105 protein-coding genes, 1 pseudogene and 2 riboswitches are annotated in these 105,798 nt (G+C 35.5%); of the genes and pseudogenes, 91 read left to right on the top strand and 15 right to left on the bottom strand.

What is annotated here, in order from left to right:
• The first annotated feature begins 100 nt into the window (after nt 1-100).
• The 3 genes from JF75_RS07965 to murQ all read left to right on the top strand — a co-directional run bounded on the left by JF75_RS07965 (nt 101) and on the right by murQ (nt 4,138).
• Nucleotides 101-1,153, top strand: a complete 1,053-nt coding sequence (locus tag JF75_RS07965) for a DUF871 domain-containing protein (protein ID WP_046332551.1) — start codon at nt 101-103, stop codon at nt 1,151-1,153.
• A gap of 106 nt (nt 1,154-1,259) precedes the next feature.
• Entirely contained in the window at nt 1,260-3,224 is a 1,965-nt protein-coding gene (locus JF75_RS10380) for a glucose PTS transporter subunit IIA (RefSeq protein WP_084605766.1), read from the top strand.
• A gap of 14 nt (nt 3,225-3,238) precedes the next feature.
• Nucleotides 3,239-4,138 (top strand): N-acetylmuramic acid 6-phosphate etherase, encoded by a 900-nt coding sequence (murQ, locus tag JF75_RS07955; RefSeq protein ID WP_046332550.1) that lies wholly within the window; start codon nt 3,239-3,241, stop codon nt 4,136-4,138.
• A gap of 213 nt (nt 4,139-4,351) precedes the next feature.
• Here the strand turns inward: murQ and JF75_RS07950 are convergent, their stop codons facing one another.
• Both JF75_RS07950 and JF75_RS07945 read right to left on the bottom strand, forming a co-directional pair.
• Nucleotides 4,352-5,638: a PTS sugar transporter subunit IIC gene (locus JF75_RS07950; protein WP_046332549.1), complete on the bottom strand. Its 1,287-nt coding sequence runs from the start codon at nt 5,636-5,638 to the stop codon at nt 4,352-4,354.
• 15 nt (nt 5,639-5,653) lie between these two features.
• On the bottom strand, nt 5,654-7,042 hold the full coding sequence (locus JF75_RS07945; protein ID WP_046332548.1) for a glycoside hydrolase family 1 protein: 1,389 nt from the start codon (nt 7,040-7,042) through the stop codon (nt 5,654-5,656).
• Nucleotides 7,043-7,117: 75 nt separating this feature from the next.
• Nucleotides 7,118-7,216, bottom strand: a riboswitch (purine riboswitch).
• 362 nt (nt 7,217-7,578) lie between these two features.
• Between JF75_RS07945 and JF75_RS07940 the strand changes: the two genes are divergently transcribed.
• The 10 genes from JF75_RS07940 (at nt 7,579) to JF75_RS07895 (ending at nt 19,697) form a co-directional block, all read left to right on the top strand.
• Nucleotides 7,579-8,550 carry a ribose-phosphate diphosphokinase gene (locus JF75_RS07940; RefSeq protein ID WP_046332547.1) on the top strand — a complete coding sequence of 324 codons (972 nt, stop codon included), beginning with the start codon at nt 7,579-7,581 and terminating at the stop codon, nt 8,548-8,550.
• 164 nt (nt 8,551-8,714) lie between these two features.
• The gene (locus JF75_RS07935) at nt 8,715-10,316 is read left to right on the top strand and encodes an ATP-binding cassette domain-containing protein (protein WP_046332546.1); all 1,602 of its coding nucleotides are present in this window, start codon (nt 8,715-8,717) and stop codon (nt 10,314-10,316) included.
• Nucleotides 10,306-11,889 (top strand): ATP-binding cassette domain-containing protein, encoded by a 1,584-nt coding sequence (locus JF75_RS07930; protein WP_046332545.1) that lies wholly within the window; start codon nt 10,306-10,308, stop codon nt 11,887-11,889. Before JF75_RS07935 ends, JF75_RS07930 begins: the two co-directional genes overlap by 11 nt.
• A 25-nt stretch (nt 11,890-11,914) precedes the next feature.
• Nucleotides 11,915-13,519, top strand: a complete 1,605-nt coding sequence (locus tag JF75_RS07925) for an ATP-binding cassette domain-containing protein (RefSeq protein ID WP_046332544.1) — start codon at nt 11,915-11,917, stop codon at nt 13,517-13,519.
• 153 nt (nt 13,520-13,672) lie between these two features.
• On the top strand, nt 13,673-16,216 hold the full coding sequence (locus JF75_RS07920; protein ID WP_046332543.1) for a sigma 54-interacting transcriptional regulator: 2,544 nt from the start codon (nt 13,673-13,675) through the stop codon (nt 16,214-16,216).
• A gap of 135 nt (nt 16,217-16,351) precedes the next feature.
• Nucleotides 16,352-17,134, top strand: coding sequence for a ChbG/HpnK family deacetylase (locus JF75_RS07915; RefSeq protein ID WP_046332542.1), 783 nt, complete (start codon nt 16,352-16,354; stop codon nt 17,132-17,134).
• A complete protein-coding gene (locus JF75_RS07910; RefSeq protein ID WP_046332541.1) occupies nt 17,134-17,550 on the top strand; it encodes a PTS sugar transporter subunit IIA in 417 nt (138 codons plus the stop codon). The genes JF75_RS07915 and JF75_RS07910 overlap by 1 nt, the downstream gene beginning before the upstream one ends.
• Before the next feature lie 16 nt (nt 17,551-17,566).
• Nucleotides 17,567-18,064, top strand: coding sequence for a PTS sugar transporter subunit IIB (locus JF75_RS07905; protein WP_046332540.1), 498 nt, complete (start codon nt 17,567-17,569; stop codon nt 18,062-18,064).
• Between the two features lie 2 nt (nt 18,065-18,066).
• Complete coding sequence (locus JF75_RS07900) at nt 18,067-18,885, top strand: PTS mannose/fructose/sorbose/N-acetylgalactosamine transporter subunit IIC (protein WP_046332539.1); 819 nt, start codon at nt 18,067-18,069, stop codon at nt 18,883-18,885.
• The gene (locus JF75_RS07895) at nt 18,885-19,697 is read left to right on the top strand and encodes a PTS system mannose/fructose/sorbose family transporter subunit IID (RefSeq protein WP_045928545.1); all 813 of its coding nucleotides are present in this window, start codon (nt 18,885-18,887) and stop codon (nt 19,695-19,697) included. Before JF75_RS07900 ends, JF75_RS07895 begins: the two co-directional genes overlap by 1 nt.
• Nucleotides 19,698-19,759: 62 nt before the next feature.
• Here the strand turns inward: JF75_RS07895 and JF75_RS07890 are convergent, their stop codons facing one another.
• Nucleotides 19,760-20,473 carry a GntR family transcriptional regulator gene (locus JF75_RS07890; RefSeq protein ID WP_046332538.1) on the bottom strand — a complete coding sequence of 238 codons (714 nt, stop codon included), beginning with the start codon at nt 20,471-20,473 and terminating at the stop codon, nt 19,760-19,762.
• 288 nt (nt 20,474-20,761) lie between these two features.
• Here JF75_RS07890 and JF75_RS07885 point away from each other — a divergent pair, with 288 nt between their 5' ends.
• The 6 genes from JF75_RS07885 to JF75_RS07860 are packed head-to-tail and all read left to right on the top strand — an operon-like array spanning nt 20,762 to nt 24,989.
• Complete coding sequence (locus JF75_RS07885; RefSeq protein ID WP_046332537.1) at nt 20,762-21,169, top strand: PTS sugar transporter subunit IIA; 408 nt, start codon at nt 20,762-20,764, stop codon at nt 21,167-21,169.
• Nucleotides 21,162-21,650: a PTS sugar transporter subunit IIB gene (locus JF75_RS07880; protein ID WP_046332536.1), complete on the top strand. Its 489-nt coding sequence runs from the start codon at nt 21,162-21,164 to the stop codon at nt 21,648-21,650. Before JF75_RS07885 ends, JF75_RS07880 begins: the two co-directional genes overlap by 8 nt.
• A 19-nt stretch (nt 21,651-21,669) precedes the next feature.
• Nucleotides 21,670-22,416, top strand: coding sequence for a PTS mannose/fructose/sorbose/N-acetylgalactosamine transporter subunit IIC (locus JF75_RS07875; RefSeq protein ID WP_052697106.1), 747 nt, complete (start codon nt 21,670-21,672; stop codon nt 22,414-22,416).
• Nucleotides 22,416-23,246, top strand: coding sequence for a PTS system mannose/fructose/sorbose family transporter subunit IID (locus tag JF75_RS07870; protein ID WP_046332535.1), 831 nt, complete (start codon nt 22,416-22,418; stop codon nt 23,244-23,246). Before JF75_RS07875 ends, JF75_RS07870 begins: the two co-directional genes overlap by 1 nt.
• 9 nt (nt 23,247-23,255) lie before the next feature.
• Nucleotides 23,256-23,888, top strand: a complete 633-nt coding sequence (locus tag JF75_RS07865) for a hypothetical protein (RefSeq protein ID WP_046332534.1) — start codon at nt 23,256-23,258, stop codon at nt 23,886-23,888.
• A gap of 3 nt (nt 23,889-23,891) precedes the next feature.
• Nucleotides 23,892-24,989 carry an SIS domain-containing protein gene (locus tag JF75_RS07860; protein WP_046332533.1) on the top strand — a complete coding sequence of 366 codons (1,098 nt, stop codon included), beginning with the start codon at nt 23,892-23,894 and terminating at the stop codon, nt 24,987-24,989.
• 74 nt (nt 24,990-25,063) lie between these two features.
• Here JF75_RS07860 and JF75_RS07855 read toward each other — a convergent pair whose 3' ends face one another.
• On the bottom strand, nt 25,064-25,888 hold the full coding sequence (locus tag JF75_RS07855; protein ID WP_052726897.1) for a MurR/RpiR family transcriptional regulator: 825 nt from the start codon (nt 25,886-25,888) through the stop codon (nt 25,064-25,066).
• Nucleotides 25,889-26,100: 212 nt separating this feature from the next.
• Here JF75_RS07855 and JF75_RS07850 point away from each other — a divergent pair, with 212 nt between their 5' ends.
• Genes JF75_RS07850 through JF75_RS07830 form a run of 5 tightly spaced genes read left to right on the top strand, consistent with a single transcriptional unit; the run spans nt 26,101 to nt 29,703 of the window.
• A complete protein-coding gene (locus tag JF75_RS07850; RefSeq protein WP_045928538.1) occupies nt 26,101-27,159 on the top strand; it encodes an SIS domain-containing protein in 1,059 nt (352 codons plus the stop codon).
• Between the two features lie 2 nt (nt 27,160-27,161).
• Nucleotides 27,162-27,596 carry a PTS sugar transporter subunit IIA gene (locus tag JF75_RS07845; RefSeq protein WP_046332532.1) on the top strand — a complete coding sequence of 145 codons (435 nt, stop codon included), beginning with the start codon at nt 27,162-27,164 and terminating at the stop codon, nt 27,594-27,596.
• Nucleotides 27,597-27,618: 22 nt separating this feature from the next.
• Nucleotides 27,619-28,077, top strand: coding sequence for a PTS sugar transporter subunit IIB (locus JF75_RS07840; protein ID WP_046332531.1), 459 nt, complete (start codon nt 27,619-27,621; stop codon nt 28,075-28,077).
• 17 nt (nt 28,078-28,094) lie between these two features.
• Entirely contained in the window at nt 28,095-28,886 is a 792-nt protein-coding gene (locus tag JF75_RS07835; RefSeq protein WP_052697104.1) for a PTS mannose/fructose/sorbose/N-acetylgalactosamine transporter subunit IIC, read from the top strand.
• A complete protein-coding gene (locus tag JF75_RS07830; RefSeq protein WP_045928534.1) occupies nt 28,876-29,703 on the top strand; it encodes a PTS system mannose/fructose/sorbose family transporter subunit IID in 828 nt (275 codons plus the stop codon). The genes JF75_RS07835 and JF75_RS07830 overlap by 11 nt, the downstream gene beginning before the upstream one ends.
• Nucleotides 29,704-29,886: 183 nt before the next feature.
• Here JF75_RS07830 and JF75_RS07825 read toward each other — a convergent pair whose 3' ends face one another.
• Nucleotides 29,887-31,245 carry an HD domain-containing protein gene (locus JF75_RS07825; protein ID WP_046332530.1) on the bottom strand — a complete coding sequence of 453 codons (1,359 nt, stop codon included), beginning with the start codon at nt 31,243-31,245 and terminating at the stop codon, nt 29,887-29,889.
• 190 nt (nt 31,246-31,435) lie between these two features.
• On the opposite strand from JF75_RS07825, the gene JF75_RS10170 reads away from it, so the two are divergent.
• Both JF75_RS10170 and JF75_RS07815 read left to right on the top strand, forming a co-directional pair.
• Nucleotides 31,436-32,266 carry a helix-turn-helix domain-containing protein gene (locus JF75_RS10170; protein ID WP_052726896.1) on the top strand — a complete coding sequence of 277 codons (831 nt, stop codon included), beginning with the start codon at nt 31,436-31,438 and terminating at the stop codon, nt 32,264-32,266.
• Between the two features lie 349 nt (nt 32,267-32,615).
• A complete protein-coding gene (locus tag JF75_RS07815; protein ID WP_052726895.1) occupies nt 32,616-34,448 on the top strand; it encodes an FAD-binding protein in 1,833 nt (610 codons plus the stop codon).
• Nucleotides 34,449-34,540: 92 nt separating this feature from the next.
• Here JF75_RS07815 and JF75_RS07810 read toward each other — a convergent pair whose 3' ends face one another.
• Entirely contained in the window at nt 34,541-35,305 is a 765-nt protein-coding gene (locus JF75_RS07810; protein ID WP_046332528.1) for a biotin--[acetyl-CoA-carboxylase] ligase, read from the bottom strand.
• Nucleotides 35,306-35,624: 319 nt separating this feature from the next.
• Here JF75_RS07810 and JF75_RS07805 point away from each other — a divergent pair, with 319 nt between their 5' ends.
• The 25 genes from JF75_RS07805 (at nt 35,625) to scrK (ending at nt 59,234) form a co-directional block, all read left to right on the top strand.
• Nucleotides 35,625-36,098: a MarR family winged helix-turn-helix transcriptional regulator gene (locus tag JF75_RS07805; protein WP_084605758.1), complete on the top strand. Its 474-nt coding sequence runs from the start codon at nt 35,625-35,627 to the stop codon at nt 36,096-36,098.
• Nucleotides 36,098-37,069 (top strand): beta-ketoacyl-ACP synthase III, encoded by a 972-nt coding sequence (locus JF75_RS07800; protein ID WP_046332526.1) that lies wholly within the window; start codon nt 36,098-36,100, stop codon nt 37,067-37,069. The genes JF75_RS07805 and JF75_RS07800 overlap by 1 nt, the downstream gene beginning before the upstream one ends.
• A 28-nt stretch (nt 37,070-37,097) precedes the next feature.
• A complete protein-coding gene (locus JF75_RS07795) occupies nt 37,098-37,346 on the top strand; it encodes an acyl carrier protein (RefSeq protein ID WP_038523954.1) in 249 nt (82 codons plus the stop codon).
• Nucleotides 37,347-37,349: 3 nt separating this feature from the next.
• On the top strand, nt 37,350-38,303 hold the full coding sequence (fabK, locus tag JF75_RS07790) for an enoyl-[acyl-carrier-protein] reductase FabK (protein ID WP_046332525.1): 954 nt from the start codon (nt 37,350-37,352) through the stop codon (nt 38,301-38,303).
• A gap of 5 nt (nt 38,304-38,308) precedes the next feature.
• Nucleotides 38,309-39,241, top strand: a complete 933-nt coding sequence (locus tag JF75_RS07785; RefSeq protein ID WP_046332524.1) for an ACP S-malonyltransferase — start codon at nt 38,309-38,311, stop codon at nt 39,239-39,241.
• On the top strand, nt 39,238-39,972 hold the full coding sequence (gene fabG / locus JF75_RS07780) for a 3-oxoacyl-[acyl-carrier-protein] reductase (protein ID WP_046332523.1): 735 nt from the start codon (nt 39,238-39,240) through the stop codon (nt 39,970-39,972). Before JF75_RS07785 ends, fabG begins: the two co-directional genes overlap by 4 nt.
• A 10-nt stretch (nt 39,973-39,982) precedes the next feature.
• Entirely contained in the window at nt 39,983-41,215 is a 1,233-nt protein-coding gene (gene fabF, locus JF75_RS07775; RefSeq protein WP_046332522.1) for a beta-ketoacyl-ACP synthase II, read from the top strand.
• Nucleotides 41,216-41,674: an acetyl-CoA carboxylase biotin carboxyl carrier protein gene (gene accB / locus JF75_RS07770; RefSeq protein ID WP_046332521.1), complete on the top strand. Its 459-nt coding sequence runs from the start codon at nt 41,216-41,218 to the stop codon at nt 41,672-41,674. It abuts the gene before it with no gap.
• Between the two features lie 11 nt (nt 41,675-41,685).
• Complete coding sequence (gene fabZ / locus JF75_RS07765) at nt 41,686-42,132, top strand: 3-hydroxyacyl-ACP dehydratase FabZ (RefSeq protein ID WP_046332520.1); 447 nt, start codon at nt 41,686-41,688, stop codon at nt 42,130-42,132.
• Nucleotides 42,133-42,143: 11 nt separating this feature from the next.
• Nucleotides 42,144-43,541, top strand: a complete 1,398-nt coding sequence (locus JF75_RS07760; protein ID WP_046332519.1) for an acetyl-CoA carboxylase biotin carboxylase subunit — start codon at nt 42,144-42,146, stop codon at nt 43,539-43,541.
• Nucleotides 43,531-44,385: an acetyl-CoA carboxylase carboxyltransferase subunit beta gene (locus JF75_RS07755; RefSeq protein ID WP_046332518.1), complete on the top strand. Its 855-nt coding sequence runs from the start codon at nt 43,531-43,533 to the stop codon at nt 44,383-44,385. The genes JF75_RS07760 and JF75_RS07755 overlap by 11 nt, the downstream gene beginning before the upstream one ends.
• Nucleotides 44,375-45,145: an acetyl-CoA carboxylase carboxyltransferase subunit alpha gene (gene accA, locus JF75_RS07750; RefSeq protein WP_046332517.1), complete on the top strand. Its 771-nt coding sequence runs from the start codon at nt 44,375-44,377 to the stop codon at nt 45,143-45,145. The genes JF75_RS07755 and accA overlap by 11 nt, the downstream gene beginning before the upstream one ends.
• A 102-nt stretch (nt 45,146-45,247) precedes the next feature.
• A complete protein-coding gene (locus JF75_RS07745; protein WP_046332516.1) occupies nt 45,248-46,438 on the top strand; it encodes an MFS transporter in 1,191 nt (396 codons plus the stop codon).
• A gap of 121 nt (nt 46,439-46,559) precedes the next feature.
• Nucleotides 46,560-46,964 (top strand): YwiB family protein, encoded by a 405-nt coding sequence (locus JF75_RS07740; protein WP_046332515.1) that lies wholly within the window; start codon nt 46,560-46,562, stop codon nt 46,962-46,964.
• A gap of 46 nt (nt 46,965-47,010) precedes the next feature.
• Nucleotides 47,011-47,565: a DNA-directed RNA polymerase subunit delta gene (gene rpoE / locus JF75_RS07735; protein ID WP_046332514.1), complete on the top strand. Its 555-nt coding sequence runs from the start codon at nt 47,011-47,013 to the stop codon at nt 47,563-47,565.
• 125 nt (nt 47,566-47,690) lie between these two features.
• Nucleotides 47,691-49,310 carry a CTP synthase gene (locus JF75_RS07730; RefSeq protein ID WP_046332513.1) on the top strand — a complete coding sequence of 540 codons (1,620 nt, stop codon included), beginning with the start codon at nt 47,691-47,693 and terminating at the stop codon, nt 49,308-49,310.
• Between the two features lie 129 nt (nt 49,311-49,439).
• Nucleotides 49,440-50,714 (top strand): UDP-N-acetylglucosamine 1-carboxyvinyltransferase, encoded by a 1,275-nt coding sequence (locus JF75_RS07725; protein ID WP_046332512.1) that lies wholly within the window; start codon nt 49,440-49,442, stop codon nt 50,712-50,714.
• A 350-nt stretch (nt 50,715-51,064) separates the two neighbouring features.
• Complete coding sequence (locus JF75_RS10740; protein WP_046332511.1) at nt 51,065-53,803, top strand: sigma 54-interacting transcriptional regulator; 2,739 nt, start codon at nt 51,065-51,067, stop codon at nt 53,801-53,803.
• Between the two features lie 127 nt (nt 53,804-53,930).
• Complete coding sequence (locus JF75_RS07715; RefSeq protein ID WP_046332510.1) at nt 53,931-54,704, top strand: PTS mannose/fructose/sorbose/N-acetylgalactosamine transporter subunit IIC; 774 nt, start codon at nt 53,931-53,933, stop codon at nt 54,702-54,704.
• Nucleotides 54,697-55,485 carry a PTS system mannose/fructose/sorbose family transporter subunit IID gene (locus tag JF75_RS07710; protein WP_245190719.1) on the top strand — a complete coding sequence of 263 codons (789 nt, stop codon included), beginning with the start codon at nt 54,697-54,699 and terminating at the stop codon, nt 55,483-55,485. The genes JF75_RS07715 and JF75_RS07710 overlap by 8 nt, the downstream gene beginning before the upstream one ends.
• An 11-nt stretch (nt 55,486-55,496) precedes the next feature.
• Nucleotides 55,497-55,985: a PTS sugar transporter subunit IIB gene (locus tag JF75_RS07705; protein WP_046332508.1), complete on the top strand. Its 489-nt coding sequence runs from the start codon at nt 55,497-55,499 to the stop codon at nt 55,983-55,985.
• Nucleotides 55,986-56,001: 16 nt separating this feature from the next.
• Nucleotides 56,002-56,412, top strand: coding sequence for a PTS sugar transporter subunit IIA (locus tag JF75_RS10165; protein ID WP_052726894.1), 411 nt, complete (start codon nt 56,002-56,004; stop codon nt 56,410-56,412).
• A gap of 16 nt (nt 56,413-56,428) precedes the next feature.
• On the top strand, nt 56,429-57,838 hold the full coding sequence (locus JF75_RS07695) for a GH32 C-terminal domain-containing protein (RefSeq protein ID WP_046332507.1): 1,410 nt from the start codon (nt 56,429-56,431) through the stop codon (nt 57,836-57,838).
• A gap of 15 nt (nt 57,839-57,853) precedes the next feature.
• Nucleotides 57,854-58,231: a VOC family protein gene (locus tag JF75_RS07690; RefSeq protein ID WP_046332506.1), complete on the top strand. Its 378-nt coding sequence runs from the start codon at nt 57,854-57,856 to the stop codon at nt 58,229-58,231.
• A gap of 130 nt (nt 58,232-58,361) precedes the next feature.
• Nucleotides 58,362-59,234, top strand: coding sequence for a fructokinase ScrK (gene scrK, locus JF75_RS07685; RefSeq protein WP_046332505.1), 873 nt, complete (start codon nt 58,362-58,364; stop codon nt 59,232-59,234).
• Between the two features lie 62 nt (nt 59,235-59,296).
• Here scrK and JF75_RS07680 read toward each other — a convergent pair whose 3' ends face one another.
• The 4 genes from JF75_RS07680 to JF75_RS07665 all read right to left on the bottom strand — a co-directional run bounded on the left by JF75_RS07680 (nt 59,297) and on the right by JF75_RS07665 (nt 62,425).
• Entirely contained in the window at nt 59,297-60,007 is a 711-nt protein-coding gene (locus tag JF75_RS07680; RefSeq protein ID WP_045928509.1) for a GntR family transcriptional regulator, read from the bottom strand.
• A 354-nt stretch (nt 60,008-60,361) separates the two neighbouring features.
• Entirely contained in the window at nt 60,362-61,174 is an 813-nt protein-coding gene (locus tag JF75_RS07675) for a PTS system mannose/fructose/sorbose family transporter subunit IID (RefSeq protein WP_045928508.1), read from the bottom strand.
• Nucleotides 61,175-61,190: 16 nt separating this feature from the next.
• Nucleotides 61,191-61,931, bottom strand: coding sequence for a PTS mannose/fructose/sorbose/N-acetylgalactosamine transporter subunit IIC (locus tag JF75_RS07670; RefSeq protein WP_052726893.1), 741 nt, complete (start codon nt 61,929-61,931; stop codon nt 61,191-61,193).
• A 35-nt stretch (nt 61,932-61,966) separates the two neighbouring features.
• On the bottom strand, nt 61,967-62,425 hold the full coding sequence (locus tag JF75_RS07665; RefSeq protein WP_046332504.1) for a PTS sugar transporter subunit IIB: 459 nt from the start codon (nt 62,423-62,425) through the stop codon (nt 61,967-61,969).
• A gap of 147 nt (nt 62,426-62,572) precedes the next feature.
• Here JF75_RS07665 and JF75_RS07660 point away from each other — a divergent pair, with 147 nt between their 5' ends.
• The 12 genes from JF75_RS07660 (at nt 62,573) to JF75_RS07605 (ending at nt 72,276) form a co-directional block, all read left to right on the top strand.
• Nucleotides 62,573-63,586: an SIS domain-containing protein gene (locus JF75_RS07660; RefSeq protein WP_046332503.1), complete on the top strand. Its 1,014-nt coding sequence runs from the start codon at nt 62,573-62,575 to the stop codon at nt 63,584-63,586.
• A gap of 66 nt (nt 63,587-63,652) precedes the next feature.
• Nucleotides 63,653-64,072, top strand: coding sequence for a PTS sugar transporter subunit IIA (locus JF75_RS07655; protein ID WP_052697100.1), 420 nt, complete (start codon nt 63,653-63,655; stop codon nt 64,070-64,072).
• A 17-nt stretch (nt 64,073-64,089) separates the two neighbouring features.
• The gene (locus tag JF75_RS07650; protein WP_046332502.1) at nt 64,090-64,560 is read left to right on the top strand and encodes a PTS sugar transporter subunit IIB; all 471 of its coding nucleotides are present in this window, start codon (nt 64,090-64,092) and stop codon (nt 64,558-64,560) included.
• Nucleotides 64,561-64,583: 23 nt separating this feature from the next.
• The gene (locus JF75_RS07645; protein WP_046332501.1) at nt 64,584-65,372 is read left to right on the top strand and encodes a PTS mannose/fructose/sorbose/N-acetylgalactosamine transporter subunit IIC; all 789 of its coding nucleotides are present in this window, start codon (nt 64,584-64,586) and stop codon (nt 65,370-65,372) included.
• Nucleotides 65,356-66,189 (top strand): PTS system mannose/fructose/sorbose family transporter subunit IID, encoded by an 834-nt coding sequence (locus JF75_RS07640; protein WP_046332500.1) that lies wholly within the window; start codon nt 65,356-65,358, stop codon nt 66,187-66,189. Before JF75_RS07645 ends, JF75_RS07640 begins: the two co-directional genes overlap by 17 nt.
• A gap of 17 nt (nt 66,190-66,206) precedes the next feature.
• Nucleotides 66,207-67,205, top strand: coding sequence for an SIS domain-containing protein (locus JF75_RS07635; RefSeq protein WP_046332499.1), 999 nt, complete (start codon nt 66,207-66,209; stop codon nt 67,203-67,205).
• Between the two features lie 17 nt (nt 67,206-67,222).
• Nucleotides 67,223-68,089, top strand: a complete 867-nt coding sequence (locus JF75_RS07630; RefSeq protein ID WP_046332498.1) for a PfkB family carbohydrate kinase — start codon at nt 67,223-67,225, stop codon at nt 68,087-68,089.
• 215 nt (nt 68,090-68,304) lie between these two features.
• Entirely contained in the window at nt 68,305-68,790 is a 486-nt protein-coding gene (locus JF75_RS07625) for a PTS sugar transporter subunit IIB (RefSeq protein WP_046332497.1), read from the top strand.
• A 28-nt stretch (nt 68,791-68,818) separates the two neighbouring features.
• Nucleotides 68,819-69,580 carry a PTS mannose/fructose/sorbose/N-acetylgalactosamine transporter subunit IIC gene (locus JF75_RS07620; RefSeq protein ID WP_034981518.1) on the top strand — a complete coding sequence of 254 codons (762 nt, stop codon included), beginning with the start codon at nt 68,819-68,821 and terminating at the stop codon, nt 69,578-69,580.
• Nucleotides 69,570-70,403, top strand: coding sequence for a PTS system mannose/fructose/sorbose family transporter subunit IID (locus JF75_RS07615; protein ID WP_081945388.1), 834 nt, complete (start codon nt 69,570-69,572; stop codon nt 70,401-70,403). Before JF75_RS07620 ends, JF75_RS07615 begins: the two co-directional genes overlap by 11 nt.
• A gap of 35 nt (nt 70,404-70,438) precedes the next feature.
• Nucleotides 70,439-71,530, top strand: coding sequence for an SIS domain-containing protein (locus tag JF75_RS07610; RefSeq protein WP_046332496.1), 1,092 nt, complete (start codon nt 70,439-70,441; stop codon nt 71,528-71,530).
• Nucleotides 71,531-71,562: 32 nt separating this feature from the next.
• Nucleotides 71,563-72,276: a GntR family transcriptional regulator gene (locus JF75_RS07605; RefSeq protein WP_141639326.1), complete on the top strand. Its 714-nt coding sequence runs from the start codon at nt 71,563-71,565 to the stop codon at nt 72,274-72,276.
• A gap of 116 nt (nt 72,277-72,392) precedes the next feature.
• Here JF75_RS07605 and JF75_RS07600 read toward each other — a convergent pair whose 3' ends face one another.
• Nucleotides 72,393-73,808 (bottom strand): C69 family dipeptidase, encoded by a 1,416-nt coding sequence (locus JF75_RS07600; RefSeq protein ID WP_046332495.1) that lies wholly within the window; start codon nt 73,806-73,808, stop codon nt 72,393-72,395.
• 266 nt (nt 73,809-74,074) lie between these two features.
• On the opposite strand from JF75_RS07600, the pseudogene JF75_RS10375 reads away from it, so the two are divergent.
• Nucleotides 74,075-74,218 (top strand): annotated as a pseudogene (locus JF75_RS10375) (helix-turn-helix transcriptional regulator); the annotation flags it as partial.
• A gap of 104 nt (nt 74,219-74,322) precedes the next feature.
• Nucleotides 74,323-75,207 (top strand): phosphotransferase, encoded by an 885-nt coding sequence (locus JF75_RS07595; RefSeq protein WP_052726892.1) that lies wholly within the window; start codon nt 74,323-74,325, stop codon nt 75,205-75,207.
• A gap of 73 nt (nt 75,208-75,280) precedes the next feature.
• On the opposite strand, the gene JF75_RS07590 is transcribed toward JF75_RS07595, so the two are convergent.
• Both JF75_RS07590 and JF75_RS07585 read right to left on the bottom strand, forming a co-directional pair.
• The gene (locus tag JF75_RS07590) at nt 75,281-76,594 is read right to left on the bottom strand and encodes a nucleobase:cation symporter-2 family protein (protein WP_045928495.1); all 1,314 of its coding nucleotides are present in this window, start codon (nt 76,592-76,594) and stop codon (nt 75,281-75,283) included.
• Nucleotides 76,594-77,172 (bottom strand): xanthine phosphoribosyltransferase, encoded by a 579-nt coding sequence (locus JF75_RS07585; protein ID WP_046332494.1) that lies wholly within the window; start codon nt 77,170-77,172, stop codon nt 76,594-76,596. The genes JF75_RS07590 and JF75_RS07585 overlap by 1 nt, the downstream gene beginning before the upstream one ends.
• A gap of 80 nt (nt 77,173-77,252) precedes the next feature.
• Nucleotides 77,253-77,350: riboswitch (purine riboswitch) on the bottom strand.
• A 190-nt stretch (nt 77,351-77,540) separates the two neighbouring features.
• Here JF75_RS07585 and guaA point away from each other — a divergent pair.
• From guaA to JF75_RS07530, 11 genes are all read left to right on the top strand, one after another.
• Nucleotides 77,541-79,091: a glutamine-hydrolyzing GMP synthase gene (guaA, locus tag JF75_RS07580; protein ID WP_046332977.1), complete on the top strand. Its 1,551-nt coding sequence runs from the start codon at nt 77,541-77,543 to the stop codon at nt 79,089-79,091.
• A 229-nt stretch (nt 79,092-79,320) separates the two neighbouring features.
• On the top strand, nt 79,321-80,439 hold the full coding sequence (locus JF75_RS07575; RefSeq protein ID WP_046332493.1) for an ImmA/IrrE family metallo-endopeptidase: 1,119 nt from the start codon (nt 79,321-79,323) through the stop codon (nt 80,437-80,439).
• Nucleotides 80,439-80,945 (top strand): DUF4411 family protein, encoded by a 507-nt coding sequence (locus tag JF75_RS07570; protein ID WP_046332492.1) that lies wholly within the window; start codon nt 80,439-80,441, stop codon nt 80,943-80,945. The genes JF75_RS07575 and JF75_RS07570 overlap by 1 nt, the downstream gene beginning before the upstream one ends.
• Before the next feature lie 163 nt (nt 80,946-81,108).
• Nucleotides 81,109-81,819 (top strand): acetolactate decarboxylase, encoded by a 711-nt coding sequence (gene budA, locus JF75_RS07565; RefSeq protein ID WP_046332491.1) that lies wholly within the window; start codon nt 81,109-81,111, stop codon nt 81,817-81,819.
• A gap of 87 nt (nt 81,820-81,906) precedes the next feature.
• On the top strand, nt 81,907-82,935 hold the full coding sequence (gene rsgA, locus JF75_RS07560; protein ID WP_052726891.1) for a ribosome small subunit-dependent GTPase A: 1,029 nt from the start codon (nt 81,907-81,909) through the stop codon (nt 82,933-82,935).
• Nucleotides 82,936-83,092: 157 nt separating this feature from the next.
• On the top strand, nt 83,093-84,694 hold the full coding sequence (locus JF75_RS07555) for an ATP-binding cassette domain-containing protein (RefSeq protein ID WP_046332490.1): 1,602 nt from the start codon (nt 83,093-83,095) through the stop codon (nt 84,692-84,694).
• Complete coding sequence (locus JF75_RS07550; protein ID WP_046332489.1) at nt 84,684-86,261, top strand: ATP-binding cassette domain-containing protein; 1,578 nt, start codon at nt 84,684-84,686, stop codon at nt 86,259-86,261. The genes JF75_RS07555 and JF75_RS07550 overlap by 11 nt, the downstream gene beginning before the upstream one ends.
• Before the next feature lie 169 nt (nt 86,262-86,430).
• Nucleotides 86,431-87,285: an ABC transporter ATP-binding protein gene (locus JF75_RS07545; RefSeq protein ID WP_046332488.1), complete on the top strand. Its 855-nt coding sequence runs from the start codon at nt 86,431-86,433 to the stop codon at nt 87,283-87,285.
• Nucleotides 87,286-88,131, top strand: coding sequence for a hypothetical protein (locus tag JF75_RS07540; protein ID WP_046332487.1), 846 nt, complete (start codon nt 87,286-87,288; stop codon nt 88,129-88,131).
• 1 nt (nt 88,132) lies between these two features.
• Nucleotides 88,133-88,585: a LytTR family DNA-binding domain-containing protein gene (locus JF75_RS07535; protein ID WP_045928487.1), complete on the top strand. Its 453-nt coding sequence runs from the start codon at nt 88,133-88,135 to the stop codon at nt 88,583-88,585.
• A 1-nt stretch (nt 88,586) separates the two neighbouring features.
• Nucleotides 88,587-88,976 (top strand): DUF3021 family protein, encoded by a 390-nt coding sequence (locus tag JF75_RS07530; protein WP_045928486.1) that lies wholly within the window; start codon nt 88,587-88,589, stop codon nt 88,974-88,976.
• A 99-nt stretch (nt 88,977-89,075) separates the two neighbouring features.
• Here the strand turns inward: JF75_RS07530 and JF75_RS07525 are convergent, their stop codons facing one another.
• Complete coding sequence (locus JF75_RS07525) at nt 89,076-90,383, bottom strand: APC family permease (RefSeq protein WP_046332486.1); 1,308 nt, start codon at nt 90,381-90,383, stop codon at nt 89,076-89,078.
• Nucleotides 90,384-90,672: 289 nt separating this feature from the next.
• On the opposite strand from JF75_RS07525, the gene JF75_RS07520 reads away from it, so the two are divergent.
• The 15 genes from JF75_RS07520 (at nt 90,673) to alr (ending at nt 105,499) form a co-directional block, all read left to right on the top strand.
• Entirely contained in the window at nt 90,673-91,536 is an 864-nt protein-coding gene (locus JF75_RS07520; protein WP_045928484.1) for a PRD domain-containing protein, read from the top strand.
• 2 nt (nt 91,537-91,538) lie between these two features.
• Nucleotides 91,539-92,984, top strand: a complete 1,446-nt coding sequence (locus tag JF75_RS07515; RefSeq protein WP_052726890.1) for a PTS transporter subunit EIIC — start codon at nt 91,539-91,541, stop codon at nt 92,982-92,984.
• A 17-nt stretch (nt 92,985-93,001) separates the two neighbouring features.
• A complete protein-coding gene (locus tag JF75_RS07510; protein WP_046332485.1) occupies nt 93,002-94,714 on the top strand; it encodes a glycoside hydrolase family 3 protein in 1,713 nt (570 codons plus the stop codon).
• Between the two features lie 10 nt (nt 94,715-94,724).
• The gene (locus JF75_RS07505; protein WP_046332484.1) at nt 94,725-95,195 is read left to right on the top strand and encodes a PTS sugar transporter subunit IIA; all 471 of its coding nucleotides are present in this window, start codon (nt 94,725-94,727) and stop codon (nt 95,193-95,195) included.
• 125 nt (nt 95,196-95,320) lie between these two features.
• A complete protein-coding gene (rbsK, locus tag JF75_RS07500) occupies nt 95,321-96,235 on the top strand; it encodes a ribokinase (RefSeq protein ID WP_046332483.1) in 915 nt (304 codons plus the stop codon).
• 152 nt (nt 96,236-96,387) lie between these two features.
• Entirely contained in the window at nt 96,388-97,296 is a 909-nt protein-coding gene (locus JF75_RS07495; RefSeq protein ID WP_046332482.1) for an L-lactate dehydrogenase, read from the top strand.
• 369 nt (nt 97,297-97,665) lie between these two features.
• Nucleotides 97,666-98,325, top strand: a complete 660-nt coding sequence (locus tag JF75_RS07490; RefSeq protein WP_045928479.1) for an amino acid ABC transporter permease — start codon at nt 97,666-97,668, stop codon at nt 98,323-98,325.
• Nucleotides 98,306-98,983 (top strand): amino acid ABC transporter permease, encoded by a 678-nt coding sequence (locus JF75_RS07485; RefSeq protein ID WP_045928478.1) that lies wholly within the window; start codon nt 98,306-98,308, stop codon nt 98,981-98,983. Before JF75_RS07490 ends, JF75_RS07485 begins: the two co-directional genes overlap by 20 nt.
• A 5-nt stretch (nt 98,984-98,988) precedes the next feature.
• Nucleotides 98,989-99,729, top strand: coding sequence for an amino acid ABC transporter ATP-binding protein (locus JF75_RS07480; RefSeq protein WP_046332481.1), 741 nt, complete (start codon nt 98,989-98,991; stop codon nt 99,727-99,729).
• Nucleotides 99,730-99,739: 10 nt separating this feature from the next.
• A complete protein-coding gene (locus tag JF75_RS07475; RefSeq protein WP_046332480.1) occupies nt 99,740-100,585 on the top strand; it encodes a transporter substrate-binding domain-containing protein in 846 nt (281 codons plus the stop codon).
• Between the two features lie 115 nt (nt 100,586-100,700).
• On the top strand, nt 100,701-100,949 hold the full coding sequence (locus JF75_RS07470) for a type B 50S ribosomal protein L31 (protein WP_034981446.1): 249 nt from the start codon (nt 100,701-100,703) through the stop codon (nt 100,947-100,949).
• Nucleotides 100,950-101,080: 131 nt separating this feature from the next.
• Complete coding sequence (locus JF75_RS07465) at nt 101,081-102,448, top strand: UDP-N-acetylmuramoyl-tripeptide--D-alanyl-D-alanine ligase (RefSeq protein ID WP_046332479.1); 1,368 nt, start codon at nt 101,081-101,083, stop codon at nt 102,446-102,448.
• A 10-nt stretch (nt 102,449-102,458) separates the two neighbouring features.
• Nucleotides 102,459-103,937: a degradosome RNA helicase CshA gene (cshA, locus tag JF75_RS07460; protein ID WP_046332478.1), complete on the top strand. Its 1,479-nt coding sequence runs from the start codon at nt 102,459-102,461 to the stop codon at nt 103,935-103,937.
• A 78-nt stretch (nt 103,938-104,015) separates the two neighbouring features.
• Nucleotides 104,016-104,369 (top strand): holo-ACP synthase, encoded by a 354-nt coding sequence (gene acpS, locus JF75_RS07455; RefSeq protein ID WP_046332477.1) that lies wholly within the window; start codon nt 104,016-104,018, stop codon nt 104,367-104,369.
• A gap of 2 nt (nt 104,370-104,371) precedes the next feature.
• Nucleotides 104,372-105,499, top strand: coding sequence for an alanine racemase (alr, locus tag JF75_RS07450; protein WP_046332476.1), 1,128 nt, complete (start codon nt 104,372-104,374; stop codon nt 105,497-105,499).
• Here the strand turns inward: alr and JF75_RS07445 are convergent.
• Nucleotides 105,496-105,798, bottom strand: a 303-nt coding sequence (locus JF75_RS07445; protein WP_141639350.1) for a transposase, incomplete at its 5' end; no start/stop codon positions are given. The genes alr and JF75_RS07445 overlap by 4 nt on opposite strands.

Raw genomic sequence — 105,798 nt, 5'->3', positions numbered from 1 at the left:
AAATTAACTCACGGCTTTTTGTTTGTGTACATGTTTTAACAAAATAAAATAGTATAATGGTCCATGTAAGTGATTTCACACTAAGGGAGAAATAGAATAAATGCTGGGTTTTTCGATTTATCTAAACCGTGATCTAACGGCTGATGATTATAATTACATACTTGCGATGCGCAATGCGGGATTAACAACTATTTTTACTTCACTTCATATTCCTGAAGATGATCCCAAAGTAATATTAAAAAGATTAGCAGAGCTGACCAAGTGGTCTAAGAACTTAGAAACTGCTGTTATTGCTGACGTTTCTGAAAGTGGTATGGCAAGGCTAGGGCTGACACTTGAAAATGAAGAGCAGATTGAAAGCTTGGGCTTGTCTGGCCTTAGAATAGACGATGGCGTGTCTCCAGCTACTGTAGCAAAGCTTTCTCAGAAAATGCCAATTGCTCTGAACGCTAGTACTATCAATGAAGATGACGTCACAGCTTTACGAGAGCATGGTGCCAACTTCGAAAATTTGCAAGCTTGGCATAATTTTTATCCGCGACCAGAAACCGGTCTAGATTCAAATTGGTTAAAAGAGAAAAATGATTGGTTACATCACATGAATTTAGAAACAATGGCATTTGTTGCAGGTGATGATGTTCTGCGTGGACCTATTCACGCTGGACTGCCAACTCTTGAAAAGCAAAGAGCAGAGAATCCTTTAGCTGCAATGTTGGAATTAAAACACTTAGCTTGTGACCATGTTTTTATTGGGGATGCCTCTTTATCACCGCAAATGATTGCTATTTTTAAAAATTACACTAAAAAGCAGATTATTACACTTCGCCTTGATGAAAACTTGCCTGAACTATTTAATTCTGAATGGCATAATCGTCCGGATGTAGCGCGTGATGTAGTAAGGTTAACGGAGGGGCGTAGCCGTCAGTTATTTGATGTCACACCCCAGAAAAATCCCGGGGCTCGAGCTAAAGGAACAATTACCTGTGATAACAAATTATATTTGCGTTATCAGGGTGAATTACAAATAACTAAGCGTGATTTACCTGCTGATGAGAAAGTTAACGTATTGGGACACGTGGTAGCTGATGATTTACCACTTTTGAACCAAATAGATGCAGGGCAGAGCATCATTTTCATTGCTGCAGGTTATTAAAATGGTATAATCCACTAAAACATGATTTTTAATAATTAATTATCATAATTTGCAAATTGGTCTAATAAATAATATACTTATTTTGTCTTTAAAAAAGGAGGAAAAAATGAGTACAGATAAATATTCCGAAATAGGCCAAGAAATCTATGATCATATTGGTGGTATTGCAAACGTTAAATCTTTATACCATTGTATGACCAGAGTGAGAATTACGGTCAGGGATAAATCTAAAGTGGATTTAGCTGGTTTAAAACAAGTTAAAGACATTTTGGGAGTAGTTGATGGTGAAACGCTGGAAGTAGTTTTAGGTCCTGGTGTAAATGCTAAAGTTGCTCAAAGCATGGTTAATGCAGCTGGAGTAAATGAAAATGATCCTTTTCCAGATGTAACAGCTCAGAAAAGTTCTTATCAAAAAGACAAGAGCGAAGTTATGGAGAAAGCTGAAGAAGTTCACGCAGCCCATAAAGCCAGCTTAAAGAAAACATGGTGGCGTATTGTCTTACAGCATATTTCGGCTATCTTCATACCTTTAATTCCAGCATTTGTTGGTGCCGGTTTAATTTCTGGTGTATCAGGTATTTTAAGAAATATGTTGACAGCCAAAATGCTGCCGGCAAGCTGGAACCTGGGCATCACCGTTTTAGGTGTGATTGCCAATGGACTATTTGCCTACTTAAATATTTATGTTGGTATTAATGCTGCTAAGGAATTTAATGCCACACCTGGACTTGGTGGTATCATCGGTGGAGTGGTAATGCTGCCCGGTGTAGTAGCTCCTATGGTAATACCAAATATTTTTAATGGTCAGCCGTTAGCTGCTGGACAGGGTGGTATCATCGGAGTTTTGCTTGCAGTATGGCTTCTGTCATATGTTGAAAAATTTTTCCACAAATACATGGCTGATTCAGTTGATATTATTTTTACTCCATTTTTAACTTTATTAATAATGGGACTAATTACTATTTTTATCATTATGCCTTTTGCTGGTTGGGTTTCAAACTCACTTATTGGTGGAATTAACTGGGTCTTAAAGGTTGGTGGACCTGTTGCCGGTTTTATTTTAGGTGCAGTGTTCTTACCAATGGTTATGTTTGGCTTACATCAAATTTTAACGCCAATTCATTTGCAAATGATTCAAAAGATGGGTTATACGCCGCTTTTGCCTATTTTAGCAATGGCGGGTGCCGGACAAGTAGGTACTGCAATTGCTTTATGGGTTAAATGTCGTAAGAACAAAGAATTAACTAAACTAATTAAGGGGGCTTTGCCCGTCGGAATTTTAGGAGTAGGCGAACCACTAATTTACGGTGTTTCTCTTCCTTTAGGCCGTCCCTTCATTACTGCATGTTTAGGTGGTGGTATTGGTGGTGCCGTTTTAGGAGCCTTCGGCAATGTCGGCTCAATCGCTATTGGTACATCTGGTATTGCCTTAATTCCGTTAATTGCCCACAATAAAGCATTAAATTATTGTATTGGTCTTTTAGCAGCTTATATTGGCGGCTTTATTCTAACTTATTTCTTTGGCGTACCTAAGAGCGCTGTAGTTGCTAAAAATGAGGATGGCTCTTTTGTTAATCCCGAGGATAATGAAACAAGTCACGAAAGTGTGGCAGTTAATTTAGCCAGCCCTGTGAATGGTGAATTGGAAGAATTATCTGCTGTAAAAGATGATGTTTTTGCTCAAAAAATGCTGGGGGACGGCTTTGCTGTAATACCTGATAATGATGGTAAAATTGTTGCTCCAGTTGATGGACGTATTTTAACAATTATGGATACGAAACACGCAGTTACAATGGAATCAGATCAAGGTCCATTGGAATTAGTCTTGCATTTTGGAATTGACACTGTTGAATTAAAGGGTGCTCCATTTGAAATAAAAGTAAAAAGTGGACAGTATGTTAAACGCGGTGACGTTATTGCTCAAATGGATGTTCCAGCTATCAAAGCTGCGGGCAAGCCAACAGACGTGATGGTAATGATTAACAATATGGAAGATGTCACAAGTATTTCTCCTATTGCTACAGGCAAGGTTACTGCAAATCAGATGGTTGCCACTGTAAAAACTAAATAACTAACGGATAGAAAATGAAAATTAAAAACTTAGAAACTGAAGCCCGAAATCCTGCAACAACGCACATTGATACGATGTCTACAATGGCTATGGTCAAAACAATCAATGCTGAAGATCAAAAAGTAGCTCGAGCTGTTGCGCGAGCCGAAAAACAAATTGCACTTGCAATTGATGAGTCTGCAAAAAGATATGGCCGGGGTGGTCGTTTAATCTATATTGGCGCAGGCACCAGTGGACGATTAGGCGTACTTGATGCGGCCGAGCTTGTTCCGACTTACGGTATTAAGCCAGAAAGAGCAATTGGCTTAATTGCAGGCGGTAAAAAAGCTATGTTTGCTGCTGTAGAGGGTGCAGAAGATTCGGCGTCACTGGGGGAAGCTGACTTAAAAAATCTTAAATTAACGGCAAATGACATTGTTATTGGCTTAGCTGCCAGTGGTAGAACACCCTATGTACTTGGAGGCTTACAATATGCCACAGAAGTAGGTGCTTTGTCTATAGCGATTGCTTGTGTGCAGAAGTCTGAAATTGGTCAAAAAGCTGATATACCAATAGAAGCTGTAGTTGGCTCTGAAGTGATAACTGGCTCAACTCGTATGAAAGCCGGTACTGCTCAAAAAATGATTTTAAATATGATCTCAACCGGTGTAATGATCAGACAAGGCAAAGTTTATCAAAATGTGATGGTTGATGTGCAACCGACTAATGATAAGTTAGTCGATCGTGCTTGCCGTATTATTAGTGAAACGGCAGCAATATCTCCTGCTAAGGCTCTGAGTTTCTTAAGAAAAGCTGATAATGATGTTGCTCTTGCAATAATAATGGCTAAAACTGGTAAAAATAAACAGGAAGCTGCTCAATTGTTAACTGAACATCATGGTATTGTCAGTGAAGTTTTAGAGAGTTCGAATTAAAGTTTCGGTTAAGTGCTCCTTAATAATTAAACCTTTAATTATTAGGAACACTTTTTCTATACTAAATAATATAAAAAGAAAATCTTAATTATTAACTCAAGGAAAACATCTTTAAATAAAAAGAACTAATTTCGCTTGCATATTGGAAATTAGTCCTCAATAAAACTTAATAACTTTTTTTAATTGGATAAGAAATTAGCTCTAAACATGTTACTAACTGTTTTCTTCTTTTAATAAGCTTCTTTCGTAAATTTTCATGAATGGGTAATACATTAAGCCATCAATTACAATCAATAATATTACTAATATCGGAGCCCGCCAATCCATAGTTGATAAAAATGCTCCAATTGGGGCTGGCATTTGCCATGAAAATAGTGCAAATGTCTTTTTCACTAGTCCAAATGACATTGAAAGGTAACTGAGAATAGCGTTAACCGTGGAGGTAAAAATAAAGGGAATGAAAAAGATTGGGTTTAGCATCAACGGGGTACCAAATATCATAGGCTCAGAAATTCCAAATAGTGCTGGAATTAAACCCACTCTGCCCACTGTTTTTAGTTGCTTAGATTTCGAAAATGACATTATAATCGCTAAAGCTAAGACAGAACCGCAGCCACCGATAATAACAAAGTAAACCCAAAAAGGAGTAGTGAAAATTCTTGGTAGTGCTTTGCCTGCTAACTTAGCGCTAGCATTGATAGAGAGATTACCATCACGAATTGGCCCCAGAATACCAGCGAGAGCAGCATCGTGAATACCAAAAAACCAAAAGAGCTGTACTAAAATAGTTAAAAAGATTGTTGCTGGCAAGCTGTCTGCAACCTTAAAACTTGGTGATAAGAAGCTGTAAATGGCTTTAACTGCTGTAGTATGGTTTGCTTGACAAATTATAAAAATAATTGCGTCTACTGCTAAAATTACTAGTGCTGGAACAAATGAAGCAAAACTTTCTGATAAAGCTGATGGCACTCCTTTAGGCATCTTAATACGACCAAAGTCGTGCTTACGCATTGCGTGGTATGCTTCCGTTGTTAGAATAGCAATCAAAATGGCAATGATAATTCCACGGCCATCCCAATAGCTAATGTCTGCAAAGTTCCCAGTAAAGCCGAGTTTTTTAGGATCAAAAACTAACATAAAAAATCCTGCTAAAGAAAACATGATAGGTGATAAAGGATTTTCTTTGTAATGCTGGCATAAAAAGTAGGTAATACCAACGCAAATAAAAACAGACATTGCGCTCATCGAAACGGAACTTAGCCAAGTAAGTATTAAAGCATTCTTTTGGGCAAAGTGAGCCCAAGCTATTAATAAACCATTACTATGTTTGGTAACAGGTGGCGCAGCACCAATTATGACAAAAATTGAACCAAACAATGTGATTGGTAGAAGTGTCATAAAAGTATCTCTAATAGCTGCAAGATGACGTTGATTGGCCATTTTATTAGCAAATGGTGTAATGTGTTTATCCATCCAAGAAGTAATTTTTGTAGTTTCCATGTTCAATCTCCTACTTTAGTATTCCCTACGTTCAATCAATTTACCATTTGAATTAATAATTTTTTTGTACCAAAAGTAGGAAGCTTTTGGCTTACGCTTTAATGTTGAAAAATCGACGGCCACTAAGCCATAACGTTTTTCGACCCCGTTCATCCATGAATACAGATCAAATGGGGACCAGGTAAAGTAACCTCTGACATCAGCTCCTTTGTCTTGTGCATTCATCAAAGCATTTATGTGATCATTCATAAAGGAAATGCGGTAGTCATCCTTAACTTCATTTACATTAATATTTTCGTGAAAGCCAACACCATTTTCTGTCACAAAGATAGGCAAATGATATTTTTGGTACGCACGAATTAAGCCATCCTCTAATCCTTTCGGATATATTTCAGTGTCCCATTCAGTGTATTCACTATTCGGATCCATTACCTGTTCAAACCAATTTTTGATTCTCATTTGGGTTGAGCCTTTTTTACCGGAATTATTAAATACCATTTTCGTTTCTCCGGACGTATATGGTTTTACTAATGTACGGGCGTAATAATTTAAACCTAAAAAATCAACTTTATTTTCCGCTATTGTTTTTAGAAGGTCAGGCTTCATGAAAGAAATATCATTAGTTTCACTAAGTTTAGCTAGCAAATCAATGGGAAAACTACCTAGTGCAGCGGTATCTAAAACCCAGTTGTTAGCATAATTATCAGCATTCCGCATGGCGATTTTAGTTTCAATCGTATCATCTATACCATCAATTGGAGAATAACTATGAACAATACCTATTTGTCCCTGAAACTTTCCCTGACGAAATTTTTGAATGGCCAATGCATTAGCATACATCACGTTAAAGCCGCAAATAATTGTGTGTTGTAAATCATGCTCAGCTGGCGGATAGTTGCCAATCAAATAGCCATTGACAGTAAACCATTTGGGTTCGTTAAAAGTTGTCCAGAGTTTAACTTTGTCACCAAAAGCTTCAAAACAGACTTCAGCGTAGTGGGCAAAAGCACGACTAGTGTCAAGATTGAGCCAGCCACCAACTTCTTGCCAGTACTGTGGTAGGTCCCAGTGATAAAGTGTCACAAAAGGCGTTATGCCATTTTTAAGGCAACAATTAATTAGTTTATTGTAAAACGCAATTCCTTTCGGATTAATGTCCCCAGCACGATTTTTGATAATGCGGGGCCAAGACAAAGAAAAACGGTATGCATTGTGACCACCATCCTTCATCATTTTGATATCTTCTTCAAAATGATGATAATGATCGCTAGCTACATCACCGTTTTCTAAATTATTTTCATGTAAATAATGATCCCACATGGATTCAGCCTTATCATCAATATTCCAGGCACCCTCACACTGATAGGATGCTGTAGCGCCGCCCCAAAGGAAATTACTATTCATATTTGCCTCCACTTCATAAGTAAAATACAAAAAAGTCTTTTTCTAGTGCATAGAAAAAGACGAAAGAACGTAAAAGTTCTCTTTACCTTTATCTATAGTACGTAATTTACGGTTCACGTGTAGAAACTGCCGACCTCATTTCGACATTATATAGATATTTGTTTATGTTTTGAATTTTAGCAAAGTAAAAGTTTTTCTTCAATGACTTTTTGATTCAGAAAAATAATATCAGCATGGCTAAATGAGCAATAAAGCAATATTCATATAGCTAAGATAAGTGATAAAATATTTTTAATTTACAAGCGCAAAAAATGCCTAAACGCTGAACTCGATGTGGATAATTTTTTCAGAATAGTAATTATCTTAATTTTAGTATTACTGAAGTTTACTTTAAAACTTCAGTAATTTACTACACAAACTAAGATTCAGGGCTTGAATGTCGTTCGTTAAAGTTGAATAATAATATAGGAAGTAACTTTTTCAGACAACTTTTGGTAAAATAATAAGTTGTTAACAATTTTAATACGGAGGAAATTATGTCTTATAAAGACAATATGATGTTGTTTGCCCTCAATTCCAATGTTCCGCTGGCGGAAAAAATTGCACAGCGGGTGGGGGTACCCCTGAGTAAGTCCAGTGTTCAACGCTTTAGCGATGGTGAAATTCAAATTAACATTGACGAATCTGTCCGGGGTAAAGATGTCTATTTGATTCAGTCAACCAGTGTACCCGTTAATGATAACCTAATGGAATTATTAATCATGATTGACGCTGTGCGTCGGGCAAGTGCACAAACAATTAATATCGTGATTCCTTATTATGGTTATGCTCGCCAAGATCGTAAGACTAGACCACGTGAACCAATCACTGCTAAGTTAGTTGCTGACATGTTGCAAGAAGCTGGAGCTACCAGGGTCTTGTCACTTGATTTACATGCACCACAAATTCAAGGATTCTTTGATATCCCTGTTGACAACTTAATGGGTGCACCACTACTTGCTGATTACTTTTTGAGAAACAATTTGCAAAAAGATGCTGTTGTCGTTTCACCTGATCATGGTGGCGTAACGCGTGCCCGCAAGTTAGCAGAGTTCTTAAAGACGCCAATTGCCATTGTTGATAAACGCCGTCCACGTGCCAATGTTTCTGAAGTAATGAACATCATTGGCAATGTCAAGGGCAAGCGTGCAATCATTATTGATGATATGATTGATACTGCGGGTACGATTACTCTAGCTGCCCAAGCTTTAATAGATGCTGGGGCAACTGAAGTTTATGCCAGTGCTACGCACGCAGTTTTATCAGGACCTGCTATTCAAAGATTGAATGATTCTCCGATTAAAAATCTGGTTCTAACTGATTCTATTAATCAACCAGTAGAAAAGAAATTGGAAAAAACTCTTCTGGTATCTGTTGGTCCGCTTATTGGGGATGCAATTAAATGCATTCAAAAACATGAACCACTCAGTCCTTTATTTAACACTAGATACGAAAAAGATAAACATTAATTGAATACAGAATTTACTAAGATCTGCTTAACTTAAGCAGATCTTTTAGTTTGGCAGAATTACCACTTAGTCAGCTTTATTGACCCCTTAGTGAAATTCTATTGCATTTAAAATAAAATTAAAGTTTAATAAAAACATACCAAAGATGAAAGGATAAAAGAGCAATGTCACTTAAAGATCTTTTTAAAACCAATATTTTTCGTGGTGTTTTTATTTTAATAATTTTCTTATGTTATGCTATTTGTGGAACATTGGCAACATACCTTTTTAAATATGCGATCAATGATTTAACCAAAGGCAATTGGGATAGATTTGTATTTTGGTTAGTCATTGATTTTACTGTCTCAATCCTTACTGTTTTGTCCTTACCACTGGGAACCTTTTTGTTTAATAAGCAAGTTCAAGAATGCTTACATAATGTTCGTTCCCAAATAATGCGGCGGTATTACAATTCTGGCGGTTATAAGGTATCAGAAATACAAAATGAGTTAGGTAATAATCTCAAGATTTTAACAGACGATTATGCTACGCCTTGGATTCAAATTTGGACCAACTTGTTAAGTCTTATCTTCGCAATTGGTACATTGATAACTCTTCACTGGTCATTAATTTTATTTGTTGCTGTAGCGGCAATTATTGTGTTGACTCTACCTAAAATTATGACAAAAAAGTTATCTAATTCCACAGCCGCAGCAGCCAAGAAAAACGCACAGCTTTTAAATACAATTGAAAATTGGTTTTCTGGTTTAAGTGAATTGCGCAGATACAGTGCAAGTGGCCGATTAGATAGAGCACTTGGTCAAGATAGTCGGAAACTGGCAGAAGCCAATGTTTATAGAAAAAAAGTACAAGGGATCTCGATTAGTATTAACGGCTTAGGTAATGCTATTGGTCAAATTGGGTCAAGTTTATTCAGTGGACTACTATTTTTTAAGCATATAATCACTTTGGGTGATTGGTTTATAGCAGGTAGCTTTGCTTCAACCATTTTTAATGGTCTCTGGGAAGTTATCAACGCAATGACGCAAATGAGATCAACCAAAAAGTTACGTCAGGAAATTGCTGATTTAACAAAACCAATACCTGAAAAAAAGCCTGGAACGGTTGTTTATGGTGTTGAATGTCACAATTTGAAAGTGCAATATCAAAATGGAGAAAGTATATCTTATCCTGATTTTACTATTAATAAAGGCGATAAGGTCTTACTTTCAGGAGATTCAGGCACAGGTAAGTCAACTCTATTCAAAGTCCTGCTGGGACAACTTAAGCCCAAAACTGGTGAGGTCTACTTTACTGCTCAAGACGGGACTAAAATTCCGCCTCAGCAAGCTCGACTAGGTTACATAGCACAAGATGCAACGCTCTTTCCTGATACTATTGCAAATAATATTACGATGTTTAACAGTAAACTGGTTAGCAAACTAAAAGAAGCTGTTAAAAAAGTTCAATTGGTGCCAGATTTAGCCAAGTTTCCAAATCAAATTAATACAACGGTCGATTTAGATCAAGGCAATTTATCAGGTGGACAAAGACAAAAAGTAGTTTTGGCCAGAGCCGAAATTCATGATGAACCATTTTTGTTACTTGATGAAGCAACTAGTGCAGTTGATAGTAAATCTACCAGTGAAATTATTGGCAATTTGCTCGATACCGATAAAACACTTTTAATGATTGCACATAACTTCAGTCCGGAACTAAAAGACAAGTTTGATTATCAAATCAATTTAAAATCAAGTAAAAAATCAGGTAATCAAAATGACAATTAAAGAATTTTATAAGATAAATCCTTTACGCTTTATTGTTTTACTTTTAATCAATATTGGTTTATATGCACTGCCAATTCTTGGTACTGTACTCAGTATTATAGAAACTACGGCAATTCAACAAGGCAATTTTAAAATATTTTTAATTGTTAATGTATGTGCTTTTGTATGTTTAATGGCAGATTATCTACTGCAAGGGCTGTCACAATATATTTTGTCTCAGCAGGAAGAGCAATATAATGTTGCAATCAGGGATAAAACCACTAAACATTTTTATGCAGATCAAAAAGACCATGCAGTAGCACAAGTTCAAAACCGGTTAACGAATGATATAGTTCAAAGTCAGCAAAATTATATTACTCCTTTTTTTAGCTTAATTGAGGGAGTAGTCATTATAGTTTCTACCATTATATTATTGGTTTCATTACATTGGAGTTTGCTTGTTACCATATCAATAATGGTACTAATCTCCTTAATTTTGCCAAAGCTGTTGGAGAAGCCCTTGCAAAATTCAATGATTCAAGTTTCTAAGACCAACCAAAAATATCTAGATTGCCTGGAGAAATGGCTTAATGGACTTGCAGAAATACAACGCTATTTTAGTGGTGCAAAATTATTTAAGGTAACGAGTAAAGCTGCTAAAAATTTAGAAGATGCTAATGTTAAACAGAATGGTGCTATGCAACTACTAACCGTAATCAATGGCCTAGTATCGGCTATTTTCTCTTTGATTTTATTTTCATTAGTTGGTTATTTGTTTCAACAAAAACTAGTTGTGTTTGGTGCCATTACCGGAGTGGGCAACTGCCAATCATATTTGAGACAAGGAATTCAGATTATAGTAACCTCTTATGGGAAAATGAAGGGGTCCGAAACTCTAAATAAAGAAATTGCTAAAACAGCGACACCAGTAAAAAAGGTGAAAACTGCAAAAAAGGTAAGACCAGTCGCTATTAGCACTCACAATCTTAATTTAAAATTTCCCAATGGTGAAAGGTTGCAGTTTCCTGATATTAATATTGAACAAGGTGAAAAAATACTGTTGACTGGAGATTCAGGAGCTGGCAAATCAACATTGTTTAAACTTGTTTTAGGACAAATCAAGCCAAGTTCTGGACAAATCATATTTAAAGATAAAGATGGTTCAAGGATTAATCCAGATATGAGTAAAATTGGCTATATTCCGCAAGACCCTGTGCTTTTTCCGGTAACTATTGCTGATAACATGACTATGTTTTCCGATAAATTAAAAAGTGCACTGTCACAATTAGTTGAAAAAGTTCAACTTGCTGGCGATATTGCCAAGTTTGATGATGGTTTAGAACAAAAAATCGATTTAAACAAATTGAATATTTCTGGTGGTCAAAGACAAAAGATTGTTCTAGTACGAGCTTTAGTCCATCAAAGTGAAATTTTTTTGATTGATGAAGGAACCAGTGCTATTGACCAGCAAGCGACAATGCAAATTTTGCGGGAAATCACATCGAGTTCTGCTACAGTAATCTTTATTGCACACAGCTTTAATGATCAAATGAAAGAAATGTTTGACAGAGAAATTCACTTAACGAAAACATAAAGCAATAAAAAGGAGGTAAGATATTATGACAATTAAGGACTTTTATAAGCAAAACCCTTTACGCTTCATGATACTAATTTTGATTACCGTTTTAGAGTGGACTTTACCAATTGTAACTACACAATTAATTATGCTTGAAACCACAGCAATTCAGCAACAGAAATTCCAACAGTTTTTAATTATAAATGTCATTTCATTTATGCCTTTCCTATTTCAATATATAATACAAGGACTGCATGCGTTCCTTCTATCAAAACAACAAGAGGAATTTAATTTTCATATCAGAAAAAGATCTGTATCTCACTTTTATGCGGATCAAAAAGAGCATTCTGTTGCCCAGATTCAAAATCGATTAACAAATGACCTGAATCAGAGCCAAGAAAATTATTTTGCACCATTTTTTAGTCTAATTGGTGGTGTTATTAATTTAGTATCTGTAGTTGTTCTGCTTATTTCATTACACTGGAGTTTACTTCTCACAATTATTTTGATGGTGGCTATTTCGTTAGTGTTACCAAAATTATTAGAAAAGCCACTACAAAATTCAATGACCAAGATATCAAAGAGTAATAATCAATATCTCGATTGCTTAGAAAAGTGGCTTAATGGCCTTGAAGAACTACAACGTTATTTTGCCGGAGGAAAACTATTTAAAGTAACTAATGATGCAGCTAAAGAGCTAGAAGATGCTTATGTCAAGCAAAATGGGGTTACACAATTACTAAGTATAATTAATGGATTGGTATCAGTTTCTTTTTCATTAATTTTATTCTTACTAGCGGGTTATTTGTTCCAAGCTAAAATAGTAGCATTTGGTGCAATCACTGGAGTAGGCAATTGTAATTTCTACTTAAGGCAAAGTATTCAAATCATAGTTAGTCGCTATGGACAAATAAAGGGCTCCAAAACTTTAAATCAGGAGATTGCCAAAACGGCTGCGCCAGTTAAAAAAGAGCAAACTGAAGAAGTAGCAACTCCTGCAGAAATTAGTACCCATGATCTTAGTTTGCAATTTCCTAATGGTGAGAGTCTGATGTTTCCTGACATTAATGTTAGGTCAGGCGAAAAAGTGCTTCTGACAGGTGATTCTGGGGCTGGGAAATCAACTTTGTTTAAACTCATTCTCGGACAAATCAAACCAACTTCAGGGCAGATTGTTTTTAAAGATAAGGATGGTGCTGTTGTTAACCCAGATATGAGTAAAATTGGCTATATTCCCCAAGATCCTGTGCTTTTTCCGGTGAGCGTTGCTGACAATATGACGATGTTTGTAGACAAATTAAAAAGCGCTTTACCGTCATTGGTTGAAAAAGTACAATTAGCAGGTGATATTGCCAAATTTGATGAAGGATTAAATCAAAAAATCGATTTGAATAAGTTAAATATTTCGGGAGGGCAAAGACAAAAAATTGTTCTGGTGCGGGCTTTAGTTCATCAAAGTGAAATAATTTTGATTGATGAAGGAACTAGTGCAATTGATCAGCAAGCTACTATGCAAATCTTGCATGAAGTGAAGTCCACTCCTGCTACCGTTATTTTTATCGCTCACAGTTTTAATGAACAAATGAAACAGCTATTCGACAGAGAAATTCATTTGGTCAAAAATGTTAATTCAAATAGCAAAAGGTAGATTATTATAAATGGCAAATCAGTATCTATTATTTCAATATTGATTTGCCTTTTTCTAGTATCTGTGTAATAGTGAATTCAATATCAATGAACATTCCAAAAATATAAATATTATTACCTGTATATGGTAGTTAAACATTTGAGGAGTGGTTACATGAGAACAATTGACAAAGTTTATCAGGTATTAGCGAATAATACTTCTAAAAAATATACAACAACACAAGTTGCTCAAGAGTTAGGACTAACAAGAGGAGATGTTAGTACTTATCTGACAAAATTATTTCAAAGAGGGAAAATTAATAAAACTGGCACCAGACCATTTTATTGGCAAGCAAAAAATGATAGCGGCAAATTTAAGAAAATGATAGGTGTTGATGGTAGTTTAAAAAAATTAATTGCCAAATGTCAGGAAACAATATTATATCCTCCTAATGGAATGCCACTATTAATTACCGGTCCTAGTGGAGTAGGAAAATCTTTCCTAGCACGACTAATTTTTGAGGAAGCTAGAAGACAGAAAGTTATTTCACCCAAAGCAAAATTTGTGGTTTTAAATGCCGCTGATTATGCCAATAATACGGAGATATTATCTTCAGCTCTTTTCGGATATAAAAAAGGTGCGTTTACAGGTGCCGATCACGATAGTCTTGGGTTAGTTGATCAAGCTGATCAAGGCTATCTATTCTTAGACGAAGTGCATCGCTTAAATTTTGAAAGCCAAGAAAAATTATTTTCCTTGATGGATTCCGGTCAGTTTTATCCTTTAGGAGAGAACAAAAAGCCTCATCGAGTACAAGTTCGATTTTTATTTGCAACTACAGAAAATGTAGATAATATTCTTTTAAAAACTTTTCTACGGAGAATCCCGCTACAAATATACATGCCTAAATATATTGACAGGCCACTTAACGAACGTTTACAGATTGTATTACAAGCTTTTGTGAAAGAAGCTCAGACAGTACATCGGCAATTAAAAGTTGAACAAAATATATTAAATAAGCTTTTGCAAAAAGATCTTCCGGGTAATATTGGTTCAATTCAAAATGAAATTAAGCATCTTTGTGCCTCTGCTTTTGCCGAGAATCCTGTTGAAGACCCCATAATAATAGGTCAACCAAACGAAGCACTTCGCTTAATTTCTTCTGACTCAGATGTGATAAGTTTTGGACGAGATATAATCGATTTTGTACCAAAAATTAAAAAGGTAATTTCAGAGATTAAACTATTTCTGCAACAAGAAAAAACTGCTGCAGAAATAAATATTATGATTTTTGAGATTCTAAATGATTGGTTTAAATTGACCTCAGTAAATAATGCGGGCAATTTGAAGCGAAACTTCATCCAAAAAATAGGCTCAAAATATGGTGTGAATGTTGATTTTGCAAAAATTGATTGGCAAAAAAGCTCGCAGATAATCGAATTAATTACATTGGTTTATGATCAATTTGATGATGAAGATGCTAGTTTGATTAATTTATTACGTATGAAATTTCCCCGCAGTATATATTTATTTAATCAGTTTATGCAATCTGTTTTGCCAGATAAAAAAATAAAAGATTTTACTTATATATTATTTTTTCCTTTATTTGGTTCAATTTCTCCCAAAATAGAGGAAATTAATTATAATGCAATTTTACTTGCACATGGGAAAAAGACCGCAACAAGCATCCAAGCAGTGGTGAATTCTCTTTGTGGTAATTATATTTTTGAAGCTTTTGACATGCCTATCGACAGCTCAATTAAGCAAATTAATAGCAAAGTTCAAGAATATTTAGATCAACAAGGAAAAAACACTGTCGGAACAATTGTTTTATTTGATATGGGCTCTTTGAATCAAATGTTTAAAGAAATCAAATCAATTTCAAACAAAGAACTTTTGGTTATAAATAATATCACGACTGCTATGGCTCTTGATGTGGGCTTGAGAATTCAGCAAAAACAAAAGTTCAAGGAGATTGCAAAGGCTAGTACAAAATATGGAGAAACTACAGGTTCACAATATTATCAAGGCTTTTCAGATCAGAAAAATGTTATTGTTGCATGTATGTCTGGAGATGGCGTTTCTCGCGAAATCAAAAAAATCATGGACAATACATTGTCGGGTAAGTTAAAAATTATTACCGTTGATTATAAAAAATTACGTCATCTGCTTGATCAAGAAGATAGGCTCTTCTTTAGCAATACGGAATTCGTATTAACAACTACAGAAATTAGAAATAAAATTCCTATTGAGATTATTGATATATATGATGTTTTAGATAAAAGTGGTGCCTTGCATTTGACAACGCTTTTAGAAAATAGTGGTGAAAAATTAACCCAGATTAAAGTTATGATTGAACAATTCATACGATTTTTCTCAATTGCGGGAATACGTGAAAGATTACAAATTCTAAATCCAGATGTTGTAATTGAAGAAGTCCAGTATATTACTAAACGTTATGAAAAATATTATAATATTGAACTTGATGAAAAAACTCGATTAAATTTGTATACTCACATCTCATTAATGATTGAGAGAATGGTTTTAACAAAGAGAGAGTCTAAAGATCTCGTTAGTATTAATTCTGAAACTGAAAAAGAAAAAGAATTTTTCTCTATTTCAAAAAATATTTTTAAAAGTGTAGAAATTAAGTACAACATCATTATAGAAGATTATGAGATTAGCCTGATTTATCAATTATTGTCACCGTTTATATAAAGGATAGTGCTGAATATAAGTTCAGCACTATCCTTTTTTTATGCTAAAAAAGGCTTTCTATCAAAGATGGCATAATTTTTGCTAATAGTTAAGTGTTCATTGATATTATCAACTTGAAGGATGTGTTTTATAAAAATGAAATTAATTATTAGGGCAGATGACTTTGGATTTTCTGAAGGAGTTAATTATGGAGAGCTTGCTGTCTTAAAAACAGGATTAGTCAAGAGCATTGGCTTAATGGTTAATATGCCGGGAACAAAACAAGCTTTACATATAACTAATAAATTCCCAGAAGTATGTCTTGGGCTTCATGCAAATTTGGTGGTCGGCAGACCTAGTGCTGATCCTAATATTGTTGGGAGCCTATTACAGGAAAATGGTGATTTTATTAGCTCTAAGACATACCGCAGGTTATTAAAGGAAGGTAAGGAAGTCTTTACTGATGAAGCTGCTGTCAGAATTGAAGTCGAAGCACAAATTAGCAGATTTTATCAATTGACGGGAAAATTGCCTGAGTATATAGATACTCATGCTGTTCATTCTGATCATCTTTATTCTGTAGTCAGGAAGTTAGCTAAAAAATACAACATGGTATTTTTAGCAACTGATCCCAAATTTAGTGCAAATTTGTCTGCTAATCCTACAAGATTATCCAGTTCTGCTAGTTTTTATCAACAAGGTGGGAATCCAGATAATTATATTAATCTGATCGGTAATGAGATGGTAAAAAATAAAAACAAATTTTCATATATTGTGATTCATCCTGGATATTTGGATGACATAGTTTTGGCTAAATCTTCATTCACACAAATCAGAACCCATGATGTAGCAATGATAAAATCAAAAAATACTAAAAAATGGCTTGAAGATCATCAAGTGCAACTTCTTTCCCATAGAGCTTTGAAAGAGGTGAAATAATGACTAAGTTTTTGTTTGTGACACACGGTCATATGGCCACTGGAGTTAAAAGCACGTTGGAAATTATTACTGGAAATTGTTCTAAATTGACTGCAATAGATGCATATGTAGATTCAAAAAACGTTGTTGTAGCTGTCAAAGAGTATTTTGATCAGCTCCTAGATGATGAACAATTGATAATGTTAAGCGACATTGAAAATGGCAGTGCAAATCAGCTACTTTATAAGTATTTGTCCAGACCAAAAACATTTTTGATAACTGGAGTCAACTTACCACTGTTATTACAAATAATACTTAATGATAATCCAGAATTAACGGAAAATGATTTAAAGAAAGCTATCGATGAAGCTAAAAATTCCATTAAATTGTTCAAAGACTATGGTACTGATGATGACGATGAAGGCAGTTTTTTTTAGAAAGAGGTAGATCAAATTGATTAAATTTGTGAGATTGGATGAAAGACTAATTCATGGCCAAGTAGCTGTAAAGTGGATTAAGCAGTTTAATATTACTCATGTAATAGTAGCAAAAGATTCGCTAGTAAAAGATAACTTAATGAAAAAGACGCTCAAAATGGCAGCTCCTGAAGGAACTAAGGTAGCTGTTCAAAGTATTGCTGGTACTGCAAAGATGTTGCAAAATCCTAAAGCAGATAATGCCAAAATAATGTTAATTGTAGATAATCCAGCGGATGCTTTAGAATTAATCAGACAAATTCCCCAAATAAAGGAAATAAACGTTGGCAATTATGGCAGGAATTCAATCAATCATGAACCTGATGAGCGTAAACAATTGACAAAAAATATTTATGTAAATGGTAAAGAACGCCGAGAATTTAAAAAATTAGTCGAAACTGGTAGATTTATATATTTTCAAACTGTACCTGAAGATAAAAAAGAAGATTTAAAAGATATCTTGGGAGGAAAATAATTATGGAGGTATCAATTGCATTATTAGCTACGCTTTCTTATTTTATCGGTAATGCGATCGATCGTTGCATGGGTTGGCAAACGTTTGAACGGCCAATAGTTGCTGGAACTTTAACTGGTATTTTATTAGGCGATCCTGAAACTGGAATTTTAATGGGAGCCTCATTAGAAGCTATTTTTATGGGGATGTCACCTATTGGTGGAGCAATCCCAGCAGATCCTTTTCCCACAGCTGTGATTTGTGTTGCATACACGATTGCCACAGGTTCAAAAATGGGTGTGGCAATCGGTTTATCAATACCAATTGGTGCTCTAATGCAGACTGTAAAAACGTTATGGGCTCCGGTTTTAGCTTCTATGTCAGCTTATTGGGAAAAGCTAGCTAAAACAGGTAATGTTAAAAAGTTTAGAAGATTATCAATTCTGCAATCAATTTTTGGGGATCGTTTACCCATATTTTTTGTTTTATTTTTTAGTATTGCATTTGGAACGAAAGGTCTGCAAAGTCTTTTCGCAATGCTTCCAGATTGGGTGATGAGAGGATTTACTGCTGGTGCTGGAATGATGACAGCAATTGGTTTTGCAATTTTAGTTAATATGATTTGGGATAATAAAATTGGTATTTTCTTAGTTTTTGGCTTTGTCTTAGCGAAGTACTTAAAACTTCCAGCTCTGCCAATAGCAATCATAGTAGCTACAATTGCTATGGTTTATTTCCTGGTCATGAGTAATACTATTAGTAATACTATTTCGAACAAAAATGAAACTATCAAGACTAAACCTAATGCTAAAAACGAAGATGAAGAGGAGGACTTTTTCTGATGAGTAAAATTAATGCACATGATAAAAAAGTTTTGAAAAAAATGTTTTGGGGTTCAGGTCTCGCTTTTTCTGGATTTAATGTTGTTAAAATGCAAGGTAATGGCTTTACTAATACTATGGGACCTGCTCTTGAGGATTTATTTCCTGATGATGCTAAGTCTCGTGGTGAGGCATTAGCGCGAGCCAATGGTGTATTTAATACTAATAATACAATGTTTGGTCTGTTGGGCGGATTAACTTATGCATTAGAGAAAGATCGAGTCAAGAATAATAATGTAACAACGGATACAATCGAAAGTTTAAAAGTATCATTAATGGGACCAACTGCAGCAGTTGGTGATTCATTCATTTTTAATTGCTTACGTGTAATAATTGCCGGGATTGCAATTAGTATTGCTAAAACGGGATCGATCTTTGGACCACTTTTATTTATTGTATTATTTGGTGGATTGGAATTAATGATTCGTTGGTATTTATTAGTAGCTGGTTACCAGTATGGTACTACTTTTATTGATAAAGTATTTAATTCTGGATTGCTTAAAATAATTACAACTGCTTCATCAATGCTTGGCTTATCTATGGTAGGTGCAATGGTGGCTACCACCGTTAATGTTCCACTAAGTTTATCATTTAAGTTTGGCAAAGAAACACTAAAATTAAGTAGTATTTTTGACCAAATTATGCCAGGATTATTGTCTTTAATCCTTCTCTTTACAATTATGTATTTAATGAAAAAAGGTTTTAAACCAATGACATTGGTTTTGGGATTACTAGTGGTATCAATTGTTCTAGCCTTTTTAGGGATTTTTTAATTTTACAATATCTTTTTATAAAAAGTGCTTAGCTTTACGTATAGTCGTAAAGTTAAGCACTTTTATTGTTGAGCTTCATTAAAGCGGTACGTATAAAGATCTGGATTGTAATAAGAAATAAAAACTCCAAGCGGTACTCGTTGATCTTGTGAGGTAATAGTATCTGTATTTGCCAATGTCATTAATAAGAAATCAACATCTAAATTCAGCAATTTTTGTTGTTTTTTGGTTGCCTTGACAGCTTTGATTTCAACAAAATTTTGGATTACCGGTAATTTTAATTTCTTTAAATATGAATATAGAGAACCAGTTATAAGATTTAAATCTATATTCTTAATGAGATTTGCACAAATAAAATCCTGAGTTAGAGCAATTGGTTTGTTATCACCAGTTCTTAATCTTTCAGTATGATGAAATTTATCAATCGGTGTTGAAAATTCCCCTGCCGAAGGCACTTCGCTAGCATCAGCTAAGCTATAGGAAAGCAGGGTCGAACCAGGAGCCATTCTTTGTTGCTTAATGATATCACTAAGGCTGATGTTATCCGTAAGCAGACGTAAAACACTTTTTTCTTTTACAAATGTTCCTCGTCCAGCGATTCGAGTAACGTATCCCTGTTTTTCTAAATTTTTCATTGCTTTGTTAACGGTCATTCTGCTATAGCCGTATTTCTTACTAATTTGTATTTCAGGTGGCAACTTGTCTCCAGATTTAAGCGTACCCCTATTAATTTTTTCTATGAAGTAGTCTTCTACTTTTTCATATTTAGATTTCACTTGTTTATCCTTAGTAATTTATATTTTTGAATTTATTTTTCTAATATTAATTATAGATAATTTGTATAGTTTTTAGCAAAATAAAAAATATTTTTTGCTTAAATGTATATACTTTAAATAAATTAATAAAGGCATAAATATTTTTCTTTGAAATTATCCTATTTTTAAAGGCTTATATACAAAAAATATAAAAAAGTACTTGTAAAAATGTATATACAGTAGTATATTTAACATAGTTTTAATGTTTACGCTAACATTTTAATCAAAAAAGTGAAAGGAAGAATGTAAATGAGTCAATTTATCATAGCTACTCATAGTTATTTAGCCGATGGCTATAAGAATTCAATTAATTTCTTTAATAGCACAATTACTAACGTTCATTTTATTAACGCATATGTTGATGAACAAAAAAATTTTGCAGAAGAATTAAAAAGTTTATTGGATAAATTTAAATCAGAGCAAGTAATAATTTTGACTGATATGCCGGGAGGAAGTGTTAATAAAGAAGCGCTCAATTTAATAAAAGATTATGACTGTAAAGTGGTTAGTGGTATTAACCTTTCACTAGTGTTGGAATTAGTAATGAATACAGATAATAAAATATCTGATGAGACTATTAAAACAGCTGTGGATCAGGCACGTAACCAAATTGTCTTTATAAATGATTTATTAAAAGGGGATGACCTAGATGATTAGTTTGTTGAGAGCTGATGATCGGCTTGTTCATGGTCTAGTTGCAGTATCTTGGACGAATCAATTGCATCCAGATATTTTATTAGTGGCTAACGACCATGCAGCAAATGATGCGATGACCAAGATGACAATGAAACTTGCTAAACCTGCTGGTGTTACTTTAGGAATTAAAGACTTAAAAACTTCTGCCAAAATTTTAAATAGTTCTAAATACGCCAATAAAAAAATCTTTGTTGTAACAATCAATGTACAAGACGCTTTTACACTTAAACAACAGGTTTCTGATATCAATAAAGTAAATATTGGAACAGCTGGAATTCACTATGAAAATGCAGTTTCTGTTTTGCCACAGATAAAAATGACTGCAGAAGAATTTAAATATGCCAAGCAATTGAACGATCAAGGAGTAGAAGTTTTTGCACAGGTAACTCCCACTGCTGAGAGTTTAAATTACTCAGGTATTGCAAAAGCTTTTAATAAATAATTTAAAGAGGAAGAAGATTATGATACAAGCATTTTTAGTTGCTCTGGTAGGAGCAACTGTTTATATGGAGAGTCGCCTTGGCGGTCAGCATATGTTGGATAGGCCAATCATAATAGGTCCTATTGTTGGATTAGTTATGGGGGACTTTACCACTGGCTTAATTTTAGGAGGACAACTTGAGCTAGTGTGGATGGGACTGGTTGGAATTGGAACTACAACTCCGCCGGATGTTGTAGTTGGTTCAGCTTTAGCTACAGCTTTGGCAATAAAGACAGGTACGAACTGGCAAACAACATTGACTCTGGCTATCCCAATAGCATTAATTGCACAGATTATTGCCATTGCAATAGGCAGTTTTAATGCAATTTTCACACATTATGCTGACAGACAAATAGAAAAGAAAAATTGGAAAGGAATTGCAATTGGACAATGGTCGGGAACAGCTATGTTGTTCTTATCTAAATTTGTACCAATAATTGTTGGCTATTTAGTTGGTGCACCGGTTATTAAGGTCATTGTGCGTTCAATTCCTAAAGTAATTCAAGACGGTTTAACTCAGTCAGGGAACTTACTTCCAGCTTTGGGTATTGCTATGTTAATGCAACTTACATATGACAAAAAGTATGCACCATTTCTTTTCCTAGGATTTGGCTTGGTAGCATTTTTGAAAGTACCAATGATTGGTATAGCTTTATTCGGGCTGATAATTGCCTATGTTTACTATCAATTCAAACCTAGTGAAAATAATGAGGAGGACTTACTGTAATGGATAATTCAGTAACGCAAAAACCAGAAAAGAAATTAACTAAAAAGGATTTACGCAAAGTTATGTGGCGTCATTATCAGCTTCTTGGTTCTTTTAATTATGAAAGGCAAATGTCTCTAGGCTATGCTTGGGCAATGACCCCAGTTATTAAAAGACTATATGGCGATAATGAAGACGAAATGCAAAAAGGTTTTAAAAGGCACTTGGAATTTTTCAATTGCTCAACTTCGACTTCTCCCTTAATTTTGGGAATAAGTTGTGCTATGGAAGAACAGAATGCCAATTCTGAAGATTTTGACGCTAGTTCAATTAATTCTGTTAAAACTGCTTTGATGGGTCCTTTAGCCGGAATTGGTGATTCAATGTTTTGGGGAACTCTTCGGGTAATTGCTGTTGGTGTAGGAGCACCTCTTGCAATTAAAGGGAGTATTTTAGGTCCAATTCTTTATTTCTTAATCAACGTAATACCAAGTGAATTGCTTCGCTGGTTCGGATTTAAATTAGCTTATGAAGGTGGTAACAAATTCCTTGCAGAAGCAAGTGAAAGTGGCACCCTGCAAAAATTAACAGAGGCAGCGAAAATTTTAGGTCTAGTGGTTGTTGGAGCGATGATTGCTTCAATGGTAATTATCAAAGTACCGTTAGTTATGAAATTTGGCGGGACTAAAATCGGTTTACAAAAAACTTTAGATTCTCTAATGCCCGATTTACTGCCATTATTGCTAACCTTTGGTTGCTACGGATTATTGCAGAAAAAAGTTAACGGAACAGTGATCTTAATAGGGTTAATTATCTTGGGAATTTTAGCAGTTTCAGTTGGTTTATTATAAAAGCAAATCATGAAAAATATATTGATCGCATTGCTGCTATTTGCAGTCTTTATACTTGGCTGGCTTTCCGAAACCAGATTACGTAAAAAAATGTTTACCAAGTTATTGTCTTTTGAAAGAAAAGGACAAAAAAGCAAATATTTTCAATTGCTTGAAGCTCCAGTAGCAAAAATTTGCTTATCCGCTAGATCACGTGAACTTCTAAAGTTAGATTATTTCTTGACGTATGGAGATATAGCAAATGTTAAAAAGATTGTATCAAAATTTATCAAAAAGCCTTCTAATTTAACTAAGAATAATAACTTATTAATTCGATTAATGCGCAGTTATGTTCTTTTCTTAGAAAAAAACGATCAGGAATCCATACTTAAATTGGAAAACTATTTGAAAGTAAATTGTAAGACAGCAGAAATAGAGAAAGAAATAGATCAATTACATAGAGTTTACCTTGAACCAGATCAAAATTTACTGGCAGAATTAAATAATCAGCTCAAAGTTGCTAACGAACCACAACAGAAGTTAATAATTTATGATCGCTTAATTAAGGCAAGTGAGTCTCTGGGATTAAATAAGCAAGCCAAAGAATATTTATTAGAAATGAAAAAGGTTGCAAATAAAACAATTAAATTGGAGGAATTTTAGAATATGACTAAATTAACAATGATGGGACATATCAAAGATACAGCGAGAGTTTTACAAAGAGCTATAGATGAACGAAAAGATTATGGTCAAGACTTTATTGATTTTTGGCTAAAAAATAATTTTAAAAAAGTCATCTTTACTGGCTCTGGTACTTCATATAATGCTATGCGAGTAATACGCAACATTTTTGTTAAACTTCTTAAAGTTGAAGGCGTAGCAGTCGAACCAACAGTTTTTACTTATTCCGAAAGTATAAATCCCAGCAGTGTTTTTAGAAATAATCAGGTGTTAGTCGTAGGATTGTCTCAGCACGGTGACAGTATTTCTACTTGCGGAGCATTACAACATGCAGCAAAATGTGGTTTTTCAACACTAGGAATTTCAGAACAATTAGGATCAGCAATTACAAAAATTGCTGACCATTACGTTCATCTTGTTTGTGAAGAAGAACAAATCGGACCGGAAACAAGAGGCTATACAGAAACTTTACTTCAGTTTTATATGTTAGCTGTTGAGATTGCATACCAATCTCGTTTAATTGGAAAAGAAAAATATGATCAACTTGTTAACGACGCACAGGAATTGGTAAATAATTTTCCAACTGTTGTTAACGAAAGTGTAGCTTGGTATGAAAAGCAGCAAGAAGAGCTTGTTGAAATGCAAAAGGCTTCAATTGCAGGATTCGGTTATAACTTCCCGACAGCGCTTGAGGCTCGCTTGAAGTTTTTTGAAACTTTTGGTCGTCCCACAAGTGCATATGAGCAGGAAGAACAACTTCATGGTCCGCTTCGTGCTTATCATGATGATAACTTTATTTTTCTTATTGGAGGAAACATGGGTTCAGAATTTAAACGGATGATTGATATAGCAGCGTATTATCGCCGTGCGTATACTAAGCATGTCTTCGTTGTTTCAGGTGAAGATTTTGAAACTACCAGGAGAGACTTAAAATTAAGCGTTAAAACTTCTCCGCTATTATCTCCAATCATTTATGTAGTGCCATTCCAAGTTTTGTCTGCTAAGCTTTCTGAGAAAGTTGGGATAGATACAAGTGTTAGTCCAGTAACAGATAATTCAATTTCGGGTCACATGAACGTTTAGGTATAAAGTATTTTTAACACTTAATAAAAGGATTCAACGTCAGTTGAATCCTTTTTTATTGTGTTATATTTCGCTTAGTTTTGTGTGTATTTACAGTTAGCTAGATAATTTCTACTGAACATACAGGAATAGATAGTATTTAAAATGTATTCGATTGAAACATGTGAAGAAAAATTGGAAAAGCTGACTTTACTATTCTCTTTATTAGGAATTAAAAAAATTTGATCGGCTAAGGACGCCAAATGACTATGTTCATTACTTGTAATTGCTATAATTGGCGTTCTGTTAAGGAAAAATTTTTGTGCACATTCTAAAACTTTTTTTGTTTCGCCACTATACGATAATATGATAGCTACGTCTTTTTTAGTTGAGAGATTTGTTAGCCTAATTTGGTCATCTTCTAACTGTGTCATTTTGATATAAAAATTTATTAACAGCAGCTTGGTTTTAAAATCACACAAACGAATATAGTTATCACCAACACCAACTGCAAAAACACTGTTTGCATTAATAATTTGATCAACTGCAGTTTGTAATTTAGAAGAAGAGAGCAAATTAAAGGTTGCTTTGATGGTTTCAATAGAAAGTTGGCTTATTTTTTTTGCTATTACCAGGTCAGTATCATTTTTTCTAAACGGCATATTAACATCAACGTTATTTATATCGTTGATTTCTTTATCTATGCATTGAATTAGGCTAATTTTAAAGTCCTTAAAGCCTTTGTAATTGCACTTTTTGCAGAACCTGATAATTGATGAGGTAGATGTATGTGTTGCCTGGGCTAGATTGTAAATGGACATATTAATTACTTGTTCTGGCTTTTCAATTATAAATTTGATAATTTCTTCATCATTATTAGTTGTATTTTTAATTCGAACTAAATCTTCTAAAGACTCCATAGTATTAATCCTCCGTTCAACAACGTAACAAAGTTTCAATAAATGCTTCAGTATCAAAAGATTATTGAAAACAAAGTTCCAATTTTCATAAAACGCTTTCAAACGTTTAGCTTATATTATAAAGTAAACATGAAGGTTGCAACTGAAAACTTTAATGATGAGTACTCAAGATCTTATAAAACATTACGGTTTTTACGAAAGGAATAAGAAGTATGAATGGTATTATTGAAAATTTAGAAGAAACACCAGAACAATTATTAAAACTTTTAGATGATAGTCAAAAATTATTTGAACATGTCGTTTCTCGTAAAATAAAAAAGATAATGATTACTGGCTCAGGTACCAGTTATCATTCTGGAGAACAAATGCAGCAATTAATGAGACAAAAAAGTGGTCTACCGGTTGATGCATATTACCCATTTAAGTTAACAGATGAAATATTTAATGCACAAAAAGATAATTCACACACTTTATTTATAGGAGTTTCCCAAGAGGGAGGCAGCTTGACAACCTTTAATGCAATGAATATGGCTAAAAAACATGGCTGTATTATAGCGTCAATGTCAGGAACCGAAGATGCTTATATCAATAAAGTTGCCGACGAAAAGCTAACTGTCGCAGTGGGAAAGGAAACCGTAGGTCCAAAAACTAAAGGCTATTACACTACAAAATTAAATTTGCTTTTACTGTCAGAATATATTGGCATAGATAATGGTCATATATCTAGAAGTGATTTTGATGAAGATGTTAAGGAACTGAAAACTACTTTAAAGCAATTCCCAAACTCATTGAAAAGAGCAATTAATTGGGTAGAAGAAAATAAAAAGGATCTAGCACATGCACATGATATCAGAATTAGTGGTCCTGCATCATTATATGGGGATGTATTAGAATCTACTTTAAAAATTCTAGAGGCGTGTCGGTTACCAATAACTGGATATGAATTTAATGAATTTATACATGGTGTTTACAATGCGATAAATAGTCAATCAACGCTTTTCTTCATTGATAACGGTTCAGAAGGCAAGTTAAACCGAATTATAAAAATTTTGAGTGAGTGGACTAATAAAATATACATTGTTGATGGCTCTAATATTAGTGACCAGCAAAAGTTTGGTTATGATATTAAAGTTCCAAGACAATTTGAGACATTTATTTATCCTATTCTATTTCAAGTCATAGCTGCTTTGGTACCCGGGGAAAATGGCATTGATCCTTGTATACCAAAAGATCCAGATTTTCATCAAAAAATGGGTAGTCAGGGTAATTAAACATGAATGATCCCAAAATTGAATATGTAATAGCTACTCATAGCAAGTTGGCTATAGGTTTATTATCTACAATAGAATTTATTGCAGGTAAGCAAAAAAATATAACTTGCTTTACAGCTTACGTGGATCATTGCCTTGATTTTGAAAATAAGATTGATGACTATATTTCAAACTCTAAGGCTGATTATATAATTATTACTACTGATATTTTTGGCGGCAGCGTGAATAACCATCTTTTAGAATTAACTAAAAGTGATGCCAGAATTCACCTGATTTGCGGTGTTAATTTGCCACTAATTTTGTCTTTGATAGTAAATGTTAAAGGAAAAGAAATAGATAATGAAATAAAAATATCTGTTAGTGAAGCACAAAAGGGAATAATTTATTGCAATGCTTTGGATAACCAAAATGGTTCAAATGAGCTAGACGAATTTTGAAACACAAAGGAGCTGATATGTAATGATACAAATGGTTAGAGTCGATTACCGTTTACTGCATGGTCAGGTGGCTGTTTCTTGGACATCAAGCCTAGGTATAAACGCAATTTTATTAGTTAGTGAAACTTTGAAGAAAGATAAAATCAGAATGCAGAGTATAGCTTTAGCGAAACCCAGTGGGGTAAAGGTTGTTGCTAAATCAACTTCTGAAGCAATTGCTCAACTGAAAAGTGGAAAAACGGATAAGTATTCACTATTAATTATTTGTGAAACTGTTAAAATAGCGGAAAAAATTATTGAGTCAACTGGATTTAATAGTTTGAATTTAGGAAACGTACCTTTTAGAAAAGGCACGATGAAGTTTAGCAATAGTGTTTATTTAAATGATGAAGAAACAAAAATCTTAAAAGACATGAAGAATAAGGGAACAAATATTTTTTCACAAATGATACCTGATGATACAAAACATCAATTTAAATAGAGTGGATGGGGATAGAGTTGATTGTAAAAACAATATTAATTTTTTTGTTAACCTTTTTGGGTTACAGCGAATGGTTTTTGGGTACTAGTTATGTTCAAAGACCGATTGTACTTGGTCCATTAGTAGGATTAGCAATGGGAGATCTCACTTCAGGAATAATTATGGGGGCAACCCTTGAATTGGCTATGATTGGTTCAATTTCAGTTGGCGCTTATAATCCCCCAGATCCTGTTGCCGGTACAGTATTAGGAGTTGCCCTGGCAATTCAAAGTCATGCAAGTGTAGGTGCCGCGCTAACTATGGGTATTCCAATTGCAACCGTGATGTTGGCGTTGAATACAGCATTGGGTCAACCAGTAATGCTGATTTTTATTCACAAATGTGATAGAGATGCGGCACAGGCAAATACGCGGAAATTTACAGTAGACATGTTAATTTCAGGATGGGCCCAAAGCTGGCCAGGTCTGGTTTTTATACCTTTAGCTTTTTATTTTGGTTCGGGCGCAGTTGAGAAGATGCTGAATTTCATACCTGATTTTGTACAATCAGGTATGAATATAGCGGCAGGAATACTACCTGCATTAGGTTTTGCAATGCTTCTGAAAATGATTGTAAACAAGAAAAATCTGTTGTTTTTCTTCTTTGGATTTTTCATTATTGCCTTTACAAAGTTTACTGTAACGGAAGTTGCAATATTTTCATTCATTATAGTTGCATTCATGTTATTTTACATCCCAGAGAATGAAGAGAATCTATCTAGTAAAGTAAGCAGTTCAGAAACGGATGGTGACGGATTTGATGAATTTTAAACCACAATATAATAGAATAGTTAAAAAGAATGATTTGCAAAAAATCTTTTGGAGAAGTATACCATTAAACCATTCTTGGAATTATGAGAGAATGGCAAATGTAGGCTTTGCATGGGCACTAATGCCTCTATTGAAAAAATTATACCCGAAGAAAAAGGATTTTTCTCAAGCTTTAACACGCCATCTGGAACTATATAATGTAACGCAATATATATCAACTTTTCCTATGGGAATTGCAGCAGCAATGGAAGAAGAAAACTCACTGAATTCAGACTTTGATGAAAGCTCAATTTCAAACGTCAAAACCGCATTAATGGGTCCTCTTAGTGGAATTGGTGACAGCTTTTTCTGGGGAACAGTTCGTGTTATAGCTACTGGAATAAGTTTACCTTTGGCTTTACAAGGAAATGTTTTAGGACCAATTCTCTTCTTTCTAATTTTTAATTCAGTACATTACTTGTTTAGATACTATGGAACTTTTTTAGGATATGGTTTAGGAACTAACGTAATTTCTGAAGTTGAGCAATCTGGTCTAATGGGAAAACTTACGAAATATGCTTCAATAGTAGGTATGATAGTTGTTGGCGCTATGACCATGGATATGGTAAAAGTTAAGTTTGTTTCTAAAATAGGTAGCACTAAAGCTGGTGGATCAACTGTTCAGTCACTACTTGATGGCATTTTTCCTGGTATTTCAGTGTTGATTGTTTTTGGCTTAACTTATTGGCTACTAAAAAAGAAATTAAATCCCCTATGGATCATGTTAATTATGCTGTTAGTCAGCATTGCAGGAGCTTATTTTAAAGTTCTAGGCTGATTAGCAAAAGATATCATTTTAAAAATTGAGTCATAGAATTGTAAAAAATTAGTTCAAAATTAGTTATGTACTGTGCCCTAAGAGTTGTCCAACTTTTGGGGGCACATCAGAATTGGAAACCTTTTTTAATCAATATAAACCCCGAATTGTTCAATTCGGGGTTTTCCTGTCTAATAATTTATTTTATTTTTTTGGCTTTCTCAAGTACCTTAAGGTACCATTTTTAACATAGCGCTGAAATTTTTGATATAACGGATCAAAAATTTGGGGTTCATCACTATTTGACATCATAATTTTAGGGAAGAAAAAGCGTTCATCACCTTGCAGTGTCCCATTCAATGAACGTACAAGAGGGCTTAAATGTGATAATTCGATTAATTGTCCATCGTCTTGCATGATTTCAATTTGACTGTTAGCATTTTTACCAGTTGGCTTATAAGCATCATAAGGTTCATCGAAAGCTGAATTGGTATCAGTATAATAATTTGGATCAAACCCAGCTTGTTTGATTAAATCTTTTAATTTTGGCAACAGATTTTTGGTTTCTTGATTGATACACACACTGGCTAAAGGCTTCCTGAAGAGATAACGCATTGCTAAATCGGAGAGAATCGGATCATTAGCTTTTGTCCACATTGAAAAATTGGTTTCCATTACGCCATCATCTAGCTTCAAGTAATCATCAAGTGTCCAGTCATTAGCCAGAAATTTTGCTAAACTAGGAGTTACCGGCAAATTGCCTTGCTTATAAATGATTTTCGCTCTTTCAAGTAAATGCTGCAAAATAACTTCCATTGAGCGACCGACTCTGTGGAAATAAACTTGTTGATACATTTGATAACGAGAAACAATGTAATCTTCAACGGCATGCATTCCTGCCATAGTAAAACAAATTCCCTCACTGTATGGACGAATTTCTTGCAAAATCCTGGATAAATCGAATTTCCCATAAGTAACCCCAGTGAAATAGGCATCGCGCTGCAGGTAGTCCATTCTGTCAGCGTCTGCTTGACTAGAGATCATTTTTACTACTTGTGGATTGGGATAAGTTTTGGCAATGACACTTGCTACAAGGCCCGGAAAATTCGGTGAAACTGTTTGCAAGACTTGGTTAACTTCGGTACTGGGGTCAGTGATAATCTTTTGCCCAATTTTTTCATGATTAGTGCCAAAAAGGTGTTCAAAGGTATGTGAATACGGACCATGTCCAATATCATGTAAGAGACCAGCACATTCTACTAAAAGCCTGTTGCTATCATCCCAAAGTCCATCGCCTGAACGTTGCGATGGGTATTTTTTTGCAAAAATATTACAAATTCTGCGGGTTAATTCATAAACTCCTAGATTATGCTCGAATCTAGTATGCGTTGCACCTGGAAAAACATAGGCAATAGGACCAAGTTGCTTAATCCTGCGCATTCTTTGAAATTCCTTGGTTTTCAGGATATCAAGTATAACTTTGTCTTCAATGTGGATGTATTCGTGAACTGGATCTCTTAAAACTACTTCTTTTTTAAGTTTAGTGTTATGAAAATTTGGCATGTCGAATCCCCTAAAGCTGTTATATTAAACTGTTATTAATAACTTAAATTATAACAAACTTAGACTCTTTAGTTTAACATCATTGTTCTTTTAGCTTATTTTATTAAAATTAAATAATAAGTTTTGCCAGCTTTATCAAATGTGCTCATAATTATGAAGTCATATATAGCATAAAAAGATAGGAGATTAAATGAACTATATAGGTAAAAAATTAAAAAGTTTACGTCAAGAATTAGGATTGACCCAAACAGAAATGGCAGCTGGTGTTATTTCTGTTTCATTTTATTCAAAGGTCGAAAGAGGACTAAATGATATTGGAGTAAATGACTTTTTAGACATTCTGCAAGAGCATAATGTTGATCCAAAAGATTTTTTTAATGACTTTAAAAGTAAAAAAGCAAATAAAGAAAAACTGGTTTCATTGGTAAATAGATTTGTTACTGTATCAACAGAAGATAATGAAAGTGAAATAAAAAATATAATTAAATCATTTGAGAAGATTAAACCTCAAACACCTTTCATTAAATTTATAATTTTATTAGCTCGGTTGATTGCAGAAACTCATAACGAAACTGCAATGAAAAAATTAACTAACAAACAAAGAAATACTATAAAAAATATTATTTTTAGAGAAAGCTACAACGATGACGAATATTATCGGATTTTACTAATTGCAAACTTGATTCAAGTATATAATGTGGATGAAGCAACTTTTTTTGTTAAAAGTATTTTAAGAAGATATCACGATATTACAAAAGTTGATAAAAAAACTGAGATTGCATTAAGTGTTTTACTAATTAATTACGTTGACTGGTGCTTCAAGAAGAAAGAATTCAAGTTATGCAAAGAATCATTAGATTATATAAAACAACTACCAGATGACATTGAATTAGCGTTCCCTAAGATATTAGGACTTTACTTTGATGAATCAATTCATGGAAATAAAGAAAAAGCTGAAGTTGTAAAAAAAGTTTTATATGAATCAGGATATAAAGTTATGGTAAAAAGAATGGAAAAATAATTTCAAATATGAAAACTTCCATACTACTGTCAATATAAGTTATAAAATAGATGTAATTATAAAGTTTAAAATTATATGAAAGGGGGGGAATTACTATGACTGATCTTTTAAGGGGATTAATTATTATAATGCCTTATCCGTAAAGAAAAAATGAATAAAATTGAAAGCTAATTTCGTCGCAGTTTTGATGAAATTAGCTTTTTTTTATTCTGCATTTTGCGAAATAGGATTTAAGTAAGGTTAAGAATTTTTTAGATTATTTAGTTACCTTATTCACAAAGATACCATTATGAATTATAATTAAGTTGTCTATATCAGAGCTTTTTATATGTCATATGGAGGCTTAATAATGAATAATGAACACAGTTTTAAATGGGATGCTGTTTATGATGTAATAGTTTTAGGATTTGGTGGAGCTGGTGCCACAGCTGCCAGGTTTGCGGCAGATAGCGGTGCTAAAGTTTTATTAGTCGACAGTGCGCCAGAAGGCCATGAGGGTGGTAATACACGCTATGCTGGCCAAATGGTAGGAGCCGGTACGGATTATGAAGCTTTAAAAAAGTACCATGAAAACTTAGCGGCACCTTTGCAACCAGATAAAGAACCCTTCCACAATTTAATTGAAGGAATGGCTAATATGAGTGAATATTTTGAAAAATATTTGGGTGTTAAACCAGTAAGCATGAAAAAATTGTTGGCTGGTACTCCTTCAACCAAATATGTGACTGAATATCCTGAATTGCCTTGTGCTGATTCGTATGATGATTACTTAGTTCATAATGGCACAAGTGATGCTGCCTTGTGGAAACTGTTACGCCAAAAAGTATTAGATCGTTCAGAAAAAATTACTGTTTGGTATAGCAGTCCAGCTAAACATTTAATTCAAGATGGAGCTTCAAGAATTGTTTTAGGTGCTCAAATTGAACGAGATTATGTCTTACGGAACATTAAAGCAAATAACGGCGTGGTTTTGGCTGTCGGTGGTTTTGAAAATAATAAGGAAATGATCCAGACATTTTTGCAGTCTTCTTATTTGTCACCAATTGGCTCTCTGTACAATAAGGGTGATGGCATTAAAATGCTGGAAGAAGTAAATGCGCAGTTGTGGAATATGCGATCATTTGAATCTCTAGGTCAATTCCATGGTCTTTCACCAAGGCAAAAAGAAGGCATTCGGTCGACATATGCTTTAAATGTCTTTTGGTCAGAAATAGCAAATGGCAGTGCAATCGTTGTTGGTGAAGATGGTAGTCGTTACTTTAATGAAGCAGAACTAAATCGGCATGGTCATATTTATAATCATGGTGATTGGGTAGTGCCATTGAATCAAAACCATCCGTATATGATTTTTGACCAGGAAAAATATGAAGAACTTCTAAATGAACCAGATGATGGTCTTAAAGTGCCTCATTTCTTGGATAATATTATTAAGGCTAATTCAATTGCTGATTTGGCTTCAGCAATTGGCAAGGATCCAGAAGTTTTGTCTCAAACAATTTCAGAGTTCAATTTTATGGCGCAACAAGGAAAAGACTATGCTTATCACCGCGATCCTGCTACTCTGCGTGCGTTTAGTCAAAATGGGCCATTTTATGCAATTGCCTTGAGACAAAATATGCTTAATACTCAAGGTGGCGGCCGGCGTGATGGTCATGCTCAAGTACTAGATCCAAATGGGACTCCAATCCCACATTTATTTGAAGCAGGAGAATTAGGTTCACCATTTGTTAATAAATATACTACTGGTGGTAATATTGCAGATTGTTTAATTTCTGGTAAAATCGCTGGGGAAAATGCTGCTGTTGCTAAACAGGATATGTCTAGAATCGGTACCGCGGATCTAAATAGTGCACCAATTAATGATAATTTTGTTGCTTCAAGTGATGAAGGCGATCAAAAATTCAAAGTTGGCCCTAATCAATATTTAGGATATAGTAATCAAGGCATGGGTGATGGCGTGGTTGTCAGAACCACCTTGGATGAATCAGGCAAGATTGCGGATGTCGAAATTTTGAAGCAAACTGAAAGTGATGACTACGGCTCAAAAGCGGTTAAAGAGTTACCTCAAAAAATGGTTGAGCAAAACACCTACGATGTCGATGCCGTTTCTGGAGCATCAGAAACCAGCAGAGCAATAAAAGAAGCTGTCAAAGACTCCTTGAGTAAAGCAAAGAAGAAGTAAAAGCTCTTTTTACTATACTAAAAGCTATAAACTATTATGAAATTTTAATAAGTATTTTTCAGAAGACGAAGAACTTCGTCTTTTTTTGTTTGCTAAAAATTTCTTACTTTTGTGACCTCGCCAGCATTAAAACTTTTTAAGCCCGCTACAGTTTTTAAAACTAAATTTGCCTGCTGTGTTATATCTGTCACTTTTCCTAATATTCTTTGTTTGCCCATTGTCAATACCACGTCATGATTCATTAGGGCAAGCTTCTTTTTGTAATCAGGCAGAAAATTGACTTGATCAAATTGAGGAATAAATTCTAATAAATTTTCTGTAATTTGAGCGATAAATTGACAAATTTGCTTTTCACTGGGCATTTTTGTTAGTAAGTTGCCAGCCGTCTTTAATTCATTATGCAAATGATTTTGATAAAGATTACAGCCAATGCCAATAACCGCAACTTGGGGCTGTGGTACTTCAACCAGGATACCCGCTATTTTTTTACCTTTGAAAAGCAGATCATTCACCCATTTGAATTGAGGCTCTAAATGAAATATTTCTTTAATGGCCAATTGTAGCTGCCATGCAATACCGGTAGTTAATAATCCTTGATTCTGCCAGTTCAATTGCGGCACTTCGATAACTAGTGATAGATAAATGCCCCCTTTTTGTGAAATAAAGTGACGACTTTGTTTACCATAGCCGGAAGTTTGCTCATCACTTCCGTATAGCACGGGACCTGAATATCCCTTAGTAGCTAGTTTTTGTTTTGCATACAAGTTTGTGGAATCGATGCTTTCCCACCAATTAATTTCTAGTTGAAATTTGTTCAACAATATTTTGAGATATTCTTGTTTTTTTAAACTATTCATTAATAATCTATCCTTATACCTAATTAAATTTGTAAAAATACTTTGATATTCAAACTATTTATTTTTAGAATTTTTTAAAAAATACTTGCCTTGATAACGCAAATAAACTAATATTGCAAAAAGGAGTTTGACATTTAGTAAATAATACCATATCATACTCTAATAATTTATTTTGAATATAAAAGTATTTAAAGGAGATGCTAAATGTTGGTATAAAGCGAGATTATTTGAAATAAAAATTTAAATTATAGCTTTATATATATTTATAAATTAGTATCAAGAGTTTATTAGTACAGATTATATAGTTGAGTAAGAGGTGATGCTATTGGAGACAAGTTTAAAACGCATCAATAATCTTTTGTCTACGGTTTATTCAGATATCATGAAAGTCGAAGAACGTGAATTGCGAAAAAGTGAATTTAAAGACATTTCACTAAGAGAATTACACGCGATCGATGCGATTACTATGTATGAACACAAGACAAGTTCCCAAGTAGCAAGTGAATTGATGGTAACAGCAGGTTCGCTGTCAACTATGGTTAATAACTTGGTACGTAAGGGCTATGTTGTGCGAATAAACGGTGAAGATGATCGCAGAATAATCCGACTGGGTTTAACTAGTCGGGGTCGCTTAATTTATAGGGCGCACGATTCATTTCACCGCCATATGGTAAAAAAGTTTATTGCAGGCTTTGATAATGAGCAGGTGGCAATTATTGAACGTGCTCTGTTGAATCTGCGTGCTTTTCTTGAGTTTCCGGCAAGAATTGATAATAAAAGGAGCATTAACTGATGAGCTTAAGAATTAGTCAAACTGCTCATTATGTTCCCTCTAAGGTAATTACCAATGATGACTTAGCGCAGATAATGACTACCTCAGATGAATGGATATCTTCAAGAACTGGTATCAAACAAAGGCATGTAGTTCAAAATGAACAAACTTCTGATTTGGCTTTGACAGTTGCTCAACAGCTTTTACAAAAAGCTGATCTCAAGCCTGAGCAATTGGATTTTATTATTGTGGCAACTATGTCGCCTGATTATCTGACACCTTCAACAGCGGCAATTGTGCAGGGGAAACTGCACGCTGGCAAAGCATTGGCATTTGATATTAATGCGGCGTGTTCTGGTTTTATCTATGCTTTAGCGATCGCAGATAAACTGTTAGCAGGACCCTATCAACGAGGATTAGTTATCGGAGCAGAAGTCTTGTCCAAGTTGATAGATTGGCAAGAGCGCTCAACCGCTGTTCTCTTTGGGGATGGTAGTGGTGGCGTGTTAGTTGAAAAAAGTACTCAAGTAAAAGGAATAGTTGCTGAAGATTTGGCAACTTTTGGAGATCTGGGAGCAAAATTAACAGCTGGGTACCAACCTTTATGTTCACCCTATAGCTCGGATAACATTGCAAAGCACAAGAAATACTTTGAGATGGACGGTAGAGCTGTTTATGACTTTGCTACTCATGAAGTACCTAATTCGATTAGGCGTGTTTTAGTTAAAGCAAACTGGAAAAAAGATGATGTGCAGTGGTTTTTGCTCCATCAAGCAAATGGACGCATTATTTCCGCAATAGCAAAGCATCTAAATATTCCGGAAGAAAAATTTTTGGAAAATATTGCAAAATATGGCAATACTTCTGCTGCCAGTGTGCCAATACTGCTGGATGAAGCAGTTAATTCTGGCATCATTAAGCGCAATCAAAAACTGATTTTAAGTGGCTTTGGCGGTGGTCTGACGGCTGCCAGCATTGCTTTAAGCTTTTAAAGATAATTTATTAAGAAAGAGAAATCAAATGACTGAAGAAGAAATTTTTAACAAAGTAAAAGAAATTATTGTTGCACAAACCGGAGAAGACGAAAGTGCTGTCACAGCTCAATCCAATATAAAAGATGATTTAAATGCTGACAGTCTGGACGTGTTTGAAGTGATTAATGAATTAGAAGATGAATTTGACATCAAGATTGAAAGTGAAGAGGGTATTGAAACAGTTCAGGATTTAGTCGATTTTGTTAAAAAACAACTGGCAGCGAAAGAAGGTTAACAAATGGAATTAAGTCCATTTATGAAAGAACTGGGTCTTAAATACCCAATTTTTCAAGGAGGTATGGCCTGGGTTGCAGATGGCAAGCTGGCAGCTGCTGTTTCAAATGCTGGTGGCTTAGGAATTATTGGGTCGGGCAATGCACCTGGCAGTGTTGTGGCTGATGAGATTGAATCAGCTAAATCACTGACAAAAAAGCCATTTGGTGTAAATGTGATGTTGCTTTCACCTTATGCTGATGAAGTTGTCAATGTTATTTTGGCAAATAAAGACAGTGTTGCAGTTGTGACTACTGGAGCTGGCAATCCGGCAAAATACATAGAAAAGTTAAAAGATGCTGGTATTAAAGTAATCCCAGTTGTTGGTTCCGTTGCTTTGGCCAGAATGATGGAACGTGTAGGTGTTGACGCTGTTGTGGCCGAAGGGATGGAATCAGGTGGTCATATCGGAAAATTAACGACAATGGCTCTGGTACCACAGGTTGTAGATGCAGTTAAAATTCCCGTAATTGCAGCTGGAGGAATAGGCGACGGTCGCGGTATGGCTGCTGCATTCATGTTGGGTGCTGAGGGCGTGCAAATTGGTACTCGTTTTTTAGTTGCAACTGAATCAAAGATACATCCAAATTATAAACAAGCTGTTTTGCGTGCCAAAGATGCCAGTACCTTAGTTACTGGTGAATATGCAGGCCATCCTTCACGGGTTTTAAAAAATAAGATGGCTAAAACGTATATCGGAATTGAAAAGGAAGAGGCTTTAAAGCCGCATCCGGATTATGACAAGTTAGAGGAACTGGGAACTGGTAGTTTGCGTAGAGCAGTAATTGACGGTGATAGTGAAACTGGTTCATTTATGGCCGGAGAAATTGCCGGTATGGTAAAAAAGGAACAGCCTGCTGCTGAAATTCTGGCTGAAGTTTATAGTCAGGCGGATAAATTGCTAAATGGGGAAAGATAGGCAAAATGATTTGTTTACTATTTAGCGGTCAAGGTGCTCAAAAAACCGGTCTGACATATGATTTATACCAAACTGAACCGCACTACCGCAAAATCATTGCTACAGCGAGCAATATATTACATTTGGACTTGGCAGAATTATTATTTGATCCAAAAAAGGCAAATGATCTGGCGCAAACGCGTTATGCCCAACCCGCTATTTTGACAATGAGTTACGGCTTGTACCAAATTCTTAGCGAAAATGCAGATTTTAAAAAATTAGGTATCGGACTCAGCCTGGGTGAATATAGTGGTCTTGCCTGTGCTAACTACTTAGAATTCGAGACCGCACTTCGCTTGATCAAAAAACGCGGTGAACTTATGCAAAAAGCAAGCAGCCAAAACCCGGGAATCATGGTGGCTGTCATGAAGAGTTCTTTAGCAAGCGTTGAATTAGCCATAAAGGATGCCCAAAAAATAGGTCTGATTGGGATAGCAAATGTTAACACTCCTAATCAAATTGTTGTTGGTGGTGAAAAAGATGCGGTCCAAAATTTGCGCGAACAACTTGAAAAAGACGGTGCCCGTGTAGTTCCACTAAAAGTAAGCGGTGCTTTTCACACGCCCTTAATGAAACCAATTCAAGCAGCTTTGAAAACTGAATTGCACAAAGTTGACTGGCATAATGGCACTTTTCCGGTTTACAGCACTACGACTCAAAAAGAGTTTGCACCTGACAACCTTGTTTCGACTTTGACGGAGCAGCTAGTTTCAACTACCTATTTTGCAAAAACCTTGGCTCAGCATAGTCAAGATATAACTGCGGTTGTTGAATTAGGACCAGGTAAAACTTTGCTTTCTTTTGCACGAAAAATTCTTAAAAGAGTTCCAGCCTATCAAACAGATAGCGTGGCAAATATGCAAGAAACAGTTTCTGCTTTAAAGGAGTTTAATTCATGAAGTTAAAAGATAGTGTGGTCTTGGTTACTGGTAGTTCACGCGGTATTGGTCTGGCAATTGCTCAAGCTTTTGCCAAACAAAGAGCAAAAATAGTTTTAAACGCCCGCAAACCAATTAGTTCTGAAGTCATCGACCAGTTTGAAAAAGATCATGTTGAAGTAATGGATATTAGCGCAGATGTTACCAAAGAAGAAGATGTGAAAGAAATGATTGCCAAAATTATCAATCATTTTGAACATCTAGATGTTGTGGTCAATAATGCCGGTATTGTCAAAGACGGACTGCTCAATCGCATGTCTAAAGCAGACTTTCTAAGTGTAGTTAACACCAATTTGATTGGCACCTTTAATGTCATTAAACAGTCACTGAGACCGATGTATAAGCAAAGAAAAGGCTGTTTTATTAACTTATCGAGTGTAGTTGGCTTAACAGGTAACATTGGTCAGGCTAATTATGCCGCTAGTAAAGCAGGAATTATTGGTTTAACTAAATCTGTTGCTAAAGAAGCAGCATTACGCAATTTGCGCTGTAACGCCATTGCTCCAGGAATGATTGACACACAAATGACTAGAAGCCTTAGTGAAAAAATCCAGCAGCAATTACTTAAGGAAATTCCGCTGAAACGTTTGGGACAAATTGAAGAAATAGCACAAACCGCAGTTTTTTTAGCCCAAAATGACTATATTACTGGTCAGACAATAACGGTAGATGGCGGATTGACAATGCAGTAAGGAGTAAGTAATGACAAGAGTAGTAATTACAGGTTTGGGTGCCTTAACACCTATTGGTAATGACGTTGCCAGTTTTGAAGCTGGACTCAATAGTCAAAAAATTGGTTTTGAGCCGATCACTTATTTTGATGCTGATACAAGTGGAGTCACACTGGCTGGGCAACTGGATAATTTTGACCCCTTGCTTTTTTTAACTAAAAAAGATACCAAACGCATGGATGCATTCACACTATACGCGATGTATTCAACTGCACAAGCCATGGAACAAGCAGGAATTGATGATAAAAATACCAATAGTGAACGTTTTGGCGTAATTTGGGGCACAGGAATTGGTGGATTAACTACCATCCAGAAGCAAGTCATTAAATGGCACGAAAAAGGCCTAGATCGGGTTTCGCCAATGTTTATTCCTACTTCAATTGCTAACATGGCAGCAGGCAATATTTCTATTCGCTATCATGCTCAAGGAATCAGTACCACAATTGTGACTGCCTGTGCTTCGAGTACAAATGCAATTGGTGAAGCTTTCAGACAGATAAAAGATGGCTATGCCGATGTCATGATTGCTGGTGGCTCAGAGGCCGCAATCAATGAAAGTGGAATAGCTGGTTTTGCTGCAATTTCAACATTGTCCACGACAACGGATCCTGAAAAAGCAAGTATTCCCTTTGATCAAAATCGTAACGGTTTTGTGATGGGAGAAGGTTCAGGTTCTCTTGTTTTAGAATCGCTAGAACATGCTCAAAGTCGTGGCGCACATATTTTAGGTGAAATTGTCGGTTATGGGACTAGTTCCGATGCATACCATATTACGTCTCCTGATCCTAGTGGCAGTCAGGCTGCAAGAGCAATGGAACTGGCTCTTAGTGAAGCTCAAGTAAGCCCTGAGCAAGTGGGCTATATCAATGCTCATGGTACAAGTACCAAAGCAAATGATTGGGCTGAGTCTAAAGCAATTAATCAGGTTTTTGGTCAGAATAGCAATGTCCTTGTTTCAAGTACTAAAAGCATGACGGGTCATTTACTAGGAGCAGCAGGAGCTATTGAAGCTATTGCCACAATTTTGGCACTTAATTCAGGATTATTACCGATAAATGTAGGAGTAACCCAGCAAGACCCCGAGTGCAAAGTTAATTTGGTCAATAAACAAAATTGTCAACAAAAAATAGATTATGCCATCAGCAATTCATTTGGTTTTGGTGGACATAATGCGGTGATTGCGTTAAAAAGGTGGAATGATTAAATGACTTTTGAAGAAATTGAAAAATTAATCGCAGAAATTAATCAAAGTGATATCACCAAACTGGATTTAGACTTTAAAGGTGGCCATATTAAGATTGATAAAAGTCAAGCTACACCAGTAGAAATTGGGGAAGAAAGTCCTGTAGGCCAATCGTCTGCTAAAACACTGCAGGGAACTAATCATCAAGAACTTAGCAAAATAGCTGCGCCTAAGCAGAAAACTTTAAAAATTAAGGCACCACTTGTTGGCATAGTTTATTTACAAGCAAGTCCAGAAAAACCTCAATATAAAAAGCCGGGTGATCATGTCAATAAAGGTGATGTGGTTTGCGTTATTGAAGCAATGAAAATGATGACTGAAATTAAAAGCGACTTTACAGGGACTATTGATAAAATTTTAGTTACAAATGAACAAGTAGTTGAATATGATCAACCACTGATAACGGTTATTCCAGAATGAAGGAAGCAAATATGAGTGAACCAAAAAAGTTACATACTTTAGATAGTGTGCAGATTCAGGCTATTTTGCCTCACCGCTTTCCAATGCTGTTAATTGATCAGGTCTTAGATTATGAGCCCGGTAAATATGCTGTTGCTAAAAAAAATATCACAATTAATGAAAGCTATTTTCAGGGACATTTTCCGAGTAATCCAGTAATGCCGGGTGTTTTGATAACTGAGGCTTTGGCGCAAACTGGTGCAGTTGCATTGCTGACACTATCGGAATTTAAAGGAAAAACTGTCTATTTTGGAGGTATCAAGAATGCTCGCTTTAGAACAATGGTTAAGCCGGGAGATACTTTGAATTTAGAAGTTAAGCTGGATAAGCTACGTGGAAATGCCGGGATTGGCGAGGCCAAAGCAACTGTTAAAGATAAAGTTGCATGTACTGCTCAGTTAATTTTTGCAATTCAGTAAAGTGTGACATTATGTTTAAAAAAATTTTGATAGCGAATCGTGGAGAAATTGCTATAAGGATAATTCGAGCTTTACGCGAAATGGGAATTAAGTCAGTTGCTGTTTATTCAACGGCCGATAAACATGCCCAACATGTGAAAGAAGCTGATGAGGCAATATGTATTGGTTCTCCCCAACCGGCCGATTCGTATTTAAATATGCAAAATATTGTCAGTGCGGCTGTCTTAACTGGAGCAGATGCAATTCATCCAGGATACGGTTTTTTATCAGAGAGTCCTGAATTTGCTCAAATGTGTGAAGAATGCCATTTAGTTTTTATTGGTCCCAAGTCAAAAACCATTTCTTTAATGGGAAATAAAGCTAATGCCCGGGAAATGATGCGCAAGAATAATATACCTGTTATTCCTGGAAGTGATGGGATTGTTAAAAATGCTGCGGCTGCATTAAAAATTGCAAATAAAGTGGGCTACCCCGTAATGCTCAAAGCCGTTGCCGGTGGTGGCGGAAAAGGAATAAGACGTGTGACTCAAGCTGCTGACTTAACAGAGGCATTTAACCAGGCACAAGAAGAAGCCAGAATTTCTTTTGGAGACGACAGAATGTATCTGGAAAAAATTATTTCCCCAGCCAAACACGTCGAAGTACAGATCATGGCAGATAAAACAGGACATGTGGTAGCACTTCCAGAAAGAGATTGCTCAATGCAACGCAACCAGCAAAAAGTGATCGAAGAAACGCCTTGTTCACAAATCAGTGCAAGAGAAAGAGACTATTTGCAACAGATAACTGTTAAAGCAATAAAGGCAATAAATTATGAAAATGTTGGTACTATCGAATTTTTAATGGATCCTGACCATCATTTCTATTTTATGGAAATGAATACCAGGATTCAGGTTGAACATTCAATTACTGAAGAAGTTGCTCAGATTGATCTCGTTAAAGAACAGGTTAATATTGCTGCAGGCAAAGATTTGAGCATATCTCAAGAAGATGTGCATGTCCACGGTGCTGCAATTGAAGCTCGCATTAATGCAGAGGATCCTAGTAAAAATTTTTGTCCCCAAGCTGGTAAGATCGCAAAAATGGTATTGCCTAGTGGTCTAGGTATTAGAATTGAAAGTGGAGTTAACAGTGGAGATACCGTTTCACCATTTTACGATTCGATGATTGTTAAAATTATTGCACATGCAACTAACAGACAAATGGCAATTAAGCGTTTGCTTGATGCACTTACGGAATTTGAGATTAAAGGTCTAGTTACTAACCGCGATTTTTTGATTGCTTTGCTTAACGATGAAAAATTTCAAAACGGTACATATTTAACAACGTATATAGATCAAGAATTTTTATCCAATTATCTTAAGCGACTGAGAAATAATGAAAAGGAAGCGCAAGTTAATGGCAATTAGATTTGCAAGTCATCCCCATGGTGCCTTAAAAAAGTATCAGGAAAATGTTCCTAAAGGTATTTTTAGAATTTGCCCTAAATGTGGCAGTAAATTTTATTTTCATCGTGCTGGTAAATATCAGCTGTGCCCTAATTGTGGCTACGGTTTTCGGGTAACTGCCAGAGCTCGTTTGAAAATGCTGACAAAGGACTTTACGGAATGGGATGCAGATTTAGCGACTACTGATCCACTCGATTTTCCAGATTATCAGGCTACAATTAAAAAAATGCAGTCCAAAACTAAACTTAAGGATGCGGTTTTAACCGGTCAAGCCAATATTGCCGGTTACGAAACTGCTTTGGGTATTATGGATCCGGTGTTTATAATGGGCAGTCTAGGAACAGCTACTGGTGAGCGAATAACTCGCTTGTTTGAACAAGCAACCACCAAGAAATTACCCGTTGTTTTGTTCACCGCCTCGGGTGGTGCTAGAATGCAGGAGGGAATTCAATCACTAATGCAAATGGCTAAAATCTCGCAGGCAGTTAATGACCATCGCGCAGCACATTTGCTTTATGTCAGCGTGATTATGGATCCCACAACTGGCGGAGTCACTGCCAGTTTTGCCTCGCAGGCAGACATTATTTTGGCTGAGCCTAAAGCTTTATTAGGTTTTGCTGGACGCAGAGTCATTGAACAGACTATTAATAAAAAACTGCCACCAGATTTTCAGACAGTTGAGAATGCTTATCAAAATGGCTTTATTGACAGTATTGTCCCCCGAGATGAGCAGGTAGCCAAACTTGGTCAGATACTTAAAATTTTTGCTGCAGAAAAATGGGAGGCTCAAGTTCATGGCGAGTGATAAAATTTTAGCCATTATGGATGGGGCAAGAAGTGACCATAAAAGTAACATGCATCGTCTAGTAATTCAACTGTTTCCCGATTTTTTTGAAATGCACGGAGACCGTACAAGTAGTGACGATGCCGCCATAATCGCGGGTTTTGCAACTATAAATGATATGAGTGTCTGCGTCATTGCAACTAATAAGGGCCAAGAATTAAAAGAACGCATGGCAACTAATTTTGGCAGTCCTTTACCTCAAGGTTATCGCAAAGCATTGCGGGTAATGAAAACAGCTGCCAAAATGAGTATTCCCATTGTCACTCTTATCAATACCCCAGGCGCCTATCCGGGAGCAGAGGCAGAAAAGAATGGTCAAGGACAGGTTATTGCTGCTAATATTAGTGAGATGTTGCAGTTAAAGGTACCAATTCTAACTATTATTATTGGTGAAGCCGGCTCAGGTGGAGCGTTGGCCTTGGCCTGCAGTGATGAAGTCTGGATGCTGGAACACAGCATGTATACAGTTTTGTCACCTGAAGGATTTGCTTCGATTATGTGGAAAGATGCTAAACTAGCCACAAAAGCTGCAGAAATAATGCATATTGAACCTGAGTGGTTAAAGAAACAGGGCATAGTAGAACGGGTTTTGCCTGAACAAGTTTTAGAAAACCAAGCAGAAGGACTAAAAGAATTAATTGAGCAGAAGTTGAAAAAATTTCAGAAGATAAATTTAACCGATTTACTAGATAAAAGACATGCAAGATACCGCAAGTTCTAAAAGAATTTAACCTAATTAATAAAAAATATAATGCTTTAAATATTTAATTATTTTTTAATTAAAATAGAATTTTAACAGAACTAGCGCGAAACGAGAAAAATCATGTTAGAGAAAAAACCATACTTATTGGCACGCTTAGTTAGTGGTTTGGGCAACTCGCTTTATGGCATGGTTTTTATTTGGTGGATCCAGATTCAAACCAAAAGTTCAACTATGGTTGGCATTACTAATGCTATTTTCACAGTAACTGCTGCTCTTTCTATTTTTTATGGTCCTTTTATTGACAGTCACTCTTTTAAGAAAACCAGCATCTATTCTATGGTGATACAGGTAGTCTTATTGTTTATGCTTACAGCTGTGATTATTTATTTTAGCCAAAGTTATATTTTAGCTATTATTATTGCTGGATTACTATCAATTTGTGATGAATTTTTTAATCCTGCTGATCGCGCTATTTTAAAAGAATCTCTTCTGGATGAAACAGAAATGAGCAGTATTATTTCCAAGATTAATATCGTGGATCAACTGGTAAATGTTGGTGGCATTGCACTTTCTGGTTCATTACTGGCTTTTATGGCAAGCGGAGACATTATTTTAGCTTGTGCCTGCTTGAGTTTACTGGGGCTTTTATTGTTAATTGCAGCTCTGAGAAAAATACCTGTTCATAATGCATTTAAAGAAAAAGAAAGCCAGGCAGAAGGCCTAACTAAATATTGGCAAAAGATTTTCAGTGGCTACAGTTACATTAAGGAAAATGTCTTTTTATTGCACTATCTTTGGTCTGGCTTGCTTTATTCGTTTGCACAACCTGCAATGATTTTAATTTTACCTCGTATAGCCGCAAAAGCGGGACAGCCGGCACTTTATAGCACTTTCTACATATGCATACTGGCGGGAATAATACTGGGAGCCTTAATAGCCGGCAAAATGAAAGCAAAAATTATAACAGTTGGCTGGGCTTGGACTATTAGCGCCATACCGCTTATTTTGATGTTGTTTTCTTTAAAAAACATGGTACTTCTTTGCGCATTGCTTTTTCTTTTTGGTCCTGTTACCAGTATTCATAACGTTCTTGCAGAATCTGTCATTCAGACTTCCACAGCAGACAATTATTTGGGGCGAGTTTTAACAACAATCAGAACTTTTGCCAATATTGGTGGACCCGTTTCGTCAGTTGTTTCTGGCATAATTCTTGATCATGTTGGTGAAAAATTTATTATTGTTCTTTGTGCAAGCTTAATTATCATAGGTGGTATAAATATTTTGCTGGCAAGACCTAAAAAAACTATTTAAAGTAATTATTGGCGTTAAAAAATAATTTGTTTTATAATAATTTCTGCTAAAATTAAGAAGGACATTACGACATATTTGCTAATCTGGAAGGTTGGCTTTTTTATTTCAAAGAATCAGATAGATGACTAAAGTAAAAATTGATTTTACTAGCAAAATAATCCAAGGCAAAGATAGTGAAACTTTCAAGAAAAAAGCTGATGGCGAATTAATTGAATCTGCAGGTAATACCAGAGTTTTTTATTTGGAAGATGGCAAAATTCCCGTTAAGATATTAATTAAAGAAGATAATGTGATTATTAGGCGTGGCAGTGACCAGAATAATTACTCGCAGTTACATTTTATAGTTGGTGAACGTAAAGACTGTCGCTATGTGGCACAAGGCTATCAAATGGATCTCAAAAGTACGACTGAATTTATTAAATTTTTCCCTAAAAATGATGGTTCAAGAGAACTTCAGATTGAATATAACCTATATAGTGGTCTATACTTAATAGGTAACTATGCCGTCACATTGATTTTTACTTGAACGCCTAGTAAAATAAGAAAGACTGTTTAAGAGAGAGGAATACATTGTGGGATTAAACGACTTTAAAAATAAAAATCGCAATGAATTATCAATGATTGAAGTTGCTCGCGCAATTTTAGAAGATAACAATAAGAGAATGGCTTTTGCTGATATTGTTAATGCAGTGCAAAAGTACCTAGGCGTCAGCGATGAAGAAATAAGGGAACGTTTGCCCCAATTCTACACTGACATGAATACCGATGGTGAATTCATTTCTATGGGTGAAAATGTGTGGGCTCTTCGTTCATGGTTTCCTTATGAATCTGTAGATGAAGAGGTTAATCACCCTGAAGACGAGGATGAAGAAGACATTCGGACACACCATAAGAAAGTTAATGCCTTTTTAGCAAGTGCTACAGGTAGCGATGATATCATTGACTATGATAATGATGATCCGGAAGACGAAGACTTGGATGCCACTGCTGATGACGAGCCGGATGATTTTGATGATGACGATGAATATGTCAATACCGATGATGACGATGATGAAGACTTGCCAGATGGCATTGAGGGTCAGTTGTCTGAATTGAATGATGATGACGACGAAGATGACGATGAATAATTTTCTTGACTTTGTCTCCCAAAATAGATAGTATTTTATTTGGGCACGTTATGTGCGTTTAAGCTCCCGTATGGGAGCTTTTTTATTTTTGATTATTCTTATTTTTTGCAAAGGAGTTTGGGCTAATGACAAAATATATCTTCGTTACTGGCGGTGTCGTTTCTTCACTAGGTAAGGGCATCACTGCCTCTAGCTTAGGTCGATTACTAAAAAACCGCGGTTTAAAGGTGACAATGCAAAAGTTTGATCCGTATATTAACATTGACCCCGGAACAATGAATCCTTATCAACATGGGGAAGTGTTTGTCACTGATGATGGTACTGAGGCGGACCTTGATTTAGGACACTACGAAAGAATCGTTGACGTACGCACCAGCAAATATTCGAATGTTACTACCGGTAAAATTTATAAAGAAGTACTGGAAAAAGAGCGACGCGGGGACTATCACGGAGCTACTGTTCAGGTCATTCCCCATATCACAGACATGATTAAGCAAAAAATTATGCGTGCTGGTCTGACCACTGATTCAGACGTTGTTATTTCAGAAATTGGTGGTACAGTTGGCGATATTGAATCTACTCCTTTTATGGAATCTATCAGACAGATGCGTCGTGAAGTAGGTGAAGAAAATGTAATGTACATTCATTGTACGTTAGTGCCTTATTTACACGCAGCACAAGAAATGAAAACTAAGCCGACTCAACATTCTGTTGCCGAACTGCGCAGCATTGGTATTCAGCCCAATATGCTGGTGTTACGTGCTGAAATGCCAATTGACCAGGAGCATAAGGATAAAATTTCCAACTTCACTGATGTGCCAGTTGATCGCATTATTGAATCAATTAACGCACCAACACTTTTTGACTTGCCGTTAGCTTTCCAAAAGCAGGGGATGGATCAAAAGGTCTGTGATTTTCTCCATATTAAGAGTCCTAAGGATGAAGCTGATATGGCTGAATGGCAAAGGCTTGATGACCGGGTTAAAAATTTACAACACACTACCACGATTACTCTTGTTGGTAAGTATGTTGAACTTGAAGATGCCTATATTTCCGTTACAGACGCCTTGAAGCATGCTGGTTATGCCTACAATACTGATGTCAAAATTAATAAAGTGCAGGCAGAAGACGTGACTGAAGATAATATTGCCGACTTTATGAAAGATTCTGATGGTTTAATCGTTCCTGGTGGTTTTGGTTCACGCGGTTTTGAAGGAATGATTACAGCAATTAAATATGCTCGGGAAAACGATATTCCGTTTTTAGGAGTTTGCCTGGGGATGCAGATGGCGACTGTCGAGTTTGCCCGTGACGTTTTAGGATATAAGGACGCTAATACCACCGAAGCAGATCCTAAGACTAAGCATAATGTAATTGACATTATGGCTGACAAACGTGATGAAGAAAATATTGGCGGAACCTTGCGTTTAGGTCTTTATCCAGCAACCTTGAAGAAGGGGACAAAGACTGCTGCTGCGTATGATAATCAAGATGTCATTCAGGAGCGTCACCGTCACCGTTACGAGTTTAATAATGAATATCGTGAAGCATTTGAAAAAGCAGGAATGACTTTTGCCGGAGTATCACCAGATAACCACTTAGTTGAAATTATTGAATTGACTAAAAACAAATTCTTCATTGCTGCACAATATCACCCTGAATTTTTGAGCCGACCGCAAAGGCCGGAAGGATTATATAAAGCATTTATTGGTGCTGCCTGTGGTCTTCCTGAAGAAAAGCTTTAATTGGCAAAGTTGAATAATACAAAAACCAGATTTTTGGGTGAGGGAAGGCAAAGGTCTTCTCTTGTTTTTTCTGTTAAATTCCTATAACATTATTATGACTAAACGAAATAGAAAAGGATTTTTTCGCCAATGAAGCAAATGATAATTCATGGTGGAAAGCCCCTGCAAGGTGATGTCTGGATCGGTGGTGCCAAAAACTCGACTGTTGCTTTAATTCCAGCATCAATATTGTCGCGTACACCAGTAACTTTGGAAGGTGTTCCAAGGATTGCAGATGTTGACAACTTAATGGATCTGCTCAGTGAAATGGATGTTGTGAGTGACTTTCACAATACAACATTGCGTATCAATCCAGAACACATTAAGATGAGCCCATTGCCAAGTGGTAAAATCAAGAGTTTGCGTGCATCCTATTATTTTATGGGTGCACTTCTTGGCCGTTTTGGTAAGGCTGTTGTGGGCTTCCCTGGTGGAGATGATATTGGTCCCCGCCCCATAGATCAACATATTAAGGGTTTTGAAGCCTTAGGCGCATGTGTAAAAAATGAGAATGATCAAATAAAAATTACTTCCCCTGCAGAGGGACTTCATGGTGCTACTATTCATTTAGCAATGCCTTCTGTGGGTGCAACAATGAATATAATAATGGCATCAGTAACGGCTCAAGGACAAACTATTATTGATAATGCGGCTAAAGAACCTGAAATAATTGATTTAGCTACTTTTTTAAATAATATGGGTGCAGTCATTAGAGGTGCCGGGACCGATTCTATTAGGATTGAAGGCGTTGAACGTCTTGAAGCCAAGACTCCTCATACAATTATTCCGGATCGAATCGAAGCTGGCACTTATATTTCTCTTGCTGGTTGTATTGGTAACGGCATCTGTATTCACAATATTATTGAAGAACACCTGGATTCTTACTTAGCTAAAGTAGAAGAAATGGGTGTGGTAATTGATGCCACAGAGGATTCGCTTTTTGTTTATCCAGCCGGCGATTTGAAAATGACGCAAATTCGCACCGCATCTTATCCCGGATTTGCGACAGATTTGCAGCAGCCGGTAACACCACTTTTGCTTTCTGCTAAGTCTGGTGAAGGTGTCATCATTGACCAAATCTACCCCAAAAGAATTGGACATATTGAGCAATTACGCAAGATGGGTGCGGATATTAAGGTTGAGGACAATATTATTTTGGTTCATCCTACTGCTAAACTTCATGGTACTACGGTTTCTGCTGGAGAAATTCGTGCAGGAGCTTGTTTAATGATAGCAGGTTTGATGGCGGATGGTACAACCGTTATCAACAATGCTGGCAATATTTTACGAGGCTATGATCGCGTTCAAGAAAAACTACGTCTGCTGGGGGCAAATGTAAAAATTCAGGATGTGCCTGAAAAGTAATGTGTTTGTGAGCTATAAAAAAAGAATATTATAAAGAGGCTATTCGTCAAGAATAGTCTTTTTATTTTTAAGGGTGGAATATCTTAAGAATAAAAGATCTGGGGCTTTGGAGTCTTGGGTCTTTTTTTGCTTTCACACTAGTTCTAGTTTCTTCACACTAAAAAATCAGAAAAAATTATTTTCAAGCTTATGATCATTCAAAATCAGGTAAAGCAAACAAAAGATCTCTTATTGGCGACGATTCACAGTTTTTAGGAGTTAAAAAAGCTCTGAATAGTTGAAAAATATAGTTTACAATGACGTTTGAAGATGTTTGCGGTTTAACAATTTGTTTAAATATAGAGGTCAAGATGCTAAAGGATGAAATTTTACGTTATTTGGATGCTAAAACCAAAACAATTGATTTACAAGAATTAAATGCAGATTTAACAGCTGGTGGAGTTGCCAAAGCTTTGAATGCAAAGCGGAATACGGTTAGTTTGTATTTAAACCAACTAACAAAAGAACAAAAATTAGTCAAAATTGAAACTCGACCTGTGCATTTTATTCATAAGGCAGAGTTTGAAAAGAATAATTTTCGTCTTAAAAACAATATTTATGAATCAGTAGCGAAACTCGAACATGAAAATGATAATAAAAATGTTTTAAAAAAACTAACTCAAATAAATCCCAGTTTGAAAGAAAGTATTGAAAGAGTGCGAGCAGCTATTTTATATCCAAATGGCGGATTGCCTTTGCTTATAACTGGCGAAAGTGGAACTGGTAAAAGTTATTTAGTTAGTTTAATCAATCAATTTTGTCGAACACAAAAGCTTATTAAGCTAAATGCTCCATTTATTACTGTTAATTGTGCCCAGTACGCTGATAATCCAGAATTATTAACCAGTAATTTATTTGGTTATAAAAAAGGTGCTTTTACAGGAGCAGATTTTGATCATGATGGAGCTTTTGTAGAAGCTGACGGTGGGATTCTCTTTTTAGATGAAGTCCATAGACTTGGATCAAAGGGACAAGAAAAATTGTTTACTTACCTTGATCAGGGGGTTGTGTATCCAGTTGGAGAAACTAAAAGAGGTAAGAAGGTTAATGTGCGCTTATGTTTTGCAACGACGGCAGATTTAGATACTAATTTTTTGACTACTTTTATGCGTCGGATTCCAGTTAAAATTACGTTACCGCCATTAAGTCAAAGAAGCAGGGAGGAACGACAAAATCTAGTTTTTACTTTGCTTAAAAATGAACAGAAAAGAATTGGTAAAACGCTAAATGTAAGTAGTCAGGTTTTGAAAATGCTTGCCAATTATGAACCAACAGGAAATATTGGCGATTTAAAGAATGCTATTAAATTAACGATTGCAAGAGCCAATGCAGAAAATAAAAAAGAAAAAGAAATATCAATTACTGCTTCATTTTTACCTAATGAAGTTTTGAGTAATAGTAAGATTGATACCTATCATTCACAAAGCAGTTCAATTGTAATTAATAATGATACTGAATTGGAAGATCTAATAGCACGTAATACACCTGAAAAACAAGTTTTTCTGAATAGTTTAAAAAGAATACTATCGACTTATGCGCAAAATAGTCGTGATTTACACAAGTGTGAATCAAAACTAAAACAGATTGTTTATCAGTTATTTGATACATTGCTTTTTGAAAAAGATAATAGTAAACAAATTCCTTTTTTATCTTATGTTATTGAAAGCGTCAAAAGACTATTTGACCAGTTAAAAAATGCATATCAGTTAAAAATTAGCGGCAATGCCATTTATGCGGTTAGCTATTATCTATTTGAAAGACAAAAAATTCGTTTAGATAATACAGAATTAAAAAACATGCAGGATTTGATTCAACTTAATAAGGATGTACAACAGAGATATTCTGAAGTTTATCAGTATGTTACTCGTTTGATAGCTCTAATTAAAGATAATCTTGACATTGATCTAAACGAAATTGACTACATTTTATTAACTATTTATCTAAATAAATTAGAAATAATTACTAAAACGGGTTTAGTTAAAGCAATTGTCATTGCCCATGGCTACGCCACAGCGGGTAGTATTGCCAATGTTGTTAACAGATTACTAAATACACACACTCTAGATGCATTTGACATGCCAATTAACGTTAGTACGCAACAAATAGCTAACCAAATAATAGACTACAGTGAGAACAATGACATTTCACACGGATTAATTATTTTAGTAGATATGGGATCTTTAAAAGAAATAGAAAAACTTTTTCCTCGTCAGATAAATGCACCTATTTTACTAATGAATAATGTTTCTACTCCACTAGCACTGGAAGTAGGAGAGAGTGTTTTAAAAAAGCGCAGCTTTAGAGAAATAAGTGAAAATGCCAGAAAAATAAGTCAACTTGATATTAAATTAACTTACCCAGAAAAGAATAAAGTTAGGGCTATACTAACGACTTGTTATTCAGGAATAGGAACTGCGACTCACGTAGCTCGATTGCTGGAACGATGCTTGCCATCAACTAAGAAAATCAAAATTATTCCTTATGATTTTCAAGCTTTACAAGACACTCATAAAGTTCAGGTAATTAAAAGAATGTATGATATTGTGGGAATCATAGGCACTGAAGATCCCCAAATTGAAGGAATTGATTTCATCCTTTTAGAAAAAATACTATCTGATAAGGGAACTGAAGAATTTAAGGGATGGCTTGCAGGTTCATTTTCAAATGACGAAATTAGCGGTATTTCAAATAATTTGGTCAAAAACTTTTCTTTAGAACAAACAATCAACATGGTTACTATCTTGGATCCATCAAAGGTAATAGAAAACATTACTATTTTTATTCAAGAACTGGAAAGGAAATTTTCCTTTTCACTATCAAATCAAAAGAAATTTACATTATATGTTCATGTTAGTTACTTAATTGAACGATTAATCAGGAAAGAAGAAAATAATTTAAAACCAGAATTTGAAAAACAATTTGCAAAAGAGCATAGTCAGGACCTTGAAAAGATAAATTCCGCATTCAGTGTGATAAAGGATAATTATAGTGTGAAAATTCCAAGGTCAGAGTTAATTTATGTTGATCAAATAATTTTTAACAGACAATAAAATCTGGCTACAACTGCATTATTAAGTAAAACTCTTTTTCTCTTTAAATCTTGGCACAGTTATTGCTAAGTAACTTTTGAAGTGAAGTAAATTTAATTGTTTACTATTTTTCAAGAAGGAGAGAAAAATGCTATTACGTAATATTTTAATCGTAATATACGGTTTTATAATTAACTTTGATAAGGAGGGCCCTAAGCTTGGAATTTCTCAACCAGTTGTTGCTGGTTTAATTGCAGGTTTGATTATGGGTAATGTAGAAACAGGACTCTATATCGGTGGTACCCTACAGTTAATGACACTTGGAATTACAAGTTTCGGTGGCGCCTCTGTCCCTGACTATCAGACAGCAGCTTTAATTGGTACCTACTTAGCCATTGCCACAAAGCAGTCTGCTGCAATTGGTATTACACTTGCGATTCCAATTGCCTTGCTCATCGTTCAGGTTGATGTTCTAAAATGGTCAGCAAATATTTTTTGTCAGCAGAAGGCTGAAAAGTATGCCGATGAGGGAAATTACCACATGATTAACTGGATGCAGTATCTTGCTACATTGTTTACCAGTTTTGTTTCCGGTATTCCCGTTCTTTTAACAGTAATTTTAGGGCCTAAGATTGTTGGTAGCTTCATTAACTATATTCCTGCTTGGCTTTCAGGTGGTCTTAAGACCGCTGCGGGAATACTGCCAGCAGTTGGTATTGGAATGCTATTGCAATATTTGCCAACCAGAGATTATTTCTCATATTTAATTATTGGCTTTGTTTTAGCAATTTATTTAAAGATGCCGATTATCGGTATTTCCTTAATTGGTTTTGCTATTGCGTTAATCCTATATAAAAATCAATCAAAAAAGCAAAATACAACTGAGGAAACTGTAAATGGAGGAGCTAACGAAGATGAGTAAAATGAAAAATATTTATAGAAAAGTAATGAATCGTTGGATAGTATTCGGCGCAACATCATTAAACTATGAAAAATATGAAGGTTTAGGGTACACATATGCTATGCTGCCTTTCATTGAAGAAAATTATCAAAATGATCCAGAGGGTAAGAAGACTGCTATTAAAACCCAGCTGCAATTCTTTAACACTACCCCATACACGGCACCATTTATTATGGGTGTTGACGTAGGTATGGAAGAAAAAGGTAAAACTGAATCTCTTGAAGCAGTTAGTGCTTTAAAGACTGGATTAATGGGACCTTTAGCTGGTATAGGAGACAGTTTGTTTGTCACTATTCCTTGGACTATTTTTGGCGCAATTGCTGCTAATATGGCATTACATGGAAATGCTTTTGGCTGTATTATGTGGGTTGTTGCTTCAATTCTTTTACGACTAACAGCTTATCCACTATTTAACGTAGGGTATAGATCCGGAACCAAAATGCTTTCCTCATTAAATACCACTTTAAAGTCTCTGACAAACGCAGCGTCGGTGTTGGGACTGATGGTTGTTGGTGCCCTGGCAGCAACTATGGTTAAGGTTAATTTGGCATTTACTTTTAAACAGGGGAAGCTGACAATGACTGGAAACAGCATACTAGATCAGATTATGCCTGGATTGTTACCTGCAGCTGTTGTTGCTCTGATATATTACCTGCTTGGTAAAAAGGTAAAACCTCTTTACGTAATTCTAATTGTATTGGTTGTTTCTATAGCGTTGAATGCTATGCATGTTTTAGCTTAGAGGTAAGCAAGATGACAGAAAGCATGGAAGGAATTATTCACGTAAGAATTGATGATCGCATGATTCATGGCCAAGTGGCTACGCAGTGGAGTGGTCGCTTGAACGCCACAAGAATCATGGTTATTAACGACAGTATTGTAAATGATGCTATGCGAAAAACGGTTGTGAGACTCGCTGCACCAGCTAATGTTAGTACATCAATTTTAAGCAGACAGAAAGCTTTAACTAATATCAAAAATGGGAAATATAAGGGACAACGTGTTTTACTAATTTGTGTCTCTCCAGTGGACGTTAATTACTTGATTGATAATGGATTACCAATTAAGTCAGTAAACGTTGGTAATCTGGCACAAAGAGATGGAACAGAACGTATACGTCCTTCGGTTAATGTAACTCCAGAAGAAAAAGAGGCATTTAAAAAGTTAATAGGCCGCGGAGTTGAGGTAACTGTAATACCTACACCGCAGAGTCCTACCGTTTATTTAAAAGATTATATTTAAAAAGGATTTGAATTTAATGTTTAACGTTATCATTGCTACACATGGTAATCTTGCTACCGAGTTTGAAAGAGTATTAAAATCCTTTTTTGGTAAAATAGATCATTTAAAAGTCATCAATCTAAGTGATCAGGGGATAAACGCTTTTTCCCAAAAAATAGACCAAGTTATTGCACCCTGCTTAAATGAGCCAACAATCATATTTTGTGATATTGCAGGGGGAACCCCTTTTAATGAATTAGCCAAAAGAAGTATTAATTGGCACAAACAAGTTGCATTATTTGGTGGGGTAAACTTGCCAGTACTTGTGGAAACATTAAATATGCGGATGCAGGGAAAAAACATAAACGAAGTTATTGGAAAAATTACTGCTATGTCTGCTTTAATCAGGTTTAATATGAAAAATGCTAAAAAGGCTGAAGACGAATAGAGGAAAATTATTAGATATGCAAAAAATATTTTATAAACCAGTAGATCGTTGGTTTGGCGACTGTATGCCATTCTTTAATGAAGAAGATCAAACTTTTTACTTGTTCCACCAAAGAGACACGCGCAGACCTGAACCTTTAACTGATCCATTTGGCTGGTCGCTCGTAACTACTAAAGATTTTGTAAATTTTAAGGATTATGGCGAGGTTTTACCTAAAGGTCCTCATGATTCTGCAGATCAATTTATATATGCTGGTAGTGTCACACAAGGAAAAGATGACAAAGTAGCTTTTTATACAGGGCATAACCGTCAGGCAAAGTTAGCTAAAAAAACTTCAGAAATTTTAATGTCTGCTACCAGTAAAGATTTAATTCACTGGAATAAAATGGGTAAAGCCAGCAGTTTAATACCACAACCTGGGTATGACCATAATGATTGGCGTGATCCAGTTGTAGTTTATTCTGCAGAGCACAAGTCCTATATTTTGGTTTTGGGTGCAAGACTTACAAGTGATAAAAAGAAACCGACAGGAAGATTAGTTTACTTTGAATCTCCAGATATGAAAAACTGGGCGTTTAAAGGAGACTTTTGGACGCCTAATGAATTCAACATGATTGAAATGCCGGATTTATTTGAAATAGAAGGTAATTGGTACCTTTTATTTTCAGAATATTCAGAAGACAAGCGGACGAAATATAGAATCAGTAAGGATTTATTTGGTAACTGGCATTCATTAAAAGATGAGTTCTTTGATGGTAAAGCATATTATGCTGCCAGATCAGTTGGCAATGAAAAAGTAGGTCGATATTTGAGTGGCTGGGTAGCAACAAAAGAGAACAATAATGATCTCAGTAATTGGGATTGGGGTGGCGCTTTTGTGCCTCATCAAATTGTTCAAAGAAAAGATAAGACACTTGGTGTAACCTTGCCGCAAACAATAATTGACAATTTTGCAAAAGTTGAAATTATTCCATCTTTTGAAATAGGAAAAGCAAGTGGTAAAAAAGAGCATACTGTAATTAATGAAGTTCCGGAACAGTTCTTAATTGAAGCACGAGTCGAAGTATTAGAAGACACTAAAGAATTTGGCATAAAAGCTTTTGTTAACGATGACACAAGAGAGGGCTATCAGTATAAAGTTTCTAAACCTGAACATGCACTTAAATTTTCCAGAACTCCTAATTATCCGTGGCCACAATATTTTGATGTTGGTCTAGAGCGTCCAATTGCGCTTGAAAAAGGCAAAACATATGATATTAAGTTAATTGTGGATGGTAGTATCATCATAATCTATATTAACAATATTGCTCTAAGTGCTAGAATGTATCATAAAACAGGAAAAGAATTCAGCTTTTTTGTAAATGAAGGTAAAATTGCTGTTTCTAATGTTAAGTATTACACCGAATGGCAAGATACTGTTAGATAAGTTTGAGGTAACAAAATGATTTTTAATGGCTTGCAACATGTAGGCATTCCGACAAAAAAATTTGATGAAAGTGGAGATTTTTATCAAAGCTTAGGTTTTAAGTTGGTGAATACTGAAGATAATCAAGGTAGCCGAGTGGCATTTTATCAGTTAGGAACATTAATGCTTGAGAGTTGGGAATCCCCCCAAGAAGCTCCAGGAAAAGTAGGGGCAATTAATCATATTGCGCTTGATACCAACGATATAAATCGTGCATTTGCCGAAGTTCAAAAATTAAATGTACAGTTTGTTGAAAATGGAATTCAAAGTTTGCCTTATTGGGAAAATGGTATTAAGTATTTTAACTTCTACGGACCGAATAAAGAAATATTTGAAGTCTGCCAGAAGCTGTAATAATATCCGGGTTTCGCCTGCTAAATAGTTAAAATATTATTTGGCAGGCTTTTATTTAAGAAAATTTTTTCGGATCTAGATTGAGGGTTATAATAATTAATATCTAAATAAAATAATTAAGGAGATATAAATGTTACTAGGATCAATTGAGGCTGGCGGTACAAAATTTGTATGTGCGGTTGGTAATGAGAATTATCAAATAAAGGATCAAACAACTTTTCCCACTGCTACACCGGAGGAAACTTTAAAAAAAACAGTTGATTATTTTAAGCAGTTTGATGTTGATGCAATCGGAATTGCGTCTTTTGGACCAATTGAAATACGGAAAACGGCACCTAATTATGGCTTCATTACTGATACCCCCAAAAAAGGTTGGAGCAATACTGACTTTGTCGGATTTTTGACAAAAACAATTAAAGTACCAGTTTTCTTTACTACTGATGTTAATGGTTCTGCTTTTGGCGAATACGTGATGTCACAGTTATCAAATGAAGATGTTGATTCACTTGTTTACTACACGATTGGCACTGGTGTCGGTGGCGGAGCTATTATTAACGGCAAGTTGGTAGGCTCTTTAGGTCATCCCGAAATGGGACACGTTAAAGTTAAGCGCCATCCAGATGACTTGGATTTTGCTGGTGTTTGTCCTTTTCATAAAGATTGCTTGGAAGGTTTGGTTTCAGGTCCTACATTTGAAGCACGTCTTAATAAATCTGGAAAAGATGTGCCGCTTACCGATCCTGTGTGGGATATTATGAGCTACTATGTAGCACAGGCTGCCTTGCAAGTCACTTTAATTTTACGCCCGGACAAAATTGTCTTTGGCGGCGGCGTTACCAGTGAAAAGTTTCTAGAAAAAGTACGGCGTGATTTTGCGACATTACTGAACGGTTATGTGCATGTTCCACCATTAGAGCAATACATTACCATGCCAGAAATCAGTAATAATGGTTCTGCGACTGTTGGTGATTTTGCTTTGGCAAAAAGATTATTACGAGAATAATAAAAAATGTTCTTAAACATATTACGTTCAAGAACATTTTTTGTTTTCTGTGATTATCAACTTTAACAAACAGTACTTTCAAATTTTACTTTGTAGGCAGGATATCTTGACTCTTCGTATTCAAATGGTATACCTTTTTTGGTGTACCCTATGCTGGTAAACTTTAAAATTGGTTCACTTTTATCTATCTTTAAATAAAGGTAGTCGGGCGATTCCTCTCTAACGACTTCAATTGTGCGCTTAGCCTTGTTTAATTTAAGTCCATTGTCTTTCAAAGCTGTAAATAAAGATTTCTTACTAAAATCCTGATTTATTAGGTTGCCATCAAATTTTAGTGGGATATAGGACCTAGCAACACACATTGGTGTTTCTTTTATATAACGTATTCTTGACAGAACAAAAATAGGATCGCCTTTTTCAAGATTTAGCTTTTTAGCGATATTTTCATCCGCATATTCTACTGATTGTTGTAAAACTTTTGAAGATGTTGGTTTTTGTTGGTGTTCGGCATCTTCAAAAAAACCAATAAATGTGCTTAGCTCATGATCTACATATTTATCTTGGTTTGATACAGCCTGATTAATAATATAGCCTCGACCATAGTCTTTAGTTATCAGACCATCTTGTTCTAAAGATGTTAAGGCTTTTCTGATTGTTGGCCGGCTTACTTCGTATTTTTCTGATAAACTTCTTTCAGAAGGAATTAAACCGGTTTTGTCTGCCACTTTAATGTATTGATTGAAAATCTTTTCTTTTATTTGTTTATATATCATTAATAATCACACCCAATATGAGTATAAATTTTGGAACCTGGTCCAAGTTTTGTAACTTGTAGAATTATATAACAAGCATAGCTATTGACAAAATTGCTAGTTTAAAAAAACTAACAAATTTCATTTAATTTTAGCGAAATTTCTTATATATTTAAGTGTATACTTCAATAGTAGTTCCTAGCAAGATAACTAGCTCTATCCTATTTTAATACTCTTTTTCAAAGTTAAACTAATATAGTAAATATTAATTCTATCATATATAAGACTCATTTAGTGATTTTCAGTTGAACAAAGAAAAAATGTGTAAAACAGCAAATAATGCGTTTTGCACATTTTTTAATTAATAACAATTCTTTACTTTAGGATATTCAGATAAACTCCTGCAATAGCAAGGACGAAAATTCCTAATATTAACCAGATTACCTTAACCTTTTTCTTTAACAGGTAATACATTAAAAAGGTTAAGCCAAGAGGCAGTAGTCCGGGAAAGATATCATTAAGAATGCTTTGAACATTAATTGTGCCACCAGCAGTTTTAAAGATTGCAGAAATCTTAAAGTTAACTAATGAAGATGTCATAGAACCAATGGACATTAAACCAACAATGGAAGCGGCCAACGTAAATTTTTCAAGATAATTTCCTTCATAAGCTTTTTCCATTGCCTTGGCACCCATGCTATAACCTAACCTTATTCCACCATAGCGACCAATAAAATGTAAAGTAGTATAGATTAAAAAGTAGAGAATTGGTCCTAAAATATTACCTTGAGTAGCAAGAGAAAGACCAATTCCTGCAGCAATTACTCTAAATGTTCCCCAATATAAAGTATCTCCGATTCCAGCTACAGGACCCATCAATGCAGCTTTTAAGGAGGAAATAGCCTCAACGTTAAAATCCGGGTCAACGGAGTTTTCTTCTTCCAAAGCTAATGACATTCCCATAATAAATGTAGCTATGTGTGGAGTCGTATTAAAAAGAGCTGTATTTCGTAATGCAGATTCGTAGAGCTTATCATCATTGCCAGCATAAATCTTTTTAAGAGCTGGTAAAATTGAAAAAGTATAGCCCATTCCTTGCATGTCTGTATAAGATTCTGATCCTTGTAATGCAAAAGAGCGCCAGAATACTCGATTTAAATCCTTTACTGTTAATTTCTTTTTAGCCATAAAAAATCACCTCTATTTACTGTTGATTATTCTTTGCTGCATTACTTTTTTGAGTTATTAAAAGTGCAATAAGTAAAGCCAGTACTGAGACCCCAATTACCGGCATCTTTAAATATGAACTAAGAATAAAGCCAATAAAGAAGTATGGAGCAACTTTTTTATCCATCATCATTTGTATTAACATTGCAAATCCAACTGCTGGAAGCAAACCAGCCGCGACTGAAAAAGAAGTCATTATCTTTGTTGGTAATAAAGCTATTAAAGACTGAGCAGCTTTTGTTCCCAGTTGAAGTACTAAGAAAGTCAAGATTCCAGAAGGCAGTCTGAGAATTAATGGGAAAAAATGCCATCTTTGCATACTCTTAAAATTATGTCTTTTAATTGCGTCTCTGCCTTTTTTGATAGTGTAAGAGTTAAGTGTGAAGGCCAGCATGTTAAGTCCTTGAGCAACTATGGCAAATGGCATTGCTAACGTTACTGCAACATTAGTACTTGCACCACTTTGGATTGCTAATGCCGTTGCGATAGCACTGGCTACTCCAACATCGGGAGGTAAGGCTGCACCAATAGTAACTATACCAATAAACATTGCTTCTAAAGCTGCACCAATGACAATGCCTTTTTGTAAATCGCCTAATATAAGACCGACAACAGGCCCAATAATAATAGGACGATTCATCATTGATGCCCCGAGATATCTTTCATCAAGTTGTGAAATATAAGCAACAAGAGCTATAAGTAAGTTCTTTAATATCATTTAAATTCATCCCTTTCAAAATAATTGGAATTAAATTAATAAAAATCTTTCTTGGAAGTTGGTGTGCCTTGAATGTAAATCTTAAAGCCATCTTTTTTTATTTCTTCTAATGCTAATTTTTCTTCTTGAGTTACATAAATAGATCCAGAAATTTTTTCTTTATTATCACCACTTTTTAGATTACCTAAGTTGATATCAAAATTTTCTTTTCCTTTTAGTTCTTTGACTATTTTGCTGGCATCGATCGGATTGCCAACTACTACCATAACTTTACTTTCTTTTACCTCTTGGTATGTTTTAGCAAAAGCTTTAGGATCAATTATTCTAGCTTCGACCCCCGATGGTTTGGCCAAAAGCAAAGCCATTTTTTGTAATTGATCATTAGCTGCTGTCTTGTCTACCGCTATAATTATGTCAGCGTTAGCTGCCTTAGACCAAGCCATTGCAACTTGTCCGTGGATAAGACGGTCATCAATTCTGAATAGTGAAATCATGTTTTACTCCCTTCAATTTGTAATCGCTTACGCATTATATATTACCTTTGGTAAATAATAATGTCAACAAAATATTGACACATTGTAATATAAATGCTAATCTTTACTCGTAAAAGTTAACCAAAGGTAATTTTTAGGAGGAATAAAATGTTTAACTTTGATAAAAACAGATTTTTGAAGACTCAAACAGGGGCAGTGAACCAGAAGGATAATATCAATACTGTTATTGATGAATTGCTACCTGAAATTGATAATATCTTCTTCATCGGTTCAGGTGGTGTAGGAATTTTGTTTGACTCTACCATCGAATTTGCAAGGACTAGAAGTGCTTTCCCATTTCAGCGGGTCTTAGCAGCTGAATTCATTGCATCTCCCAATAAAACTTTTTCAAGCAAATCATTAGTTGTTATACCCTCATTATCGGGAACAACTAAAGAAACATTGGAACTAGTTGATTTTTGCAATAAGAAACATGTTAAAACTTTGGCACTTGTTGGCAGTCCAAACACACCACTTGAAAAAGAGGCAACCTACACTGTCTATAATGATGTTTTAGATGATACAAGTTCTGAAAGTTATTATTTACAGGGCTTGATGATAGTTCTGCGCGTAATGTTAAAAAAGGGTGAAATAACAACTGAAAAATATGATTCTTATTTCCAAGATTTTGCCAAATTGCCTGGAGAATTATTAAAAGTAAAACAACAGGCAGAACCTATGGCGAAAGAATTTGCTCAGAAATTTCAAGATACTCCGTACCATATTATTACAGGTGCAGGTGACTCATTTACTGAAGCATATTATTACGGTATGTGTATTTTAGAAGAAATGCAGTGGATAAAAACCAGACCCGTACAAGCTGCAGACTTTTTCCATGGAACATTAGAATTAGTTGAAAAGGGAGTTAGTGTCATTGTCTTTGAAGGAGAAGATTTTTCAAGACCAATTGTAGATCGTGTTCGTCATTTCTTACCTGAAGTTACAGATACCATTACTGTGATTGATACGAAAGACTATCAGATGGATATTTCAAATGAAACGAGAAAGATTATCTCTCCAATCGTATTAGCTACAATTTTGGAAAGAGTTAGTGCATGTCTTTCAGATCAAAGAAAGCATCCTCTGACTGTTCGTAGGTATTACAAGAGAATCCCTTATTAATTTGATTAAAACCTCAGTTTTTAGTTAGTCAATTAATAAAGATCTAGTGAGGAGCCGATGGTAAAAATGAAAATTTTATGCATGAGTCATGGGACAATGGCACAAGGCGTTGTTCAGTCGGCCAAGATGATAGTTGGTGATGTAAAATTTCTCGATTACATCAATGCGTATGTAGATGGCAATGATGATATTGAAAAGAAGATTGTAGATTACTTAAATCAAAATCGTGGGCAAACTATTATCGTATGTACCGATATCTTTGGTGGCAGCGTTAATAATAATTGGATGAAGTATTTGAATAAAGAGGGCAATCTTTATTTAATTGCTGGTTTATCTTTGCCTTTAATTATTGAATTAGTTTTAAAAATAGAACAAAAGTCTCAAGATAATATCAATAAAATTATAAAAAGATCAATCAAAAGCGCAAAAGACAGCGTTAAATTTTGTAATGAACTTAATTTGGATATTAAACGAGATGAATTTTAAAAAGGAAGTAGAAAACAATGATTATTGGGACAAGGGTAGACCATAGACTTGTTCACGGGCAAGTTGCATTTTCTTGGATTTCTGCTATTGGCGCTAATTGTATTTTGGTTGCAAACGATGCAGCTGCAAATAATGATATGCAAATGACTGCATTAAAATTAGCAGCACCACAAGGTGTAAAAGTCGTAGTTAAAACTATTGCTGATTCTGTTAAGCAAATAAATTCAGGTGTTACTGATAAATATCGTCTTTTCATCGTTTTAAAAACGGTTAATGATGCTTACCAATTGTTAAACGGTTGCCCACAAATAAAGGAACTTAATGTAGGTGGGACTAGTAAAACTTCTGGTTCTGTCCAAATAACTTCTTCAGTGTTTTTAAATGATAAAGATATATCTGATCTCAAACAATTAGCACAAAAAAACATAGAAATATTTGCCCAAATGGTACCAACAGATAAAAAAATAGATTTGATTAAACGATTATAAATACTAAGAAGGAGGTTTGAAAAATGAACACATTGACTCAATCAATTTTGCTAGCCTTAATTACAGCTCTTGCTCCAGCCGACTGGTTAACTGGAACTAGTAACTTGTCTAGACCACTTGTTACCGGAGCACTAACCGGATTAGTTCTGGGCGATTTAAAGACTGGAATCATAATGGGTGCAACTATTGAACTGGCATTTATGGGTGCAATTACTATTGGTGCTTCCAGACCACCAGATGTTCCTGCTGGAGGAGTTTTGGGCACAGCCTTTGCAATATCAACAGGCAAGGGAGCTGGTTTTGCTATTACTTTAGCCTTTCCGGTTGCTGCACTGTATTTGATTATTGACAATTTATTAACGATTGTAATTTTACCTATATTCTTGAAGAAGGGTGATAAATATGCTGAACAAGGTGATAGTAGACATCTGAGCAGAATGAACATGTATGGGTTTATCACAGTCAAATGTATACCAAGAGCGATTTTTGTCGGACTTGCTTTTTACTTAGGTGGCCCAGTAATGACAAAGTTGCTCAATATGATCCCTGATTTTGTTCAAAATGGTATAAACGTTGCAGCTGGAATAATGCCAGCACTAGGTTTTGCTTTATTATTGGAAATGATTTTAAAGAAAAATGTGGCAATTTACTTTGTACTTGGTTTTGCATTGTACAGTTATTTAAAAATACCAATTTTGGGAATTTCTATCTTTGCGTTCTGCCTAATGTACATCGTATTGCATCTCGAAAATAAAATTGATGCTAATAAGTTAAATAATAATCAAGGAGGGGATGATGATAATGAGTTCTAATTCTGCTACAAAAGCTATTACTAGAAAAGATTTAAAAGGGATATTTTGGCGTTCTCTCACTTTAGAAGCTTCTTGGAATTTTGAAAGACAACAAAATATGGGTTATAGCTACGCTATGAATAAGGTTCTAGACAAGTTATATCCAGAAAAAAAGCAAAGAAGTGAGGCTCTTCAAAGGCACATGGCTTTTTTCAATTGCTCACCACCACTTTCTACGTTAGTAATGGGAATTACTACAGCAATGGAAGAAGAAAATGCTAAAAATCCAGATAATTTTGATCCAGAATCAATAAATAATGTTAAAGCGGCTTTGATGGGACCTCTTTCAGGAATCGGAGATTCATTCTTTTGGGGCACTTTAAGAATTTTAGCCACGGGTTTAGGAACTTCTTTTGCATTAAAAGGCAGTATCTTAGGTCCGATATTATTTTTGTTAGTCTACAATGTTCCCGCACTTTTAGTACGCTGGATAGGTTTAGTCAAAGGATATGATTTAGGAGCATCAATGCTAAAGAGTGCCGAGTCTTCTGGCTTGCTTGAAAAATTTGCATATGGTGCATCAATTCTTGGTTTGATGGTTATTGGTGGAATGTCGGCAAGTATGGTAACAATCACCGTTGCAGGTAAGTTGGGTCAAGGAAATGATGCCCAAACATGGAATGCTATGATTAACGGTATTTTACCGAATATGTTGCCTCTTGCGTGTGTGCTGTTTATTTATTGGTTATTAAAGAAAAAGGTATCAACAATTACTATACTGGTCGGAATTTTTGTATTCGGCATTTTAATGGCTTATTTAGGAATTTTAAAGGCATAGAAGAAAGGAAAACTGTAATGTTAAAGTTTGACGCTGAAAAGTTTGTAACTGAAGGGGAAAAGGCATATAGCTTACGGGCCGATATTGAACAAATTGCTCTGAAAGTGCAAAAAGAAGGAATTAGTAATATATTTTTCACTGCCTCTGGTGGTTCAAACGCTGTGATGCAGCCATTTAACTATTGGATGGAAAGTAAGTCATCAATTCCCAGCTATTTGCTGACAGCTGCGGACTTTTTAGCTGTAGGAAGTAAGAAGCTAAATAAAAATAGTATAGTTATTCTACTTTCTAAATCTGGTGATACTAAGGAAACTGTTGCTTTGGCTAAAAAGATGGAACAATTGGGTATACGAACTATTTCAATTGTTAACAAAGATAATACGCCACTAGCACATCACTCAACTTATGCCGTTAATACTTTTGGCTACCATCCTCAAGAATTAGCTTTTTATTTCTTGATTGGCAAAATTATGCAAGTGAATAATGAATTTAATGACTATGAACAATTTGCTGATGAACTTAAATCATTGCCAGGAGACATGAACATTGTTGCCCAAGAGGTTGACAGTAAGGCAAAAGAATTTGCAGAAAAATATCAAAATGCCGACTATCAAATTTGGGTTGGTTCTGGTGATCTGTGGGGAACGACTTATAATTATTCAATGTGTGTGTTAGAAGAATCACAATGGCTTAGAACAAAATCAGTTAGTTCACCTGAATTTTTCCATGGTACATTTGAATTAGTTGAGAAGGATGTTCCAGTGGTACTGCTTGAATCAGAAGGAGCGACGAGACCGTTAGATGAGCGAGTGGCTAACTTTGCTACTAAATATACAAACCAATTCACCAAGTTTGATATGAAAGAATTTACTTTATCCCATATTTCAACGAAATTTAGACCAATAGTTGAACCATCAGTAATGTGGGCCGCTTTACGCAGAGTTAGTTTACATTTGGAAGATATTAGAGATCATCCTTTAACTAAACGTCGCTATTATCGTGTAGTAGATTATTAGATAGTGAGCTGTTTAAGATGTCAAAGAAACATGTTGTTGGTTTAGGAGATAATGTAGTAGATTACTATCAAAACCAAAATGTAAAATATCCTGGGGGCAATGCAGTTAACTTTTCTGTTTTTGCACCAAAGCAACTTGTTGATTCATATTATGTTGGTAGTCTAGCAAAAGATGATGATGGGGAATTAATCTTAAATAGTTTAAAAAATGAAAACGTAAACACATCATTTTGCAACCGAATTAATGCTAAAACCGAAAAGACTTTTGTAAACATTGTGGATGGAGATCGTCAATTTATTGACAGTATAAGAGGAGCCAGGCAGTTGCCATCACTAGATGAACCCGATTTAATGAAAATTCTGGATTCAGCGCTGGTAGTATATAGTGCATGCCATGCAAATTCTGAAAATGCTATTGCTAAACTTCACCAAAGAGGTATCCTAATTGCTTATGATTTTTCTGAAATGGCTAAATATCATACTACTGAGTATTTAAATCAGGTAGCCAAAAATGTCGATATTGCGCAATTTTCTTTATCGGAAGCAAAAGCTGATGATATGGAAAGAATATTAACGCAGTGCATGAGACTTAATACTGTTTTTGTCTTATTTACAAATGGCGGTGAGCCACCTTTGTTGTTTGACTGTAATCAAAGGAAAAAGTATGTTGGCCAAGTTCAGTATGATTCTGAACCCATTGATACTATGGGTGCTGGGGATACATTTTTTGCTAACCTCGTGGTCTATTTGCTCACTAAAGCTAAAGACTTAAAAAACATCTCGGAAGAAGATATAAATGAGAGCCTAACTAAAGCTGCTCTAGCTGCTGCTAAAACGATTAGACAAAAGGGATCATTTGGGCATGGAATCAAAATAACTAAATAGATCTGTAAATTTTGTTCTGTTATATCTTTAATGAAGTAAACATTAACTAATTAAAATAAATATTGTTATTAGACAGCCCTCTAGATGAAATCTGTACAATCTAGAGGGTTTTTATGGCTTAAAATTAAATAGTTATTAATAAAATATTGTAAAAACATTTAAAATATGTATAATATGTTTTAAAAGGTATTATTTATAGACAGGAGGATATTATTTTGATTGTAGCAATGCATATGGATGATCGACTCGTACATGGCCAAGTTGTCATGACTTGGATTCCAAGAGTACAAGCAAATGTAGTTTTAGTAGCGAATGATGCGGTTTTTAACGATAAAATTCGTCGGAGTACTATGAAATTGGCTGTGCCAACGAGTACCAAAATCGGTTTTAGAACAATTGATGGCGCTATTGAATTTTTAAATAATCCGCAAAATAGTTCTTATCGTGTGATGGTTTTAACTAATAATCCGTTCGATGCTGAAAAAATTTGTGAGCATGTGAATGGGGTTGAAAAGATTACTATTGGTGGAATAAGAAAAAATGCACCAATGATTCGTGATAATTTAAATTTAACATTGGAGGATATTGGTTCATTTGAAAGGATTATGGCTAAAGGAATAAAGGTCGGTATGCAACCTACGCCTAACCATAAATTTGAAGATTTGTCAGATACTTTTAAAAGTATTACTGATAAACAATAGTTATGTTTGAAAAGAAAGAGGGAAGACTATGATTCAGTCATTCTTGGTTGCGTTAATTGCAGGAATTGGACATATTGATGAAAGACTTTTCGGTATGACCATGATGGAAAGACCACTTGTAATTTGTACGCTGGTGGGGCTAGTTTATGGAGATGTTAAAACAGGGTTAATTTTGGGAGCTCAAATTGAACTTCTTTCAATGGGTGTTGTAGGAATTGGAGCCAATGCCGCACCACCTGATGTTATTTTGGGTGGTGCACTTAGTACTGCACTAGTATTGCAATCGCATACTGACCCTAAACTTGCACTTGCTTTGGTAATGCCAATTGCTGCATTTGCAATGGCAACAAAATACATCACCTATGTGCCTTTAAATCAAATTTTAAGTCAAAAGTCATTAGAAGCTGCTGGCAGAGGGGATACTAAAACGATGGAAAGAAATCAATGGCTGGGATTATTTAACTATTTTATTTTCCCATTCTTGATCGCTTTGGTAGCTATGCTTTTAGGTGCACCAGTATTTAAATCTCTGGTGAAATTTATTCCAGATTGGCTTACTGGTGGTTTTGCCTTAGCAGCAGGTATTTTACCAGCATTAGGTTTTGCATTGCTTATGCAACTGACATTTACCAAAAAATTTGCTCCATACCTATTTTTGGGTTTCATCTTGGTAGCATTCTTTAAGCTTACTAACATTGGAGTCGCAATGGTTGGTGCGGTAATTGCAGCATTAATATTATTATCTAACAGCAGTGGAGTCGAAGGGAAGACAGAAGACAATGAAATCTAAAGAAGAAATGTTTAAAGGGAAAAAGTTAACTAGAAAAGACTTAATGTCAGTTTTTTGGCGCGCGTTCTTGTTACCAGCTTGTTATAGTATGGACCGAATGCAGGCACCTGGATTCGCATATTCAATTATTCCTGTGCTAAAAAAGCTCTATCCTGATAAAAAGGATTTGAGTAAAGCTTTGACCCGAGAATCCGAAGTGTACAATACCACTTATGCTATGTCACCTTTTATACTGGGAATTACTGCTTCAATGGAGGAAGAGGCAGCTACTAATTCCAACTTTTTCATCTCAACTATTAACAATATTAAAGTTGCCTTGATGGGGCCAATGGCAGGAATTGGAGACACATTTTTCTGGGGAACATTTAGAGTTATTGCTGCCGGTGTCGGTACTACTTTAGCTTTAAAAGGAAATATCCTGGGACCAATATTATTTTTGATTTTATACAATATTCCTCATTTTTTGACCAGGTATTATGGATTGTTTCTTGGTTATGATCTGGGAACTAAAGCAATTGATTCTCTATCTAGTGGTAGTGGTTTCCAAAAAGCAACTAATGCTGCTTCTGTCATGGGATTGACTGTAATTGGCGGCATGATAGCTTCAATGGTTAATATCAAGTTTGCTTATGTCTTTAAATCAGGTAAAACGGTTTTGAATCTACAAAGTATTGTTGATCAAATATGTCCAGATTTGTTGCCGTTAGCAGTTACATTCTTCATATACTGGTTACTACAAAAGAAGCACGTTAAAACTTCTTGGATTATGATCGGCTGCTTCGCCTTTGGAATAATTTTTAAATATTTCGGGATTTTTAAGTAAAACTCGCTATTAAACAGAGAAAGGGATAATTAATAATGAAAACTTGGTCAATGATTGATTATATTGATGAAACAGAAGATACTCTTAAAAAAATGATTGCCAATAGAGAGCAATTGTATAACAATTTTGCACAAACTTTTGCAGATAATACGAATAAATACCACAATATTTATTTGGTTGGCTCAGGTACATCTTTCAATTCTTGCATTACAGCTCAGCCTTTTATGGAAAAAATCTTGAAAAAGCACATAATTCCAGTTAACTCATATAATTTTGCTCATTATGAACAGTTGGCAACGAGTGCTGATCTAGTCATAGCTATTACCCAAGAGGGAGAAAGCACTAACACAATAGCAGCTTTAAACAGAGCAAACAGCCTAAATTGTGATAATTTTGTGATTACTGAAGATCGGGATAATTCTTGTTCACAAGTAGCGCAAAACAAAATTGTTTTGGCCTGCGGTTTTGAGCACGTTGGCCCTAAAACAAAAGGCTATAGTGCATCTATTCTTACCTTTTATTTAATTGCACTAGAAGCGGCTAAAAGGGCGGGCCAATTGACCGTTAAAGAATATGATGAATATATTGACCGTCTGGAAAAAACAGTCAATAACTTGAATGAAATTATCAAAGAAAGTAAGAATTGGTTTGAAGAAAACTCAGCTGATTTGAAAAAGTGTCATCACGCGTACATATTGGGTTATGGTAATAATAAAGGCACAATAATGGAAGGTGCATTAAAATCTCTGGAAACCGTTAGAGATTATTTCCAACCTTTTGAAGTAGAAGAATTTTTACACGGTCCTATTGCTTCAATGCATAAAGAAACATATACTATTATTGTTGCACCAGTAAATTATGGCTATGAAAGAGCTAATAAGCTTTTCAAAGCCTTGAATGAACAAACTGATCATGCATATTCTATTGGTTCACAAGAAGGAATATCCTCTAACCACGTATTAAAAGGATCATTTTTAAATGATGCAGATTTCTGCCCGTTAGAATATTGTATACCGTTGCAATTATTTGCTTATTTACTTTATACTGGTCAGGGTAAGGACCTTAATGTCAGGAATTATCCGAATACAAAAGATGTTTTGATAACTAAAGCAAATAGCGTTAAGTAATTTTAAATGAAGTGAAGTTGGTTTTCAAAAGAATGAAAGCAAAAAATACTTTGTATTATCAAGTAATGCTAAAACTAAAGCAAAAAATACAGGATGGTGAGTATCCAGTCGATTCTAAGCTTCCTACCGAAGGTGAATTACAAGATGAATTTGGAGTTAGTCGCGTAACTTTAAGAAAAGCAATTAATCAATTGGCAACAGAAGGACTAATCGAAAAGATTCAAGGTAATGGCAGCTATGTTAGGAAACCTGAAAAAGTAAAAAAGCTTCTGCGGCTTAATTCTGTAGAAGGTTTTTCATACACGGCTAAAAAGAACGGCTTTTTACCTTCATCCAAGATAATCAATTTTGCCCAAATTATTCCGTCACGCAGAATTCAAAATATTTTTCGCTTAAATTCGTCAACTTGTTTAAACATTAAAAGGGTTCTGTTTCTTGATGAACAACCAGTAATTGTTGATGATAGTTATATTTTGGCTCCATTCTATGAATTTCTGCAAAAAAGTGACATTGAAATATCTTTATATGAAGCATTAAAAAGGAATCCACTTATTAAAAAATTAAGTCCCCAAGAAACATTAGTCAGTGCAACTGAAGCTGATAAAGAATTATCTGATTTGCTGGCTAAGCCGTTTGGTTGTTCATTATTGAATATTGACAATGTACTTAAAAATCAGGATGGCAAAATAGTTCAGTGTAGTGAAGAATTTGTGGATCCTGATGTTTATCAAATAAGAATTAGGTAACGACAGATTCCATTAAAATTTGTACTTTTTGCTAAATAGGCAATATAAAAGGCTCAATAACGTTAATTAACGTTATTGAGCCTTTTTTAACTTTTCTTAAGAGCTTGATTATTAAATTAGTCTAATAGGTCAAACTTAAGTGTTGCTAGATTATGGCCTTCATTGACCATGTTACCCAGCAGTTCAATGGTGTTGTCGTAAACTTGATCAGCCATCTTTTGGTTGGCCTCAGTTAATAAGTCTTCAGCTTCTTTGCCTGACAGACCTGCAACTTTTTTATCAGTTTCATGTTGAATGAAGTGACATTGTGCCAATGATTTTTGCTCAAAGTCATTTTCTAGTTCACCGTACACCTTAAAGTTAGTGTCACCCAATTGTGCTGTTAATTTGTTTAACCAGAAAATTTTATTCAAATCGAACTTTGGACCAGTCTGGAAACTGGCTGGTGTGTCGTTGACATTCGTGTAGAATGGGACAAAGCTGTTAAAAGTATTTGGACCAAAGCAAAGCCATTGCACGCCAGCAATTTCTTCAGGAACGTCATTTCTAACTTGCAAGATATGAGTTTCGAAGTTGCGATTAAGGGCAATTGGACGGAAGGTCTTCTTTTGTTCAGGAGTACCTTGGTCGCCATAAGGATCAAATGGCGTATCTTGATAGTGGGAACTTTCAACAAAACAAATGTCCTCGATGCTAATCTTGCGGTTAGCATGGCAAATAAATGGTTGATCTTGATCACTTGGCTTGCCACCGAATTCTGGATCAAAGTAATTGTGAACAAACCAGGCACGTGGATTGTTGTAGTGGGCATCTTTGATGGTTGAGCTACCAAAGATGTGTCGCATGTTGTAACCTTCACGGTCAGGATTTAAGTGGTATTCCTTGATCAAATCTTCTAAGGCATCGTCCGTCAAGAAACCATCTTTACCAAAGTGAAATTCATCGATATTCAAACGGTTAGGAGCAACAACGTAGGCGTCATCAGGGATGCGGCGTGCAATCCAGTGGTGACCACCAATAGTTTCCAAGTACCAAACTTCATCGTGGTCGGCAAAAGCCATACCGTTCATTTCGTAAGTACCGTATTTTTCCAGCAAATAACCGATGCGCTTAACGCCATCAAGAGCACTGTGGATATAAGGCAATGTTAAAGTAACAAAGTCTTCTTCTCCCAGACCACCGTGCACAAGAAGAGGATCAATCCCTTGTATACGTGCATTTGTGGTAATAGTTTCAGTAGCAGTCATTGCTACGTTTTCTGAGTTAATTCCGGCTGCGCCCCAGATGCCGCTTTCGCCAGAAACATCAGGTGCACTGGTATAACGCAGGGGCTTTTCTGCTAAATCTGCATCATCAATCTTTTGGTGACTAATGACACTTTCATAGTGCTTAGGTTGCTTTTCAGGGGTAATAAGTTCAAACCCTTCAGGAATTATTTCACGGCCACCGTCTTCACTTCTGGCAATCATGGCTGAGCCGTCAATGGTGGCATTTTTACCGACAAGAATAGTCGTACATTCTGCTTTTTTCATTTAATCTTTCCTTTCAAAATTACTTAACCTATATTGTATTAAAAAAGAAGGGCTGTTTGCAAAAAAATAAGTAAACTTAAGCCTAAATTATTATTACTTTTTCGAATTAAAGATTTTAACTAAAATATAATTTTGTTGTTTACTCAAAATGTAAAAGATGTTTTACTAAAAATGTCCGATATGTTTGACAGGAGAGTGAACTAGTGAAAAATAGAATTGCTCAATTGCGTAAAGAGCAGAGATACTCATAGGCTAAATTAGCAGAAGCTGCTCATGTTACTTGGCAAACGATCAATGCTATTGAAAATGATAAGTATGACCCATCTTTAGGACACGCTTTTCACTTGGCGCAAATATTAAGGGTAACGGTTGACGAATTGTTCTTATATGAAGGCGAAAAAAATGATTAATACAAAGAAGAATATTATTTATGGTGCGTTTTCGTACTGCTACCTCTATTGGCAAGAAAATCGAGTGAATTATAGAAAGCCTAAAGACTAAAAGAGATATACATATGGAAACTAAGGAAATTTTACAGGAAAAATTAAAGGTGACCTTAACCCAAATAACTCATCAATCATTAAACAGCACTTTTGTTGGTTATAGTGAAATCTATAAACAAGTGATTTTTGTTAAGGTTTTTTCTCAAGAAGGTAAATTCTTAACTGAAAAAGCTGTTAACCAGCAAATAAATACTCGGGTATTAGACTCTTTTGTTGTCAAACAAACGCAACAATTTGTTTTGGTCATGAAAGATTTGGCGCCAACTGATGTTAAAGGACAAATTACCCCTGATTTAGCATTTAAAATGGGAACACAGTTAGCTCGTTTTCACCGAAACGTAAAACCTTTTTCTGGCATATATCTTAATAATCAATTGTTTGAGAAAGCAAAATCGGATAGCAATAGTTTGCAGAATGAAGAAATTAAAAGCAGATTGCTGCAAGTGTTAGCTTTATTTACAGCGCAAAAAGCGGATATTGAAAAAGACTTGATAGCACATGCAACTGCAGTTTTACATGGGGATGTAGGTTTACGTAATTATAAAATTGTTAGAGGGCATCTTCGTTTAATTGATTTTGAGCGCGCTCGCATGGGGGTAAATTATCAGGACTTCATTAAACTTTTTTACCAAGATTTTAGATTAAATCAAAAACTAATTGCTTCCTTTATAAATGGGTATAGAAAATGTGGTGAAGAAGTAGCAGTTACTCCTTTGACGCAGTCCTTTCTAATTTTTATAACTGCGATTGGAATTATGAAATATACTGAAAAAATTGTGGACGAACCTTTTAAGGAAATTGGCAAGCAAATGCTGGCAACCTGTTTTTCATTTTTAGGTGTCGGCAGTCACGATAGCGACAATGCTAACATGCACGCTTTAATATTTACAAATTAAAAAAGTATCTTCAAAATAAGAAGATACTTTTTTGGCGCAAACAAAATTGTCTCAAGGGTAAAAACAATTTTATTTACATGATATTTGCAGTTTGAGTTTTTTGTTTTGCCTTTCTATCACCTCCTTTAAGTAAGAAATTCAGAATAGTAGCTGACAAGCTGGTAATTACGATCCCGTTACTTAGAAATAATTGGACAGTAGCCGGCAGGTTTTTGAAAAATTGGGGATAAATAGTAACGCCGAGTCCAAGTCCAACTGAGATGGCAATAATTAGCACATTATTGTTATCACTGAGGTCAACTTTAGCTAAAGTCTTAATGCCTTGAACAGCAATCATGGTAAACATGACCAGCATGGCACCACCTAAAACTGGGGTAGGAATGATTGTTACCATAGCACCAATTTTAGGCAACAATCCCATAGCCATGAGTAATCCGCCAGCCCAATAAATCGGACGCTTGGTTTTAATACCGGATAATTGCAAAAGACCAACATTTTGAGAGAAAGTAGTGTAAGGAAACGCATTGAATAAACCGCCAAAAATTTGGGCGATACCTTCTGCACGATAACCTTTTTTCAAGTCTTCTTCGGTTACGTCATGGTGCAAAAGATCACCAATGGCAAAGAATACTCCGGTAGACTCAACCATTGACACTAAAGCAATAATGATCATTGTCAGGCTGGAAGACCATTCAAATTTCGGCACTCCAAAATAGAATAGTTGAGGTAAGTGGAACCAGGATGCTTCCATGACGGGAGTGAATGAAACTAGGCCCATACAGGCTGCAATTACTGTCCCAGCAACTAAGCCGATTAAAACTGAGATTGACCTGATGAATCCTTTAGTCCAAATTTCCAGTGCCAAGATAATGAACATGGTGCAAAAAGCCAGAAGGAGATTTTGACCACTGCCAAAACTTTTAGCAGCAGAATTTCCACCACCCATATTTTGAATTGCCACTGGAACAAGTGTTAAACCAATAGTGGTGATTAAAGTCCCTGTTACGACAGGTGGAAAGAATTTTTTGATTTTAGCAAAAACGCCTGAGATTAAAACGACAAAAATGCCGGCAACTATAATGGCACCATACATGTCGTTAATTGAGAATTTCTGCCCAATCATTTGCAAGGGGGCAACTGCTTGAATGGCGCAACCTAAAATGACTGGGAAGCCAATACCGAAGTACTTATTGCGCATTAATTGCAAAAGTGTCGCAAGGCCGCACATGAAAATGTCAATTGAAACTAGATAGGTCATTTGTGCAGGAGAAAATTTTAGTGCATTACCAATTAGAAGGGGTACAGCGACTGCCCCGGAATACATTGCTAATAAGTGCTGTAAACCTAAAACCGCTGCTTTTTGCTGGCTAACTTCTTTTTCTGCCATTATTTTTCTCCCACAAAATGTACTTGATTATTGGCCAAACTAGCGATTTCTGCCAATGCTTCAAGGTGATAACCATGATCTTTAATCCACTTGCTGCCGCCTTGAAATGTTTTAGCAACTACGATACCGACACCGGCAATCTGAGCACCAGCTTGGTTAGCAATATTAATCATGCCTTTAACTGCTTCACCATTTGCTAGAAAATCATCGATAATTAGCAGGCAATCATCTTTGTGCAGGAATTTTTGTTCAACGCAAATCTGATTGGTAACTTTTTTAGTGTAAGAATAAACATCGGCCCAATATACCGCGTCATTTAGTGTTGCAGGTTTTTTCTTGCGGGCAAACACCAAAGGCACATGCAATTCGTAGGCTGTCATTACTCCGGGAGCGATTCCAGAAGCTTCACAAGTCAAAACTTTTGTGATGCCACTGTCTTTAAATAAATGGCTAAATTCTTCTCCGACTTTCTTCATTAGTTCGGGATCTACCTGATGATTTAGAAATGAGTTGATTTTTAAAACGTTACCGGGTAAAACTTCTCCGTCACTGCGAATCCGGTCTTCTAATAATTTCACTTTTTCCTCCTTCATCACAAAAAGGGCTTTTTCTACCAAAACTATGGTAAAAAAAGCCCTTTAAAGCAGCAAGTAGCTGCACAAAATGCTATATTATCCATAGTTCAGAATTTACGGTTCTGAGTAGAAACTGCCGACCTCATTACGGCAATATATAGATATTTATTTTCCTGTTGCAAGCATTGTAACAGAGTCGCATAATATGTGCAAGACCAATTTTAAAAGTGAATCTCGAATTATTTATATGATTACTTTTAAAAATATTCGTGAACTAATAGTGCTACGCTAAAAAATTGTTGACCAGTGACCTATTTCTTAGTAAAGTTGATATTGTATTAAATAAGGTTAGTAAAGGAGCTTGGATGTCGTTGAAAAAGAATATTAGTGATTTTGATGAGATTATTGTGCTCGATTTTGGCAGTCAATATAATCAATTAATTACACGGCGGTTGCGGGATTTTGGTATTTATTCTGAACTTTTGCCCCATGATATTAGTATGGACCAAATAAGGCAGATTAACCCCAAGGGCATTATTTTTTCAGGTGGGCCCAACAGTATTTATGACCAAAACGCTTTGAAAGTAGATCCTGCAATTTTTAAATTGGGCATCCCTATCTTAGGCATTTGTTACGGGATGCAACTGATGACTTCTTATTTAAATGGCAAGGTTGAAAAAGCGGATAATTCTGAATACGGTCGTGCCGACATCGAAGTTGAAGATACTAACTCCGTTTTATTTGCTGGTCTGCCCAAAGATGAATACGTGTGGATGAGTCACGGTGATTTGGTCACTGGTGCTCCTGCAGGTTTTGAAACAGTCGCTTCAAGTAAAAATTGCCCGATTGCCGCTATTGCTAACGATCAAGCCAAAATGTATGGTATTCAATTCCACGCGGAAGTGCGCAATACGCAGTATGGACTTGATATTTTGCGCAATTTTGCCTTTAAAGTATGTGGTGCTACGGCTGACTGGTCAATGACCGATTTTATTGACTTGCAAATTGCTGAGATTAGAAAAACGGTTGGTGACAAAAAGGTCATTCTGGGATTATCTGGTGGGGTGGATTCCAGCGTCACCGCGACTCTTTTACACAAAGCAATTGGCAATCAGCTGACAGCTATTTTTGTGGATCACGGCATGTTGCGCAAAAACGAAGGCGATGAAGTAATGGCTGCTTTGAACCGTGATTTAGGCGTTAACATTATTCGGGTAAATGCCCAAGAGCGTTTTTTAACTAAACTCAAAGGTGTCACCGATCCGGAGCAAAAGCGGAAAATCATTGGTAAAGAGTTTATTGAGGTGTTTGCGGACGAAGCAAAGAAAATTAAGGATGTGGACTTTTTAGCCCAAGGTACTTTGTACACCGATGTAATAGAGAGTGGAACTAACACAGCACAGACAATTAAGTCGCACCATAATGTTGGTGGATTACCTAAGGACTTACACTTTAAACTAATTGAACCTTTGCGCAAGTTATTTAAGGACGAAGTGCGTGAACTGGGTGAAAAATTAGGCATTCCGCATGATTTGGTTTGGCGTCAGCCTTTCCCAGGACCTGGTCTTGGCATTCGCGTTATTGGCGAAGTAACCGAGGATAAACTCAAACTGGTGCGTGACAGTGACGCAATTTTGCGGGATGAAATTAAAAAAGCCGGTTTACAGGAAAAAGTTTGGCAATACTTCACCGTTTTACCTGGTATCAAATCCGTGGGCGTAATGGGTGACGGTCGCACTTACGACTATACTATTGGTATTCGTGCAGTTACATCAATTGATGGAATGACCGCTGACTTTGCCCGCTTGCCGTGGGATGTTTTGCAAAAAATTTCAACGCGTATTGTTGATGAAGTGCCAAACATCAACCGTGTAGTCTATGATGTCACCAGTAAGCCACCGTCAACGATTGAGTGGGAGTAATAAGATAAATTAGCTTTGCTAGCTACTAGGCTTTCAAAGCTTTTTATTTTCACTCATAATTTATATGAGCAAGCGTATTTAATATTTTAATTTATAAAAGATGTTAAAATAGTTCATTTAGTTGTTTAAAACAAATTTAATATCATAAAATAATTTTAAAGATTGCATTAATGTGAATTTTTGAGGAAAATAAAAGTATAAATGCGTATTAATAAGGGAGGTGTTTTTAATGGTAACTAGATTAGACATAAATCCACATACTTTGGCTTATTATATTGACAATTCTGGAGTTTCTAAAGATTATTTACAAATGAAAGTTCAGAATATTGATGCTTTTTTAGATGGCAGTAAAAACCCTACTTTTAATCAACTTTCAAAAATTGCTAAACTTATTGATGTGCCGACTGGCTTGCTGCTTCTTTCAGATCCAGTTGAGGCTGATAAGAATACACTTAAATTTAGAACGATTAATTCAAATCGGATTGAAAAGATTAGTAATGAACTTAGAGATACGATTGTTGAAATGCAAACAAAACAGGATTTTCTGCGAAATGAAATTGATTATGAGCTCGATTTTATCGGAAAATATTCAATTAAAAATGCTTACCAGCAAGTTGTAGATGATATTCGTAATTATCTCGATATTCCAATTAACTATCAGAAAAATGCGGGAAAGAATAAGAATGCGTTGAAATATTTTAGAGATAAAATGAGTCAAATAGGCATTTTTATCTTCTTTAACGGATCGGTAAAAAGCAACACGCATCGAAGTTTGTCGCTAGAAGAATTCAGAGGCTTTGTCTTAAGTGACAAAAAAGCTCCCATTATTTTTGTCAATTCTAAGGATAGCGAAGCAGGTCGATTATTTACACTTGTTCATGAATTAGTTCATCTTTTTCTTGATCAGGAAGAAATATTCAGTTTAGTTGATACAGGATCATACAAGTTTGATCCCACGGAAACTTTTGTTAATAGAGTTACAGCGGAAATATTGCTGCCAAATGAAGAGATTAGGAAACTAAATAGCTATGATATTGAATTTTTAGCTCACGAATTTCCTGTTAGTAAATTTGTTATTGTACGTAAATTGTATGACATGAAAATTTTGACAAAAAATGAGTATGATGAAAAAGTTTCTCAGCTAAAAAAAGAACTTGCAAAAATCCCACCTGATAAAAAATCCAAAGGTGGAAATTATGATAATAATATCAGATTTCGTTTTGATCAGACTTTTGTGCATTACATTGAAAATGCAATAAAACAAAATAAGATTACTTATACGGATGCTTTTAATATTGTTGGTGTTAGTTATAAGTCGTTTAAGATTCTGACGGGAGACAGTATGTAATGGAAAAATATTTGCTGGATACTAATATCTATATAAATTTTTATGAACGGTATTATCGGGTAAAGTATTTTCCCAGTTTCTGGGATAAGCTACCTTCCATTTTAAATAAATACGTTGTCATTCCCGAAATTGTGGTTGCTGAAAACTACCAAGCCCCTAAATTTATAAAATGGTTGGACAAAAATTATTTAAAAGGAATAATAAACCATAAAAACTATGCAATACAATGGGCACAAGTACTTCAATATATTGGCGACTGTGAATATTATAAAAAGGAAGCTTTATCAGCTGATAGAGGATGGGCACATGAGAAAATTGCAGATCCTTGGCTTATTGCTATTGCAAAAGAAGAAAATTTAACGATTGTAACAAGTGAAATTCGGAATCCTAATTTACACAATCCAAATGGTAATAAGGCCGCAAAAATACCTGATGTGTGTGATGATTTAGAAGTTGGTTGCATTGACATGAATGATTTCTTTGAAAAAATCAATTTGTGCATTTGAATTTTTAGACCGAGCTAATTATTTACTAAACTAAAAATAGCAAGAGTTGAAAAACAACCAGACATAATAATTTGAAAACAAATTGGTGCTAAACTAATTTGTAAAAATTAATCTTGTTCTGGTTGTTTTTATATATAAGTTTTTGAAAAAAGGAGCAGCAGATATGACAAAAAATACATTGTTTCAACATGGCACCATGCAAATGTTGGTTGAAGGTTTATTGGAAGGCACTTTACCGCTGTTAGAATTGCTAAAACACGGCAATATCGGCATTGGAACGGGTGATGGCGTTGATGGTGAATTAGTTATATTAGACGGTGTCAGTTACAAAATAGATGTTAGTGGTCCGGCAGTGAAACTGCCAGATGACTTTAAAGTAACATATGCTGACGTTAGTTTTGCGGATTATCACAAATTCAAAAGCTACCAAAATATCGAATTGGCGGAAATGCTAAAAGATGTTTTGACCAAAAATAACGCCCAAAATCAATTTTTCGCAATATTGACTAAAGGTGTTTTCCAAAAAATTCGTACGAGATCTTCTAAAAAATCTCATAAGCCATATCCGTCTCTAGGGAAAATTGCGGAAAATCAAGTCGAATTTGAAACTGAAAATATCACTGGAACAATGATTACTTATTATACTCCATCTGTTTTTCAGGGTGTTGGAGTATCAAGATTTCACAATCATTTTTTGGCCGATGATTTAAGCTTTGGCGGTCATGTTTTGGCAGCTACAATGAAAGATGTAACAGTCAGCGTTCAGCCAATAGAAAACTTTGAATTGCATTTACCGATAGATAATCAAGAATTTTTAAACGCCAATTTAACTGATATTAGCAAGTTAGATAATGTTATTTCGAAATCGGAATAATTTTTAACTATTTTTTAATATAAAATCATGCTATAGTATTAACTTATAAGTAGATCGGAGTATTAAATTAATCTATAGGAGCATCTATTGGATTTAGGATTAAATATATATAAACAACATGAGTCAGTTGATAACGAACAGACACTTGGGAGAATTTCCTTAAATTCTTCTGACATGTATAAAGTGATGCGTTTAGATGGCAGTGAAAATAATGCCATTCCTAAAAAACGGTCAGAACAATTTCTGGTGGGTGATTGGGTAACCTTAGACCCACAAATAGATTTTGATTTAATTAATGAGCGCCTACCGCGTTATAGTACATTAGGTCGAATAACCGGTGAAGAATTTCATGCCCAAGAAAAAGATTCGGCAAGCAATATTGATCAGCTGTTTATTTGTTTTTCAATGAATAAAAATTTAAAGTCTTCACGTATCAACCGTTTTCTTTATGCTTTAAAAAAAGAAAATGAGTATCAAACATCAATAGTTTTAACAAAATCAGATCTTTTCCCAGAGAGCCTGAACCTTGCCCAACAAATTGCTGATAAATTAAAAATACCAGTTTTTTGTACTTCATGTATCACTGGAAAAGGATTGGCTGAATTACGTTCAAGTATTTTGCCAGGGCAAACTGTTTCTTTTTATGGTAATTCAGGAGTTGGAAAGTCAAGTTTGATTAATGCCATTGCTCAAAAAGAATTGATGTCTACAAACCGTATCAGTGCAAAGACTGATAAAGGCAGGCATACAACAACGAGCTCAAGATTAATCCCAATTGAACTTGGAGACTTTGTTCTAATTGATACACCTGGAATTAAAAGTATGGGCGTTAGTGGTGGCAATCTGAAGCAAGTTTTTCCTGAGATTGCCGATCTCTCTGAGAAGTGTCGCTTTAATGATTGTAAGCATATAGATGAGCCTGACTGTGCCGTTAAAGAAGCTGTTAACAATGGAACATTAGAACGAAAAGTTTATGATCAGTTCATAGCTTTGGAAAAAGAAAGTCAAGTAACTAAAGGGTACTTAGATCAAAAATTGGCAAAGAAATTAAATAAAAAGGCTGAGTTTAAAAAGGCAACCATTAACTACCATCATTATCGTAAACCGCCAATGTAAAATTTTAATCACTTTCACAATAATTCTTTTTAAAGAATTAGTTTTTTTATAACCGGTGATTATATTTTGCTTGCTAATTTGACACCCTTGATTATTCATTTTATTATTAGATAAATTTAATAAAATTGATTTAGCATAAAATGAAAGACGCAAGCACATGACATTAAAGGGACTGATTGGCTCTAATAAACAACGAGCAATTTTTATTATTTTACTTTATTTTATTTTCGCTGTTACCGGTTCACTTGACCAGTATTTTTTTCAATTTGCAGTTAATGGATTAAGCGTCGGCAATTTGCCAGTTTACATTCGCTGGCAATTAATTGAATTTATCCCGGTAGTTTGTGGTGTATTTATTCTGCCTTTAGCGACTTACCTTTTTAACGCTCAGATTCAGGAATATCTTGATCAATTAAGAGGGCAAATGGTAGACCATTTTTATACTGAAAACGATGCGACAGTGGCGCAAATGCAGAATTATCTGCAAAGCAATCTCGATACCTTAACCAGCGATTTTGCTCTGCCGTGGGTTAATGTTCTTAGTAATTTATTTATCATCTTGCTTTCTGCTGGCGTCCTTTTTAGCTTAAATTGGTCTTTTGTTTTACTAACTGCAATTTTTGTTCTAATAGATTTAAGCTTGCCCAAAATAATGGCGCGCATGACTTCAGAGGCAAGTAAAAAAGTGATGCAAAATACTAGCGCTTTTTTAACTGGTATCGGTGAATGGATCAATGGCTTAAATGAACTGCGAAGGTATCATGCTTGGACGATCTTAAATAAAGAAATGAGCAGCTACGCTGAGAAGTTGGAAAAGTCTGAAGTCAATCAAATCAATAAAAACTGTGCTTCCAATACTATTAATGGAATTGGTAACACTTTAGGGCAAATGTCGATTGCCTTTTTAGCGGGTATCCTGTTTTTAACTGGTCAAATAAAAATTGGGGCGGCATTAGCTTCGACTTCTTTTGCTTTTGGTATTTTTTCAGCTGTATCCTCTATTACAACTGCTGCAGTCAAGATTAAGTCTACTAAAAATATTAATCAAACTACGGCTAGCTTGATTTCTAACACCAAATCCAAGCCGAATGGGTCATCTGCTCAAATTGCCCAAATTGAAATTAAAAATTTGGCGCTTAAATATCCTAATGGTCCAATAATTGAATATCCCGATTTTGTGATCAATAAGGGTGAAAAAGTTTTGCTTACAGGCGACAGCGGAACAGGCAAGTCAACACTGCTTCAAGCTCTTTTAGGTAAGATCAGGCCTTATCAAGGTCAAATTATTTTTAGAAATAATGCGGGGCAGATTTTTCAACCAAATTTAAACCGGATCAGTTACATTGCTCAAGATCCGCAATTGTTTCCAGGAACGATTGCGGAAAATATCGTGATGTTTCATCAGCAGTTGTTGGATCAAGTACCTAATTTAATTAATAAAGTGCAATTGCAGAGCGACATTGCGAGATTTCCCCAAGGAACTGATACCCAAGTTGATTTGGATAAAAATAATTTATCAGGCGGCCAAAGGCAAAAGATTATTCTTGCCAGATCAGAAGTTTTCGCTGATGAAATTATTTTGCTGGACGAAGCGACAAGTGCCATTGATAGTAAAGCAACTAAGCAAATTATTGCTGAACTTGTTCACACTAATAAGACTGTGATCATGATTGCTCATAATCTTAATTCTGAAGTTAAAAATATGTTTGATAAAACGATTCGGTTAGCAAGCCAGAAGGAGAACCACAATGACTTTTAAAAACTTCTTTCATACCAATCGAATTCGTTTCATATTTATGGTGCTTTTTAGCCTCTTGCAACCCTTTGTTTTAATCGGGGCATCTTACTTAAATATGTGGGAATTTACCGCCTTGCGCCAACATGACGGTCAAGCGTGGCTGTTAATCATTGCTTTTACTACGTTAGCTTATCTCTCATCGTATGCTTTTGACTGGGGCTCTGAATATTTACTGACACGACAAGTTCAAGAATTTAATCACACGTTAAGAAGTAAAATAGTAAGCCACGTCTACCATGACCATAAAAATTATCAAACTTCGCAAGTTAAAAATCGCTTGACCAATGATCTTAATACGGTTAACAATCAGTCCTTTAACTTAATTCCGGTCATTTGTAATTTTCTGGGCTATGTTATTTTCTCAGTAATTGCCTTGCTGACGATGCACTGGAGTCTATTGCTACTTATCTTAATTTCGGTAGCCGTTTCCCTGATTTTACCCAAAATAATTGAAAAGCCGCTGCAAAGAGCAACGGAGAAAGCATCTCATCAAAATAGGCAGTATTTGGATCTGATTGAAAAATGGCTAAGCGGTATTGCTGAACTAGAGCGGTATCTTGCTGGCGATAAACTAACTAGCGTAATGCATAAAGGTGCACGCGACTTAGAAAAAGCAAACCTCAAGCAGACACAGGAACAACAAGTTCTGTCCATTATTACCAATGGTGTTGCGCAAATTATGATCCTGATATTGTTCGTCTGGACGGGTATTTTAATTAAAAGCGGTCTGGTCACGTTTGGTGCGATTGCGGTTATCGGTAATTTTAGCCACTATATTTCGCTGGCAATCGAATACTTGCCATTCTATTTCGGCTTAATTAAGGGCACCAAAACTTTAAGAGATAGAGTTACTGCAGCGACTTTACCAGTAAAAACTGATGGGCAAAACTTAGTGGCACCTTTTGCTTTTAGTACAAAAGATTTGGCAATTAGTTTTCCTAATGGTGAAACTCTAAAGTTCCCTGATATCACTGTCAATTATGGCGAAAAAATTTTGCTATCAGGTGACAGCGGTGCAGGCAAGTCAACTTTATTTAAACTACTTTTAGGGATTTTGCCACCGAGTTCGGGAAAAATAGCGTTTAAGGATCAGGAGGGAAAAGTGATCAAACCGGATTTAGCTAAAATCGGCTACATTGCGCAAGATCCTGTTTTATTTCCCAGCACCATTAAAAACAATATTACAATGTTCAATCCCAAGTTGAATCAACTGGCTGAATCAGCTGCAGTTGCCGTTGGATTAAAACCAGATTTAACGCAATTTGCTCAGGGTATAGAGACCAAAGTAAATTTGCAAAAACTGAATGTTTCAGGCGGTCAAAGACAAAAAATAATTTTAGCGCGTACCCAGATACATGACAGCAAAATCTTACTGATTGATGAAGGCACAAGTGCAATTGATCAGGCAGGAACCAGAGCGATCTTGCAAGAACTCCTTAAAATGCCGAATACTGTCATTTTCATCGCCCATAATTTTGATAAAAAATTGCAGCAATTATTTGACCGCGAGATTCATTTAAGTAAATAAGTTAATTTTGAACACTAAAGGCGTTGACCAAATTTTGATCAACACCTTTTTTATTTTTGTGTCTTAATTTCATCTTTTTGTGATTACTATTTTGTCTCTTATTATAAAATGCGCTACAAATTTTATTTGAACTAGTATGCTTAATTCAAATTAAGGAAGAGGTGTCACTATGTTAATTGAAACACAAGGGTTAACTAAAAAATTTGGTAATAAAATTGCCGTTAATAAAGCTGATATTCAAATAAAGCAAGGACAATTAGTGGCGTATTTAGGTACGAATGGTGCAGGCAAGTCAACCACAATAAATATGTTAACAGGACTATTAAAACCAACTTCAGGTATCATTTCAAAAGCCTCAAATCTTAAAATTGGAGTAGTTTTTCAAAATAGCGTTTTAGATAATGTTTTAACAGTCAAGGATAACCTTTATTTAAGGGCACAGATGTATCGTAAATTTTCTAATGAGTGGCTTGAACACCTAATTAATTTGATCGGCATCAAAGAATTTTTAAATCAAAAATTTAGCACTTTATCAGGTGGTCAAAAAAGAAAGGTAGACATAGCTCGAGCATTGATTTGTAACCCGGATTTGCTTTTTTTAGATGAACCAACTACAGGACTTGATATTCAAACAAGAAATGCTATTTGGAAATTATTGACTAAACTGCAGCAGCAACAAAACCTTACTATTTTTTTGACAACGCATTATTTAGAAGAGGCAGAAAATGCTGACCAAATGTATATTTTGGAAAACGGTAAAATTCTTGCCAGTGGCTCCGCAGCAGATATTAAGACGGAATTTGCCCCTAATAAATTGATTCTTACTGTTAAGGAAACCAAAATTTTACAGATCAGACAAAGAGTTATTCGACTCAGTCAAAATCAGGTTGCGATTGACATATTATCCCCTCAAGAAGCAATTGAAATTTTAAAAAACAATCAAGAAAATATTATTGATTTTTCGTATCGCAAAGGAACAATCAATGATGCCTTCCTTCAGATTACCGGAAAGGAGATACATTAAATGTTTGCATTATTTCGTAGAAATTTGAAAATTTATTTCTCTAACATTCCTGCTGTATTCATGTCATGCTTGGGTGCACTGATTTCTTTCTTTATCTATATTGGCTTTTTGCAAAATAATTTAAGAAGTAATTGGCAGCAATTACCTCATGTGACTAAAATGTTGGATTTATGGATGATAGCGGGTATTGTTGCGGTTTCTGGTATTACTACGGCTTTTCAGGCCTTAGGTCAACAAGTAAGTGACCGCGAAACGCGAGCCGACGCTGATTTTGAACTAACTGGCATATCACGTTTTGCAGAAAATTTTGCTTACATTTTATCCGGAACAACAGTCAGCTTTTTTATGCAAATCATCACCTTTATCGTAATGGTCATGTACTTTTCATTAGTTGATCATATCTCGATTCCTCAATCAGCACTTTTACCCGGACTTTTGTATATCTTGGTAGGTGCGATTGCAGCGACTTTATTAGATGAAATAATCGTGCTTTTCATGCATTCCAGCACTACTTTTAGCAGGCTTTCCGCTGTTTTAGGAGCTGCTGCTGGGTTTGCTGTAGCAACATATTTGCCCTATGGCATATTGGTTTCTGGCGCCCAAAGTTTGGTAAAATTAGTACCAAGTAGTTATGAAGCAGCTGCTTTAAGATATTTTTTACTTAAGCAGACACTGGCCACTTTTCCTGCTAATGTAAAACGGCATTTAACAAATTATTTAGGAATACAATTTAAGATGAATAATTGGCGGCTAAATAATATGCTCGTTTTGCTATTAATGATTGCAATACTAATTTTAGTAATTGGTTTGCTTTCTTTTATCACTGATAGGAGGAGCAATAAGTAAAGTGAAAATTGAATTTAAAACGGATTCTGATTTAAATGAACAGGAAATTGAAGTTGAAATTAAAGCAGCTCAAAAAAGTGAAGTAGTTAATGATTTAATTAATTATTTGCATAAATTTGGTGAAAAAAGGTATGATCTTTTACCAGTTAAAGTGGAAGACAGAATAGTAACCATTAAACGAACAGAAATTATCAAAGTAGAAATCCAGACAACAGATATTACGTTTTATACTACTAAAAACATGATAAAAACAACTGGTCGATTATATCAGGTACTAGAAAAACTGGGTGATGGGTTTATCCAAGTTTCGAAACATGGCATTATCAATATTAATTTTCTGGAATCGATAGAAGTAGGCTTTGCAGGAAATATGATCGCACTTTTACAAAACAATCTAAAAGCTGATGTTTCCAGATTGTATTTGCCTGCATTAAAAAGAGAGTTGGGTCTGTAAAATGAGAAAATTAAGTAATTTCATTAACTATTTCTTTACCGGTGTGGGCTTTGGTGCAGCTACTTATTTGATAATACTGACTTTTGCTTCTCCTAGTATTCCTACCCGTTTAGGTGTTATTTCTGTTTTAATTATTTCTGGATTAATAGGAATTTTATCAATGATTTTTGCGATGGATGTACCACCTGCTATTGCCTTTAGCGTTCATATCATAGGGACATTTTTATTGGTGTTGTTAATGTGCTGGATAAATAAGTGGCCGATTGATTTTTGGTTGGTTGGTGTCTTTGTCTTAGTTTATATTGTTATTTGGCTGATTATTATTTTGTCACAGAGGCAGACTGTAAAAGAAATTAATTCGAGTATTAAAAAAAGAAATGCGAAAAAATAAATAATTTTGAAATATATAAAAGCCTTGGAATAAAAAAATACTCCAAGGCTATATTTTTTGGTTCTATAAAAGTCTTTAATATAGATTTTTATACTTTAATTAAGTTCGATTTTTCTTTTGCACATAAACATAAACTGGCCAGCCACTAAGGGTCAGTAAAATACCTGTAAGTGACAAAAGTGGCTGGGTTAACGTTGTGGTAACAACAATGAATAAAGCACCACAGATCCCAAGAATAGGTGGAAGAGGATACCAAGGAGTTTTATACGGTCGTAAAAGATCTGGTTGTTTTTTACGTAAGATAAGGACACCTAAAAATAATAAAATTGAAAAAATCCAGGAAACATAAACCAGCATGTTGGTTAATGAATCAAATGTACCAGAAAAAATCATAATGGTTGCAATTACGCATTCAAAAATCATGCTGTTGGTAGGCACAATAGTTTTAGAATTTAATTTGCTGAAAAAGTTTGCAGCTGGCAATTTCTTTTCTTTGCCTAAAACATAAGGCATTCTGGATCCCAAAAGAAGGTGGCCATTAATGGCACCAAACACTGAAACTAAAATACCTGTAGCAACCAAAGTACCCCCCACACTACCAAATAATTTTTTGGCGGTAAGTAGAGCTGTTGTCTGGTTACCTACAACTTTTGACCAGGGAATGACTCTAACATAACTCCAGTTAAGAAGAGTATAAATGATTGTTACCCCAAAAAGTCCCCAAATAATAGCTTTGGCTAAAGTTTTTGCGGGATTTTTGATTTCACTTGCTAAGTTGCCGATACTTAACCAACCATCATAAGCAAAAAGCACAGCTAAAAGAGCTTGTCCGAAGGCCATAGCTCCCGAAGCAGATGTTATTTTAGGCGCTGGGGTACCTGCTAGCTGATTAGGTCCACTATAAAACAAAGCAAAGATTATTATTGCAGCAATCGGCAATAGCTTAATAACTAAAGTTATTTTTTGTACCTGACCACTCAATTTTGATCCAATCCAATTGATCAAAAGAATTGCCAGCATCACGATTAGAGCAATCACTGTAGTAGATAAGTCTTTAAAATGCGGTATTTCTTTTAGTTGGGTTGCAAATACGATTGAAAGTGCAGCGATATTTGCCGGATAATAGACGATTATTAGCGACCAGCCAAACAAAAAGGCAACTTTGGGACCGTATATTTCTTCCAGATATCTGACGGGTCCGCCATCTTTGGGATATATTGACGCTAACTCAGCTATGCTTAATCCTGCCATTAGAGTAATGAAACCGGCAAATGGCCATACTATGATACTTAGCCAGGCATTGTGAGTTAAAGCTGAAATGTTAGCAATTTTGAAAAAAGCACCGCCACCAATCATGGTGCCCATGACAGTGGCTAGAGCGGCGAAAAAGTTTAGTTGTCTTTTCATATTTTTACCTTACTTAAATTGAATGATAAAAGTAATTATATGCTTTGATAGACAAAATTAAAAGATGATGATTTGAAAATTAAAAAAACTTTTTCTGAAAGCGTTACGCAGTATTTGCTAATTTATATTTACATAACCCATTTAATCGAGTAAAATAAACATGACTATCGGATAGTTATTACTAATGATTATTAAGTAAGCTAAACCTGTTTGTCACACAATTTAAATCATCAATTTGGTTCTTGTGTGCAAGCAGGTTTTTATTTTTTATTGAAAGGAGGAGAATTGAGTGTTTATTAAGCGTGGGATCAACAATAATGTTTCTTTTGTAGTCGACGACAAAGGTAAAGAATTAATTGTTACAGGAAGAGGAATAGCTTTCGGAAAACATGTTGGCGATGAAGTTGATGAAAGCAAAATAGAATATTATTTTCCAGTATTACCTCAAGAGATCTCCTCAGCTATGGCAAAATTGTTGGTTAATATACCAATTGAATATTATGCAATTGCTAATGACATAGTTGACAAGGCAAAATCAAAGTTAAAACAGGAGTTAAATCAAAGTCTAATCGTAGCTTTAACTGATCATATTTACAGAGCAGTTGAGCAGGCTAAAAAGGGCATAAAAATTTCGAATCCATTGATTTTAGATATAAAAAGAATTTACCCTCAAGAGTTTGAAGTTGGTCTTTTTGGCATCAAATTAATTCGTAATATGACTGGTTGCATTTTGGCTGAAGACGAAGCAGCCACAATTGCTTTACATGTAGTGAACAGTGAGTTGGAAAATAAGGGAGATTTTAACGGTTATCGTGTAGTTGAGATAGTTCATTGGGTTACGAATTACGTTTTTGATTATTTTAAGATCGATTTTGCTGAGAAAGCAGATCCACTGTATTATCAGCGCTTTGATACTCATGTTCGTTTTTTTGCTCAAAGAATTTTAGATAATGATTATAAAGAAAATGACGTTAATTCTTCTCTGCTAGTTGTTTTGTCTGATAAACAATATCAAAGGGAAAAAGATTGTGTGAACAGTCTCAGTGCTGACTTTGCTCAAAAATTTGACATCACCATTTATCAGGAAGAACGCGCCTATTTAGTACTTCATATTCACAATATGTTGAAAAACATAATCTCAAAGGAGAAATAAAAATGGGAAAATATACCTCATTGAGTAAATTTATAGTAAAAAATGTGGGTGGAAAGGACAATGTGGTCTCTTTAATTCACTGTTTTACCCGATTGCGTTTTGTTTTAAAAGATGAAAGCAAGGCGAATACCGAAGCCCTTAAAGGAAACGAAGAAATAGTTGACGTGATACAGGCTAACGGGCAATATCAAATAGTGATTGGCATGCACGTAGAATCAGTTTTTGATGAGATTAATAGCCTCTACCACTTTAGCGGAGGAGAAACTGTAGCTGACGAGGAGGCCCTGAAGAAAGATACGAAGCTAATTGATAAAAAACAATCATTATGGGATAAAGCAGTAGACCTTTTATCTGGTATCTTTGTCCCAATTTTGGGAGTTTTATGTGCAAGTGGTATGGTTAAAGGACTGCTGGCAATTTTGACCACAGCGGGTGTCTTAAAGAATACAGATGGCACATATATTATCTTGTATGCTATTGGTGACGCTTTATTTTATTTCTTCCCAGTATTTTTAGCGGTTACGGCTGGTAAAAAATTTCATGTTGATCAAATGACCTCGCTTGTTATTGGTACGGCAATTATTTATCCTACTTTGATACAGGCAATGTCAGGCAAAGCTGCAGCAACAGTTTTGTCGGGTACGATTTTTCAAACTAAGGCTTATTTAACTTTCTTACATATACCTGTTTTGTTAAATAACTATACTTCGACTGTCATTCCTATTATCCTAGCAGTTTGGGCAGCATCTTATGTCCAACGTTTTGCTAAAAAAATCAGTCCGGCATCCGTAGCAAATTTTCTTGTACCATTAATAACCATATTGGTGATTGTGCCACTAACTTTATTAGTAGTTGGTCCAGTATCAATTTGGTTGTCAGATATTATTGCTTGGATTGTAAAAGAGTTATATAAACTTAGTCCAATCTTATTAGGTGCCTTTATTGGAGGAATGTGGCAAATATTAGTAATCTTTGGCGTGCATAATGCCATTATCCCAATAGTACTGAACAATTTAGCCACACAAAAATTTGATGTTATTTTTGCCGCCAATATAGCCTGCCCTTTTACTCAGCTTGCAGCACTTTGTGCACTGGCTTTGATCCTTAAAGATACTAAGCAAAAGCGCAATACTATTGCTTCAATTTTCCCAGCAATTTTTGGTATTACTGAGCCGGCAATTTATGGTGTTACTTTGCCACTGAAGAAACCATTTTTCATAAGTTGTATTTCCTCAGCTATTGGTGGTATTTTAGCAATGTTAATGGGAGTTAAATTTTATCAAATGGGTGGACAAGGTATATTTGCTTTTCCTTGCTTCCTTTCTCCTAATGCTAATAATTTTTCCGGTATTATTAGTGCAGTGATAGTAGTATTAATTTCCATGGCAATTTCATTTTGCTTAACCCTCATTTTTTGCAAACCAAAAAAGCAAACAAATAATATTTAAGAAAAGGAGCATTGCAAATGACCGAAATAAATTTAAAGGGCAATCCATTCTACTTGAAAGATGAGCAGATTGATAATATTAAATTGCTCATGTCTAAGATGACAGTCAGAGAAAAAGTGGGCCAATTATTTTGCTTATTGGGCAATTATTCAACCGAACAAGAAATAAAAGAGGTTATTGAGAACTATCGGCCTGGTGGCATGATGTTTCGTCCGCAAAAGAGTTCCAGCATTCAGGCCTTGCAGCGTTATATTCAGGAGGTTTCCCCAATACCGCTATTGCTTGGCGCCAACCTTGAATCTGGTGGAGACGGCATAGGTACTGATGGGACCTTTTACGGCAGACAAATTGAAGTAGCGGCTTCTAATGATAAAAAGAACGCATACCGCTTAGGATTAATTTCTGCTCGTGAAGGTGGCGCTGTGGGATGTAATTGGTCATTTGCTCCTGTAGTAGATTTCAACAAAAATTTTGCTAATCCAATCATAAATGTTAGAACATACGGTGATAATCCTGATACTGTCATATCAATGGCCCAGGAATATATGAAAGCATGCCAAAGTTCAGGTATGGCGGTCGCAATTAAGCACTTCCCAGGAGACGGTGTGGATGATCGCGACCAGCACCTTCTGACATCAGTTAACTCACTAAGCATTTCTGACTGGGATAAAACATATGGCAAAATTTACCAGGCTATGATTGATAATGGAGCACTGACATTGATGGCCGGTCACATTTATCAACCTGCTTATACGAGATACTTTAATCCAGATGTGAAAGATGAAGATATTTATCCTGGTTCTCTATCATACGAATTGCTTCATGATTTATTAAGAGAGAAACTAGGATTTAATGGTTTGATTTCAAGTGATGCTACTAACATGGCCGGTTTTAGTTCACAAGGAAAAAGAGCAGAGCTGTTGCCTCAAGCAATTAATGCTGGTTGTGACATGCTTTTATTTACCAGAGACTTGGAAGAAGATTTTAATTTTGTACTTGATGCAGTGAACGAGGGCGTAATATCAACAGACAGATTGAATGACGCTGTTACTAGAGTATTAGCTACAAAAGAAGCATTGCACTTATTTTTAAAGCAAAGAAATAATACTTTGGTTCCTGAAAAAGAGGCTTTAAAAGTTTTAAAATGTCCAGAACATGTTAAATGGGCTAAAGAATTAGCAGATGAATCAATTACTTTAGTTAAAGACAAGCAAGATGTTCTACCTTTGACATTGCAGAAAAACAAGAAGATTCTGGTTTTCGTTATAGGAGATGTTGTCAGTGCCAGTGGCAAACCGCCTGTTTCAAGTATTTTTATTACAAGGCTAAAAGAAGAAGGATTTAATGTAACTGTATTTGATCCTGAAAATGAAGACTTAAAGGACTTAATGGTTAATGGTTCCGTCAAAGAGCTAAAAGCCAGGTTTGATACGGTAATATATTTTGCTAACGTTAAAACAGCCAGCAATCAAACAACTGTCAGGTTAAATTGGCTTAAACCAATGGGCTACAATGTTCCTTGGTTTGTACACGAAATCCCTACTATTTTTATTTCAATCGCTAATCCATACCACTTGCAGGATGTTCCCATGGTAAAAACTTATATCAATGCATATACAGCAAATGAATATGTTCCCGCAATTTTAGCAGATAAGTTGCTAGGCAAATCTCCATTTAAAGGTAAGAGTCCAGTTAATGCATTCTGCACTTATTGGGATACACATATCTAGGGAGGGAAATATGCTTAATTTTTTCAAGAGAAATGAAACTATTTATTCCCCATGTTCAGGTCTTTTTAAAACAATTGATGAAGTTAATGATGAATTGTTTGCTTCTAAAAAAATGGGTGATGGTTTTGCGGTAGTACCTTCAGATACGGAGATTTATTCTCCAATTACGGGGGTGATAACCATGCTGGCTCCAAGCAAACATGCTATTGGCATTGAAAGTAAAAATGGAACAGAAATAATGATTCACATGGGTATTGACACCGTTGGGCTTAACGGAACCCCTTTTAACATTAAAATAAAGAAGGGTGATAAGGTCAAAAGAGGACAGTTACTTGCCAATTTCGATTATAAGCAGGCAAAAGATGCAGGCAAGGAAACCGATGTAATTGTGATCATTTTAAATAACAAGAATATTGATTTGGATCAAACTAGTATGAGTCAGGTTAATTCACAAACAGAGATTGGATCTTTACCTAAATAAATATTTTAGGAGATATACATTAATAAAATTAATAACACATTTGAGGGTAATTTCAAATGTGTTATTATTTTTGGTAGAAGTAGGTTATTTGAAAATTATGCTAATTAAGAGGTTTTAAAGTTTAAATGAATAAAGTTACAGTTATTGGCAGTATTAATTTAGATACTAATTTGCGCGTCAAACAAATGCCCAGACCAGGTGAAACCGTTCATGCGTCAGAACATTATTCTGCCGCAGGCGGTAAAGGCGCAAATCAAGCAGTTGCTGCGGCAAGGTCAGGATGTGAAGTTAGCTTTATCGGTGGTGTAGGTGATGATGCACCGGGAAAAGAGATGCTGGGCTCACTTAAGAGAGAAGGCATTAATACCCAAGGTATTATCACAGCTAAAAAAGAATCAACCGGACAAGCATTTATTACAGTAGATGATAATGGTCAGAATGCAATTACTATTTATGCAGGTGCAAATTATGCTTTTGGACCAGCTGAAGTTGAGCAGAATCAGGATTTGATTAAAGATTCTGACTTTCTTATCGCACAATTTGAGACCCCACTTGCAGCAACAATTAAAGGTTTCGAAATCGCTAATGATGCGGGGGTAAAAACAATTTTGAATCCAGCTCCTGGAATGGCTAAAAACCCTGCTGACTTGTTAAAGCTTACTGATATCATTACTCCAAATGAAACAGAAGCTGAAACCATCACTGGAATTAAGGTGACTAATGAAAAAACTGCTCAAATGGCTGCTGTCAAATTACATAATCAGGGCGTAAAAATAGTTATTATTACAATCGGTGCTAAAGGAGCATTTTACGACTATCAAAATCAAAGAGAACTGGTCCCAGCTTTTAAAGTCAAGGCTGTTGATACTACAGCAGCTGGCGATACTTTTATTGGCGCAATGACCAGTATATTGCAGCCAGATTTGTCTAACTTAAAAGATGCAGTTCTTTTTGCTAATAAAGCTTCATCAATTACTGTGCAAAAATATGGTGCTCAGCCCTCAATTCCTTATGCAAAAGATATTAAAGTTGGTAAATGACGACCTGATTTTTAATTTTAGTTTCAGAAATTAAGATTGCTTTATTTAGTATAGCGAAAACGCCTTTTTAAACTCTATCTTTAGTATAATAAAAGAGTAATTGAGAGTTTGCTGAGATATTTCAACAGTTTTAAAAAGAAAGGCACTTAATTATGACAACAAAAATAGGTATTATCGGTGATGGTCATGTTGGCTGTACGGTTGCACATGAATTGATTATTTCAGGTTTAGTCGCTGATTTGGTGATGATTGATGTTAATGAAGGTAAAGTTAACGCTGATGCAATTGACTTTGAAGATGCAATGGCCAATTTGCCATATCATACCAATATTATTGTTAATGACTATAATGCACTAAAAGACGCTGACATTGTCATTAGTACTTTAGGAAAAATATCATTAGAAACAAAGGGTGACCGGTTCCAAGAACTTGAATATAATAAAAAGCAGTTAAGCCCAATTACTGAATCTATTAAAAATAGCGGCTTTAACGGTATTCTGATTGTTATTTCCAACCCAGTAGATGCAATAACCAGTCTTTACCAGCAACTAACTGGTTTGCCCAAAGAACATGTTTTGGGTACTGGTACTTTACTTGATACAGCAAGAATGAAAAAAGTTGTAGCTAAAAAGTTTAATGTTGATCCTCGTTCTGTGAGTGGTTTTGCATTGGGTGAACATGGCGATACTCAGTTTACAGCCTGGTCAACAGTAAAAGTATTTGAACAGCCATTAACTGAATTGGCTAAAAATGAATCATGGCAGCCAAGTGACTTAGAAGATGAAATCAAATTTGGTGGTCAAAATGTGTTTATGGGCAAGCATTACACTAATTATGGGGTTTCGGCTGCTGCGGTGAGAATAGTGCGGGCCGTTTTAACAGATTCACGGACAGAATTACCAGTATCAAGTTACCAAGAAAAGTATGGTACTTACATGTCTTATCCTGCAATTGTTGGTCGAAAAGGCATAGTTCACAAAATTAATTTACAGCTAACTCCAGCTGAAGAAAAATTGTTGGAAAAATCTGCTGCAGCAATTAAAGAAAAGTCACAGTCTTAAGAAGATTAAATAAATAGACCAAACGCGCTTAATCAAGCGCGTTTTTTATTAGCCCAAAGATAGAAAATGAGAGTAATATTAAGCAAAGTTATTGACAAAAAGTAAGTAAAAGCATAGCATAAGAAGCACTGATAGATGTTTTAGAAAGAAGTGCAGTTAATGAAACAAATGCAAAGACTGGAAAAGAAATGTATTTCATTAGATCATTTGCAAAATATTTGTTTCTTTTAGTATTCGCACTCAAATTTAAAACAATAAGTATTTAGGACCTGCGAATAAAGTATCCGCAGGCCTTTTGTTTTGTTAGAACTACTGTGACAAATAATGAGACTTCTGAGTCCATTTAAGTACTGCAGGGGGAGGTTAAAAATGAGCTGGCAAATTATTAATCAAAGTTTGCCTATTTTTGCAAAAGCTTTTCAACTGACTATCTGGTTGTCTGCTGTTGGCATAATTTTTTCTATTGTAGTGGGAGTTTTCTGCAGTTTAATCCAATATTTTAAAGTACCAATTTTGAGTCAACTAATAACAGCTTATGTAGAGTTAGCAAGAAATACACCTTTATTAATTCAATTGTTTTTCCTATACTATGCTTTTCCAGTTATTGGACTAAAAATGTCAGCCCAAACTTGCGGAATTATTGGTCTGGTATTTCTTGGTGGAGCATATATGGCTGAAGGTTTTACAGGAGGTTTTGCCGGGGTCAGTGCCACTCAGATTGATGATGGTAAAGCTTTAGGGATGAATAATCTGCAATTGGCCCGTTATGTTGTCTTTCCGCAAGGCTTTGCGCTAAGTATGCCTGCCTTAACAGCAAACATCATATTCCTGATTAAAGAGACTTCCATTTTTTCAGTGATTGCTATTCCTGAATTAACCAATACAGCTCTGGACCTAATTGGAATGTACTACCGGACAAATGAGTATCTGCTAATTTTGGTGATTGCCTACGCAATTATTTTAATTCCAATTATTTTACTGTTAACTTATTTAGAAAGGAAGGTACGCTATGGCACATTCGGCGATTAATGTTTTCTTTAGCGGCAATAACTTTAGCAGAATTTTACAAGGCTTGTGGACTTCCGTTTGGATTGCAGGTGTTAGTCTGGTTATTGGTCTTGTTTTAGGTACATTCCTAGGCGTATTGCGCACCTTACCCAATAAAATAATTCGGTTTATTTTGCGGCTATATCTGGAATTTTTCAGGATAGTTCCCACGATCGTACTATTATTTTTGTTCTACTATATTTTACCGCGCAGTTTTCACATCAATTGGCCTGCCAGTTGGATGGCAGTTTTAGCCTTTGCCCTATGGGTTGCTGCTGAGTTTAGTGATATAGTTCGTGGAGCAATAGAATCTGTTCCTATTGCTCAAAAAGAATCAGGCTTAGCTTTGGGTTTGAGCAAAGTGCAACTTTTTCGCTACGTTTTATTGCCCCAAGCCGTGCAGCTTGAGTTGCCAGCAACTATTAATCTGGCTACAAGAGTGATTAAGACTACCTCTTTACTAATGATGATCAGTATTATGGATGTCATCGCGATTGGACAACAGATTATTGAAGCTAATAACCAAAAATATCCGACAGCAGTTTTTTGGATTTACGGTCTGATTTTCTTTTTATATTTCATAATAGATTATCCATTATCAGTATGGTCTAAACGGCTAGCAGCAAAGCAGGACAGGTGAGATAAATGACAAAAGAAGTTTTACGCGTTGAACATCTAAACAAGTTTTATGGTGATTGGCAAGCTTTACATGATATTAGTTTTACGCTTCATCAAGGTGAAGTGCTGACATTATTAGGTCCTTCCGGTTCTGGTAAAAGTACTTTAATTAGGTGCTTAAACGGCTTGGAAGATTTTAAAAGTGGCTCGCTCTATTTTAAAGGACAAAAGATTGAGAACGATGCTAAAAATTGGCAGGCTTTACGTCAAAAAATTGGCATGGTTTTTCAAAGTTATGATTTGTTCCCTAACTTTACCGTTCTTGAAAACATTTTGCTGGCACCGGTAAAAGTGCAAAAAAGACCTGAAGAAGAAGTCAAAAAAGAGGCTCTGCAGCTGTTAAAACGAGTAGGATTGGAAAAATACGTTGATACTTATCCTCGAGAATTGTCTGGTGGACAAAAACAAAGAATTGCTATTGTCAGAGCACTGGCCATGCACCCCGAAGTAATGCTGTTTGATGAAGTTACAGCTTCTCTTGATCCCGAGATGGTTCGGGGCGTTTTACAAATTATGACCGATTTATCCCGTGTTGATCATATGACAATGATTATCGTAACCCACGAAATGAACTTTGCGCGTCAAATAGCAGATCAGGTTTTATTTCTAGAAGAGGGCAAAATTTTGGAAAATACACCTGGTAAAGAGTTTTTTGAACATCCCCAAACAGATCGTGCTCGTGATTTCTTGACTAGTATGGACTTTTAAGGAGTAAATAATGAAGAAAAATAAAAGCAGAAATATTATTATTGGTGTTTTAGTAGTTTTAATTATTGCAGTTGCCGCATTTTTTGGTATCAAGTCATCAAAAAATAATAGCAATAATGCGAATGAAAGCAGCGTGACTGTGATTAAAAAGCGGGGCGTTTTACGGGTTGCCGTGTTTGGTGATTTGCCTCCTTATGGTTGGGTTGATGATCATGGTAACCGTCTTGGTTATGATGTCCGTCTTGCTCGTCAAATGGCTAAGGATTTGGGTGTCAAAGTGAAATTTACCCAGGTTAATGCGAATAATCGCGTAGATACTCTTAATTCAAATAAAGCTGATATCGTTTTAGCTAACTTTACAGAAACACCTGAGCGTAAACAAGTCGTTGATTTTGCAAAACCATACATGAAGGTATCAGTTGGAGTTATTTCTCCTAAGAATGCTCCAATTACAAGCGCTTCTCAGCTAAAGGGTAAAAACTTGATTGTCAACAAGGGCACAACCGCAGAAAATTACTTTACCAAAAAGGGCGGTGTAGACTTATTGAAATTTGACTCCAAAACGCAGCAATTTAACGCTTTTAAAAATAAGCGTGCTGCCGCTTTAGCAGATGATAATTCATATCTTTATGCTTGGGTAAAGAAGAATCCTAGTTACACTGTTGGAATTAAAAATATTGGCCCTAATCAATTCATTTCTCCTGCGGTTAAAAAAGGCAACAAGTCTCTTTTAAATTGGACAAATAAAGAAATTACTAAATTAGTAAATAAAAAATTCTTTACTACTGATTACAATAAAGAACTCAAACCATACTTTGGCAAAGAAGTTAAGCCGAGCGACATTGTTTTAAATTGATGCAGCTGCTATAATAAATAAGTCTTGAATTTTGCCTTTAAAGATGATAAGGTATTAAACGTTAATCGATTAATCTATGACTTGAAATAGGAGTCATGGCAAAGGAGTAATAAATATGAAACAAGATATTCATCCAGATTACCAACAAGTAGTCTTTATGGATTCAGCAACTGGTGCTAAATTTGTTGCTGGTTCAACATTGAAGCCAAAAGAAACAGTGGATTATGAAGGTAAAACTTACCCACTAGTTCGTGTTGAAATCACTTCAGATTCTCACCCATTTTACACTGGCAAGCAAAAGTTTGCTCAGGCCGATGGCCGAATCGAAAAGTTCAACAAGAAGTATGGCATGAACAACAAGTAATATCTTCAATCTGGTGGAAGGCAGTCCCATTGGGGCTGCTTTTTTATGTAAAGCATAATTGTTATACTACTTAAATAAGGAGTATAATTAATACTTTAGCAAAAAACTCTTTTCGGCTAGGAGATAAAAAGATGAAAATGCAACTGGCAGAGATAGCCAAAGCAATAAATTCAAAGTGTGAAGGCAATGATCAGACCGTTATTACTTCTGTTGCCTTTGATTCTAGAAAAATCGCTGCAGGCGGCTTATTTGTACCGCTAAAGGGCGATAGAGACGGTCATGATTTTATCAATAGTGCAATTAGCAATGGGGCAAGTGCTACATTGTGGCAAAAGGGCCACCCTAATAAACCTGATAGTATTGCAGTTTTAGAAGTTGATGATCCGTTAACTAGCATGCAGCAACTGGCACAGTACTACTTAAATAAGGTTAACCCCACTGTTGTTGGTATTACTGGATCAAATGGTAAAACCACTACTAAAGATATGACGGCAGCTGTTTTAGCGAAGAGATTTAATGTTCATAAAACTGATGCCAACTTTAATAATGAAATTGGCGTTCCCATGACTATTTTAGACATGAAACCAAATACAGAAATTTTGGTTTTAGAAATGGGTATGGATCATGCTGGACAACTGCATCAACTAAGTGAATTGACCCATCCGGACGTTACAGTTATTACGATGATTGGCGAAGCTCACATTGAATTTTTAGGTTCACGTGCAGCAATTGCCGATGCTAAAATGGAAATTACCGACTTTTTACGTGAAGATGGCGAACTAATATATAACGGGGACGAACCACTTCTGCGTGAAAGGGCAACTAAAATAGTTCAAAATAAAGTTACTTTTGGTTTTGCCAAAAATGATACAGTCTATGCGACAGGCTATCGTAGCTACAAGCATCATGCGACTTTTACGATTGATAACTCTGATCATAAATTTACTATTCCGATGATTGGCAAACACAATGTTTCTAACGCACTTTCTGCTCTTTGTGTTGGCAGGCATTTTGGTGAAAGTGATGAAGAAATAGCTACTGCTTTGGAAAAATTTACTCCGACAGCTGACAGAATGGAATGGGAAAAAGGCGACGTTGGAGAAGACATCATGAGTGATGTCTATAATTCCAATCCGACTGCTGTACGTGCTGTAATTACCAGTTTTGGTCAAATTCAGGTACCTGCAGGTAGTCGGCGAATCGCTGTTCTGGGTGATATGTTAGAATTAGGGCACAGGTCAGCTGATCTTCATGCAGGTCTAGCAGATTGTCTTGAACCCCAAGTGATTAATGAAGTTTATTTATATGGTACAGAAATGGCGCATTTGGCAGCTGCGCTTAAGGAAAGTTATCAGCCTAAAAACTTGCATTATTACCCACAAGATCAGATGCAACGATTGATTGCAGATTTAAAAAATGATATTAAGCCGAACGACATTGTTGTTTTGAAAGGCTCCCACGGGATGCACCTGGAAAAAGTAGTAGAACGGCTTAGATAAGGAGAATTTAGTGAAATTTTCAGAATTAGGATTAAAAGATGAGCTTTTAAAAGCGATTAAGCGTTCAGGCTTCGAAGAAGCAACACCGATTCAGGAACAGACAATTCCTCTAGCCTTAGCAGGCAAGGATGTAATTGGACAAGCTCAAACCGGTACTGGTAAGACTGCAGCGTTTGCGCTTCCTATCTTACAAAATTTAGATAAACATAATAAGGTTATTCAAGCATTGATTATTGAGCCTACACGTGAGCTTGCTATTCAAACTCAGGAAGAGCTTTTCAGGCTGGGGCGCGATGAAAATGCTCGTGTACAGGTTGTATATGGCGGTGCTGATATTGGTCGGCAAATTCGTTCCCTTAAGAACCATGTGCCTGCAATTTTAGTAGGTACGCCGGGACGTTTACTTGATCATTTAAAACGCAAGACTATTAATTTAGAAAATGTTAATACCATTGTTTTAGATGAAGCTGATGAAATGCTGGACATGGGTTTTATCCAAGACATTGAAAGTATTTTAAGTTACGTTAAAAATCGCAAACAAACCTTATTATTTAGTGCCACAATGCCTAAGCCAATTTTGAACATTAGTGAAAAGTTCATGAATAACCCGGAGATTGTGCGCATTAAGACCAAAGAATTAACTGCCGACCTAATCGACCAGTACTTTGTGCGGGCAAAGGATTCAGAAAAATTTGACATCATGTGCCGTTTGATTGATGTTGAAAGTCCTGATTTGGCAGTGGTATTTGTTAGAACTAAACGCCGAGTTGACGAAGTCACCAGGGGACTTCAGGCCCGTGGCTACAATGCAGCGGGAATTCACGGTGATTTGACCCAGGCTCGCAGACTTACTGTTTTAAAGAGGTTCCGTGCTGGTAAACTAGATATTTTAGTGGCAACAGATGTTGCTGCCCGTGGTTTGGATATTTCCGGTGTAACTCATGTATACAATTACGATATCCCCCAAGACCCTGATTCTTATGTTCACCGCATTGGTCGTACTGGTCGTGCTGGTCAAAATGGTAGTTCCATCACTTTTGTTACGCCAAATGAAATTGGTTATATGAGAACGATTGAGCAGTTAACTAAGAAAAAAATGACGCCTCTTCGTCCACCATCTGATGATCAAGCCTTACGTGGCCAATTGAAGGTCGCTAAGTCCAAGATTGAAGAAATTATGAAAGAGGACTTATCCAAATATACCGATGATGCAAATGAATTGTTAGAAAACTATTCAGCAGTTGACTTGGTATCAGCTTTTCTGAAGAATTTGTCCAAAGATTCTTCAAATGTTGAAGTCAAAATTAGTTCTGAAAAACCATTGCCGTATAAGGGTAATGGTCGTGGTGGCCGTGGTCATTATAGCCGCGGAAGGAATAGTCGTGGCTATCGCGGTGATCGTAACCGCAGCCGTGGCAATTATCGTGGAGGCCATTCTCGCCGTTCCGGTAATGGCAGAAATTTTATTATTAAAAATAAAAAAGGTTAATGTTTTTACTAAAAAAGAGTTGTGACAATTTACAACTCTTTTTTAGTATTATATTTTTGATATTACGAGGAAAAGAAAATGATTGTTGGAGTCGGCATTGATGCCATTGAAGTTGAACGTGTAGAAAAAATCATTGCCAGAGGGGATAATTTTGCTCGTAAAGTATTAACTCCCAAAGAATTCGAGCAGTATCAAAAACTCTCAGGTAGACGTAAAGCGGAATATTTAGGTGGTCGTTTTTCTATCAAGGAATCCTTTGTCAAAGCTATCGGAACAGGCTTTGGTAAAGGCATTGGCTTGCAGGATGTAGAAACGTTGTGGGATAAATTGGGGCATCCAATTACTACTTCCGCTAAATTTGATGGCAAAATTTTTCCTAGTATTACTCATGATCGGCATGAAATAGTTACATTAATTGTTTTGGAGAAATAAACATGATTCCTGGAATTCACAGACCTGCAGCAGTATATGTTGATTTAGCTGCAATCAGACAAAATATTAAAGAAGAAATTAAACATTTAAGACCTGATCAAAAGCTGTTTGCTGTAGTTAAAGCAAATGCATACGGTCATGGTGCAGTACGAGTTGCTCAAGAAGCAGTCAAAGTTGGTGTCAGTGGTTTTTGCGTTGCTATTTTAGACGAAGCGTTAGAATTGCGAAGAGCTGGAATTATTCAGCCAATTCTGGTTTTGGGAGTGACTCCCGTAAAATATGCTTCGCTAGCAGCTGTCAATGATATTTCTTTGACAGTTCCTAACTTAAAATGGTTACAAGATTCTGAAGCAGAACTAAGTCAGAATCACTTGCAATTAAAAATTCACTTAGCGGTGGATTCTGGCATGGGTCGCATTGGCTTTAGCGAAGATGACGAATTTATTGCAGCAAACGATTTTTTACTAAATAATTCAAATTTTAATGTTGAAGGAATGTTTACCCATTTCGCTTCAGCTGACAGCAATGATGATTCCTACTTTCTGAATCAAGTTGACCGTTTCGCACATTTTAAAAAATTATTGAAGTTAAAGCCGAGATGGATTCACGTTGATAACACTGCAGCTAGTGTTTTTAATAAGAAGGTTCACAGTGATTTAGTTCGTTTTGGTATTGGGATTTATGGCTTAAACCCTTCATCAAATCCAGCAGGCTCGGAATTAAAAACCGCAATTAAATTAAAGCCAGCAATGTCCTTTGTTAGTGAATTAGTGCAGGTTCATACCATTCATAAGGGACAGGGCGTAGGTTATGGTTCAACTTATATTGCTGACCAAGATGAGATTATCGGGACGATACCAGTTGGTTATGCGGATGGCTTCATACGTAAGTTTCAGGGCTTTAAAATTAAGGTGGGGTCTGAATATTGTCCTATTGTTGGGCGCGTTTGCATGGATCAGCTAATGGTTAAATTGCCTTGCAAAATGGCAGTAGGAACCAAAGTGATTTTGATTTCCAATGATCCAGATGCACCAAACAGTATCAAAAAGGCAGCAGACTATGTTGATAGCATTCATTATGAAGTTGCCTGTTTGCTTGATGATCGTTTGCCGCGGAAATACTATAATTAATAAAATAGGTAAGCAAAAGTGTCTGGGAAAAAACTAACTCCCAGATAACAAAAGACGATCAATTTAACTCTTAATTTGATCGTCTTTTTCTGTCTCTTTTTATTCTTGAATAAAAAAGAATGGTCCTTAGGCCATCTTCTGTGCCAATATTTGCTTAAATTCATCATCATGAAGGCTATTCCAACATCGGTTTCTACCTTCTTTTTCCCTCTTAAATGGGTTCGACGCATGCCAAAGACGTTCTTCAAATGCCCGAAAACTGGCTCGACATCATACTTTCTCATGCTATAGCTGTGTCT

Source organism: Lactobacillus kimbladii (assembly GCF_000970755.1).
GTDB lineage: Bacteria > Bacillota > Bacilli > Lactobacillales > Lactobacillaceae > Lactobacillus > Lactobacillus kimbladii.
Note: the sequence above shows the minus strand (reverse complement) of the source record. Positions and strands in the feature narration are given on the sequence as shown.

What these genes read in the sequence shown, in the direction of transcription:
- JF75_RS07965 (WP_046332551.1), top strand. Translation starts at nt 101, where the DNA reads ATGCTGGGTTTTTCGATTTATCTAAACCGTGATCTAACGGCTGATGAT.
- JF75_RS07710 (WP_245190719.1), top strand. Translation starts at nt 54,697, where the DNA reads ATGAGTAAAATGAAAAATATTTATAGAAAAGTAATGAATCGTTGGATA.
- JF75_RS07595 (WP_052726892.1), top strand. Translation starts at nt 74,323, where the DNA reads ATGGAAACTAAGGAAATTTTACAGGAAAAATTAAAGGTGACCTTAACC.
- JF75_RS07730 (WP_046332513.1), top strand. Translation starts at nt 47,691, where the DNA reads ATGACAAAATATATCTTCGTTACTGGCGGTGTCGTTTCTTCACTAGGT.
- JF75_RS07945 (WP_046332548.1), bottom strand. Translation starts at nt 7,042, where the DNA reads ATGAATAGTAATTTCCTTTGGGGCGGCGCTACAGCATCCTATCAGTGT.
- JF75_RS07910 (WP_046332541.1), top strand. Translation starts at nt 17,134, where the DNA reads ATGACTAAGTTTTTGTTTGTGACACACGGTCATATGGCCACTGGAGTT.
- JF75_RS07815 (WP_052726895.1), top strand. Translation starts at nt 32,616, where the DNA reads ATGAATAATGAACACAGTTTTAAATGGGATGCTGTTTATGATGTAATA.
- JF75_RS07950 (WP_046332549.1), bottom strand. Translation starts at nt 5,638, where the DNA reads ATGGAAACTACAAAAATTACTTCTTGGATGGATAAACACATTACACCA.
- JF75_RS10380 (WP_084605766.1), top strand. Translation starts at nt 1,260, where the DNA reads ATGAGTACAGATAAATATTCCGAAATAGGCCAAGAAATCTATGATCAT.
- JF75_RS07810 (WP_046332528.1), bottom strand. Translation starts at nt 35,305, where the DNA reads ATGAATAGTTTAAAAAAACAAGAATATCTCAAAATATTGTTGAACAAA.
- JF75_RS07840 (WP_046332531.1), top strand. Translation starts at nt 27,619, where the DNA reads ATGATACAAATGGTTAGAGTCGATTACCGTTTACTGCATGGTCAGGTG.
- JF75_RS07505 (WP_046332484.1), top strand. Translation starts at nt 94,725, where the DNA reads ATGCTTAATTTTTTCAAGAGAAATGAAACTATTTATTCCCCATGTTCA.
- JF75_RS10170 (WP_052726896.1), top strand. Translation starts at nt 31,436, where the DNA reads ATGAACTATATAGGTAAAAAATTAAAAAGTTTACGTCAAGAATTAGGA.
- JF75_RS07675 (WP_045928508.1), bottom strand. Translation starts at nt 61,174, where the DNA reads ATGGCTAAAAAGAAATTAACAGTAAAGGATTTAAATCGAGTATTCTGG.
- JF75_RS07635 (WP_046332499.1), top strand. Translation starts at nt 66,207, where the DNA reads ATGTTAAAGTTTGACGCTGAAAAGTTTGTAACTGAAGGGGAAAAGGCA.
- JF75_RS07645 (WP_046332501.1), top strand. Translation starts at nt 64,584, where the DNA reads ATGAACACATTGACTCAATCAATTTTGCTAGCCTTAATTACAGCTCTT.
- fabZ (WP_046332520.1), top strand. Translation starts at nt 41,686, where the DNA reads ATGAGTGAACCAAAAAAGTTACATACTTTAGATAGTGTGCAGATTCAG.
- JF75_RS07540 (WP_046332487.1), top strand. Translation starts at nt 87,286, where the DNA reads ATGTTTGCATTATTTCGTAGAAATTTGAAAATTTATTTCTCTAACATT.
- JF75_RS07545 (WP_046332488.1), top strand. Translation starts at nt 86,431, where the DNA reads ATGTTAATTGAAACACAAGGGTTAACTAAAAAATTTGGTAATAAAATT.
- accB (WP_046332521.1), top strand. Translation starts at nt 41,216, where the DNA reads ATGACTTTTGAAGAAATTGAAAAATTAATCGCAGAAATTAATCAAAGT.
- fabF (WP_046332522.1), top strand. Translation starts at nt 39,983, where the DNA reads ATGACAAGAGTAGTAATTACAGGTTTGGGTGCCTTAACACCTATTGGT.
- JF75_RS10165 (WP_052726894.1), top strand. Translation starts at nt 56,002, where the DNA reads ATGTTTAACGTTATCATTGCTACACATGGTAATCTTGCTACCGAGTTT.
- JF75_RS07880 (WP_046332536.1), top strand. Translation starts at nt 21,162, where the DNA reads ATGATTAGTTTGTTGAGAGCTGATGATCGGCTTGTTCATGGTCTAGTT.
- JF75_RS07485 (WP_045928478.1), top strand. Translation starts at nt 98,306, where the DNA reads ATGGCACATTCGGCGATTAATGTTTTCTTTAGCGGCAATAACTTTAGC.
- JF75_RS07470 (WP_034981446.1), top strand. Translation starts at nt 100,701, where the DNA reads ATGAAACAAGATATTCATCCAGATTACCAACAAGTAGTCTTTATGGAT.
- JF75_RS07670 (WP_052726893.1), bottom strand. Translation starts at nt 61,931, where the DNA reads ATGATATTAAAGAACTTACTTATAGCTCTTGTTGCTTATATTTCACAA.
- JF75_RS07525 (WP_046332486.1), bottom strand. Translation starts at nt 90,383, where the DNA reads ATGAAAAGACAACTAAACTTTTTCGCCGCTCTAGCCACTGTCATGGGC.
- budA (WP_046332491.1), top strand. Translation starts at nt 81,109, where the DNA reads ATGACAAAAAATACATTGTTTCAACATGGCACCATGCAAATGTTGGTT.
- JF75_RS07785 (WP_046332524.1), top strand. Translation starts at nt 38,309, where the DNA reads ATGATTTGTTTACTATTTAGCGGTCAAGGTGCTCAAAAAACCGGTCTG.
- JF75_RS07660 (WP_046332503.1), top strand. Translation starts at nt 62,573, where the DNA reads ATGTTTAACTTTGATAAAAACAGATTTTTGAAGACTCAAACAGGGGCA.
- JF75_RS07915 (WP_046332542.1), top strand. Translation starts at nt 16,352, where the DNA reads ATGAAATTAATTATTAGGGCAGATGACTTTGGATTTTCTGAAGGAGTT.
- JF75_RS07465 (WP_046332479.1), top strand. Translation starts at nt 101,081, where the DNA reads ATGAAAATGCAACTGGCAGAGATAGCCAAAGCAATAAATTCAAAGTGT.
- JF75_RS07530 (WP_045928486.1), top strand. Translation starts at nt 88,587, where the DNA reads ATGAGAAAATTAAGTAATTTCATTAACTATTTCTTTACCGGTGTGGGC.
- JF75_RS07860 (WP_046332533.1), top strand. Translation starts at nt 23,892, where the DNA reads ATGACTAAATTAACAATGATGGGACATATCAAAGATACAGCGAGAGTT.
- JF75_RS07925 (WP_046332544.1), top strand. Translation starts at nt 11,915, where the DNA reads ATGACAATTAAGGACTTTTATAAGCAAAACCCTTTACGCTTCATGATA.
- JF75_RS07745 (WP_046332516.1), top strand. Translation starts at nt 45,248, where the DNA reads ATGTTAGAGAAAAAACCATACTTATTGGCACGCTTAGTTAGTGGTTTG.
- JF75_RS07740 (WP_046332515.1), top strand. Translation starts at nt 46,560, where the DNA reads ATGACTAAAGTAAAAATTGATTTTACTAGCAAAATAATCCAAGGCAAA.
- JF75_RS07825 (WP_046332530.1), bottom strand. Translation starts at nt 31,245, where the DNA reads ATGCCAAATTTTCATAACACTAAACTTAAAAAAGAAGTAGTTTTAAGA.
- JF75_RS07895 (WP_045928545.1), top strand. Translation starts at nt 18,885, where the DNA reads ATGAGTAAAATTAATGCACATGATAAAAAAGTTTTGAAAAAAATGTTT.
- JF75_RS07570 (WP_046332492.1), top strand. Translation starts at nt 80,439, where the DNA reads ATGGAAAAATATTTGCTGGATACTAATATCTATATAAATTTTTATGAA.
- JF75_RS07600 (WP_046332495.1), bottom strand. Translation starts at nt 73,808, where the DNA reads ATGAAAAAAGCAGAATGTACGACTATTCTTGTCGGTAAAAATGCCACC.
- rbsK (WP_046332483.1), top strand. Translation starts at nt 95,321, where the DNA reads ATGAATAAAGTTACAGTTATTGGCAGTATTAATTTAGATACTAATTTG.
- JF75_RS07695 (WP_046332507.1), top strand. Translation starts at nt 56,429, where the DNA reads ATGCAAAAAATATTTTATAAACCAGTAGATCGTTGGTTTGGCGACTGT.
- JF75_RS07515 (WP_052726890.1), top strand. Translation starts at nt 91,539, where the DNA reads ATGGGAAAATATACCTCATTGAGTAAATTTATAGTAAAAAATGTGGGT.
- JF75_RS07830 (WP_045928534.1), top strand. Translation starts at nt 28,876, where the DNA reads ATGAATTTTAAACCACAATATAATAGAATAGTTAAAAAGAATGATTTG.
- JF75_RS07495 (WP_046332482.1), top strand. Translation starts at nt 96,388, where the DNA reads ATGACAACAAAAATAGGTATTATCGGTGATGGTCATGTTGGCTGTACG.
- JF75_RS07590 (WP_045928495.1), bottom strand. Translation starts at nt 76,594, where the DNA reads ATGGCAGAAAAAGAAGTTAGCCAGCAAAAAGCAGCGGTTTTAGGTTTA.
- JF75_RS07920 (WP_046332543.1), top strand. Translation starts at nt 13,673, where the DNA reads ATGAGAACAATTGACAAAGTTTATCAGGTATTAGCGAATAATACTTCT.
- fabG (WP_046332523.1), top strand. Translation starts at nt 39,238, where the DNA reads ATGAAGTTAAAAGATAGTGTGGTCTTGGTTACTGGTAGTTCACGCGGT.
- JF75_RS07870 (WP_046332535.1), top strand. Translation starts at nt 22,416, where the DNA reads ATGGATAATTCAGTAACGCAAAAACCAGAAAAGAAATTAACTAAAAAG.
- JF75_RS07640 (WP_046332500.1), top strand. Translation starts at nt 65,356, where the DNA reads ATGATAATGAGTTCTAATTCTGCTACAAAAGCTATTACTAGAAAAGAT.
- JF75_RS10740 (WP_046332511.1), top strand. Translation starts at nt 51,065, where the DNA reads ATGCTAAAGGATGAAATTTTACGTTATTTGGATGCTAAAACCAAAACA.
- fabK (WP_046332525.1), top strand. Translation starts at nt 37,350, where the DNA reads ATGGAATTAAGTCCATTTATGAAAGAACTGGGTCTTAAATACCCAATT.
- JF75_RS07680 (WP_045928509.1), bottom strand. Translation starts at nt 60,007, where the DNA reads ATGATATATAAACAAATAAAAGAAAAGATTTTCAATCAATACATTAAA.
- JF75_RS07620 (WP_034981518.1), top strand. Translation starts at nt 68,819, where the DNA reads ATGATTCAGTCATTCTTGGTTGCGTTAATTGCAGGAATTGGACATATT.
- JF75_RS07630 (WP_046332498.1), top strand. Translation starts at nt 67,223, where the DNA reads ATGTCAAAGAAACATGTTGTTGGTTTAGGAGATAATGTAGTAGATTAC.
- JF75_RS07480 (WP_046332481.1), top strand. Translation starts at nt 98,989, where the DNA reads ATGACAAAAGAAGTTTTACGCGTTGAACATCTAAACAAGTTTTATGGT.
- JF75_RS07510 (WP_046332485.1), top strand. Translation starts at nt 93,002, where the DNA reads ATGACCGAAATAAATTTAAAGGGCAATCCATTCTACTTGAAAGATGAG.
- JF75_RS07755 (WP_046332518.1), top strand. Translation starts at nt 43,531, where the DNA reads ATGGCAATTAGATTTGCAAGTCATCCCCATGGTGCCTTAAAAAAGTAT.
- JF75_RS07705 (WP_046332508.1), top strand. Translation starts at nt 55,497, where the DNA reads ATGACAGAAAGCATGGAAGGAATTATTCACGTAAGAATTGATGATCGC.
- JF75_RS07800 (WP_046332526.1), top strand. Translation starts at nt 36,098, where the DNA reads ATGAGCTTAAGAATTAGTCAAACTGCTCATTATGTTCCCTCTAAGGTA.
- JF75_RS07845 (WP_046332532.1), top strand. Translation starts at nt 27,162, where the DNA reads ATGAATGATCCCAAAATTGAATATGTAATAGCTACTCATAGCAAGTTG.
- JF75_RS07605 (WP_141639326.1), top strand. Translation starts at nt 71,563, where the DNA reads ATGAAAGCAAAAAATACTTTGTATTATCAAGTAATGCTAAAACTAAAG.
- accA (WP_046332517.1), top strand. Translation starts at nt 44,375, where the DNA reads ATGGCGAGTGATAAAATTTTAGCCATTATGGATGGGGCAAGAAGTGAC.
- JF75_RS07855 (WP_052726897.1), bottom strand. Translation starts at nt 25,888, where the DNA reads ATGGAGTCTTTAGAAGATTTAGTTCGAATTAAAAATACAACTAATAAT.
- JF75_RS07865 (WP_046332534.1), top strand. Translation starts at nt 23,256, where the DNA reads ATGAAAAATATATTGATCGCATTGCTGCTATTTGCAGTCTTTATACTT.
- alr (WP_046332476.1), top strand. Translation starts at nt 104,372, where the DNA reads ATGATTCCTGGAATTCACAGACCTGCAGCAGTATATGTTGATTTAGCT.
- JF75_RS07900 (WP_046332539.1), top strand. Translation starts at nt 18,067, where the DNA reads ATGGAGGTATCAATTGCATTATTAGCTACGCTTTCTTATTTTATCGGT.
- JF75_RS07940 (WP_046332547.1), top strand. Translation starts at nt 7,579, where the DNA reads ATGTCTTATAAAGACAATATGATGTTGTTTGCCCTCAATTCCAATGTT.
- JF75_RS07690 (WP_046332506.1), top strand. Translation starts at nt 57,854, where the DNA reads ATGATTTTTAATGGCTTGCAACATGTAGGCATTCCGACAAAAAAATTT.
- JF75_RS07885 (WP_046332537.1), top strand. Translation starts at nt 20,762, where the DNA reads ATGAGTCAATTTATCATAGCTACTCATAGTTATTTAGCCGATGGCTAT.
- JF75_RS07615 (WP_081945388.1), top strand. Translation starts at nt 69,570, where the DNA reads ATGAAATCTAAAGAAGAAATGTTTAAAGGGAAAAAGTTAACTAGAAAA.
- JF75_RS07795 (WP_038523954.1), top strand. Translation starts at nt 37,098, where the DNA reads ATGACTGAAGAAGAAATTTTTAACAAAGTAAAAGAAATTATTGTTGCA.
- JF75_RS07760 (WP_046332519.1), top strand. Translation starts at nt 42,144, where the DNA reads ATGTTTAAAAAAATTTTGATAGCGAATCGTGGAGAAATTGCTATAAGG.
- JF75_RS07490 (WP_045928479.1), top strand. Translation starts at nt 97,666, where the DNA reads ATGAGCTGGCAAATTATTAATCAAAGTTTGCCTATTTTTGCAAAAGCT.
- acpS (WP_046332477.1), top strand. Translation starts at nt 104,016, where the DNA reads ATGATTGTTGGAGTCGGCATTGATGCCATTGAAGTTGAACGTGTAGAA.
- JF75_RS07935 (WP_046332546.1), top strand. Translation starts at nt 8,715, where the DNA reads ATGTCACTTAAAGATCTTTTTAAAACCAATATTTTTCGTGGTGTTTTT.
- JF75_RS07575 (WP_046332493.1), top strand. Translation starts at nt 79,321, where the DNA reads ATGGTAACTAGATTAGACATAAATCCACATACTTTGGCTTATTATATT.
- JF75_RS07725 (WP_046332512.1), top strand. Translation starts at nt 49,440, where the DNA reads ATGAAGCAAATGATAATTCATGGTGGAAAGCCCCTGCAAGGTGATGTC.
- JF75_RS07805 (WP_084605758.1), top strand. Translation starts at nt 35,625, where the DNA reads ATGCTATTGGAGACAAGTTTAAAACGCATCAATAATCTTTTGTCTACG.
- JF75_RS07850 (WP_045928538.1), top strand. Translation starts at nt 26,101, where the DNA reads ATGAATGGTATTATTGAAAATTTAGAAGAAACACCAGAACAATTATTA.
- JF75_RS07475 (WP_046332480.1), top strand. Translation starts at nt 99,740, where the DNA reads ATGAAGAAAAATAAAAGCAGAAATATTATTATTGGTGTTTTAGTAGTT.
- JF75_RS07930 (WP_046332545.1), top strand. Translation starts at nt 10,306, where the DNA reads ATGACAATTAAAGAATTTTATAAGATAAATCCTTTACGCTTTATTGTT.
- JF75_RS07610 (WP_046332496.1), top strand. Translation starts at nt 70,439, where the DNA reads ATGAAAACTTGGTCAATGATTGATTATATTGATGAAACAGAAGATACT.
- JF75_RS07550 (WP_046332489.1), top strand. Translation starts at nt 84,684, where the DNA reads ATGACTTTTAAAAACTTCTTTCATACCAATCGAATTCGTTTCATATTT.
- murQ (WP_046332550.1), top strand. Translation starts at nt 3,239, where the DNA reads ATGAAAATTAAAAACTTAGAAACTGAAGCCCGAAATCCTGCAACAACG.
- JF75_RS07650 (WP_046332502.1), top strand. Translation starts at nt 64,090, where the DNA reads ATGATTATTGGGACAAGGGTAGACCATAGACTTGTTCACGGGCAAGTT.
- scrK (WP_046332505.1), top strand. Translation starts at nt 58,362, where the DNA reads ATGTTACTAGGATCAATTGAGGCTGGCGGTACAAAATTTGTATGTGCG.
- JF75_RS07655 (WP_052697100.1), top strand. Translation starts at nt 63,653, where the DNA reads ATGAAAATTTTATGCATGAGTCATGGGACAATGGCACAAGGCGTTGTT.
- JF75_RS07665 (WP_046332504.1), bottom strand. Translation starts at nt 62,425, where the DNA reads ATGATTTCACTATTCAGAATTGATGACCGTCTTATCCACGGACAAGTT.
- JF75_RS07715 (WP_046332510.1), top strand. Translation starts at nt 53,931, where the DNA reads ATGCTATTACGTAATATTTTAATCGTAATATACGGTTTTATAATTAAC.
- JF75_RS07555 (WP_046332490.1), top strand. Translation starts at nt 83,093, where the DNA reads ATGACATTAAAGGGACTGATTGGCTCTAATAAACAACGAGCAATTTTT.
- JF75_RS07875 (WP_052697106.1), top strand. Translation starts at nt 21,670, where the DNA reads ATGATACAAGCATTTTTAGTTGCTCTGGTAGGAGCAACTGTTTATATG.